Origin of the sequence: Cystobacter fuscus, from assembly GCF_002305875.1 — a bacterium.
GTDB lineage: Bacteria > Myxococcota > Myxococcia > Myxococcales > Myxococcaceae > Cystobacter > Cystobacter fuscus_A.
Genome location: NZ_CP022098.1, coordinates 7,516,783 through 7,628,937, shown reverse-complemented (window position 1 = coordinate 7,628,937; position 112,155 = coordinate 7,516,783). Strand labels below are relative to the sequence as shown.

General features: G+C 68.2%; 106 protein-coding genes, 2 tRNA genes and 1 pseudogene (2 of these 109 cut by a window edge). 67 read left to right on the top strand and 42 right to left on the bottom strand.

The window, feature by feature from the left end; genetic code table 11:
• A protein-coding gene (locus CYFUS_RS30795; protein ID WP_095988473.1) for a phosphoketolase crosses the window boundary here: on the bottom strand, positions 1–361 show its start. The gene continues 2,003 nt to the left of window position 1, outside the view; only the first 361 of its 2,364 coding nucleotides appear in the window; the start codon lies at positions 359–361; its stop codon lies off the left edge, out of view.
• A gap of 196 nt (positions 362–557) precedes the next feature.
• Between CYFUS_RS30795 and CYFUS_RS30790 the strand changes: the two genes are divergently transcribed.
• Both CYFUS_RS30790 and CYFUS_RS30785 read left to right on the top strand, forming a co-directional pair.
• Positions 558–2,027 carry an ATPase domain-containing protein gene (locus CYFUS_RS30790; RefSeq protein WP_232536914.1) on the top strand — a complete coding sequence of 490 codons (1,470 nt, stop codon included), beginning with the start codon at positions 558–560 and terminating at the stop codon, positions 2,025–2,027.
• Positions 2,028–2,029: 2 nt separating this feature from the next.
• Entirely contained in the window at positions 2,030–2,395 is a 366-nt protein-coding gene (locus tag CYFUS_RS30785) for a response regulator (protein WP_095988471.1), read from the top strand.
• Here the strand turns inward: CYFUS_RS30785 and CYFUS_RS30780 are convergent.
• Genes CYFUS_RS30780 through map form a run of 3 tightly spaced genes read right to left on the bottom strand, consistent with a single transcriptional unit; the run spans position 2,392 to position 4,598 of the window.
• A complete protein-coding gene (locus CYFUS_RS30780) occupies positions 2,392–3,303 on the bottom strand; it encodes a hypothetical protein (protein ID WP_095988470.1) in 912 nt (303 codons plus the stop codon). The genes CYFUS_RS30785 and CYFUS_RS30780 overlap by 4 nt on opposite strands.
• 9 nt (positions 3,304–3,312) lie before the next feature.
• On the bottom strand, positions 3,313–3,774 hold the full coding sequence (locus CYFUS_RS30775; protein ID WP_095988469.1) for a GNAT family N-acetyltransferase: 462 nt from the start codon (positions 3,772–3,774) through the stop codon (positions 3,313–3,315).
• 50 nt (positions 3,775–3,824) lie between these two features.
• Positions 3,825–4,598 (bottom strand): type I methionyl aminopeptidase, encoded by a 774-nt coding sequence (gene map / locus CYFUS_RS30770; protein ID WP_095988468.1) that lies wholly within the window; start codon positions 4,596–4,598, stop codon positions 3,825–3,827.
• Positions 4,599–4,687: 89 nt separating this feature from the next.
• Between map and CYFUS_RS30765 the strand changes: the two genes are divergently transcribed.
• From CYFUS_RS30765 to CYFUS_RS30750, 4 genes are all read left to right on the top strand, one after another.
• Positions 4,688–4,969, top strand: a complete 282-nt coding sequence (locus CYFUS_RS30765) for a LysR family transcriptional regulator (RefSeq protein WP_095988467.1) — start codon at positions 4,688–4,690, stop codon at positions 4,967–4,969.
• A 136-nt stretch (positions 4,970–5,105) separates the two neighbouring features.
• The gene (locus CYFUS_RS30760; RefSeq protein ID WP_095988466.1) at positions 5,106–6,149 is read left to right on the top strand and encodes a DUF72 domain-containing protein; all 1,044 of its coding nucleotides are present in this window, start codon (positions 5,106–5,108) and stop codon (positions 6,147–6,149) included.
• 101 nt (positions 6,150–6,250) lie between these two features.
• Positions 6,251–6,463: a hypothetical protein gene (locus CYFUS_RS30755; RefSeq protein ID WP_232536913.1), complete on the top strand. Its 213-nt coding sequence runs from the start codon at positions 6,251–6,253 to the stop codon at positions 6,461–6,463.
• Positions 6,453–6,770 carry a Smr/MutS family protein gene (locus CYFUS_RS30750; RefSeq protein WP_095988464.1) on the top strand — a complete coding sequence of 106 codons (318 nt, stop codon included), beginning with the start codon at positions 6,453–6,455 and terminating at the stop codon, positions 6,768–6,770. The genes CYFUS_RS30755 and CYFUS_RS30750 overlap by 11 nt, the downstream gene beginning before the upstream one ends.
• Here CYFUS_RS30750 and CYFUS_RS30745 read toward each other — a convergent pair.
• Positions 6,767–7,087 carry a (2Fe-2S) ferredoxin domain-containing protein gene (locus CYFUS_RS30745; RefSeq protein WP_232536912.1) on the bottom strand — a complete coding sequence of 107 codons (321 nt, stop codon included), beginning with the start codon at positions 7,085–7,087 and terminating at the stop codon, positions 6,767–6,769. The two genes, CYFUS_RS30750 and CYFUS_RS30745, sit on opposite strands and share 4 nt — an antisense overlap.
• Before the next feature lie 80 nt (positions 7,088–7,167).
• Entirely contained in the window at positions 7,168–9,882 is a 2,715-nt protein-coding gene (locus CYFUS_RS30740; protein ID WP_232537846.1) for an SNF2-related protein, read from the bottom strand.
• A gap of 373 nt (positions 9,883–10,255) precedes the next feature.
• Between CYFUS_RS30740 and CYFUS_RS53150 the strand changes: the two genes are divergently transcribed.
• Both CYFUS_RS53150 and CYFUS_RS53145 read left to right on the top strand, forming a co-directional pair.
• Positions 10,256–10,948: a hypothetical protein gene (locus tag CYFUS_RS53150; RefSeq protein WP_232536911.1), complete on the top strand. Its 693-nt coding sequence runs from the start codon at positions 10,256–10,258 to the stop codon at positions 10,946–10,948.
• A complete protein-coding gene (locus CYFUS_RS53145) occupies positions 10,945–11,769 on the top strand; it encodes a hypothetical protein (protein ID WP_232537914.1) in 825 nt (274 codons plus the stop codon). The genes CYFUS_RS53150 and CYFUS_RS53145 overlap by 4 nt, the downstream gene beginning before the upstream one ends.
• 26 nt (positions 11,770–11,795) lie before the next feature.
• Here CYFUS_RS53145 and CYFUS_RS53140 read toward each other — a convergent pair.
• Positions 11,796–12,005 (bottom strand): annotated as a pseudogene (locus tag CYFUS_RS53140) (DUF58 domain-containing protein); the annotation flags it as partial.
• A 111-nt stretch (positions 12,006–12,116) separates the two neighbouring features.
• Between CYFUS_RS53140 and CYFUS_RS30725 the strand changes: the two are divergent.
• Both CYFUS_RS30725 and CYFUS_RS30720 read left to right on the top strand, forming a co-directional pair.
• The gene (locus CYFUS_RS30725; RefSeq protein WP_095992331.1) at positions 12,117–12,845 is read left to right on the top strand and encodes a hypothetical protein; all 729 of its coding nucleotides are present in this window, start codon (positions 12,117–12,119) and stop codon (positions 12,843–12,845) included.
• A 67-nt stretch (positions 12,846–12,912) separates the two neighbouring features.
• Positions 12,913–13,287, top strand: a complete 375-nt coding sequence (locus CYFUS_RS30720; protein ID WP_095988462.1) for a cupin domain-containing protein — start codon at positions 12,913–12,915, stop codon at positions 13,285–13,287.
• Positions 13,288–13,547: 260 nt separating this feature from the next.
• Here the strand turns inward: CYFUS_RS30720 and CYFUS_RS30715 are convergent, their stop codons facing one another.
• The 4 genes from CYFUS_RS30715 to CYFUS_RS30700 all read right to left on the bottom strand — a co-directional run bounded on the left by CYFUS_RS30715 (position 13,548) and on the right by CYFUS_RS30700 (position 17,371).
• A complete protein-coding gene (locus tag CYFUS_RS30715; RefSeq protein ID WP_095988461.1) occupies positions 13,548–14,018 on the bottom strand; it encodes an NUDIX hydrolase in 471 nt (156 codons plus the stop codon).
• Between the two features lie 139 nt (positions 14,019–14,157).
• Complete coding sequence (locus CYFUS_RS30710; RefSeq protein WP_095988460.1) at positions 14,158–15,483, bottom strand: DUF58 domain-containing protein; 1,326 nt, start codon at positions 15,481–15,483, stop codon at positions 14,158–14,160.
• Positions 15,480–16,436 carry an AAA family ATPase gene (locus CYFUS_RS30705; RefSeq protein ID WP_095988459.1) on the bottom strand — a complete coding sequence of 319 codons (957 nt, stop codon included), beginning with the start codon at positions 16,434–16,436 and terminating at the stop codon, positions 15,480–15,482. Before CYFUS_RS30705 ends, CYFUS_RS30710 begins: the two co-directional genes overlap by 4 nt.
• Positions 16,433–17,371: a hypothetical protein gene (locus CYFUS_RS30700; RefSeq protein ID WP_095988458.1), complete on the bottom strand. Its 939-nt coding sequence runs from the start codon at positions 17,369–17,371 to the stop codon at positions 16,433–16,435. Before CYFUS_RS30700 ends, CYFUS_RS30705 begins: the two co-directional genes overlap by 4 nt.
• 237 nt (positions 17,372–17,608) lie before the next feature.
• Between CYFUS_RS30700 and CYFUS_RS30695 the strand changes: the two genes are divergently transcribed.
• Positions 17,609–19,699, top strand: coding sequence for a peptidylprolyl isomerase (locus CYFUS_RS30695; RefSeq protein WP_095988457.1), 2,091 nt, complete (start codon positions 17,609–17,611; stop codon positions 19,697–19,699).
• A 27-nt stretch (positions 19,700–19,726) separates the two neighbouring features.
• On the opposite strand, the gene CYFUS_RS30690 is transcribed toward CYFUS_RS30695, so the two are convergent.
• Positions 19,727–20,833, bottom strand: coding sequence for an HD domain-containing phosphohydrolase (locus CYFUS_RS30690; RefSeq protein WP_002624314.1), 1,107 nt, complete (start codon positions 20,831–20,833; stop codon positions 19,727–19,729).
• A 259-nt stretch (positions 20,834–21,092) separates the two neighbouring features.
• On the opposite strand from CYFUS_RS30690, the gene CYFUS_RS30685 reads away from it, so the two are divergent.
• The 4 genes from CYFUS_RS30685 to CYFUS_RS30670 all read left to right on the top strand — a co-directional run bounded on the left by CYFUS_RS30685 (position 21,093) and on the right by CYFUS_RS30670 (position 25,200).
• Positions 21,093–22,094, top strand: coding sequence for a dihydrodipicolinate reductase (locus tag CYFUS_RS30685; RefSeq protein ID WP_095988456.1), 1,002 nt, complete (start codon positions 21,093–21,095; stop codon positions 22,092–22,094).
• A 12-nt stretch (positions 22,095–22,106) separates the two neighbouring features.
• Positions 22,107–22,556, top strand: a complete 450-nt coding sequence (locus CYFUS_RS30680) for a MaoC family dehydratase N-terminal domain-containing protein (protein WP_071899089.1) — start codon at positions 22,107–22,109, stop codon at positions 22,554–22,556.
• Entirely contained in the window at positions 22,556–23,191 is a 636-nt protein-coding gene (locus CYFUS_RS30675) for a MaoC family dehydratase (protein WP_095988455.1), read from the top strand. Before CYFUS_RS30680 ends, CYFUS_RS30675 begins: the two co-directional genes overlap by 1 nt.
• A gap of 170 nt (positions 23,192–23,361) precedes the next feature.
• Positions 23,362–25,200: an acyl-CoA dehydrogenase gene (locus tag CYFUS_RS30670; protein WP_095988454.1), complete on the top strand. Its 1,839-nt coding sequence runs from the start codon at positions 23,362–23,364 to the stop codon at positions 25,198–25,200.
• 73 nt (positions 25,201–25,273) lie between these two features.
• Here the strand turns inward: CYFUS_RS30670 and CYFUS_RS30665 are convergent, their stop codons facing one another.
• Positions 25,274–25,726, bottom strand: coding sequence for an ExbD/TolR family protein (locus CYFUS_RS30665; protein ID WP_095988453.1), 453 nt, complete (start codon positions 25,724–25,726; stop codon positions 25,274–25,276).
• 11 nt (positions 25,727–25,737) lie between these two features.
• The gene (locus CYFUS_RS30660) at positions 25,738–26,451 is read right to left on the bottom strand and encodes a MotA/TolQ/ExbB proton channel family protein (protein ID WP_095988452.1); all 714 of its coding nucleotides are present in this window, start codon (positions 26,449–26,451) and stop codon (positions 25,738–25,740) included.
• A 42-nt stretch (positions 26,452–26,493) separates the two neighbouring features.
• Here CYFUS_RS30660 and CYFUS_RS30655 point away from each other — a divergent pair, with 42 nt between their 5' ends.
• The 8 genes from CYFUS_RS30655 to CYFUS_RS30620 all read left to right on the top strand — a co-directional run bounded on the left by CYFUS_RS30655 (position 26,494) and on the right by CYFUS_RS30620 (position 33,654).
• Positions 26,494–27,315, top strand: a complete 822-nt coding sequence (locus CYFUS_RS30655) for a DUF4292 domain-containing protein (RefSeq protein WP_095988451.1) — start codon at positions 26,494–26,496, stop codon at positions 27,313–27,315.
• Positions 27,316–27,399: 84 nt separating this feature from the next.
• Positions 27,400–28,134, top strand: coding sequence for a general secretion pathway protein GspE (locus CYFUS_RS30650; RefSeq protein WP_095988450.1), 735 nt, complete (start codon positions 27,400–27,402; stop codon positions 28,132–28,134).
• A gap of 20 nt (positions 28,135–28,154) precedes the next feature.
• Positions 28,155–29,150: a general secretion pathway protein GspE gene (locus tag CYFUS_RS30645; RefSeq protein ID WP_095988449.1), complete on the top strand. Its 996-nt coding sequence runs from the start codon at positions 28,155–28,157 to the stop codon at positions 29,148–29,150.
• A 40-nt stretch (positions 29,151–29,190) separates the two neighbouring features.
• Positions 29,191–30,186 carry an ABC transporter ATP-binding protein gene (locus CYFUS_RS30640; RefSeq protein WP_095992330.1) on the top strand — a complete coding sequence of 332 codons (996 nt, stop codon included), beginning with the start codon at positions 29,191–29,193 and terminating at the stop codon, positions 30,184–30,186.
• On the top strand, positions 30,159–31,211 hold the full coding sequence (locus CYFUS_RS30635) for an ABC transporter ATP-binding protein (RefSeq protein ID WP_198316183.1): 1,053 nt from the start codon (positions 30,159–30,161) through the stop codon (positions 31,209–31,211). Before CYFUS_RS30640 ends, CYFUS_RS30635 begins: the two co-directional genes overlap by 28 nt.
• 1 nt (position 31,212) lies before the next feature.
• Positions 31,213–31,623 carry a DUF2085 domain-containing protein gene (locus CYFUS_RS30630; protein ID WP_095988447.1) on the top strand — a complete coding sequence of 137 codons (411 nt, stop codon included), beginning with the start codon at positions 31,213–31,215 and terminating at the stop codon, positions 31,621–31,623.
• Between the two features lie 136 nt (positions 31,624–31,759).
• Positions 31,760–32,392: an RNA polymerase sigma factor gene (locus CYFUS_RS30625; protein ID WP_095988446.1), complete on the top strand. Its 633-nt coding sequence runs from the start codon at positions 31,760–31,762 to the stop codon at positions 32,390–32,392.
• Entirely contained in the window at positions 32,389–33,654 is a 1,266-nt protein-coding gene (locus tag CYFUS_RS30620) for an anti-sigma factor family protein (RefSeq protein ID WP_095988445.1), read from the top strand. The genes CYFUS_RS30625 and CYFUS_RS30620 overlap by 4 nt, the downstream gene beginning before the upstream one ends.
• A 31-nt stretch (positions 33,655–33,685) precedes the next feature.
• On the opposite strand, the gene CYFUS_RS30615 is transcribed toward CYFUS_RS30620, so the two are convergent.
• From CYFUS_RS30615 to CYFUS_RS30585, 7 genes are read right to left on the bottom strand one after another with little or no spacing between them, the layout of a single operon-like run.
• A complete protein-coding gene (locus CYFUS_RS30615) occupies positions 33,686–34,438 on the bottom strand; it encodes a hypothetical protein (protein WP_095988444.1) in 753 nt (250 codons plus the stop codon).
• Positions 34,435–34,662 (bottom strand): TadE/TadG family type IV pilus assembly protein, encoded by a 228-nt coding sequence (locus tag CYFUS_RS30610; RefSeq protein ID WP_095988443.1) that lies wholly within the window; start codon positions 34,660–34,662, stop codon positions 34,435–34,437. The genes CYFUS_RS30615 and CYFUS_RS30610 overlap by 4 nt, the downstream gene beginning before the upstream one ends.
• Complete coding sequence (locus tag CYFUS_RS30605) at positions 34,659–35,456, bottom strand: hypothetical protein (RefSeq protein ID WP_095988442.1); 798 nt, start codon at positions 35,454–35,456, stop codon at positions 34,659–34,661. The genes CYFUS_RS30610 and CYFUS_RS30605 overlap by 4 nt, the downstream gene beginning before the upstream one ends.
• The gene (locus tag CYFUS_RS30600) at positions 35,453–36,232 is read right to left on the bottom strand and encodes a hypothetical protein (RefSeq protein ID WP_232536909.1); all 780 of its coding nucleotides are present in this window, start codon (positions 36,230–36,232) and stop codon (positions 35,453–35,455) included. The genes CYFUS_RS30605 and CYFUS_RS30600 overlap by 4 nt, the downstream gene beginning before the upstream one ends.
• Complete coding sequence (locus CYFUS_RS30595; RefSeq protein WP_095988440.1) at positions 36,223–37,368, bottom strand: TadE/TadG family type IV pilus assembly protein; 1,146 nt, start codon at positions 37,366–37,368, stop codon at positions 36,223–36,225. The genes CYFUS_RS30600 and CYFUS_RS30595 overlap by 10 nt, the downstream gene beginning before the upstream one ends.
• An 8-nt stretch (positions 37,369–37,376) precedes the next feature.
• Positions 37,377–39,356, bottom strand: a complete 1,980-nt coding sequence (locus tag CYFUS_RS30590; RefSeq protein WP_232536908.1) for a pilus assembly protein TadG-related protein — start codon at positions 39,354–39,356, stop codon at positions 37,377–37,379.
• Positions 39,357–39,387: 31 nt separating this feature from the next.
• Complete coding sequence (locus CYFUS_RS30585; RefSeq protein ID WP_232536907.1) at positions 39,388–40,401, bottom strand: TadE/TadG family type IV pilus assembly protein; 1,014 nt, start codon at positions 40,399–40,401, stop codon at positions 39,388–39,390.
• Between the two features lie 281 nt (positions 40,402–40,682).
• On the opposite strand from CYFUS_RS30585, the gene cpaB reads away from it, so the two are divergent.
• From cpaB to CYFUS_RS30535, 11 genes are all read left to right on the top strand, one after another.
• Positions 40,683–41,507 (top strand): Flp pilus assembly protein CpaB, encoded by an 825-nt coding sequence (cpaB, locus tag CYFUS_RS30580; RefSeq protein WP_095988437.1) that lies wholly within the window; start codon positions 40,683–40,685, stop codon positions 41,505–41,507.
• 65 nt (positions 41,508–41,572) lie between these two features.
• Entirely contained in the window at positions 41,573–42,418 is an 846-nt protein-coding gene (locus CYFUS_RS30575) for a type II secretion system F family protein (RefSeq protein WP_002624351.1), read from the top strand.
• Between the two features lie 9 nt (positions 42,419–42,427).
• Positions 42,428–43,318, top strand: a complete 891-nt coding sequence (locus tag CYFUS_RS30570) for a type II secretion system F family protein (protein ID WP_095988436.1) — start codon at positions 42,428–42,430, stop codon at positions 43,316–43,318.
• Positions 43,319–43,451: 133 nt separating this feature from the next.
• Entirely contained in the window at positions 43,452–43,595 is a 144-nt protein-coding gene (locus tag CYFUS_RS51075; protein ID WP_157758764.1) for a hypothetical protein, read from the top strand.
• Between the two features lie 38 nt (positions 43,596–43,633).
• A complete protein-coding gene (locus CYFUS_RS30565; protein ID WP_232536906.1) occupies positions 43,634–45,460 on the top strand; it encodes an FHA domain-containing protein in 1,827 nt (608 codons plus the stop codon).
• The gene (gene xseA, locus CYFUS_RS30560) at positions 45,457–47,196 is read left to right on the top strand and encodes an exodeoxyribonuclease VII large subunit (protein ID WP_095988434.1); all 1,740 of its coding nucleotides are present in this window, start codon (positions 45,457–45,459) and stop codon (positions 47,194–47,196) included. Before CYFUS_RS30565 ends, xseA begins: the two co-directional genes overlap by 4 nt.
• Positions 47,197–47,280: 84 nt before the next feature.
• Positions 47,281–47,631, top strand: a complete 351-nt coding sequence (gene xseB / locus CYFUS_RS30555) for an exodeoxyribonuclease VII small subunit (RefSeq protein WP_095988433.1) — start codon at positions 47,281–47,283, stop codon at positions 47,629–47,631.
• A gap of 38 nt (positions 47,632–47,669) precedes the next feature.
• Positions 47,670–48,059 (top strand): response regulator, encoded by a 390-nt coding sequence (locus tag CYFUS_RS30550; RefSeq protein ID WP_095988432.1) that lies wholly within the window; start codon positions 47,670–47,672, stop codon positions 48,057–48,059.
• Between the two features lies 1 nt (position 48,060).
• Positions 48,061–48,951: a polyprenyl synthetase family protein gene (locus tag CYFUS_RS30545; RefSeq protein ID WP_095988431.1), complete on the top strand. Its 891-nt coding sequence runs from the start codon at positions 48,061–48,063 to the stop codon at positions 48,949–48,951.
• Complete coding sequence (locus tag CYFUS_RS30540) at positions 48,948–50,705, top strand: 1-deoxy-D-xylulose-5-phosphate synthase (RefSeq protein ID WP_095988430.1); 1,758 nt, start codon at positions 48,948–48,950, stop codon at positions 50,703–50,705. Before CYFUS_RS30545 ends, CYFUS_RS30540 begins: the two co-directional genes overlap by 4 nt.
• Complete coding sequence (locus CYFUS_RS30535; protein ID WP_095988429.1) at positions 50,702–51,442, top strand: TlyA family RNA methyltransferase; 741 nt, start codon at positions 50,702–50,704, stop codon at positions 51,440–51,442. Before CYFUS_RS30540 ends, CYFUS_RS30535 begins: the two co-directional genes overlap by 4 nt.
• Positions 51,443–51,459: 17 nt before the next feature.
• Here the strand turns inward: CYFUS_RS30535 and CYFUS_RS30530 are convergent, their stop codons facing one another.
• Entirely contained in the window at positions 51,460–52,224 is a 765-nt protein-coding gene (locus CYFUS_RS30530; protein WP_157758763.1) for a hypothetical protein, read from the bottom strand.
• A gap of 70 nt (positions 52,225–52,294) precedes the next feature.
• On the opposite strand from CYFUS_RS30530, the gene CYFUS_RS30525 reads away from it, so the two are divergent.
• On the top strand, positions 52,295–52,996 hold the full coding sequence (locus CYFUS_RS30525; protein ID WP_095988427.1) for a hypothetical protein: 702 nt from the start codon (positions 52,295–52,297) through the stop codon (positions 52,994–52,996).
• A gap of 7 nt (positions 52,997–53,003) precedes the next feature.
• On the opposite strand, the gene CYFUS_RS30520 is transcribed toward CYFUS_RS30525, so the two are convergent.
• The 3 genes from CYFUS_RS30520 to CYFUS_RS30510 are packed head-to-tail and all read right to left on the bottom strand — an operon-like array spanning position 53,004 to position 57,246.
• Positions 53,004–54,590: a hypothetical protein gene (locus CYFUS_RS30520; protein WP_095988426.1), complete on the bottom strand. Its 1,587-nt coding sequence runs from the start codon at positions 54,588–54,590 to the stop codon at positions 53,004–53,006.
• A 53-nt stretch (positions 54,591–54,643) separates the two neighbouring features.
• Entirely contained in the window at positions 54,644–55,318 is a 675-nt protein-coding gene (locus CYFUS_RS53135; RefSeq protein ID WP_095988425.1) for a sensor histidine kinase, read from the bottom strand.
• A complete protein-coding gene (locus tag CYFUS_RS30510; RefSeq protein WP_232536905.1) occupies positions 55,237–57,246 on the bottom strand; it encodes a sensor histidine kinase in 2,010 nt (669 codons plus the stop codon). The genes CYFUS_RS53135 and CYFUS_RS30510 overlap by 82 nt, the downstream gene beginning before the upstream one ends.
• A gap of 310 nt (positions 57,247–57,556) precedes the next feature.
• Between CYFUS_RS30510 and CYFUS_RS30505 the strand changes: the two genes are divergently transcribed.
• From CYFUS_RS30505 to CYFUS_RS30465, 9 genes are all read left to right on the top strand, one after another.
• A complete protein-coding gene (locus CYFUS_RS30505) occupies positions 57,557–60,070 on the top strand; it encodes an ATP-binding protein (protein ID WP_095988424.1) in 2,514 nt (837 codons plus the stop codon).
• Positions 60,071–60,112: 42 nt separating this feature from the next.
• Positions 60,113–61,987 (top strand): tetratricopeptide repeat protein, encoded by a 1,875-nt coding sequence (locus tag CYFUS_RS30500; protein WP_269770163.1) that lies wholly within the window; start codon positions 60,113–60,115, stop codon positions 61,985–61,987.
• Positions 61,988–62,001: 14 nt separating this feature from the next.
• On the top strand, positions 62,002–62,838 hold the full coding sequence (locus tag CYFUS_RS30495; RefSeq protein ID WP_095992327.1) for an alpha/beta hydrolase: 837 nt from the start codon (positions 62,002–62,004) through the stop codon (positions 62,836–62,838).
• A 35-nt stretch (positions 62,839–62,873) separates the two neighbouring features.
• On the top strand, positions 62,874–63,218 hold the full coding sequence (bacN, locus tag CYFUS_RS30490) for a bactofilin BacN (protein ID WP_002624368.1): 345 nt from the start codon (positions 62,874–62,876) through the stop codon (positions 63,216–63,218).
• 51 nt (positions 63,219–63,269) lie between these two features.
• On the top strand, positions 63,270–63,596 hold the full coding sequence (locus tag CYFUS_RS30485; RefSeq protein ID WP_002624369.1) for a bactofilin family protein: 327 nt from the start codon (positions 63,270–63,272) through the stop codon (positions 63,594–63,596).
• Positions 63,597–63,599: 3 nt separating this feature from the next.
• Positions 63,600–64,298, top strand: a complete 699-nt coding sequence (locus CYFUS_RS30480) for a bactofilin family protein (RefSeq protein ID WP_095988423.1) — start codon at positions 63,600–63,602, stop codon at positions 64,296–64,298.
• Positions 64,299–64,359: 61 nt separating this feature from the next.
• Positions 64,360–65,184: a ParB/RepB/Spo0J family partition protein gene (locus tag CYFUS_RS30475; RefSeq protein ID WP_095992326.1), complete on the top strand. Its 825-nt coding sequence runs from the start codon at positions 64,360–64,362 to the stop codon at positions 65,182–65,184.
• Positions 65,185–65,186: 2 nt separating this feature from the next.
• Complete coding sequence (gene pyrE, locus CYFUS_RS30470; protein ID WP_095988422.1) at positions 65,187–65,750, top strand: orotate phosphoribosyltransferase; 564 nt, start codon at positions 65,187–65,189, stop codon at positions 65,748–65,750.
• A complete protein-coding gene (locus CYFUS_RS30465; RefSeq protein ID WP_095988421.1) occupies positions 65,747–66,376 on the top strand; it encodes a hypothetical protein in 630 nt (209 codons plus the stop codon). The genes pyrE and CYFUS_RS30465 overlap by 4 nt, the downstream gene beginning before the upstream one ends.
• A gap of 17 nt (positions 66,377–66,393) precedes the next feature.
• Here CYFUS_RS30465 and CYFUS_RS30460 read toward each other — a convergent pair whose 3' ends face one another.
• Together CYFUS_RS30460 and nadB are read right to left on the bottom strand one after the other, a co-directional pair.
• The gene (locus CYFUS_RS30460; RefSeq protein ID WP_095988420.1) at positions 66,394–66,987 is read right to left on the bottom strand and encodes a TIGR00730 family Rossman fold protein; all 594 of its coding nucleotides are present in this window, start codon (positions 66,985–66,987) and stop codon (positions 66,394–66,396) included.
• 28 nt (positions 66,988–67,015) lie between these two features.
• Complete coding sequence (nadB, locus tag CYFUS_RS30455) at positions 67,016–68,605, bottom strand: L-aspartate oxidase (RefSeq protein WP_095988419.1); 1,590 nt, start codon at positions 68,603–68,605, stop codon at positions 67,016–67,018.
• Positions 68,606–68,692: 87 nt separating this feature from the next.
• Between nadB and CYFUS_RS30450 the strand changes: the two genes are divergently transcribed.
• The 9 genes from CYFUS_RS30450 to CYFUS_RS30410 all read left to right on the top strand — a co-directional run bounded on the left by CYFUS_RS30450 (position 68,693) and on the right by CYFUS_RS30410 (position 76,373).
• Complete coding sequence (locus tag CYFUS_RS30450; protein WP_095988418.1) at positions 68,693–69,382, top strand: transglycosylase SLT domain-containing protein; 690 nt, start codon at positions 68,693–68,695, stop codon at positions 69,380–69,382.
• Positions 69,336–70,835 (top strand): tetratricopeptide repeat protein, encoded by a 1,500-nt coding sequence (locus CYFUS_RS30445; RefSeq protein ID WP_095988417.1) that lies wholly within the window; start codon positions 69,336–69,338, stop codon positions 70,833–70,835. The genes CYFUS_RS30450 and CYFUS_RS30445 overlap by 47 nt, the downstream gene beginning before the upstream one ends.
• 11 nt (positions 70,836–70,846) lie before the next feature.
• Entirely contained in the window at positions 70,847–71,536 is a 690-nt protein-coding gene (gene pgsA, locus CYFUS_RS30440) for a CDP-diacylglycerol--glycerol-3-phosphate 3-phosphatidyltransferase (RefSeq protein ID WP_095988416.1), read from the top strand.
• An 82-nt stretch (positions 71,537–71,618) separates the two neighbouring features.
• Positions 71,619–71,693, top strand: a tRNA-Gly gene (locus tag CYFUS_RS30435).
• A 15-nt stretch (positions 71,694–71,708) separates the two neighbouring features.
• Positions 71,709–71,783: transfer RNA gene (locus CYFUS_RS30430), tRNA-Gly, on the top strand.
• Between the two features lie 192 nt (positions 71,784–71,975).
• On the top strand, positions 71,976–72,755 hold the full coding sequence (locus CYFUS_RS30425) for an ABC transporter permease (RefSeq protein WP_095992325.1): 780 nt from the start codon (positions 71,976–71,978) through the stop codon (positions 72,753–72,755).
• Positions 72,755–74,071 carry an ABC transporter ATP-binding protein gene (locus tag CYFUS_RS30420; protein WP_232536904.1) on the top strand — a complete coding sequence of 439 codons (1,317 nt, stop codon included), beginning with the start codon at positions 72,755–72,757 and terminating at the stop codon, positions 74,069–74,071. Before CYFUS_RS30425 ends, CYFUS_RS30420 begins: the two co-directional genes overlap by 1 nt.
• On the top strand, positions 74,068–74,898 hold the full coding sequence (locus CYFUS_RS30415; RefSeq protein ID WP_232536903.1) for a glycosyltransferase family 2 protein: 831 nt from the start codon (positions 74,068–74,070) through the stop codon (positions 74,896–74,898). The genes CYFUS_RS30420 and CYFUS_RS30415 overlap by 4 nt, the downstream gene beginning before the upstream one ends.
• Before the next feature lie 29 nt (positions 74,899–74,927).
• Positions 74,928–76,373, top strand: coding sequence for a glycosyltransferase family 2 protein (locus CYFUS_RS30410; protein ID WP_157758762.1), 1,446 nt, complete (start codon positions 74,928–74,930; stop codon positions 76,371–76,373).
• 30 nt (positions 76,374–76,403) lie between these two features.
• Here CYFUS_RS30410 and CYFUS_RS30405 read toward each other — a convergent pair whose 3' ends face one another.
• Entirely contained in the window at positions 76,404–76,859 is a 456-nt protein-coding gene (locus CYFUS_RS30405; RefSeq protein WP_095988413.1) for a TilS substrate-binding domain-containing protein, read from the bottom strand.
• On the bottom strand, positions 76,849–78,483 hold the full coding sequence (locus tag CYFUS_RS30400) for a glycosyltransferase (RefSeq protein ID WP_232537844.1): 1,635 nt from the start codon (positions 78,481–78,483) through the stop codon (positions 76,849–76,851). The genes CYFUS_RS30405 and CYFUS_RS30400 overlap by 11 nt, the downstream gene beginning before the upstream one ends.
• A gap of 121 nt (positions 78,484–78,604) precedes the next feature.
• On the opposite strand from CYFUS_RS30400, the gene rfbB reads away from it, so the two are divergent.
• The 4 genes from rfbB to rfbC all read left to right on the top strand — a co-directional run bounded on the left by rfbB (position 78,605) and on the right by rfbC (position 82,068).
• Positions 78,605–79,624, top strand: coding sequence for a dTDP-glucose 4,6-dehydratase (rfbB, locus tag CYFUS_RS30395; RefSeq protein WP_095988412.1), 1,020 nt, complete (start codon positions 78,605–78,607; stop codon positions 79,622–79,624).
• Between the two features lie 17 nt (positions 79,625–79,641).
• A complete protein-coding gene (locus tag CYFUS_RS30390; RefSeq protein ID WP_095988411.1) occupies positions 79,642–80,541 on the top strand; it encodes an SDR family oxidoreductase in 900 nt (299 codons plus the stop codon).
• 97 nt (positions 80,542–80,638) lie between these two features.
• Entirely contained in the window at positions 80,639–81,520 is an 882-nt protein-coding gene (rfbA, locus tag CYFUS_RS30385; RefSeq protein WP_095988410.1) for a glucose-1-phosphate thymidylyltransferase RfbA, read from the top strand.
• Entirely contained in the window at positions 81,517–82,068 is a 552-nt protein-coding gene (gene rfbC, locus CYFUS_RS30380; protein WP_095988409.1) for a dTDP-4-dehydrorhamnose 3,5-epimerase, read from the top strand. Before rfbA ends, rfbC begins: the two co-directional genes overlap by 4 nt.
• Before the next feature lie 25 nt (positions 82,069–82,093).
• On the opposite strand, the gene CYFUS_RS30375 is transcribed toward rfbC, so the two are convergent.
• On the bottom strand, positions 82,094–84,433 hold the full coding sequence (locus tag CYFUS_RS30375; RefSeq protein ID WP_095988408.1) for a glycosyltransferase: 2,340 nt from the start codon (positions 84,431–84,433) through the stop codon (positions 82,094–82,096).
• A gap of 187 nt (positions 84,434–84,620) precedes the next feature.
• Positions 84,621–87,206 (bottom strand): glycosyltransferase family 2 protein, encoded by a 2,586-nt coding sequence (locus tag CYFUS_RS30370; protein ID WP_198316179.1) that lies wholly within the window; start codon positions 87,204–87,206, stop codon positions 84,621–84,623.
• A gap of 191 nt (positions 87,207–87,397) precedes the next feature.
• Between CYFUS_RS30370 and CYFUS_RS30365 the strand changes: the two genes are divergently transcribed.
• Positions 87,398–88,435, top strand: a complete 1,038-nt coding sequence (locus CYFUS_RS30365) for a YihY/virulence factor BrkB family protein (RefSeq protein WP_095988406.1) — start codon at positions 87,398–87,400, stop codon at positions 88,433–88,435.
• Positions 88,436–88,442: 7 nt separating this feature from the next.
• Here the strand turns inward: CYFUS_RS30365 and CYFUS_RS30360 are convergent, their stop codons facing one another.
• The 6 genes from CYFUS_RS30360 to CYFUS_RS30335 all read right to left on the bottom strand — a co-directional run bounded on the left by CYFUS_RS30360 (position 88,443) and on the right by CYFUS_RS30335 (position 96,022).
• The gene (locus CYFUS_RS30360) at positions 88,443–90,041 is read right to left on the bottom strand and encodes an ABC-F family ATP-binding cassette domain-containing protein (RefSeq protein WP_095988405.1); all 1,599 of its coding nucleotides are present in this window, start codon (positions 90,039–90,041) and stop codon (positions 88,443–88,445) included.
• A 188-nt stretch (positions 90,042–90,229) separates the two neighbouring features.
• Positions 90,230–91,438: a cytochrome P450 gene (locus CYFUS_RS30355; RefSeq protein ID WP_095988404.1), complete on the bottom strand. Its 1,209-nt coding sequence runs from the start codon at positions 91,436–91,438 to the stop codon at positions 90,230–90,232.
• 48 nt (positions 91,439–91,486) lie between these two features.
• Positions 91,487–92,704, bottom strand: coding sequence for a cytochrome P450 (locus CYFUS_RS30350; RefSeq protein WP_095988403.1), 1,218 nt, complete (start codon positions 92,702–92,704; stop codon positions 91,487–91,489).
• A gap of 79 nt (positions 92,705–92,783) precedes the next feature.
• Positions 92,784–94,004: a cytochrome P450 gene (locus CYFUS_RS30345; protein ID WP_095988402.1), complete on the bottom strand. Its 1,221-nt coding sequence runs from the start codon at positions 94,002–94,004 to the stop codon at positions 92,784–92,786.
• A gap of 143 nt (positions 94,005–94,147) precedes the next feature.
• Positions 94,148–95,365 (bottom strand): cytochrome P450, encoded by a 1,218-nt coding sequence (locus tag CYFUS_RS30340; protein WP_095988401.1) that lies wholly within the window; start codon positions 95,363–95,365, stop codon positions 94,148–94,150.
• Between the two features lie 60 nt (positions 95,366–95,425).
• Positions 95,426–96,022: a TetR/AcrR family transcriptional regulator gene (locus tag CYFUS_RS30335; RefSeq protein ID WP_157758761.1), complete on the bottom strand. Its 597-nt coding sequence runs from the start codon at positions 96,020–96,022 to the stop codon at positions 95,426–95,428.
• Between the two features lie 192 nt (positions 96,023–96,214).
• On the opposite strand from CYFUS_RS30335, the gene tgt reads away from it, so the two are divergent.
• The 7 genes from tgt to CYFUS_RS30310 all read left to right on the top strand — a co-directional run bounded on the left by tgt (position 96,215) and on the right by CYFUS_RS30310 (position 104,044).
• Complete coding sequence (gene tgt, locus CYFUS_RS53130; protein WP_095988399.1) at positions 96,215–97,393, top strand: tRNA guanosine(34) transglycosylase Tgt; 1,179 nt, start codon at positions 96,215–96,217, stop codon at positions 97,391–97,393.
• Positions 97,394–98,239, top strand: coding sequence for an MnmC family methyltransferase (locus tag CYFUS_RS53125; protein WP_095988398.1), 846 nt, complete (start codon positions 97,394–97,396; stop codon positions 98,237–98,239).
• Between the two features lie 380 nt (positions 98,240–98,619).
• Complete coding sequence (locus tag CYFUS_RS51065; protein ID WP_157758759.1) at positions 98,620–99,807, top strand: ABC-three component system protein; 1,188 nt, start codon at positions 98,620–98,622, stop codon at positions 99,805–99,807.
• Between the two features lie 8 nt (positions 99,808–99,815).
• Positions 99,816–100,292, top strand: coding sequence for a three component ABC system middle component (locus CYFUS_RS51060; protein ID WP_157758758.1), 477 nt, complete (start codon positions 99,816–99,818; stop codon positions 100,290–100,292).
• The gene (locus tag CYFUS_RS30320; protein ID WP_095988397.1) at positions 100,292–102,229 is read left to right on the top strand and encodes a DUF3732 domain-containing protein; all 1,938 of its coding nucleotides are present in this window, start codon (positions 100,292–100,294) and stop codon (positions 102,227–102,229) included. Before CYFUS_RS51060 ends, CYFUS_RS30320 begins: the two co-directional genes overlap by 1 nt.
• A 353-nt stretch (positions 102,230–102,582) precedes the next feature.
• Positions 102,583–103,107, top strand: coding sequence for a hypothetical protein (locus tag CYFUS_RS30315; protein ID WP_232536902.1), 525 nt, complete (start codon positions 102,583–102,585; stop codon positions 103,105–103,107).
• Between the two features lie 163 nt (positions 103,108–103,270).
• The gene (locus tag CYFUS_RS30310; RefSeq protein ID WP_095988396.1) at positions 103,271–104,044 is read left to right on the top strand and encodes a hypothetical protein; all 774 of its coding nucleotides are present in this window, start codon (positions 103,271–103,273) and stop codon (positions 104,042–104,044) included.
• A 153-nt stretch (positions 104,045–104,197) separates the two neighbouring features.
• Here CYFUS_RS30310 and CYFUS_RS30305 read toward each other — a convergent pair whose 3' ends face one another.
• From CYFUS_RS30305 to CYFUS_RS30295, 3 genes are all read right to left on the bottom strand, one after another.
• The gene (locus CYFUS_RS30305; RefSeq protein ID WP_157758757.1) at positions 104,198–104,593 is read right to left on the bottom strand and encodes a hypothetical protein; all 396 of its coding nucleotides are present in this window, start codon (positions 104,591–104,593) and stop codon (positions 104,198–104,200) included.
• A gap of 157 nt (positions 104,594–104,750) precedes the next feature.
• Entirely contained in the window at positions 104,751–105,284 is a 534-nt protein-coding gene (locus CYFUS_RS53120) for a hypothetical protein (protein WP_232536901.1), read from the bottom strand.
• Positions 105,285–105,420: 136 nt separating this feature from the next.
• Positions 105,421–105,861 (bottom strand): Wall-associated protein precursor, encoded by a 441-nt coding sequence (locus CYFUS_RS30295; RefSeq protein ID WP_232536900.1) that lies wholly within the window; start codon positions 105,859–105,861, stop codon positions 105,421–105,423.
• A gap of 85 nt (positions 105,862–105,946) precedes the next feature.
• Here CYFUS_RS30295 and CYFUS_RS30290 point away from each other — a divergent pair, with 85 nt between their 5' ends.
• Positions 105,947–107,053 carry an Rpn family recombination-promoting nuclease/putative transposase gene (locus tag CYFUS_RS30290; protein ID WP_232536899.1) on the top strand — a complete coding sequence of 369 codons (1,107 nt, stop codon included), beginning with the start codon at positions 105,947–105,949 and terminating at the stop codon, positions 107,051–107,053.
• A gap of 338 nt (positions 107,054–107,391) precedes the next feature.
• Here the strand turns inward: CYFUS_RS30290 and CYFUS_RS30285 are convergent, their stop codons facing one another.
• Entirely contained in the window at positions 107,392–109,026 is a 1,635-nt protein-coding gene (locus tag CYFUS_RS30285; protein WP_198316177.1) for a delta-60 repeat domain-containing protein, read from the bottom strand.
• Positions 109,027–109,553: 527 nt separating this feature from the next.
• On the opposite strand from CYFUS_RS30285, the gene CYFUS_RS30280 reads away from it, so the two are divergent.
• Positions 109,554–110,438 (top strand): alpha/beta hydrolase, encoded by an 885-nt coding sequence (locus tag CYFUS_RS30280; RefSeq protein ID WP_095988392.1) that lies wholly within the window; start codon positions 109,554–109,556, stop codon positions 110,436–110,438.
• Positions 110,439–110,644: 206 nt separating this feature from the next.
• Here the strand turns inward: CYFUS_RS30280 and CYFUS_RS30275 are convergent, their stop codons facing one another.
• Positions 110,645–112,155: the 3' portion of a hypothetical protein gene (locus CYFUS_RS30275; protein WP_157758756.1), read on the bottom strand. The gene runs 370 nt beyond the window's last position; only the last 1,511 of its 1,881 coding nucleotides appear in the window; the start codon falls outside the window, past its right edge; it ends in the stop codon at positions 110,645–110,647.

Here is a 112,155-nt window from a genome sequence, read left to right as displayed (position 1 = left end):
ACTGGCGGAACAGCCGCTTCACCCCATCGGTGTTGCGCTCGATGTTGGGATAGGTCTCCGTGTAGGAGCCCTCGAGGAAGGTGTTGGCGATGATGCCGGGGGCGCCATGTCCGGGGCCAATCACATACATCATGTTGGCCTGGTTCAGCCGGATGATGCGGTTGAGGTGGACGTAGATGAAGTTCAACCCGGGCGTCGTGCCGAAGTGCCCGAGCAGCCGGGGCTTGATGTCGTCCAGCACGAGCGGGCGCGTGAGCAGTGGGTTGTCCTTGAGGTAGATCTGCCCCACGGAGAGGTAGTTGGCGGCGCGCCAGTAGGCGTCGAGCTTCTCCAGCTCCGAATCACTCAGTGGACCGGACATGCGCGGCTCCTCGAGGGCAGTGGGGTGTGGCGGGTGCGGCGGGTGCGGCCACGGACCCGATTACCAGCCGCGCGGGAACCAGGGGCCGCGAGCGGAAGAGGGAAGTTCGGCAGATGACGCTGGCGCGCGAATCCCGTTCCAGCTACGCACGCACCGAACACTGGCCGTTAGTCTGCGGTGGAGGAGAGAACGAGTGATGACAGAGCACGGTCCAGGTCCTCATGAGCGGATTTCAACGGGTGTTCCGGGCCTCGACACGGTGCTGCACGGAGGGTTCCTCCGGGGCCGGACCTACATGCTGATGGGGCTGCCGGGCGCGGGAAAGACGATCCTCGCCAATCAGACCTGCTTCCACCACATCCGGCAGGGACACGGGGTGCTGTACGTCACCTTGCTGGCCGAGTCGCACACGGATCTGATCTCCAACCTCGAGCCGCTCTCGTTCTTCGATGCCTCCCGCGTCGGGCAGAGCGCCACGTACGTGAGCGCGTTCAACGTGCTGGAGCAGGGCGGACTGGATGCGCTGCTCGCGCTCCTCCGCAAGGAGATCAAGGCCCGCAACGCCTCGCTGCTCGTGCTCGACGGCCTGGTGGCCGCCGAGGAGATGGCCCCGTCTCCCCAGGCGCTCAAGAAGTTCATCCACAACCTCCAGGTGGTGACGAACCTGTTGGGGTGTACCACCCTCATCCTCACCACGGGCGGTGGCAAGGGGCTGCGCGCCGAGCACACCATGGTGGATGGGTTGATCGTGCTGCGACAGCGCACGCTGGGCGCGCGCATGCTCCGGGAGCTGGACGTGCGCAAGTTCCGAGGCAGCGCGCACCTGCTCGGATGGCACAGCTTCGACATCACCTCCGACGGGCTCGTCGTCTACCCCCGCCTGGAGTCGCTTCCGCGCGAGGATCTCGCCCCTGCTACCCCCTCGGGCCACACGCGGTGCGCCTTCGGCATCGCCGGGCTGGACGCGATGTTGCACGGGGGCATTCCGTCCGGTTCCTCCACCCTGCTGTATGGCCCGCCGGGCAGCGGCAAGACGCTGCTGGGCGTGAACTTCCTCGCGCAGGGGGCACGCCAGGGCGAGCTCGGCCACCACTTCGCCTTCTACGACTCTCCGGAGCGCATGCAGGTCCAGGCGCGTGGCGTGGGTCTGCAACTCGAGCCCTTGATCGAGAGCGGTGAGCTCGTCATCAGCTACCATCCACCCCTGGAGAACGTCCTCGACAAGCTCGGAGCGCAGTTGCTGTCCCTCGTCCGCGAGCGGGGTGTGCGCAGGCTCTTCCTCGATGGGTACGACGGGCTGCAGAAGGCCAGCGCCCAGCGGGGTCGAGTCACGCGCTTCCTGGCGGCGCTCGTCAACGAGTGCCGCCAGCGGGACGTGACGTTGATCTACACGGCCGAGACGCCAGCCGCCTTTGGTCCGGAGCTGAAGTTTCCACTCCAGGGTCTGTCCCTGGTGGCGGAGAACATCCTCTATCTGCGCTCCGTCGAGTTGCGCTCCCAACTGCGCCGCTTCATCTGCGCCATGAAGGTCCGCAACAGCGACTACGATCACTCCTTCCGCGAGCTGCTCATCGGGGAAAAGGGGTTGGTCGTGGGTGAGATCATCGAGGACGGGCAGCAACTCCTGACGGGACAGGCACGGGTCCCGATGCATCGGGGCCAATAGGCATGGGGCCCATCCTCATCGTCGATGACGAATTCGGCATGGTCGAAACCATCCGGGATCTGCTCCAGGACGAGGGCTACCCGACGATGGTGGCGTTCGACGGACGCCAGGCGCTGGAGCGCATGGCGGTGGAGCGTCCCTCGCTGGTGCTCGCTGACTACATGATGCCGTTGATGAATGGACCCGAGATGCTGGACGCCATGAAGAAGGCGCCCGAGCTGCGTGACATCCCCGTGGTCCTCATGAGCTCGGCGCCCCCGAGCTTCTGGCGGCACCTGCCGTGTGCCGCCTTCCTGCCCAAGCCCTTCCGGTTGGCGCCCTTGCTGGCGGTGGTCCACCAGATCATCGGTGCCCCTCCGGGGCGTTAGGCGTCGATGGGTGGTGAGGGGGGCGCGGGCTCCCGGTGGAACATCCTCGCCAGGAGCCGCTCCGCGGCGTCCGCGAGCGCGTCGCGAGACATGCGCGACTCCTCGCCGAAGAAGCGGGTGCCCACGTTGGCGTCGAGCACGTGGGTGGCCAGCAGCGCGAAGGAGGCCTCCTCGTCGAAGGTCGTCTCGGCCGCGAGCACGCGCTTGCCCGGGTCGAGCCCCTCCTGGTCGAAGCGGCCCTCCCAGCGCTCGCCGAGGGTGACGGAGAAGTACTGCACGGCCACGTTGCCCGGGCGGGACATGTGCGAGACGGCGACCACCGCGCGCAACTGGTCGCGCTCCTCCGGGGTCATCCGCTGCTTCCAGGCCTCGACGGTGGCGTGCATGGTCTCGAGCTGATCCCGCGCGGCGTCCTCGGCGTTGCGCAGCAGATCCGGCGCCTGGGCACGGACATAGGCGGCGAGCGTCCCGGCGGAGACGGTCGCGCTCGAGAGGACCTGATCGATCAGGTCGCGCGCCTGGTCCAGGAGGCGATGCTGGCGGGTACGCTCCTCGGGGGAGAAGGTCCGCCGCGCGAGGCTGGCCTCGGTGTCGGTGACGAGCCGCCGCAGGGTGGCGAGTTGCTCGCACGTGGCCTCGTCGAGCACGCCGCGCTGGCCCGACAGCAGCACGTAGAGGGCGAGGGGCAGGTGGGCGAGCGACTTGAACTCGTGGTAGCGCCGGGTGCGCGCGGGGCCCTCGTGGCGCTCGCCCCGCATGCGCAGGATGAGCAGGTCGTCGATCTGGGCGATGACGGGGCCCATCCGCCCGAGGACGGCCTCCCGGCGCGCCGCGTAGGCCTCGCGGAAGGCCGCGTTGAGGGTGGCGAGTGGATCGGAGGGTGGCAGTGCGGCGGGCAACTCGGACATCCTCGAAGCCTAACGTCCCCCCGGTACGCCCCGCAGCGTCCCGTCCAGCCGCCGCCGCATATGGACATGCGGAATGCTCACCTCCACGAAGGGCTCGCCGTACACCTCGTAGCCGAGTGTCTCGTAGAAGCCCGCCACGTGGGCGCGCGCGTGGAGGGTGACTTCCCGGAAGCCCCTCGCCCCCAGCTCTTCCTCCAGGGCACGCACCAGCCGGGCCCCCAGGCCGGTCCGCTGCCGCGCGGGCTCGATGGCCATCTGGAAGAGCCTGCCCGAGTGCTCGCTCTCCGGATGGAAGAGCACGCACCCGACGACCCGCCCCGCGTCCACGGCGACGAGGTGCAGGCTGTGCGCGTCGAAGGGGAATTTCACCGCGGAGCGGTCGAAGCCGAGGGGGGCCCTCAGCACCTGGTAGCGCAGCTCCAGTTCCTCCGGGTACAGCGGGTGCTCGGTATCGATGAAGGTCAGCTCCACGCTCGCTCCTCGCGCGCCCGGGCTCTCGGGGGTGGGCGCGGGAGCGGACCCTACTGCATCTCCCCGGCGGGGGGCGTGGGGGTGAGGATCTCGCAGCCCTCGCGCGTCACCAGCACGGTGTGCTCGAACTGGGCCGACAGGCTCCCGTCCTCCGTGAGCACCGTCCACCCGTCCGGCAACACCCGGATCTCCGCACGCCCCAGGTTCACCATGGGCTCGATGGTGATCACCATTCCCGAGCGCAGGGTGATGCCCGTGCCGCGTCTGCCCACGTGCGACACATGGGGCGGGAGGTGCATCTGGTGGCCGATGCCGTGTCCACCGAACTCGCGCACCACGCTGCAGCCCTCCTGGCGGGCGAGCTCCTCGATGGCGGCGCCGATGTCTCCGAGCCGGGCCCCGTGGCGCACCACCGCCACGCCCGCGTCGCGGCACCGGCGCGCGACGTCCACCACATGGCGCGCCTCCGCGGACACCTCGCCGATGAAGAACGTGGCCGAGGTGTCCCCGTGAAACCCCTCGAGGCACGTGGTGACGTCCACGTTGACGATGTCCCCGGGCCCGAGCCGCTCGTCCGGGCGCGGGATGCCGTGGCAGACGACGTGGTTGCGGCTGGTGCAGACCGCCGCCGGAAACCCCTTGTAGCCGAGCTGGCTGGGGGTGCCGCCGCGCCGCGCCGTGTCCTCGCGCACCCACGTGTCGATGTCCGCCGTCGAGATGCCCGGGGCGAGCCGGGCCGCGACATGCGCGAGCGTCCCGGCCGCGGCCCGTCCCGCGCGACGCAGACGCTCGACGTCCATTCCCTTGAGTAGTGGAATTCCCATGGCGGGCAAGGTGGCCCCGGGGCCACCCGGGCGTCCAATGCTGTCTTGGCATTGGGTCCACGGTCCGCGGAAGCGCTAGACTCGGGGCCGTGAGCCTCACGCACCTCCAGTCCTTCGTCGCGGTGGCCGAAGAGGGCCACGTGGGCCGCGCCGCGCGCCGGCTGCACCTGTCCCAGCCCCCGCTCAGCCGTCACATCCTGTCGCTCGAGGACGAGCTGGGAACGCCGCTCTTCGAGCGCACGCCGCGCGGCATGCGGCTGCTGCCCGCGGGCACCGCCTTCCTCGCCCACGCCCGCCGCATCCTCGCCGAGGTGGATGCCGCGGTGCACACCGTGCGCAAGGCCGCGGCGGACGTCCCCGAAGCGAACTGACGCTCCGCGCACGACGCGGTGCATCGCGGCCGGGTGCCCGCCCCCCGGCATGCCGGCCCTCGGTGTTTCTTCGGAGAAGACCTTGGAAGTGTGGCCGCTCGGGCTTACTCTAGAAATAGAGTCCACCGGAGCGCACATGGCCGATTCCTCCCAACTCGATCTCTTCACCGGGGCGCCCAGCCCCACTCCCGCCAGGGGACGGCGGCGCGGGCAGGGCGAGCCCGTCGGTCCCGCCGAGCTGCCCGATGACGTGCGGGCCCTGGGAGAGCGGCTTCCCCCGGCGCTCTACCTGGGCACCTCCTCGTGGACGTTTCCCGGGTGGAAGGGGCTCGTCTACGACCGGGAAGCCACGCCGGCGCGGCTGTCGCGCGAGGGGCTCGCCGCGTACGCCCAGCACCCCATTCTTCGCACCGTGGGGGTGGACCGGACCTTCTACGCGCCCATTCCCGCCGCCACCTTCGCCGAGTACGCCGCCCAGGTGCCCCCGGGCTTCCGCTTCCTCGTGAAGGCCCACGAGGCCTGTACGCTCGCGCGCTGGCCGGTGCATGCGCGCTATGGCGACGTCCGAGGTCAGCCCAATGCCCGCTTCCTCGACGCCGCCTACGCGGCCGACCTCGTCGTGGGGCCGTGTGTCGAGGGTCTGGGAGAGAAGGCCGGGCCCATCGTCTTCCAGCTCCCGCCGCAAGACGTCCAGGAGTTCGGCGGTGTGGGCCTCTTCATGGAGCGGCTGCACACCTTCCTCGCCGCGCTCCCACGGGGCCCGCTGTACGCCGTCGAGGTCCGCAACGAGGCCCTGATGACGGACGCCCTGGGCCAGGTGCTCGCCGACGCGGGAGCCTGCCCCGTGCTCGCCGTGTGGAAGAACCTGCCGCCCGTCGAGCGGCAGACCGTCCGCCTGCGTGCCTTGCAGGCACCCGCGCTCGTGGTGCGTTGGATGCTCCCGCCCAACCTGGACTACGAGGAGGCGCGCAAGCGCTACTTCCCCTTCGATCGGCTCGTGGACGAGGACCCGCGCACCCGGGAGGGCATCGCCCGCGTCGCCACCGCCGCGCTGAACCTGGGCCGGCCCGTCTTCGCCACCCTCAACAACAAGGCCGAGGGCAGTGCTCCGCTGTCCGCCATCCACCTGGCGCGCAGCGTCATCTCACGCACCGCGTCCCCTTCCGACGCGAAGCCGTGAGCCCCTTGGGTGTGGGGGGTTGTAGGGCAGTGGAGTATGGCACGTGGCTTGCTGAAGGGGAGGGTATGAGATCGGTCCTTGTTGCGGCTTTGGTGGCACGCATGGCAGCGGCCGGTGGTGCGGGTCCCGGTGTCGAGGAGCAGGCGCAAATCGTGCCAGCAGGTGATACCTGGGAAGACGTGCGTAAACATTTCTCCGCCCTGCGAAACGAAGTCTCCACTTTGGAGGCCGAGTTCCAGGCGGCCCGGGAACAGCGGCGCCTGGACGCGGTGCGTCGCCAGGAAGAGGCTGACCGCGTGCGTCGTGGCCAGTAACGAGGGGGACGAGGACGCCGGGTTCGATCCCGAGGCGCCGGTGGCGCTGCCGTTGGATGGGAACCTGGATCTGCATCCGTTCCACCCCCGGGACGTGAAGGACGTCGTCACCGAGTATCTCTGGGCGTGCCGTGAAGCCGGGGTGCTCGACATCCGCATCATCCACGGCAAGGGCACGGGCGCGTTGAGGCGCACCGTCCAGTCACTCCTCCCCCAGCTTCCCGAAGTGGAGTCCTTCCGGTCCGCGACCGAGGCCGATGGCGGCTGGGGCGCGACCTGGGTGCGGCTCAAGCCCCGGGCGCCCTAGTGCGTCTTGGGATGATCCTCCGGAAGAAGTTTCAGGACGCGCCGGTAGAAATCTTCCCGCTCGTGGAGGGGATCCACCGCGTAGCAGCCGCCCGGTGAGCCCTCGGGCCCCGGTGGCACCACGGCCATCACCCGGCCCTTGGGGCAGATGTCCATGCAGCTCACCTTGAGCACCTTCACTTCGTCGTCGTGGCCTTCCGCTTCCAGCCGGCGCTCCAGCCACTTCCTCAAGTCCAGGTTCTTGTTGCCCGAGCACTTCTTGCACACGAGCACGAAGCCAGACTTCCAGGGCGGGCGCACGGGACGAGCGTCGGACATGAAGGCAGGGTAACGACTGGCCTATGCCTTGGCCCGGACATGTCGTGTGGCCCCCTCGGGAGGCAGGGGGCCGGGCGGCCTCAGGACAGCCAGAAGTAGGCGGAGGCGATGAGGGAGCGCTTCTCGGTGACCTTGGCCTTGTTGGCGAGGTCCGCGATCTGCCGATCCTTGGCCGCGTAGCGCTTCTCCTCCTCGTTGCGCAGCGAGGCGAGCTTCTTGCGGTACTCGCGCTCGAGCCGCTCCGCGTGGGCGCGCGCCTTCATGCGCTCGGCGGGATCCTCATGGGTGCACACGTGGCGGCGCGCCTCCTGCCAGGCCTCTCGCGCGCGCTCCACCGCCTCGCGCGATTCCAGCAGACAGTCCTCGGCGAAGCGATCGGCGCGCTCACGCGCCAGATCCAACTCCAGGGCATTGCGGCGCTCGGCGGCGCGCAGCACCTCGTCCTTGGCGGCCATGAGCGCCTGTTCCTGCATGAGCGTCACGGACACGGGGGGAGGCTGGCGGCGCCGCTCCTCCTTGCCCACCAGCTTCATGAAGTGCTCGCCGTCCTCGAGCGGCAGGGCGCGGAAGCTCTTGCCGTCGCGCTCGAGCACCAGCACCAGGTGGAGCATGCGCTCCTCGGCCTTGAGGCCCGTCGTCTCGCACTTGTAGACGAACCACCAGCCCTCGCTGCCCGCCAGGCGCGCGAGTCGCGCGGGCAGGCCCGCCGCGTTGAGCTGGAGGTAGTTGATGGCGTCGTGCGTCCTGTCCCTCACGGCATAGGCAGCCTTGGCCACCTGGAGCCGGCCCGAGGCGTGGCTGCCCAGCACCGAGCCCGTCAGCGCGCGCGCGCCCTGCTGGCGCTTCTCCAGCGCCTCCTTCGTCTGCGCGCCCGCGATGCGCAGCCGCCGCCGCACGTCCCCGTCGAAGCGCTCCATCAGCACCGAGCGCGCCTCCGTCATGCGCTCGCTGATGCGGCCCTCCATGTCCGAGCGCAGCTTGTCGAACGCGGCGTTGATGTCGTCCGGGTGGCGGCAGGACTGGTAGATGTCGAGGATGCGCCGCTCGAAGTCCACGCCGCTCTCCAGCGCGCCGAGGATTTCGTCCGACGCGCCGAACACGCCGTCGAAGAGGTTCAACTTCTTCTCGAGCAGCTCGTACAGCCGCGCGTCCGCGGCGTTGCGCCGGTTGAGGAAGTTGATGACGAGCACGTCGCGCTGCTGGCCATAGCGGTGGCAGCGGCCGATGCGCTGCTCCACCCGCTGCGGGTTCCACGGCAGATCGTAGTTCACCACCAGGTTGCAGAACTGGAGGTTGAGGCCCTCGGCGCCCGCCTCGGTGCAGATGAGGATCTGCGTCTTGTCGCGGAACTCGTTCACCAGCGCGCGGCGCTCCTCGGGGCCGCCGCCCGAGTCGCCCGAGAGCAGGGAGATCTTCCCCTCGTAGCCGTTCTGCGACAGCAGGGTGCACAGGTACTGCTGGGTGCGCTTGGACTCGGTGAAGATGAGCGCCTTCTCCGGCCAGCCCTGGCCCTTCATCACCTTGAAGGTGCGCTCCATCGCGCGCAGCAGCGCCTCGCCCTTGGCGTTGACCTTGATGGAGTCGGCGAGGTCCGCGTACTGCTTGAGCTCCCACATCTCGTTCTCGAGCGTGCGGATGCTCACGGGCTTGCTCGAGGAGTCCTCCAGCCACTCCTCGCCCTCCTCGGCGAACTGCCTGGCTTCCTCGGGCTCGAAGAAGCCCAGGGCGCGCTGGCCCAGGCGCGCCGCCTCCAGGCGCTTGGTGAGGTTCTCGGAGAGCCGACGCAGGGTGGGGGCGATGGCGTAGGTGGAGGAGGCCAGGAGCTTGCGGTAGCAGAGCGTGAGCAGCGTCTTCTTGCCCGGCTCGATGGCGGCCACCTCGGAGCGCCGCAGGTACTCGCTCACCTTCTCGTAGAGATCATGCTCCTCGGGCGAGGGGGCGAAGTCCTCCACGATGGAGCGGCGGTTGGTGTAGCGCACGTACTCGCGCACCTGGCGGCGCAGCGTGCGTTGCACCACCGGGGCGAGCCGCTCCTTGAGCTCGGTGGCGGCGTCGCCGGGCAGCCCGCCCGTCTCGCCCTCCAGCCGGTAGCGGGTGCGGAAGGCGTGCTCGGGGCCGAGGATCTGCTCGTCCAGGAGCGTGACGAGGCCGAACAGCTCCATCAAGTCGTTCTGCAGGGGCGTGGCGGTGAGCAGCAGCTTGGGGCGGCCCTGGAGGGCGGCGCGCAGGGCCTGGCCCGTCTTGTGTCCGGCCTTGTAGGCGTTGCGCAGCCGGTGGGCCTCGTCGATGACGACCACGTCCCAGGGGATCTCCGCCACGAGCGAGGCCTTGTTGGCGGCGAACGGGTGCGAGCAGATGACGGGGAAGGGCTGATCGAAGCAGTTGCCGGTGGCGCGCACGGTGCGGCCGTCGACCATGACGGACTCGAGGTCGAACTTCTCGCGCAGCTCGCTGTTCCACTGCGCGCGCAGCACGGCGGGGGCGAGGATGAGGATGCGCGTCTTGCCCTCGGCCATGAGCTGGGCGAGCACCATGCCGGCTTCGATCGTCTTGCCCAGGCCCACCTCGTCCGCGAGCATGCAGCCGCCGCGCGAGAGCGAGTCCAGGGCGAAGCACGCGGCCTCGAGCTGGTGCGGGTTCAAGTCCACGCGCGCCTCGGCGAGCGCCCCGGCGAGCCGTTCGCGCGAGTCCGAACTCTTGATGGTGAGCTCCTCCGCGAGCAGCCGCTCGTGGAAGGGCGTCAACGCCTGCGCCTGCTGCCCGGCATCCGAGGAGAGTGCCTCCTCCGACGCCATCACCGCCGCCGCATCCGCCACCACCCGCAACTCCCTGAATTCCCTCGCCTCCGCCAAGCGCCTGTCTCCGTCCGTGTCGTGCGTCGCTACACAGGCGTGTAGCACGATTGGGCGGCCATTTTGGGGAGCGAAACGCATCTGTAAAGGGGGTCTTCGCGGGGGCCAACAAATCGGCCCCGGCGCGCTTGGCACGGTTTTTTTTCGGGAACGCCGCCGCGCGACTGGGATCCACCGAGGTGCGTGCGCCTCGCGGAAGCCTGGGGTACATGGGGCCCCCATTTCACTCCAGGTGGTGCGCGCGTCTACCCCCTGGTGCGCGGAGACCACCTCGACATCGACGCGGCGGACGCCGACGCAACCCCGAGAATCCTACATGACCACCAGAACGCTCCCACGGAAGCTCGTGGCCGTGGGTCTCAGCCTTCTCCTTGTTTCCTGTAGTGTCACCCGACCCACTGTCGCGGCTTGGGGCCCCACCGGTCAGCACCATCTCGCCAGGTACGCGCTCCTCATCCAGGAGATGCCGGATGGGCGGGTGATCCACGATTGGAAGCCGCTTGAGGACTTCGACCTGACGACGTTCCAGTACACCACGCGCGCGATGAGTTCGAACCGAGGCAGCGTGCGCGTCTCCTCGACGGGGCTGGACGAGTACTGCGAAGGCCGACGAATCCAGTGCCAGGAGGACTGCCTCGCGAGTAGCAGGCCGGTGTGGGTCGGGCATTGGCGATATGACGCCATCAAGATACAGCCGTGGCGCGAAGCCAGGAAGTGGTGGTGTCCAGAGCATTGCATGAAGCAGGCAGACATGTGCAAGCGGCGAATGGGCAAATGGGCCGAGGAATATGCCGCGGAGTTCAATGCGATAGAGCCCGCGGTGGATTGGATCAAGAATCACCGCGAGGAGATTCTCGCGGGCTCCGTCATCGTCATCGCTGGAGTCGCCTTCGTTGCCGCGGTCGCCGCCTCGGGTGGAGGTGTTCTCATCCTGATGCCGATCGTGCTCGTTGCGAAGAATCCCTCCGCATTGCCCACCACTCCACACATCGCGGAGGCGACCTGGTGAGAATCCATGACGCCTTGATCAGCGCATCACGGTTCGCCGCAGCCCGGTGGCAAGCAGCTCGACTCGAGGGCAGGGAAGAAGAAAAGCGGCTCTGGCCCCAGGTGAGCGAATACAGGGCATTCATCGGCGAAACAGGCCAAGTCTACCTGTTTGAAGACTATCTCAGGGGGCTTCCTCCCACGCCACGCCCTCACGTGAGCCCCGCCCTCGACGCGAGCAAGGATGCGACCTCGCATGAGGTCATGAGGCTTCTGTTGAAGGCGTTCGACGAGGCGCCTGACCCTGAACAGAAGCAGTCCGCAGTCGTCCTCATCAACCTGGTCAACTTCATCGCCGACACCGAACAACTCGCCGCAGTCGAGGACTACATCAACAATCGCCTCGATTATGCTCCACTCGCCATCGCTCATTTCACAGCACATGACGAGGCGGAGGCCTGGCTGAAGGGGCTCGAGGAGCCACCCAGTCCGGCACGCATACTCATTGGCGATAAGTATTATCTGGCTTGGTATTCTCGTGAAGACAACGCTCGCGGCATATACCGGGACTACATCATAGAACCGTACATCGCAGAACTTGCCGCGAGAGGAATACCTCCCGCGACGCCCTCCTTCGATACCCGTGCGGAAGCAGAGGGGTGGTTGAAGAACCACCCCGCCTCTCCCTTTGATTTCGTGTCCATCGCTGGGGAGCACTATCTCGCGGTGCACCACAAGCGGCTGATGCGCCACACGCTCCACCCCGTGGCCTCCGCCCTGACGGAGTGGGAAGAGACGAAGCGGGTCCAGGGGGCGGCGGAGACCGAAGAAGGGGGTGAGTAGCCCCACGCCTCCGCAGTGCATGGACCTGGGGCTCCTGAGTTGGAGGTCGTCTGGAGATCCTCGTCCAGCAGCGAGGTCACCACGGACAGGTGCCGTGGGCGCCGGGCGCGCGTGCGCGAGACGTCCGGGTCCACCAGGTCCGTGAAGAGCACCACCAGCGAGCGGCGAGAGGAGCGCGCGAAGGCGAAGTCATAGGCGCGCCCGTAGTCGCTCTCCTCGAGGGCCGTCTCGGCGCGGTCCGTTCGATGCCCGGGAGTCCAGTTCCACTTCCGTGCATTCTGACCCATCGGGTCTGGACAGCGGCCCGACATCCCGAGTAGGAAGAGTCGCTCTTGGGAGGCATGGACATGAGCGACACGCCAGAGTGGAAGGGACGTCGTCTGGGCTCGTATGAGCTGGGTGAGCGGTTCGCGGACATCCCGGAGGACGAAGGGCGCCTCTATGCGGCGCATCATGTCGAAACGGGGGAGCCCGCGCTGGTCGTGATGCCGGGCTCCGGTGACGATTGGAGCACGTCCACCCCCTGGTGTGCGGAGACCACGAGGCTCACCGACCCGGACGCCCTGGTTCTTCACCCCAAGCACACGGACGGGGCGAAGCCGCCGAGGTTCCACGAACTGACCCTGGGCTTCATCCGCCTCGCGGGCTCCCTGGCGCAACTCGGTGAGCGGGCGGATGTGCGGGCCCACTTCATGCGTGGGCCACGGCCCATCCGTTCACGGCACCGGGCGACGCGCTGGGGACTCGCGGGCGTGGCTTTGGCGGTGGGACTCGTCTTCCTGCTCTGGCCGCGCACATCCACGCCTCCGAAAATGCGCGGCCGGGCCGATGACACTCCCGTCCTGATGGATGGACAGGACCTCCCTTCAGCCATCGCCTATCCAATGCCGGAGAAGCCCTTCGAGGTGCAGCGCAAGCCCCCTTGCATGCCCGAAACGGAAGTGGAGATCAGGGGTGGCTGCTGGGTGCGCCATCGCCGCGATGCCCCCTGCCCACCGGGAACGGCTGAGTACCAAGGCGGGTGCTACGTGGCGGTCAAGAAGCCAGACCCTCAGCCTCGATCCATCCAGCCCTGAGCGCACGTGTCTGGAGGGCCGTTGTCGACTATACCGAACAGAGGACCAACGCTGCTGGAGACAGGTCATGCTGAATGGAAGCGTCATCGGGCTGTCGGAAGCACTGGAACAGGTCACTGAGTACTGGACGCCGCGCATCATCGGGCGAGTCAATGACCAGTACATCAAGGTCGCCAAGCTGAAGGGTGAGTTGGTCTGGCACGACCACGCCGACGAAGACGAGATGTTCTTCGTCATCTACGGCAAGCTGACAATCCAGTTCGAGGATCGCGACGTGCACCTCTCGCCCGGCCAGTTTTGCGTGGTGCCGAAGAAGACCAGGCACAATCCCGTAGCCACCGAAGAGTGCGGCATCATGCTGATCGAGACCGTGACCACCCTACACACGGGTGATCTGATCGTGCCGCAAACCGTTCCGCTGGAAAGGCAGATGGGCACATAGGACGGTGTCGCGGAGGGCATGAATCCCTTGTGGGGACATGCCAGGCCATTCAAGGCCGCGGTGGGTATCAATTCCCTCGCATTACCCACCGTCCCACACATCGCGGAGGCGAATGGGTGAGAATCCATGACGCCTTGGTAGAAGAAGAAAAGCGGCTCTGGCCCCAGGTGAACGAATACGTCCGCGTCTTCACCCTATTGGCCTTGAGGTTGGCTTCACCCATGAGCGAGGGTATGGCTCTGCCTGGGGAGAGGTGACGCTCAAGCTTCCTCGTCTGGCAAGAGCGTGCGCAGTAGCTCATCATCGGGACCGAGTGGCCGCCAGCCGGGCGGTGGCGGCGTGGCGAGGAGTGCTGCGACAACCCGCTCGGAGCGCTCCTGATGGGCTTCGGGGGTATAGCCGATCCAGCGGCCGAGTGCCTTGCCGACGGTGAAACGGGCCTGGTCGTCCATGACGGACGGCCAGCCATCGGGGAGACTCTGGGAGAGCATTCGAACGAGCACATCTCGTTCGAAGCGCGTCACCTGTTTGCGCTGCTCGGCCTCGGCGAGCAACCCACTCAATACCTGCACCGCGTTGATGTCGTCCTGCCCGAGCTCTTCCGCCAGCGCCACCAGAGGGACGGTGGGGCGCGCTTCGGCAAAGGCGGTGAGCGAAGAGTATCCGCGCTCGCGGACCCGCGCATGGAGGCGCACCTTCCAGTTCCCCTGCCAGGAACGCTCCTCATTCATGGCCCTCTCCAGGGGATGAAGTTCATCGGGACTCCGTACTCCTTCATATTCGCCGCATGGTGAGGAGCAGGCCCGCCCAGAGATCGCGCGGCAAGTCAGTGCTCATTCCGGCCGAACTCCAGTCATGGGGCACGGGGCGCTACAGCAGTCCGCGTGCCTTCACGTGGAGATAGGTATTGACGGCGGCGGCGCCAAAGCCTTTCGCGGAGGCGCGCACGACGAGCGCTCCCGAGTCGCGCAGGGTGAGGGCGGTGCGCTGGTAGTCCTCCTCCAGGCGCGCGGCGGCCTGGCGCGCGTAGGCATCCGGCACGGAGTCTGGAATCGCGGTGGCGGCCGTCTGGAGATCCTCGTCCAGCAGCGAGGCCACCACGGGCAGGTGCCGGGGGCGCAGGGCGAGCGTGCGCGAGAGCAGCGTGCCCGAGGCGTCCGGATCCACCAGATCCGTGAAGAGCACCACCAGCGAGCGGCGCGAGGAGCGCGCGAAGGCGAAGTCATAGGCGCGCCCGTAGTCGCTCTCCTCGAGGGCGGCCTCGGCGCGGTAGAGCGACTCGGTGATGAGGCGCAGGTGCTCGTGGCCTTTTCGAGGAGGGAGACTCGCGCGCACGTCGCTGGCGAAGGCGAGCACGCCCACCAGGTCTCCCGCGTCCAGGCTCACCTTGGCCAGACGCAGCGCCGCGTCCACCGCATGGTCGAGCTTGCGGCGGCCCTCCACGCGGCCCGCCATGTGCCGCCCGCAGTCGAGCATCAGCAGGACGGGCTGGTTGCGCTCGGGCTGGTACACGCGCACGGTGGTGCGTCCCCGCCGCGCCGTCGCCTTCCAGTCCACCGAGCGGTAGTCGTCACCCGGGCGGTACTCGCGCAGGGACTCGAATTCACGGCCCTCGGCCGAGCGGCGCAGGAGGCGTTCGGCGGGCGCGTCCGAGGCGAGGGTGAGCGCGAGCGCCTCGCGCGACAGGGCGGTGAGGTCCGGGTACACCTTCACGCTCTGCGCCGCGGACACCTGCACCTGCCGCGCGCACAGGCCCAGTGGTCCGAGCAGGCGCAGGTGCACGTCCCCCAGGCGCAGGTCTCCGCGCGTGAGGGGCGTGAGCGAGTAGGGCAGGGTGATGGAGGGCGCCTCGGGGGAGAGGGAGAAGGGCTGCTCGTGCCCACGCACTTCGATTCCGGAGGGCACCTCGTCGCGCACCCGTCCGCGCACGGGCCGCGCGCCGCGCGACTCCACCACCAGTCGCACCGTCTGGGCGACGCCCGAGGAGAGCACCGGCTCCACGTCGCGCCGCACCACCACGTCCGAGGCGCGTGGCGCGGCGAGAAAGTCCCCCACGCACAGCGCGAGCACCGCCCCGTCCAGGGCGAGCGCGAGCCAGAGGAAGACATCCCCCGCCACGGCGAGCGCCGCGGGCACCAGGGCGAGCGAGATCAGGACCACGGCGAGTCCCGTGGGGACGGGCCGGCCGGCGCTCACCGGGGAACCTGGACGCGCTCCAGCGTGTGGCGGAGCACGTCATCCGCGGTGAGGCCCTCCACCTCCGCCTCCGCCTTGAGCAGCAGGCGGTGGTTGAGCACGCTCGGGCAGACGGCCTTCACCTCGTCCGGGGTGACGAAGTCGCGGCCGTGCAGGGCCGCGCGGGCCTTGGCCGCCGCGAGCAGCGCCTGCGCCGAGCGCGGCGAGGCCCCCAGACGCACGCGGGGGTTGGCGCGCGTCTCGCGGATGAGGCGCACCGTGTAGTCGAGGATGGAGTCGTCACAGGCCACGGCCGCCGCGCGCGCCTGCAACTCCAACAGCGTGGGCGCGTCCAGCACCCGCTCCATCTGGGGCGGGCGACCCTGGCGCTGGTGGAAGGCGCGCACCATGTCCAGCTCCGCCTCGGGCGGCGGGTAGCCCACGCGCACCCGCATCAGGAAGCGATCGAGCTGCGCCTCGGGCAGGGGATAGGTGCCCTCGAGTTCCAGCGGGTTCTGCGTGGCGACCACGAAGAAGTGCGGGGGCAGCGCGTGGGGGGTGCCCTCGAGGGTGACCTGGCGCTCCTCCATGGCCTCCAGGAGCGCGGACTGCGTCTTGGGCGGGGTGCGGTTGATCTCATCGGCCACCAGCACCTCGGTGAAGATGGGGCCCTTCATGAGCTGGAAGGCGCCCTCCTGGGGCCGGAAGACGTGGGTGCCGAGGATGTCGCTCGGCATCAGGTCCGGGGTGAACTGGACGCGGGTGAAGCCCAGGCCGAGCGCCGAGGCCATGCTGCGCGCGGTGAGCGTCTTGGCCACGCCGGGCACGCCCTCGAGCAGCACGTGCCCCCGCGCGAGGAACGCGGTGACGAGGTCGGCCACGACGTGGGTCTGGCCGAGCACCGTCCCGCTCAGGGCCCGCAGCAGCCGATCGAGGGCGGAGGCGGCGCTGGCCGGCGAGGGCGACGGCGTCATGGTTCCGGCTTCTCCTTGATGCCGAGCACCGTGCCGGCCAGACAGCCCAGCGAGCCGAGCAGGGCGAGCACCGCGCCGAAGCTCGGGGAGGAGCTGTGGATGATCTCCCTGCCCACGGCCGAGGGCACCTCGGTGTTGTCGGTGGAGAGCTTCATGAAGATGAGGCACCAGAGGACGCAGGCGATGGACAGGCCGAGCTGAGCCATCCAGGGCACGAGCACGTTGAGGCGCGGCATGATGCGGCGCACGCGCACGGCGAGGACGCCGACGATGCCGAGCGCGCCCAGGATGGCGACGATGCCCAGGCTCATCAGCCCGAGGATGTCGCCGTCCTCGGCCGTCTCCTTCCAGGGGGTGAAGGCCGAGAGCACCACGGCGATGGCACTGAAGAAGACGATCTTGTCGGAGCGGCCCAGCTCGCCGAGGAAGTCCTTGAGGTCCGCGGCGAGCTCCTCGGGCGCCATGATCTGCCCGGTGGTGTTGACGGAGGAGGGCGCGGGCCGGGGAGGGACGTAGTTGACGTCGGAGGGATCCAGCTCGGTGTTCGTCTCGCGGCGGGGGGGCACGGCGGGACGCGAGCCCGTGGCGCTCCCGGGACGCACGGCCGGGATGGGGCGTCCGTTCGAGGCGCGGGGCGGGGCGCTGCGGACGATGTCCTCCATGGAGCGGACGTTGGTGACGTCATTGTCCGGGGGGAGGGCGGGACGCGAGCCCGTGGGCGTGGAGACGGCGGGACGCGAGCCCGTGCCGGAGGCGCCCTTGGGGCGCACGCCCGAGGCCGTGGTGACCCGCATGCCCGCGGACGAGACCCGCACGCCCGAGGACGTGGTGACCTTCGACGGGGCGCCGCGCGTGCCGGGGTTGGTGCTGACGGACCGGGACGGAGGAGGAATGGCCGAGAGCGACCCGGTCATCTCCTCTTCTCCCTCTTCCACGAGACTTCTCCGGGGAGCATCCGACGAGATGAACGAGGCATCGATGATGTAGTCGCACGAAGGGCAGATGGCGGTGCCATCCGCGACCTTGATGCCGCAGCCAGGGCATTTCAGGACCGGTACTCCTTGAGTCTGGAAAGCGCCCCGTATCTTCCGGTGCCCGGGAGCCCCAAGTCAAACGGCAAGCGAGCGCTAACCCCTGGATTTTCGCGGGGAATTGGCCTACGCGAGCGCGCCATGAACGCTCTGTACGCCTCGCTCGCCGCCTGGTTGTTGGCGGGGGCCGTGCTCTCGGGTTGTGTCCACGCCTCCCCGTCCCCCACCCAGGAGGAGTCCCTCGAGGAGGTCGCCCGGTGGGAGGATCGCCGCTCGCTGGCGGATGGACGGCTGGTGGAGCGGGCGCTGCGGGGCAGCACGCCGGTCCGGGTCCGGGCGTTCCTCGCGCTCGCCCGCCTGCAGGCCCCCTCGACGCTGGACGCGGTGGAGGTGGGATTGAAGGACGGCGAGCCCCCGGTGAGGCAGGCGGCGGCCTTCGCCGCCGGTGTGCTCGCGCTGTCGTGGGAGCCGCTTACCCCAGAGGAGAAGTCCCGGCTGGCCCGGGCGCTGCTCGCCAGCGAGTACCGGACGCGTCAGGAGGCGGGCGGCGAGGCCCGCGCGTTGGAAGCGGAGTCGGGCGCGTACCTCGCGTTGATCGACTCCCTGGGCAAGCTCGGCACGCCCGATGCGGTGGCGCGCCTGGTGGAGCGGCTGTCGCTCGGGCCCGTTCTCGCGGGTCGCGCGGCCCTGGCGCTCGGGGTGGCGGGGCGTCGGGGCACGTCACTGGCGGAGGTTCCGATCGCTCGGGTGGAGGGGTTGCTCCAGGCGGGCCTGCCCGAGACCACCCGGTATGGAGGGGCCTATCTGCTGGCGAACCTGAAGCGCGCCGATGCCCTGGGCCCGCTGCGTGCCTGCCTGGGCGACGGGGCGCCGGATGTCCGGGCCGTGTGTGCGAAGGGCCTGGGTGACGCGGGCGCACCGGAGGACGCGGCGGTGGTGGGGGCACTGCTCGCGGACGAGGTGCCGCGCGTGGCGGCCGAGGCGGCGCGGACACTCGCGAAGCTGGCCGCTCGGTGCTCGGGGGACTGCACGGCGTTGGATGTGCTTGCGGGACTCGCGCCGGGGGCGGGACGTGTGGCCCGAGGGGATTCCGCCGCGGGCCATGCGTGGCTCGCGCTCGCGCAACAGGGCCTGCCCGAGGCGGGGCGCCGGGTGCTGGTGTCCCTGCGGCGCGCACTCCAGGAGGCGGCGCCCGGGGCGGTGTCCGAGGGAGCGGGTGGGGATTTGATGAACCTGGACTGCCGGCTGGCGGCGGCGATGGATCGGCAGCATGGGCGGCTCGACGAGGTGCTGCGCTGTGGGGGCGGCCGGGTGGCGGAGTCCTCGCGGTTGGCGCTGGGGCTGCGCGAGGTGGCGCAGTCCGGCGCGGCGCGGGGCGCGGGCGAGGCGGTGCGCTACCTGAAGCACGCGGATGCGCGCGTGAGGCTGGCGGCGCTCGCGGCGGTGGCGGCGCGTCCCGTGCCCGAGGCGGCCGGGCCCGTGCGCGAGCTCCTGGCGGGAGAGGACGCGGTGGTGGCGGCCTCGGCGGCGGGCACGGCCGCGGAGTTGAAGGACATGGAGGCACTGCCCCGGGTGCGTGCGCTGGCCGAGCGCGTGCCTCGGGAGCCGGATCTGGCCGAGCCGGTGGCGGCGGGGCTCGTGGCGCTCGCGGGGCGGGACGCGGAGGAGGTGTTGCGCGGATGGCTGGGACATCCGCATGCGAACGTGCGCCGCGTGGCCGCCGAGGCGCTCACCCGCCTCACGGGACAACCGGTGCGGGCGCCCTTCGTGGAAGTCTCGGAGGAGGCGCACCGTCCCTCGCCCGCGCCGGCGGGAACGTCCCTCACCTTCCGCACCTCCAAGGGGGACATCACCGTGGCGCTGGACGCGGAGGCGCCGTTGACGTCGGGCAACCTCGTGACGCTCGCTCGCCAGGGCTATTTCCGGGGCCTCGCCTTCCACCGCGTGGTGCCGGACTTCGTGGCCCAGGGGGGAGATCCGCGGGGAGACGGGGAGGGCGGGCCGGGGTACTCCATCCGATGCGAAATCACCCACCGGCGCTACGCGCGGGGCGTCATCGGCATGGCGCTGTCGGGGAAGGACACGGGGGGCAGCCAGTTCTTCTTCACGCTCTCGCCGCAGCCGCACCTGGACGGCCGCTACACGGCGTTCGGCGAGGTGACGCGCGGCCTGGAGGTGGTGGATCTGCTGCTGGAGGGCGACACCCTGATCGACGTGGGGGTGTCGCCCTAGTCCAGGGAAGCGGGCGGGGCGGGCGGTTCAGCTCGCCACGCGGTTGGGGACCTTGCCCGGCGTGAAGCCGGCCCAGAGCGCGTTCTCCGCGTTCTCCATGTCCTCGACCTTCTTGCGGATGCGCTGCCACTCGGCGTCCTGGATGCGCAGGAAGGCCTCGGCGATCTCCGGATCGAACTGCGTGCCCGAGCAGCGCCGGATCTCATCGCGCGCCACGGACAGCGGCCGGCCCTTGCGGTAGGGACGATCCGAGGTGATGGCGTCCACCGTGTCGGCGATGGCGAAGATGCGCGCCCCGACGACGATGTCCCGGGCCTTGAGCCCCTGGGGGTAGCCCTTGCCGTCCCAGCGCTCCTGGTGGTGCAGCACGATGAGCGAGGCGTCGTGCAGGTAGGGCATCTTCGCGAGGATCTTGTAGCCGTACTCGGGGTGCTTGCGCATCTCCACCCACTCCTCGGGCGAGAGCGGGCCGGGCTTGAGCAGGATGGTGTCGCTCACGCCGATCTTCCCGATGTCGTGCAGGAGCGCGCCCTGCTCCACCACCTCGAGCTGGGTGGGCGTCAGGCCGATCTCCTCGCCGATGCGGCGCGAGTAGAGCGACACGCGGCGCGAGTGCCACTGGGTCTCGGTGTCGCGGTAGTCGAGCGCGCTGATGAGCCCATCGAGCAGGCCGTTGGTGCGCTCGACCACCATGCGCTCCAGGTCGCGGTTGATGGCCGTCAGCTCCGCGTTCTTTTCCGCCACCTCGCGCGTGAGCCGCTCATTGGACTCCACCAGCCGGTAGTGCTCGATGGCCTGGCGCACCGCGCTGGTCAGCTCGCTGAGCGACCACGGCTTGCCCAGCAGGCGGAACACCTCGCCCCGGTTGACCGCCTCGGAAGCGGTGCGGAAATCCGCCGCCGCCGTGAGCATCAGGCGCACCGCGCGCGGATTCTTCTCACGCAGCGTGCGCAAGAGTTCCACGCCGTTGAGCAGCGGCATCATGAAGTCCGTCAGCACCACCTGGAATCCCTGCTCCTTGGCGGCCTGGGCGGGATCCGTGTGGGTGACGACCTCGTAGCCCTCCGACTGGAGGATCCGCGACAGCGCGGCCAGAATGAGCGGATCGTCATCCACTACGAGGATGCGGTCCATGAATACAGCCTCCCAACCCTGAAGAACGGATGTTGAAGAACCGGGCTGTTATACACGGCTTCCCACCCAAAGGTCACACCCTCGGGACTGGTCTGCCGTGCACCTGCCTGCCCGACGAGCCCTCGTGACTTCCCGGGGTTTTCGGAAAATGAGCACCCTCTCGCCTCACGAGCCGCTTGCCTGTCCGGCGGGGGGTGGTCTATGGTGCGCCCGAGTGCCGCACTGTGTTGTAACTCCTTGAAATTTGGAGAGTTCTCCGATGCCTAGAGCCTCCGCAGGGCCGGTCCCGGTGGTGGTCATGGGGTTGGGAGTCATCGGGCAGGAGATCGTCAGGGCGTCCCTGCTTTCACCCGAGGTCGAGCTGCTCGGCGCGATGGATGCCAACCCCCAACTGGTGGGGCGATCCTTGTCGGACGTGGTGGGGGTCGCGGGACTGAAGGGCAAGGTCGCGGGCAGCCTGGAGGCGGCCGTGGGACGGCGCAAGGGCGTCGTGCTGCTGCATGCCACGGGCTCGCGCCTGGAAGGCGTCATGGATCAGCTGCTGCAGGCGATCCAGCTCGGCCTGCCCGTGGTCTCCACCTGTGAGGAGCTGGCCTTTCCCTTCCTCAAGTACCCGGAGCTGGCGCAGAAGCTGGAGCAGGCGGCGCAGCGCGCGGGGGTGGCGGTGCTCGGCACGGGCACCAACCCTGGCTTCGTGATGGATCGCCTGGTGGCCACGGTGGGGCAGGCGTGCGGTCCGGTGCGCCATGCCACGGTGACGCGCGTGGTGGACGCGCGCACCCGCCGCGAGGCCCTGCAGCGCAAGGTGGGCGCGGGCCTCACCGAGGAGGAGTTCTTCGCCCTGGTGGACCGCGAGCAGCTCGGCCACGTGGGGCTGGTGGAGAGCGCCGCCCTGTGCGCGCTGGGGCTGGGCATGGACTGCGACGACTTCGAGGAGGAGATCGTCCCCGTCTTCGCCGAGGAGGACATCACCGGAGGCGCCTTCCCGGTGAAGAAGGGCCGGGTGGCGGGTATCTTCCAGTCCGCGGTGGGCCTGGAGGAGGGGCAGGAGCGGGTCCGGTTGGAGCTGACGATCGCGGTGGGGGCGGACGAGCCGGGCGATCGCATCGAGATTGAAGCGGAGCCGAAGCTGGTTGTGGAGATCCGTGGGGGGGTGCCCGGCGACCGGGCTACCGCACACATGCTGGTGAATGCCGCGCCGCGCGTGACCGCCGCCGAGGCCGGCCTTCTGACCGTGCTCGAGCTGCCAGCCGGTCGTTAAAGGGAGAGGGACATGCTGGACAAGAATGCGATTGGCCGGGCTTCCCCGCCATTCCTGAACGAGGTGGAGAAGGGCGCCATCCGGCGCTTCGCCGAGTCCCTCGGTGACTACAACCCCATCTACTACGACGAGGAGTACGCGCGCGCCTCGGGCTACCCCACCGTGGTGGCTCCGCCCACGTTCCCCGCGTCCTTCAGCTCGGCGGCGGACCTGCGCGAGCTGCTCGGCGTGGGCATCAAGAGCCTGCTGCACGCCGAGCAGTCCTTCGAGTACGAGCGGCCCATCTTCGCCGGCGACCGCATCTTCGTCGCCACGCGCGTGGCCGAGGTGCTCGAGCGCACGGGGCCCGCGGGCAAGATGGACGTCGCCGTCATCGAGGACGAGGGCCGCGACGAGGAGGGCAACCTGGTGTTCCGTGCCCGCCGCACCCTCATCGTCCGCGCCGCCAAGGAGAATCCGTGATGCCCGCGCGCAAGCTCTACTTCGAAGGCATTCGCGTGGGTGACGAGCTGCCCGCGCTCGCCAAGGCCCCCATCGATCGCGTGCAGCTGGCGCGCTACGCCGGCGCCTCGGGCGACTTCAACCCCGTGCACGTGGACGAGGTGTACGCCAAGAGCGTGGGCATGCCGTCCGTCTACGCCCCCGGCATGCTCGTCATGGGCATGCTCGGCCAGCTCATCAGCGACTGGGCCCGCGGCGGCCAGCTGCGGCGCTACCACGTGCGCTTCATCAAGATGGTGTGGCCGGGCGACACCGTGGTCTGCAAGGGCCGGGTGAGCGACCGCTACGGCGAGGGCGGCCGCTACTTCGTCGAGGTGGAGCTGTGGGCGGAGAACCAGCGCGGTGAGCTGGTGATGAAGGGCCACTCCAGCATCCAGCTCTTCTACTCCCTCGAGGACGAGAACCGGCAGCGCTCGGGCCAGTCCCCCATCGTCGTGGACGTGCCGCGCGAGAGCCTCCTGCAGAACGCCGGCACCGCCGCCCCCGAGGGCACCGAGGAGGAGGGGGCGAGCCTGTCAGGCAAGAAGACGACGGGCTCCAAGCCCGCCGCCAAGACGGCCACCGCCCCGGACGCCTCCAAGAAGGCCAAGAAATAGGCTCTTTCCCGCCTGTCAGCCGCCCCGCGGGATGGTGGGTAATGTCCCACCCAACGCGAGGCGTCATTCCGGGTTGACTCTAGAATCAATCGACGTAACCTTCCCCTCATCCCACTTGGGGCCACGTGCCTTTTTCCGGCCGTGAGCCCCCCACTCATGGGGAAGCGCGTATGTCCGCCGGCATCAACACCTACAAGATCGACCTTCGGGAACTCTACTTCACGCTGTTCGAGCAGTTCGGCTTCGGCCAGGTCGCCGGACAAGCGCCGTTTGACGCCTGGGGCCCGGATGAGGCCAAGGCGGTGCTCGAGCAGACGTACCGCTTCGCCAAGGACGTGCTCGGGCCCCTGAACGCCTCGGGCGACCGTGAGGGCTGCCGGGTGGAGAACGGCTCGGTCATCACGCCCAAGGGCTTCAAGGACGCGTGGAAGGGCGTCTACGAGCAGGGCTTCAAGTCCATCTCCGCGAGCCCCGATCACGGCGGCCAGGGCGGCCCGATGATGCTCTCGGTGCTCGTCGAGGAGATCCTCTCGGGCGCCAACTCGGCCTTCAACATGTACCCGGGCCTGGCCTACGGCGCCGCGGAGCTCGTGGCCGAGTGCGGCACGCCCGAGCAGAAGAAGCTGTACGTGGAGCGCATGCTCAACGGCACCTGGGGCGGCACCATGTGCCTGACCGAGCCCCAGGCGGGCTCGGACGTGGGCGCGGCCAAGTCCACGGCGCGCAAGAACGCGGACGGCACCTACAACATCCGCGGCACGAAGATCTTCATCTCCGGCGGCGATCATGACCTGGCCGAGAACGTCATCCACCTGGTGCTCGCGCGCATCGATGGCGCGGTGCCCGGCACCAAGGGCCTCTCGCTCTTCATCGTGCCGAAGATCCGCGTGAAGCCGGACGGCTCGCTCCAGGGCTCCAACGACGTCACCCTGGGCTCCATCGAGCACAAGATGGGCATCCGCGCCTCGGCCACGTGTGTGCTCAACTTCGGCGAGAACGATGGCTGTGTGGGCGAGCTCGTGGGCGGCATCGAGAACGTCGGCATGAGCCAGATGTTCAAGATGATGAACGGCGCGCGCATCGCGGTGGGCATCCAGGGCCTGGCGCTGGCGAGCACGGCCTACTTCAACGCGCTCGAGTACGCGAAGGATCGCAAGCAGGGCGCCCCGGCGCACAAGTGGAAGGATCCGGCGGCGCCCCGCGCGGCCATCATCGAGCACGCCGACGTGCGGCGCATGCTGCTGGAGATGAAGGCGCACGTGGAGGGCACCCGCGCACTCATCGTCAAGCTGGCCATGCACACGGACAAGGCGCACCAGCTGGCGGGCAAGGACGACACCCAGGCGGCCTACCACCGCGGCCAGGTGGAGCTGCTCACCCCGCTGGTGAAGTCCTACGCCTCGGATCAGTCCTTCCGGCTGTGCGCCCAGGCCATCCAGGTGTTCGGCGGCGCGGGCTACTGCCAGGACTACCCGGTGGAGCAGTACACGCGTGACTCGAAGATCTTCTCCATCTACGAGGGCACCAACCACATCCAGGCCATGGATCTGGTGGGCCGCAAGATGGGCCAGGCCGGCGGCGCGCACTTCCAGCAGTTCATGTCCGACGTGGGCTCCTTCATCGAGGCCCACCGCGAGCACAAGATCTACGGCGACGCCGTCAAGCAGCTCGCCGCCGCGCAGGAAGGCCTGATGGCCAGCGCCATGGCGATCCTCGGCTGGTCGCAGGATCCGGCGAAGATGACGCTCATCCCGCTGTCGGCCAACCGCTTCCTCAACATGATGTCGGAAGTGGCCGTGGGCTGGCTGCTCCTGGACGCGGCCCTCATCGCCGAGCGCGTGGGCGAGAAGGCCACGGGCGACGAGAAGGCCTTCTACGACGGCAAGAAGTGGAGCGCGCTGTGGTACGCGCGCAACGTGCTGCCCAACGTGGAGCAGGCCGCGCGCATGATGGCCCTCGAGGACACCTCCTCGGTGGACATCTCCACGCAGGCGTTCGGCTCCATCTGAGCCCGAGCCGACGGGTGTGACGCCCGCCGCCCCCGTTCCTCCTCCTTCCGGGAAGAGGGCGGGGGCGGTTGCTTTATTGGGGCTCGCGCACGCCGATGGCGAGCTGTCCGAGTCCCGCGCCCTTGGCCAGCTCCATCACCTGCACCACCGTGCCATGGGGCACGCCCTCGTCCGCCTGGACGATGACGATGGTGTCGGGATCCTTCTGTTGGGCGTCGGTGAAGGCGCGCTTGAGCTCGTCCTCGGTGACGACGTTGCCGCCGAGCACGAAGCGCCCGTCCGAGAGGATCGCCACGGACATGTCCGTGGAGCGCGCGGTGACGTCCGTGGCCCCGCCCTTGGGCAGGTTCACCTTGAGGCCCGTCTGGGCTCCGCCGCTGGGCGCCTGCTGGACGATGACCGAGCTGGTCACCATGAAGATGATGAGCAGCACGAGGAAGATGTCGGTCAGCGGGGTGATGTTGATCTCCGCGAACCCGACCTCGTCACCCCCCTCGGAGTCGCCGGGTATCTTGCCCATCGCCATGTGCGTGAACCTCAGGTGTCCGTGGGGGAACGCGCTTCCGCGGCAGCCGCGGGGACGGCGGGAGCGATGGTGGCGGGAGCGCCCAGGGGACGCTCGCGCAACAGCTCGACGAACTCTTCTCCCAACAGCCGCAGCTCCACGAGCACGCGCGACAGCCGGGCCTGGAAGTAGTTGTAGAAGGCCATGGCCTGCACGGCCACGAGGATGCCCACCGCGGTGGCCACCAGCGCCTCGGAGATGCCCGTCATCACCGCGCCGGTGCCGCCCGTGCCTCCCGCCGCCACGTCCAGGCCCAGATCCTTGAAGGACTTCATGATGCCGGCCACCGTGCCGAACAGGCCCACGAACGGCGTCAGCGAGCCGATGGTGGCCAGCAGCCACAGGTTGCGGCGCAGGCGCAGGCCCACCTGGGCGCGCTCACGCTCCACCGCCGAGTCCACTCCCTCACAACTGCCGCGCGTGCGCTCGAAGCGATCGAAGCCCGCGAGGAAGATGTCGGCCACGGCGGCATTGGAGCGCTCGGTGGCGGAGCGGGCCGCGGCGATGTCTCCGCGCAACAGGTGCTTGTGCACGGTGTCCCCGAGCAGCCGGGAGCGCTCGCTCACCCCCCAGAGGGTGATGAGCCGCTCGATGGCCACCACCAGCGCCACCGTGGAGGCGAGCAGGAGGAAGGCGAGGGTGAAGCCGCCGATGCGCAGGTAGTGGAGGATGTCGGAAAGGCTCATACGGGAGTGGCCAGGGAGGTCGCCGGGCGCGAGACTTAAGCCATGAACCGCGCTGCCGTCGCAATCTTCCTGGCCCTCGTTTGTTCAGGCTGTCCCAAGCGCCTGGATTTCGGGCCCCGGGGCCGCATCACCCAGCCCGAGGAGCTCTTCCGCCTCACCCGCGAGGCCCAGGACGTCACGGCCACCCTCCAGGGGGATGGCAAGCTGCGCGTCGAGTCCCCCCAGGGCACCGGCACCGTGTCGGTCTTCCTGGCCGCCTCCCGGCCGGGCCTGCTCCGGGTGGAGATGTTCGACTTCTTCAACCGCCCCATCGCCGTGCTCGTCACCGACGGCCAGCGCTTCGGGCTGCTCCAATTCCAGGAGAACAAGTTCTACCAGGGGCCCGCCACCCCCCAGAACCTGTCGCGCTTCCTGCCCCTGGCCCTGCCGAGCGAGGAGCTGGTCTCCGTGATGCTCGGCCGGGTGCCCTTCATCCCCGCGGAGCGCATGACGCTCGGGGTGGACGAGAAGGAGGCGCTCTATGTCCTCACCCTGGTGCGCGGCGACGTGTCCCAGGTGCTGCACATCCACCCCCGGCACCTGCGGGTGGTGCGCAGCGAGGTCCAGGGGGTGAGCACCTACGCGCTGGAGTACGGCCGCTTCGAGCCCCAGGGTGACGCTGTCTTCCCCCACCAGGTGACACTCCGGGCGGCCTCGGCGGACACCTCCCTGGGGCTGCGCTACACCGATGTCACGCTCAACCAGGCCCCGGACCTCACCCTCTTCGATCTCTCCGCCCCCGAGGGCATTCCCGTGGTCGAGGTGGACGAGGGGGGACAGGCCCTGCCTCCGGTCGCCCTGCCGCCCGCCGCGCCGGGCTCCTGAGCAGCTCAAGAAAAGAGCAACCCCCGGCATCTCGGGGTAGAGTGGGGCGACCGGCGGGTCCGTTCGGGCCCCCACGACCGTGACATGGCACAGATCAAGCTCGGCGAACTGCTGATCAAGGCGAACGTGCTCCAGGAGAGCCAGCTCAAGGCGGCGCTCGCGGAGCAGGCGAAATGGGGCGGAAAGCTGGGAGAAATCCTGGTGCGGATGAACTTCGTGTCCGAGGACATCCTCGTCCGGGCGCTCTCCAAGCAGCTCGCCATCCCCGCGGTGAACCTGGACGCACTCAAGGAAGTCCCCAAGCACGTGCTCAACCGGGTTCCGGTCCAGACGGCGCGGGACTTCGCGCTGCTGCCCATGCAACTGCGCGACGACGGCAAGACGCTGGTGGTGGCCATCGCGGATCCGCTCAACGTGCGGCAGTTGGACGAGCTGCGCGCCATCACCAAGTGCCGGATCGTCCCCAACGTGGCGGGCCGTACGGCCATCGCGCGCGCCATGGCGCGCTTCTACGAGGAAGGGGGCGAGCTGGAGGACGCGGACACCAACTTCAAGGTGGTGGACTCGCATGGCCGCACCGTCGTGCGGAACATGAAGGACTCGCCCGCCGTCCAGCCCGCTCCGGCTCCGGCCCCCATGCCGCCCATGGCCTCGCGCGAGTCGCCCTCGGTGCGCTCGGGCGCCAGCCCCGTGGAGATGCTGCGCGGCGTGGAGGAGGTGCAGCGCAAGGAGGTCGCGGCCCTCAAGGCCATGGTGGAGCTGCTCATCGAAAAGGGCGTCTTCACCCGCGATGAGTACCTGGCGAAGGTCAAGCGTTAGGCCGTCCCCCTCGGTCCTTCATGCGCAAGAAGATTGGCGAGCTCCTCCTCGAATCCGGCGTCATCAATCCGGAGCAGATCCGCAAGGCGCTCGGTAAACAGCAGCGCACCCGGGCCCGCGGCGTGCGGTTGGGCTCGGTCATCGTCACCCTGGGTTTCGCCTCCCTGCCCGAGGTGGCCAAGGCGCTCGCCCGGCAGGCGAACCTCCCGTTCGTCGAGCTGCCGGAGATTCCCCCCGAGGTGCGCGCGCTCGTGCCGCTCGAGTTCCAGATCGAGCACCGCCTCGTGCCCTTCCGGCTCGAGCGCGAGGGGCGCGGAGAGCGGCTGCACGTGGCGGTGGATGATCCCTCGGACCTGCGGCCCGTGGAGGAGCTGAGCTTCCAGCTCAACAAGCCCATCCGCGTGCACGTGGCCGCCGAGGACGATCTGGATCGGGTGTTGGAGCTGGTGAGCGGCCGGGTGGTGGATGGGCTCGAGGAGGACGAGGACGAGCCGCTGGAGATGGAGCACGGCGGCCGGGCCGACGCGTCCCTCCTGGATTGGGAGCCGCCTGTCTCCGCGATGACCAGGCCTCCGCCTCCTCCCTTGCCCGACGATGACGAGGACATCACCCTCATCACCCCTCGCGCCGCCACGAAGGCTCGGAACACCCTGCTGCCTCCGCCCCCGCCTCCCCAGGAGAACGGGGACGTGCTCGACGAGCTGCTCGGTGGGAGCGTGCGCGAGGCCGACGACGCGGCCCCCGGACAGGAATCGAGGAAGGGCGTGCCCGTGGTCGTCTTCGGTGGGGCCGCCAAGGGCACGCCGCTGCCACCGCCCCGGCCCGAGCTTCCCGACATCTCCGAGGAAGACCTGAAGGTGCTCGAGGAGCTCGAGCGCATGGCGGATGGTGCCGAGGCGCAGCTTCACACGGAGAAGGTGAAGCCCGCGCGCATGGTGGCCAGCCTCATCCGCCTGCTCATCCGCAAGCGCCTCATCCACGAGGAGGAGTTCCTGGAGGAGTTGTCCCGGAAGTGAAGGCCCGGGCCGGCTGTTCACAGGCCCTCCCGTGCATCCCATGTCCGAACCTCTTCTCGACGTCCGCGGATTGAAGACCCAGCTGTCGCTGGACGCGGGTCCCGTGCTGGCCGTGGATGACGTGTCCTTCTCCCTTCCGCCCGGGGGTACCCTGGGGGTGGTGGGGGAGAGTGGCTGCGGCAAGAGCCTCACCGCGCTCTCGGTGATGCGCCTGGTGCCCGAGCCTCCTGGCCGGGTGGTGGGCGGGCGCATCCTCTTCCAGGGCGAGGATCTGCTCGCGCTCCCCGAGGAGAAGATGCGCCGCAAGCGAGGGCGCCACCTCTCCATGGTCTTCCAGGAGCCGATGACGTCCCTCAACCCCGTCTACACGGCGGGCGAGCAGATCGCCGAGGGCGTGCGGCTGCACCTGGGCCTGTCGCGCTCCGCCGCGCGAGACCTCGCCGTGGATATGTTGCGACAGGTGGGCATCCCCGCCCCCGAGCAGCGCGTGGACAGCTACCCGCACGAGTTGTCCGGTGGCATGCGCCAGCGGGTGATGATCGCCATGGCGCTCGCCAGCGGCCCGGAGCTGCTCATCGCGGACGAGCCCACCACCGCGCTCGATGTCACCATCCAGGCGCAGATCCTCGAGCTGCTCAAGCGGCTGCAGACCGAGCGCCGCATGGCGGTGATGCTCATCACCCACGACCTGGGCGTGGTGGCGGGGCACTGTGACACGGTGGTGGTGATGTACGCGGGCCGCGTGGTGGAGCGCGCCCCGGTGAAGGCGCTCTTCCGGCGGCCGGCGCATCCGTACACCGCGGGCCTGCTGCGCTCCATTCCGGCGCTCCAGACGGTGGAGGGGCCGCCGGGAGCGCGTCCACGGTTGAAGACGATTCCCGGCATGGTGCCGGGCCTGCACCGGCTGCCCGGGGGCTGCCGCTTCCGCGACCGGTGCGAGCGCGCCCTGGACCTCTGCGCGCGGGTGGAGCCCCCCTTGGAGGAGAAGCGCGAGGGCCAGGAGGCCGCATGTCACAACCCGGTGCCCGCGCCATGACCGAGCCCCTCCTCCAGGTACGGGACGTGAAGACCCACTTCCCGGTGCGGGGCGGGCCGTGGGGGCGCGCGCGTGGCATCGTGAAGGCGGTGGACGGCGTGAGCTTCGACGTGCGGCGCGGCGAGACGCTCGGGCTGGTGGGCGAGAGCGGTTGCGGCAAGAGCACCCTCGGGCGCACCCTCTTGCGGCTCGTGGGGCCCACGGCGGGCTCCATCCGCTTCGAGGGTCGGGAGCTGACGGGCCTGTCCCAGCGCGAGCTGCGCCCCTTGCGGCGGCGCATGCAGCTCGTCTTCCAGGATCCCTATGCCTCGCTCAACCCGCGCATGTCCGTGCGGGAGTTGCTCGGCGAGCCCTTCGCCATCCACGGGCTCGAGCGGGGCGCCGCGCGCGAGGCGAAGGTGGCGGGGCTCCTGGACATGATGGGCCTGCCGCGCGAGGCCCTGGAGCGCTACCCGCACGAGTTCTCGGGAGGCCAGCGCCAGCGCATCGGCATCGCCCGGGCCATCGCCCTGCGGCCGGACCTGGTCGTCGCCGACGAGCCCATCAGCGCGCTCGACGTCTCCATCCAGGCGCAGATCGTCAACCTGCTCGTGGAGCTCCAGCGCGAGCTGGGGCTCACCTACGTCTTCATCGCGCACGACCTGAAGATCGTCGAGTACGTCTCCACGCGCGTGGCGGTGATGTACCTGGGCCGCATCGTGGAGCTGGCGGACGCGGCGGACCTCTACCGCACGCCCCGCCACCCCTACACCCAGGCCCTGCTGTCGGCGGTGCCGGTGCCGGATCCCGAGCATCGTCGGGAGCGCATCCTGCTCCAGGGCGATGTCCCGTCTCCGCTCGCGCCCCCTCCCGGGTGCGCCTTCCATCCGCGCTGTCCCTTCGCCATGGATCGCTGCCGGCGGGAAACGCCGCCCCTCTACTCGCTGGAGCGGGGGCATACCGCCGCGTGCTTCCTGGTGGAGAATGACGCGCGCGAGCGTCCGGCCTCTGCCCCGGGCGCTTCCCCCAGCCACGAGGGAGGGTAGGGTGTTCTGGCTCAGTCACCATCATCCCGAGGAGTACAACCGCACCTACGTGCTCGGGGGCCTACGGGTGTGTGCCCGCTGCCTGGGCACCTACCCGGTCCTGCTGGCCGTGCTGGTGGGGCTGTTCAAGCTGCGTGCCCCGCTGACCTGGTCCTGGGACGTGCCGGTGGTGCTGGGCCTCACCCTGCCCGCGCTCGTGGACTGGGCCGTGGGCCGCTTCCGTCCCACCGGAGGCTCCAACGCCGTGCGCACGCTCACCGGAGTGCTGCTGGGCATGGCCCTCGGCCGCTCGCTGTTCATCCACCTCCAGCGACCCCTGCCCGCGGTGCTCCTGTGGCAGGCGGCCCTGGTGGCGGGCGTCGCCGTGCCCGTGCTGCTGGCCACCTCCCGGAAATCCAATCCGGGCCCCTGACGGGTGACAGCGGAGGCACTCCCTGTCATTCTGCCCACTTACGGGGCCCGCTGAAGACCGTAGACCTGAATCCTTCCTCGTCCGTTGAAGCGGGCGGATGGGATGAGGCGGGGCGCGGGGCCCCGGGCTTGGGGGAGTGTTGGAACCGGAGCTCTCAGACGAACGGTTGATGCTCGCCTTCCGGGCGGGAGACCCCCGTGCGTTCGAGGTCCTGGTGCGCAGGCACCGGACCCCGGTGTTCAACTTCATCTTCCGCTTCACGGGCCATCGCGCCCGCGCGGAAGACGTCCTTCAAGAGACGTGGTTGAAGGTGGTGCGCGGCGCACCGGACTACGAAACGAAGGCGAAGTTCACCACCTGGCTGTACACGATCGCGAGGAACCTCTGCGTGGACAGCGCGCGCAAAGAGAGCTATCGGCAGACGGCCTCGCTGGAGTCGCCCATGGCGGGCTCCGAGGGAGAGGACAGCCGTCCGTTGGGCGAGGCCCTTCCCGACGAGGGCGCGAGCCCCGAGCGCGGCGCCTACAACGCCCGGGTGAGGCCCTTGCTGGCGCGCGCCCTGGCCGGTCTGCCCGAGGAGCAACGTGAGGTCTTCGTGTTGCGCGAGTACAGCGGCATTCCCTTCAAGGACATCGCCGAGGTGACGGGCGTGTCGGAGAACACGGTGAAGAGCCGCATGCGCTATGCCTTGGAGGGCCTGCGCCGGCGGCTGGCCGAGCTCGGCGTGGATGGCGATCTGGCAGAGGATGGAAGGACGGTGGCGGGATGAAGACCCAGAATGCCCACGCGCACGAGGATCGGCTGCTGGACTTCGCCTATGACGAGCTGCCGCTGACCGAGGCGCATGCCGTGGAGCAGCACCTCCAGGGCTGCTCGCGGTGCGCGGAGACCCTCCGGGGCATTCGCGGTGTGCGCCGCTCCATGGCCCGCCTGCCCCAGGAGGCCGCGCCAGAGGCGGGACTGGACTCCCTGCTCGCGTACGCGCAGCAGTCGGCTCGCCGGGCCGCGGCGGGCGCGGAACCCGCCCCTCGCTGGTGGCGTCGCCTGATGGCTCCCGCGTTGAGCATGGCGGCCGTGAGCGTCTTCGGGCTCGTGGTCCTCCAGGTGAACCGCGACGTGGACCTGAGCCCCTCGCTCCAGAGCAAGGGCCCCGCGCAGAAGAGCACCGCGATGGAGCCCCCCTCTCGTGCCAAGGCCGAAGTGGCCCAGGCTCCAGCCCCAGCCCCAGCCGCTGTCCCCGCGCAATCGCCGCTCCTCGCGGAGGCCGCGCCCCTCGCGACTCCCCAGCGCGCCGACAAATCCTCCTACGCTTCATCTCGCGACCAAATGGCCAAGTCGAAGCCGTTACCCGCGGCGCGAGGCTGGGCCGTGGGGGGGAAAGGCAGTGCGCAGGCCGGCATGGGCGGGAGCGCCCCGAAAAAGAAGCGCGCGATGGACTCCGACGACTCCCTCTTCGATCAGCGAGCAGAGAGCCTTCAGGGGATTTCATCGGCGGAGGCCTCGGCTCCTCCGCCTCCGGCGGACAGCGACAGTCTCCAGAAGGATTCGGTGGGACGCGCGTTCGCCGGGTCACCCCCGCCGCCCGCCGCCCCCGCGAGTCCGCCGCCCCGGGTGGCGAGCGCTTCGCCGCGGCCGGAGCCATCCACGGCGGGAGTGGATTCCGAGGAAAGAGAGGCGGCCGAGGGCATCTCGGCTCCTGGTGGGCGGGCGGCCTCGCGCGCTTCTCCGTCTCCCGCGGAGCTGGTTCGGCAAGCCGACCTGGCCCTCCGTTCGGGAGATCGTTCCCAGGAAATCGTCTTCCTGCGCGCGGCCCTGGCCGCTGGAGTCCAGGGCTCCCAAGCCCTGACGGTGCTCTCCCGGTTGTGCGACGCGGAATCCACGCTGGGTCGGCGCCGCAACGCCATCGAGGTCTGCAAGCGGGTCATGGCGACGGCACCCAACTCCAGTGAGGCCCGGTCGGCCCTTCGCGTCCTGGAGGAGCAGCTTCGGGTGGCCGAGCCCGAGGCCGGCGGCGAGGTCGAGAAGCGCTGACCTCGCCCCGCCGACGCGGGATGCCGCCGTCTCACGGCGGCACGGACGCGCCCTCTCCGGAGGCCGGAGCGAGGTCCGGATTGTAGGCTCCCCGGAAGACCACGGGCTCTCCGTTCGGCGCCTGGAGCCGCCACGGGCTTCCCTCGGGAGACAGGCCCACGGCCTGGAGCTCGTAGGCCACGCCGCCCTCCACGAGATAGAGGAACACCGTGCCCGGCGGAGCCTCCGCGGGCAGGGCCTCGAGCGAGTCCACCTTCTGGATGTGAAAGGGCAGGGACGCGAACGAGCGCGTGCGCACGGGCGTGGGCTGACCCTGGGCCACCTGCTCGAGCGCCTGCTGCCAGCTCTCCGTATCCTCGGGGAGGGCACCGCGGGTCTGCAGTGCTTCCACCATGCGGCCATGGAGCGCTCGGGCCACCTGGAGGATCTTCAGGTTGGCCGAGGGCGGGCTGCGCCCCGGCACGGGACCCTCATGGGAGTCCCAGAGGGTGAACACCAGGCCCGCGAGGACGAACAGCGACCACAGGAGCCGCGCGCTGCGCCCGCGCAGGCTCTGCACCAGGATGACGCCCATGCCGAGCACGGTGGCGAGCACGGCCAGCACCAGCGCCGGACGCGGTGGCGGCCCGGCGTGGAAGGGCTGCTGCTGGGTGCGCCACAGGTGCTCGAACTCCGCCATGCCGGCCACGACACAGATGGCGGTCAGTCCGCCGAAGACGATGCCGTGGATGACCCGGAGAGCGGGCGGTGAGGCGGAGGCGGCGCGGGACGGGGTGGGCTTCACGGGAACGGCAGGTTGAGCACGAAGTAGAACGAGTCGTAATAAATCTGGTACGCGCGCAGGAAGGCGTCGATGACGTTCATCTTCTCCTTCCCGTTGCCCAGGTCGACGCTCATCAGGACGATGAGGCCGAACACCAGCACCCAGTTGATGAAGGAGTACTCCACCATGGCCTGGCCACGACGGGCGCGGCGGCGGAGCGTTTGAGGCGGCGTGGGCGTCTTCATGGGCGGTTGTCCTTCGACTCTGAATCCGTCTCGGCGGGAGGCTGGAACTTGAAGCGCGAGGGTAGCTGCTCCTCGGTCCCCAGGATCATCTTCTTGTCGTTCGGGGAGGGGCGCACCATGCGAGGCCGGGCATCCACGCCGTAGTCGCGCACCTCCATCGTGTACTGGATGGGGGGAAACTCGATCTTCGCCAGCCGCAGGATGGGCACTTCCCGGCTGATCCAGTAGCGCTTGATGACGAGCTGACGGTAGCGGACCTCCATCGGCTCGGCCTGCACCGTCCCCGCGAGCGTCATCACCCGCGCGGGCTTGCCCCGGGTCACGCTCGTGTCCGGACCCGCGGAGATCTGCTCGGTGGACGCGGGAAGGGGCGCCGGGGGCGCTTCCGGTTTGGGCGTCCCCATGAAGTGGGCCACGGCGTCCTGCTCCAGCTCCTGCAGCTTCTCGTAGCCCTGGCTGACGAACAACCGCGTCACGCCCTCCGAGCGCAGCCCCACGTCACGCGTCACCAACATGAGGTACTGCGCCAGCGGCGCCTTGAGCTCCGAGTGCCTGCCGAACTCCATCTCCACCCACACCGCGTCCCGCCCTTTCGCGTCCTTCTCCTCGCCGACGACGGCCAGGCGCATGAAGCCCTGCTGGGGCGCGCCATCCATCTGGTACGTCACCCACTCCCCGACGCGGGCCTCCAGCCGGGCGGGGGCGGTCTCGAAGAGCATCCGGCTCTCGCGCGACAGCTGCTGCGGGGCCGCCGCCACCAGCGCCACCGACACGGCACACAGCAGCGCGCTCATGGCTTCTTCTCCCGGCGCTGCTGGACTTCGCGCGCGTGCGCCTCGCGCGCCTGGCGCACGGCGTCCGCGTTGGGCATGCCGTCCGGACGGTCCGTTCCCACCCAGCTCTGCGACACGGCCACCTGCGAGGGCGCCAGCTCCACCAGCGTGGTGATCGCCTGCTCGGCCCCACGCGTGAACTCGAGCACGATGTTGCGCTGGCCATCCAGCTTGCCTCCGGACTCGCGCACCGGCTTGTAGCCCGTGGCGCTCATCTTGGAGACGATCTCCTGCCGTACCTCGTCCAGTCCCCGCTCCACCACCTGGGTGCGGTGCTGGGTGCTCCCGGCCTCGTCCCTCGAGCCCACGTCCGCGCTGAAGAGCGAGCCCTCGATCTGGATGAAGCGGCCCTTGCCCGCGTCCGGCGGCTTCTCGTACAGCCAGAGATCCTTGAGCACGGTGAAGCCCACCGTCCTGTCCCGCTCGGCCCGCAGCACCACGGCCCGCTGGAGCCCCTCGCGGGTATAGAAGGCCGACACCACGGCCTCGTTCTTCAAGTCCCCCTCCACGACGACGGGGTAGCCCTGCTTGCGCCAGTAGCCCTGGAAGTACTTCGCCACCTTCTCCAGGGAGTCCTTGGTGGTGAAGTAGGCCATGCGGTGGTACTGGCCGTCGATGAGCAGATCATTGCCGATCCGCGTGTGCACGGTGCCAGGATAGACCGCGAGCTCCTGCTCGGCCCGCGACACGGGGGCCCAGAGGAGCAACGCCAGGAGGGGGAGGGAGCTTACTCGCACGACACCTTCTTCTTGTTCTTGTCCTTCTGGACGCTGGAATCGGGTTGGGGCGTGTTGGGCATGTCCGCCTGTTCGTTCTTGCAGCCCATGAAGCTGTTGCCCCGGGCCATGAACACCTTGCGGTAGAGCGAGTCGTCGTACTTCTGGGTGTCGCGGAACGGGGCGGTGTCGAAGCAGCGCTGGGCGTCGTCGTCCAGACCGGGATACTTGTTGAGGTTGTTGAGTCCCACCGAGGCGCCGTGCCCCGGCTTGTTGCATTCGTTCCCCTCGGCCGCGGGCTCATAGTTGTGGGCGACCACGAACGGTCCGAAGAAGTCGGGGAACACGAAGTTGGCGATCGAGCCGAGCGAGTCCAACCCCACCTTGTCCGCGTAGTTTCCTATACCCAGGAACGTCATCCGGTCCACCTGCGCGGCCATGCCGTGCTGGCTTCCTCCGCTGTGCACGCCCGCCCGCTTGGGGGCCATGACGGCGTTGGCTCCGTCGGGCAGCTGCCACCCGGTGGCGATGAGGGTGTAGCGGTTCTTCACCGGCAGGTTGCTCAGGTCCTTGCCGCCCCAGTTGTCCACGTCGAAGAAGCCCTTCTGCTCCTGCTGCAGGTAGTTGCGGGGCAGCCCGAGGCTGGCGAGCTTGCTGGTGATCTCCACCTGCACCTGCCCCTTGGTGTTCATCTTGAAGTGGTCGAGGAAGAAGTTGAGCGTCTTGCCCACCGCGTTGCTGGCCTCGTCGCCCACGCCTCCGTTTCCCTCGAAGACCCGGCTCAGGTCGATGCCCGCCACGGTCTGGTTCTCCACCTTCACCTGCACCGGATCCGCGCTCAGCATGAAGCCGAACTTGCCGTCCGGCTCGAGCGAGTCCAGGTCCTTGTAGCGCTCGGTCGCCTCGTCCACCGCCGCCTTCTGGGCGGTCTCGAAGGCCTTGTCGTGATCCGCGCTGCCGTAGTCGCTCAGCGTGTAGCTGCTCATCTCCCACGCCGTGTAGCGGCTGGCCTCCTGCATCTTGAGCTTGGCCCGGACGATGTCGCTCAGGAACATGCTGAACATGAGGATGGACACCAGCAGGGGCACCACGAGCGCGAACTCCACGATGGCGGCGCCGCGCCGGATGGTCTTCTTGTGTGCGCGTGAGCGGAGCATGACGGTTCTCAGTGGGTGATGATCTTCGCGGGCGTGTCGCGCACGGACTCGGGCAGCGCGTTGGTGAGCTTGTTGATGAGCGGCAGCGACTCCCGGCCCTGCCAGACGGCCGCCAGGCGCGGTCTCCAGTAGGGGTTGAAGAAGTTGGGCTGCTCGGTCCAGTTGCCGGGCCGGTGGTAGTACGTCTGCCCGCGCGAGATGACGCTCATGCCCGAGGAGACCTGGAAGCCGGCGATCTCCAGCTTCTTGCGATCGTTGTCCAGCTCCAGCGTCGTGGACGACGAGCCCATGGAGAAGGTGAGCTTGCCGCTGTCGTTGAGCAGGCCCGGCTTGTTGTAGGTGGCGCCGGTCTGGTCCGCCTTGGAGTTGTGCAGCTCGTCCGAGCTCTTGTTGAGCAGCACCCACGTCGACGGCTGGTTGAAGTCATGCTTGCGCTGGGCCATCTGCGTGGTGCTGGGGTCGGAGCCGAAGCCCCCTCCGCAGTCCTTCGCGTAGTCGCCGGGCTCGAAGTGCGGGAAGGGCATCAGGCCTTCCCAGGCGTGGTCCTTGTCATCCGGATCGATCCGGGTGTTGGCCACGAACACGGACATCTTGAACAAGCACTTGATCGGCGTATCCAACAGACAGGGCTTGTTCTCGTAGAGCCCCACCTTCTCGTCATCCTCGTCGGAGGCCTGGCCGGGGAACACCACCCGCCAGTGCGCGCCGCCCTTGCGCTCGTGCTTGCTCAAGGCCCAGATGCTCGTCTTGAGCGTGCTGTCCTTGTCCTCGCGCGGATCTCCCCAGCAGTCGCGCCACGTCCGCTTGTCCTTCGAGCTGCGCTCCTTGGGGCAGCTGAAGGGGTTGTTGACAATGCCGAGCCGGCTCGGCCCGAGCTTGATGTAGTACGGGTCGTCCGAGGCGAGGATGTCTCCCTGGGCGATCATGCCCATGGGGGAGTTGGGCAGATCGTTCATCTCGCGGATCTTGTTGCGCTTCTTGGACTTGGCCCCCGTTTCGTTCTCGTCCGTGCCGTAGCCCAGCTTGTAGGTGAGAAAGCGCGTCTGGCCCCACTTGGGAATGTTGTCGAGGAAGGTCTCCAGGGGCTTGAGCCAGTCGGGGATGGGCAGCAGCGCACCCAGGGTGCGCTTGGTGACCAACGTCTCCGGGCACAGACTCGTCTTCGCGTCACAGGGGAAGCGCGTGGCGTTGGTGATTCCCGCCATCACCCGCTTGGCGCGGGCGACCTTGCTGGACTCGTCCCGCACCGTGGGGTCCAGTTCCTTGAAGGGGTTGACCGGAGAAAACGGCGTGCCGTTGGCCTGCTTGTAGTGGGTGCGGTTGTAGAGGCACTGATTGATGAGCCCCGCGAGCGTCTGCGGGATGAGCGAGTCCACGTTGGGATCGTTCGCGGCGATGATCTTGTTGGAGGTGCCCATCACGTAGGTGGACGTGGACATCATCACCGCCGTGGACGCACCGGCCATCACCCCGTTGAGCATCCGGTGCCCGGGCACCACGATCCTTCCAATGGCGCGATCGATGGCCGGGAAGACCTTCTTCATGACGTCGAGGATCAGCCGGACCGCCTTGTAGACGATGTCCAGCGCCTTCATGACGATGTTGACGTAGGGGATCCGGTCGAGCACGGCGCAGACGATGATCCAGTAACTGCTGCGTGAGTCCGAGGGGAAACACGGGCCGACGGTGCGCATGAACCCGAAGATGTCCGTCAGGAACGCCTGGATGGAGAACAGGAACGAGTCGAGCGACTGCCACATCATCGCCGACACGTAGTGCGACACCTGGGTGCGGTTGGTGAACGCGTAGAAGTTGAACGCGCGCGCCTCCATCGCCGCCGTGGAGTAGGCCGCCGCGTCCGCCGTGTTCTGCAGGCGGATGCGCTCGTGCACCCCATGGCCGATGTTCACCGTCGTGATGAGCGCGATGCTCAGGATGAGCATCAACAGACAGGCGAGCACGAGGGCCTGGCCCTCCTGCCGCTTCATGCCGCGTCGTAGTGCACGGGTCACCATGGCTCTACAGTCCCCACTCCGGTTCCAGGTGCATCAGCCACTTGTAGTAGAAGTTCGATTGCATCCGCATGCTGTAGGTGGCCGTCAGCGGGATGAAGTAGCGCTTGCCCACGTACTTCGAGAGCAGCGGGATGCTGCCGGTGGCCAGCATCCAGAGCACGGTCATCTCCGGCTGGTAGAGCGAGTTGTAGCCGCGCTGGTGCTCCAGTCCCTTGACGGGCACCGCGCCCACCTCGCTCATGCCGCCCTTCTTGCTGGTGATGCGCGCGCCCGAGTCGGTCGTGGGCTTGTAGATGGCGCCGCCCAGGGTCACCCCCGCGTTGGCCGCCCACCAGGACGTGAAGATGATCCAGTTGGCGAAGGGCACGCGCAGCTCGTACCAGTAGCGCACCCGGATGCTCAGCACCGTGGCCTTGCGGTAGACCTCCTCGTCGTTGTCCGGCAGGGCCAGGTTGAAGAACTTGGCGATCTTCGACTCCAGCGACGGCACCTGCGGGTAGGTGTCCGGCCCGTCGAAGTCCAGCTCCTTCCAGCCCGCGCCCGAGCGCAGCTTCCACACGCTCTTGATGGGCGAGTACCAGGAGGGATTCACCGTGTCGACGCGCACCTGGCCGAACAGGTTGGAGCCGTTCACCGAGGCCGGCACGCTCGAGGTCTTCGTCGAGCCCGCCTTCGGATCATCGCTCTGCTTCTTGTTCGGCCAGGCCAGCAGCTGCAGCGCCTCGTCGTAGAGCTGCGCCAGCGCCCACGTCTTGCCCAGGTGGAGCAGGGTGTCCGTGCGGCCCATGGTGGGCAAGAGCGCGATGATGGCCGCGTCGTGCATGCGCTCGTTGTTGCCGTTCCACACGATTCCCGTGCGCGCCGCGCAGTACGCCGCGTACTCGGTCATCAACTTCGCCTGCTGCATCATCGTCAGCTGGATGAGGCCCAGGCCCAGGAAGACCATCAGCGGCAGCACCAGTGCCGATTCGACCGCCGCTTGCCCGGATTCCCGGGACGGGGGGGAGTGTTGACTCATGAATGCCGCCATCTAGCGACATTCATGCCAGGGCGTGTATCGGTCAGGTGGCCGCCAGAGGGGAGTCCACCGGCGAAGCAACGTGTCAGGTATCCGGGACGGTCGACGCGGTGGGTAGGCCAGGCAGGCAACCGCACTCTCGCGTCTTTGACACCTTCCATGACTACTGGATAACATCCCCGCCCGCTGGTGCCCCGGGCCCCCGCTTTGCAGAACAGCTCCCGCACCGCCGCATTCCCGCCCTGCACGGGCGACCCCCCGCTTTTGGAGGTCCTCAAGACATGTTGAAGGGTAAGACTCCTCTGATCATCGCGCTGGGCCTCGGCCTGCTGGCTGGAATCATCGCGTGGTCCGCCATCAAGAAGAAGGAGGCGGACGTACGCCGGGGCTGGAACCTGGTGCCGGTGGTCGTGGCCACGCAGGATCTGCCCGAGGGGACTGTCATCACCTTCGAGATGATCAGCCAGCGGCAGGTGCCCGAGCAGTTCGTCACCTCCTCGGTGGTCAAGCCGGACTCGGCCAACTACGTGGTGGGCCAGAAGGTGCTCGTGGCGCTGCAGACGGGTGACCCGCTGCTGTGGAGCCAGTTCGAGACGACCAAGGCCGCCGAGCGCCTGTCCACCAAGGTGCAGAAGAAGGTGCGCGCCGTCACCATCGACTCGCGCGTCACCACGTCGGTGGGTGGCTGGGTGCGTCCCAATGATCACGTGGACGTGATCGGCACCTTCCGCGATCCGCAGACGGACGAGAGCGTGGCGGTGACGCTCCTGCAGAACGTGATCGTCCTGGCCACCGGCAAGGTGACGGGCACCACGAACGTGAACCTCATCCCCGAGTCCCAGCGCGAGTACAACAACATCACGCTGATGGTCATCCCCGAGGAGGCGGAGATCCTCACCCTGGCCGCGGAGCTCGGCAACCTCACGCTGTCGCTGCGCAACGAGGAGGACGTGGACATGATCGAGGAGCGCGGCCGCGCCACCATCACCACGCTCCTGTCGGGCGAGCGCACCCGCGTGCTCGAGCAGAAGCGCCGCGAGATCATCCAGATCATCAAGGGCAGCGCCTCGGAGAAGAGCGCCGTGGGCTCCTCGGGTACTCCCTGAGGCCCCGCTTGATCCCTTCCTCCCCGCTGCTGGCCTCCCCCCGTCGCTGAAGGAAGTCCTCGCCCATGCTGGCCGGAATCGTCCTCCTCCTCGTCACCGGATCGGTCTTCTTCTTCAGCCTGGTGATCTTCACCGTGCTGGCGAAGGCCTACGAGCAGTATCAGGAGCGCTACGTCGTCAAGTCGATGAACGACTTGAGCGACATGTTCCTCTTCATCGATGCCCGTCAGCTGCTGGTGCTCAACATCGCCAGCATGTGCCTTCTGGGCATCCTGTCGTACATCATCTTCAACCCCATCCTGTGCGTGGTGTGCACCATCTTCGGCTTCTTCCTGCCGATCATCCTGGTGAAGCACTACCGCAAGCGGCGCATCAAGAAGTTCAACGTGCAGCTGGTGGACGCGCTGCAGGCCATGGCCAATGCGTTCAAGGCGGGCCTCACGTTCCCGCAGGCCATCGAGCACGTGGCGCGCGAGGCCCAGCCGCCGCTGGCCCAGGAGTTCGGTCTCTTCGTCAAGGAGATCAAGCTGGGCGTGCCCCTGGAGGAGGCCCTCATCAACATGGGCCGCCGGGTGGGCAGCGACGACCTGGAGCTGGTGGTGGTGGCCACCAACATCGCGCGGCAGCTGGGCGGCAACATGGCGGAGATGTTCGAGACCATCTCGAGCGTCATCCGCGAGCGCTTCCGGCTCGAGGGGAAGATCGACGCGCTCACCTCCCAGGGCAAGCTGCAGGGCTGGGTGGTGGCGGCCATGCCGGGCGTGCTCGGCCTGGTGCTCAACTACATGCGTCCCGACCTGATGGAGCCGATGATGGACCACTGGTTCGGGTATGTGCTGGTGACGATCATCGCGCTCATGGAAGTCATGGGCGTGCTCATCATCCGGCGCATCGTCAACATCGACATTTAAGGAACGGCCATGAGCGATGTTCTCACCACGACGCTGATGGGCGGCTCGGCGCTGATGTTCGCGGCGTCCGTGGGCTTCTTCGGGTTCGGCGTCTACCAGAACTACTTCTCGCAGTTCGTCTCGGAGGTGCGCGACGAGTCGGCCGGTGGCGTCGCGGGCTTCAGCTCGGTCGCCATCCGCAAGCTCGGCGTGCTCAACCGCCGCTTCATGTGGCCGGGCTACGAGACCAAGATGCGCCGCGCCCTCATCCGGGCGGGTGAGCCCCAGGCCTTCAAGCCCGAGGACATCATGGCGCTGCAGGAGATCTCCGCCGCCGTGGGTCTGGTGGCGGGGCTCATCCTGGTGAACGCCATCGGCGAGAACCTGGCCTGGGCGCTGCTCTTCCTGCTCTTCGGCATGTACTACCCGCTCATCTGGGTGAACGATCAGGTGAAGAAGCGCCACCTGCTCATCTCCCGGGCGCTGCCCTACAACCTGGACCTGCTGACGCTGTCGGTGGAGGCGGGCCTGGACTTCACGGGCGCGCTGGCCAAGGTGGTGGAGAAGGGCAAGGCGGGCCCGCTGCGCGAGGAGCTGCAGATCGTCCTCAAGCAGCTCAAGATGGGCAAGACGCGCGAGGAGGGCCTCAAGGCGATGATCGCTCGCGTGGACCTGCCGTCGCTCACCACCTTCGTCACCGCGCTCATCCAGGCGGACAAGATGGGCACCAGCCTCGGCAAGGTGCTGCGCATCCAGTCCACCCAGCTGCGCATCGACCGCACCCAGCGCGCCGAGAAGCTCGCCGGCGAGGCGCCGGTGAAGATGCTCTTCCCGCTCATCGCGTGCATCTTCCCCACGGTGTTCATGGTGCTCTTCGGGCCCATCGTGTTCCAGTTCATGTTCGGCGACGTCGGCAGCTAGTCCGCGCGGGGAGGACCTCCCGCGCGGACGAGGAGCATCCCCCGAGGCACTCCAGGGCCCGTCGGACCTGGACCCGGGGGTCCGCCTCATGCCCGGCCGGTTGACGGTCGACCTGGAGCGGACATCTGGCCACTTGGGGCTGGATTTCCAGCGCGACATCCAGTTCAAGGCCACCGAGCGGGCGGCCCCGGTGCCCGGCGAAATCAACCGGAGCTTTCCTCCCGGGGCGCATCGCTGTCACAATCGGCCCCAGAAGGCCATCGAGCACGGGCCGTGACGCCCGTCTCCGTGTACGAAATGAAGCGGTGACTTCCCATGTCGAACGGTTCCCCTCCCACCCGTCGTCGCCCCACGACCAGTTCCTCGTCGGACGCCCCCTCGGGCGGCGCCGCGCGTCCGCGTCCCGGAGCGCGTAGGAGTCCCACCGCCGCCGCCGCGCCTCGTGCCCCCGAGCGGGAGCCCCTCCCGCCGTCGGCCACGAAGCTGGTGTGCACCGCGGGTCCCTGCGCCGGTCAGGAGTTCGGTCTGGAGGATGGCGAGTACGTCATCGGCCGTGCCAACGACAACCCCATCTGCATCCCGGACTCCTCGGTGTCCCGTCGGCACGTGCTCATCCGGCGCCTGGGCGGAGGCTGGACGGTGAACGATCTGGGGTCCGGTAACGGCACCCTGATGAATGGCGAGCCCCTGAGCGAGGAGACGCCCCTGAGTTCCGGCGCCGTGCTCACGCTGGGCGACACGGAGCTCACCTTCAACGACGCCTCCAATGCCACGATGATGATGCCGATGCCCTCGGCACCGCCCGCGCGCCCGGCACGTACCCGCACCGCGGCCGCCCCGGCGGCGCCCGCCGCGGAGGAGGAAGGGGAGGAGGGGAATGGGGAGGCGGCGATCGCCCCCCGGCGTCCTCCGCCCCGTCCCGAGTCGCGGGTGCGCCCGGGCCGGGGCCGCGCGGCGGCGGCGGATCCCGAGGCGCAGAAGCGCAAGAAGCGCCTGTTGGTGATCTCCGCGTCCGTCTTCGTGCTCCTGGCGGTCGTGCTGCTCGTCATGAAGGTGCAGCAGCAGCGGCAGGCCGAGACCCTGCGCCAGAGCGCCCAGGCCGCCCAGCTGCAGCGCGAGCAGATCGCCGGTCTCTTCCAGGAGGCCAAGAACCTCATCCGCGACGGCAAGTGGACCGACGCCAAGGCGCGGCTGCTCGAGCTCAAGGAGGCCGAGCCCGACCACCCGCAGGTGGGCGACTACCTGGCGCGCGTGGAGAAGGAGATTCCCAACCAGCTGGCGCTCGAGGCGGCCCGGACGGCGCTGGCGCAGAACCAGCTCGGCCCGGCGTTCACCTCCCTGGCCAAGGTGTCCCAGGACACCCAGATGTTCGAGGTGGTGGGCTCGTTGCGCCGGGAGCTGAAGGACAAGGCCGACAAGCGCGTGGGCGAGGCCCAGTCGCTCCTGACGCAGAAGCAGTTGGATCAGGCCAAGGCCATCACCGACGACGTGCTCGTGGCCTTCCCGGAGCACCGCGACGCCAAGGTCGTCAACGAGCAGGCCGCGCGCGCCATCGCGGAGCGCGACGCGCCGCCCCCTCCGCCCACTCCCAAGGCGGTGCCCAAGCCGTGGGATCAAGCGGTGGATCGCTACCGCGATGGCGATCTGCAGGGCGCCATGGCCATCGCCAACGACTGCGCATCCAAGGCCCCGCAGTGCAAGACGCTCACGAGCCAGCTCGGCGACTTCGGCATGCTCTACAAGCGGATGGAGGATCTGGATGACCGGGGCCTGACGCGCCTGCTGGAGCTGGACCGGAAGATCACCAGCGGCCGCGGCAGCAAGCTCGTCGCCGGGGCCGGCAAGCGCGCCGCCAACAACTATTACAAGATGGCCTCGTCGGCGAAGGTGTCCGGGCAGTGGGGCCGCGCGATGGACTATGCCCAGCGCGCCCTCCAGGCCGACCCGAGCAACACGGGCGCCGCCAACATCGTCAACGAGATGCGCCAGAAGGCGAAGGACGTCTACATGAGCGCCTACGCCATGAAGGACACCGATCCCGAGGAGGCGCTGCCCAAGTTCCGCGAGGTCATGTCCATGACGTCGCCGGATGACGAGACGCACCAGAAGGCCAAGGGCTGGGTCGAGAAGCTCAAGCGATGAAGAAGCGGCGCGCGACGGGCGAGGCTCCTCCCGCCCCTCCGGCCGGACAGGGAGATCTGTTCGGCGGGGCTCTTCTTCCCCTGGCTCCGCCGGCGGTGGAGGTCGTGGCGCCCAAGCCGCCCGAGCCTCCCGCCCGGCCCCCCGCACCCGTGCCGCCCGCGGCGCTGGCGGACGTGTCCACGTCGCTGTCCCCGCTGCCCGGAGCGCCCGCGCGCCCGGCGGCGCCCACGCGCACGGTGCTCACCGTGGGCGAGCTCACCCAGCAGATCAAGACGACCCTCGAGTCGCGCTTCCCCCGGGTGCTGGTGCGTGGCGAGGTGTCCGGCTTCCGGGGCGCCAACGCCCGCGGCCACCTGTACTTCACGCTCAAGGACGCGGAGGCGTCGATCGACGTGAAGATGTGGGCCTCGCAGGCGGCGCGGCTGCGCTTCCACCTGCGCGACGGGCTCGCGGTGGTGGTCGAGGGCAGCGTGGACCTCTACGCGCCCTCGGGGCGCTACAGCCTCATCGCCTTCAAGCTGGAGCCGGAAGGGGAGGGGGCACTGGCGCTCGCCTTCGAGCAGCTCAAGGCACGGCTGGCCGCCGAGGGGCTCATTGGCGACAACCGCGTCCGGCCGCCCCGCCCGCTGCCCTTCCTGCCCCGGCGCATCGGCGTGGTGACGAGCCGCACCGGCGCGGCGCTGCAGGACTTCCTGCGCGTGTTGCACTCGCGCCACCCGCGCCTGTCCGTGCTGCTGTGTGACGCGCGCGTGCAGGGCGAGGGGTCCGCCGAGGAGGTGGCCCGCGGCATCGAGCGCCTGTCGCGCACGGACGTGGACGTCATCGTCGTCACGCGCGGCGGCGGCTCGAAGGAAGATCTCTGGACGTTCAACGAGGAGCGCGTGGCGCGCGCCATCTTCGCCTCGCCCGTGCCGGTGGTGTCCGCCATCGGGCACGAGATTGACTTCACCATCGCGGACTTCGTGGCGGACTGGCGCGCGCCCACGCCCAGCGCGGCGGCGGAGCGGCTCGCGCCGGTGCTGCAGGAGCTGGAGTACGGCCTGGCCACCTGGTCGGTGCGGCTGCGCAAGGCGGTCGAGCGCCGCGTCCTGGAGTTGCGCGGCGCCCTGGGGCAGGCGCGGGGCGGGCTGGTGGATCCCCGCCGGCGCCTGTCCAACGAGCGGCTGCGGCTGGCGGACGCCGAGGAGGCCATGACGCGGCAGATGCGTCTGGTGCTCCGGCGGCACCGGGAGGATCTCCGGGCCCACACCGAGCACCTGCAACGCCAGCGGCCCCAGTCGCGGCTGGCCGAGCAGCGCGCGCGTCTGGTGCAGCTGTCCGCCCGGCTCAAGGACGCGCTGCGCGCGGACGTGGCGGCGCGCCGGGCCCGGGCGGCCCAGGCCCGCTTGCGGCTGGAGCGTGTCTCCCCGGTGGCGCGGGTGGCCGAGCTGCGCGCCCGGCTGGCCGAGCACAAGGCCCGCCTGGTGGCCCTGGAGAAGGACGCGCTCGCCCACGCCCAGCGTCACTTCCAGGGGTTGGAGGGCCGGCTGGATGCCCTGAGCCCCCTCAAGGTCATGTCCCGCGGCTACGCCGTCACCGTCCGGCGGCGCGACGGGGGCGTGGTGCGTTCCATCGCGGACGTCCAGCCCGGTGAGCTGCTCGGCATCAAGTTCGCCAGCGCCGGGGCCAGGACGCTCCAGGGATGTGAGGAAATCGAGGCCACCGTGACGGCCGTGAAGGGTCCGGTGGATTGCTAACCAACCCCCCTCAGGTCCCTCTGGAACCTGGAGATGGCCTCCTCTATAGAGTCCGCCGGCTCTTTCTCTCGAGGTGGACACACCGTGGCGAAGGACAGCAGGGGCAAGGCGGCGGAGGCGGTGCCCGAACAGTACGGGGACGTGGTGCAGAAGCTCGAGGAGATGGTGGCCCGGCTCGAGGGCGGCACCCTCTCGCTCGAGGAGTCGCTCAAGTCCTTCGAGGAGGGCATCAAGCTGGTGCGCCGGGGTGAGCAGTTGCTCAACGCGGCGGAGAAGCGCATCGAGGAGCTGCTGTCCGCGGATGGGCAGGACGAGGTGGTGGCGCTGCAGGCGGGCGTGAAGCCCCCGGTGCCCGCCACTCCCGCTCCGGCCCGGAGCAGCCCGGCCGCTTCCCGAGCGGCCACCCCCCCTCCCGAGGATGATGTGCCGTTCTAGTTTGTCCAGGGACGACGACCCCCCACCCCGGCCATCTCATGTCCAAGCCCAAGGTCACCATCGTCGACGATGACCGCGACACGCGCGAGTTGCTCTCGCTCGCCCTGGAGTCCGAGGACTTCGAGGTCAACGCCGCCGCCAACGGTCTGCGGCTCATCGCCTCCCTCCAACTCAAGCGGCCCGACGTCATCCTCATGGACGTGAACATGTCCTGGATCGATGGCTTCGAGTTGTGCAAGGCCGTCAAGAAGAACGAACAGTTCCGCGACATCCCCATCATCTTCATCAGTGGACGTGGGGAGCCCGAGGACAAGCGGCGCGGCGCGGAAGCCGGCGCCGCGGATTATTTCGTGAAGCCCCTGGACCTGGAGGCGCTGATCCGCCGTCTGCGCCAGCTCCTTCCACAGCCCACGCCCGAGGTCACCTGACATGTCGTCTTTCGATCTGGATGCCTACCTGAACACCCAGCAGCAGCGGGTGGAAGCGCTGCTGCGCTCGCGCACGGAGGAGCTGGGGACCCATGTGCCCCCCCGCCTGCTCGAGTCCATCCGCTACTCGCTGCTGGCGGGTGGCAAGCGGCTGCGTCCGGTGTTGTGCCTGAGCTTCGCCGAGGCCGTGCTCCAGCAGAGCACCGTGTCGCGGGTGGTGGAGGACTGCGCGTGCGCGCTCGAGTTCATCCACACCTACTCGCTCGTGCACGATGACCTGCCGTCCATGGACGACGACGATCTGCGCCGGGGCGTGCCCACCAACCACAAGGTGTACGGCGAGGCGATGGCCATCCTCGCGGGCGACTCGCTGCTCACGGATGCCTTCGCCCTGGTGGCCGGCGGCCCCGAGCCGATGCGCGCCGCGCTCTGCCGCGAGCTGGCCGTGGCCGCGGGTTCCTCGGGCATGGTGGGCGGCCAGGTGCTGGACATCGCCGAGGATCGGCCGGCCCACATCGACTACCTCACCCGGATGCATCGCCTGAAGACGGGCGCCCTCATCCGCGCCGCGTGCCGCATGGGCGTCATCGCCGCGGGTGGCAGTGCCGATGCGCTCGCCCGCGCGGACGCCTACGGGGACGCGGTGGGGCTCGCCTTCCAGATCGCCGATGACGTGCTGGACGTCACGAGCGACGCGTCCACCCTGGGCAAGCCCGTGGGCGCGGACGCCGCCGCCGGACGTCACACCTTCCCGGCGGTGCTGGGCCTGGAGGAGTCCAAGCAGCTCGCGGCGCGCAAGGTGGCCGACGCCATCGCCGCCGTGGCCCCGCTGGAGCCCCGCTCGGGTCCGCTGGCGGCGCTCGCGCGCTACTCGGTGGAGCGCAGCTCGTGACGGAGCGGCTCCTGCCGCGCATCCACGAACCGAAGGACCTCCGGGCCCTGCCCGAGTCCGACCTGCCCCGTCTGTGCGAGGAGCTGCGGGAGGACATCATCGCCCTGTGTGGCCGCGTGGGCGGCCACCTGGGTGCCTCGCTGGGCGCGGTGGAGCTCATCGTCGCCCTGCACCGCGTCTTCCACTCGCCCCAGGACGCGCTCGTCTTCGACGTGGGCCACCAGGCCTACGCCCACAAGCTGCTCACCGGCCGGCGCGAGCGCATGGACACCCTGCGCCAGGCCGGGGGCATCGCGCCCTTCCTGGATCCCCGCGAGAGCCCGCACGATGCCCTGGCCGCGGGCCACGCGAGCACCGCCGTCTCCGCCGCGCTGGGCATGCTCCAGGGCCGGCGGCTGCGCGGGCTGCCCGGGCACGCGGTGGCGGTGGTGGGTGACGGAGCCCTCACCGGGGGCCTCACCTTCGAGGGGCTCAACAACGCCGGGGGCTCGCACCTGCCGCTGGTGGTGGTGCTCAACGACAACCAGATGTCCATCTCCGCCAACGTGGGCGCCATCCCCGCGCTGCTGCGCACGAGCGGGGCCCGGGCCTTCTTCGAGGGGCTCGGCTTCACCTACCTGGGGCCCCTGGACGGACACGATCTGCCCACGCTCCTGCACGCGCTGCGCGAGGCGCGCACCTCGTCGCGCCCGGTGGTGGTGCACGTGCTCACGCGCAAGGGCCGGGGCTTTCCCCCCGCCGAGGCGGATCTCCAGACGCGCGGCCACGCCATGGGCCCGTACGAGTGGCGGGATGGGAAGCTCGTGCGCTCGCGCGGGGGCCAGCGCACCTTCAGCGAGGCCTTCGCCTCCGCCGTGGAAGAGCTGATGGTGCGAGACGCGCGCGTGGTGACGGTGACGCCGGCCATGCTGGAAGGCAGCGCCCTGGTGCGGCTCCAGCAGCGCTTCCCCGAGCGCGTCTTCGACGTGGGCATCGCCGAGTCTCACGCCGTCACCTTCTGCGCGGGCCTGGCCGCCACGGGACTGCGGCCCGTGTGCGCCATCTACTCGACGTTCCTGCAGCGCGCGTACGATCAGATCATCCACGACGTCTGCCTGCCGGGCCTGCCCGTGCTCTTCGCCGTGGATCGCGCGGGCCTCGTGGGGGCGGATGGCGCCACGCACCAGGGCACCTACGACGTGGCCTCGCTGCGGCCCATTCCCGGCCTCACGCTCATGGCACCGGTGACGGGTGGGGACGTGCCGGAGTTGCTCGCCACCGCGCTCGCGCTGCCGGGCCCCTCGCTGATGCGCTTTCCCCGGGGCACCTTGCCGGAGTGGCCGGCCGGACTCACGCCCGAGCCGCTGGGGACGGGACGGGGCGCGCGCTGGTTGAAGCGGGCGCGGGCTCCGCGCGTGTGCCTGCTCACCCTGGGGCCACTCGCCCTGTCCGCGCTGGAGGCCGCCGCGGCGGAGCCGGACTGGAGCGTGGTGGACGCGCGCTTCGTCACCCCGCTCGACGAGGCGGCCGTGCTGGAAGCCGCCGCCTGTGGGCGTCTGGTGGTGGCGGAGGAGGGCACGACGCACGGAGGCCTGGGCAGCGCGGTGTTGGAGGTGCTCGCCGCCCGGCGCGTGAAGGCCCGGGTGACGCTGCTCGGCATGCCGGATGTCTTCGTCCCCCATGGAGATGCGCGCGTGCAGCGGGCGCACCTGGGCCTTGATGCCGCGGGGTTGCGACGCGCGGCCCAGGCGTTGCTCGAGGAGGAAGCACCATGAAGCCGCGCAAGGAGCGGCTGGACGTGTTGGTGGTGGAGCGGGGGCTCGCGGAGTCGCGGACCAAGGCCCAGGCCCTCATCCTCGCCGGCCAGGTGGTCGTCGGCGATCAACGCGTGGACAAGCCCGGCTCGCTGGTGCCCGTGGAGGCGGAACTGCGACTCAAGGGCGAGGTGTTGCCCTACGTGTCGCGGGGTGGGTTGAAGCTCAAGGCCGCCATCGATCGCTTCGGCCTGGACATGCGCGGCCGGGTGGCGGCGGACATCGGCGCCAGCACGGGCGGCTTCACCGACTGCCTCCTGCAAGAGGGGGCCGTGCGCGTGCATGCCATCGACGTGGGCTATGGGCAGCTCCACGAGAAGCTGCGCACGGATCCGCGCATCCGCTCGCGCGAGCGCGTCAACGCCCGCTACCTCACCGCCGAGGATCTGCCCGAGCCGGTGGACGTGGTGGTCATCGACGTGAGCTTCATCTCGCTCACGCAGGTGCTGCCCGCGGTGCTGCCCTTCCTCAAGCCCAAGGGCCTGTTGGTGGCGCTCGTGAAGCCCCAGTTCGAGGTGGGGCCGGATCGGGTGGGCAAGGGCGGCGTGGTGCGGGACGTGGCCGCGCGCCAGGAGGCCATCGACTCCACGGTCGCCTTCGTCCAGCGGCAGGGCCTCACGGTGCGCGGGGTGATGGACTCCACCGTGCCGGGCCCCGCGGGCAACGTCGAGGCGCTGCTCGTCGCGGACCGGCCCTGAGCCGGCGGCGTGGGGGTTCAGCGCTCGGGCTCCGGCGGAGGCGGCCCCTTCGAAGGGCCGTTGCGCAGGAGCCAGGCGGAGAGGTGCGCCAGGACTCCGGCGAAGCCCAGGGTGAGGGTCGTGGAGACCTTCTCCGTGTTGAAGGCCGCGAGCAGACACGCCAGGCCCACCAGCCACTGAGCGAGGTTGGCGATGCGATGGAGCGACGGAAGGTCGCCCCACCTGGCGAGGGCCGATATCGCCACGGGTCCGAGCAGCAGCACGGAGAGCCAGATCTTGTACTCCGCTGGGACGGTGGGCAGGTACACCGCCCAGACCAACGCGGCGCTGGCCACGGCCGCGCCCAGCCCGCCCGGGATGCCGGTCATGGGCCTGGCGGCGGCCTGATGCTCGCGGACCCGGGCGAGCATGGTGGGGGTCACCTCGAGCGCGAAGGGAAAGCCCAGCTCCTGCAAGGCCTCCAGGGCCGCGCCGCCCACCTGTCGCCCATCGGAGGTGGTCAGGGTGCACAGCCGCTCGTCCTCCAGCACCTTCAACAGGAGGTCCGCGCGGCTCCGCGGGGACTCCTCCGGGCCCAGGGGCCTCACGAGTCCGTCCAGGAAGGACGCCACCTCGTCCGGCGTGACGCCCTCCGAGCGCAGGGCGTTCAGCCGATCGAGTAGCGGAACGGCCTGGCGTCTGTTGTCCGGCACCTCCAAGGCGGAGGGGAGGGACGGAACGTCCTCGGAGGTGGCGGTGGACGGGGTGGAGCGGAGGCGTTCCATGCCCATCAGTCTAGTCATCACCCGGGCTCCCGTGGAAACAGGCGCCGGGCCGGTAGGATGTCCGCCCCTTTTCCCCGAGGTCGCTTCCATGAAGGCTCGAGTCCTGATCGCCCTGTCTCCCGTGTTGCTGTCTCTTCCGGTGCTGGCCGCCGAGCCCGTGCGCGCGGACCTCGATGGGGATGGCAAGCCGGAGTCCATCACCGTGAAGTGGGACGTGGATCAGGGGGGCTTCACCCTCCAGGTGGGAAGCGCCAGCGTCCGGGCGAAGACCGAGGATCCCAACGAGGGTGGAGTGGAGGTCGTGGACCTGGACCGCGGCGACAAGTGGAAGGACATCGCCATCACCACGGGCCAGACGGACAGCGACCACCGTGTCTTCCTCTATGGCTTCGATGGCAAGACGCTCAAGCCCCTGGGCGAGGTCCACGCCCTGACCGAGGCCAAGGGCAATGGCATCATCCTCTCGGACTCCTGGATGGGCTTCTGGAACAAGCGGGAGAAGTACGTCCTGGATCGCCCGGCGTGGAAGATCCGCGCGGTGCCCCAGCCCCTCTACGCCGTGGGCGTCGAGTGCAAGGTGAAGCAGTCCTTCCCCATCGTCCAGGGCCGGAGCGACAAGACGCCGGTGGCCACCCTGGCGCAGGACTCACGCATCCAGGTGCTCGCCGCGGACACCTCGGGGCGCCCGGGCGAGGAGTTCTACCTCGTGAAGTCCTCCACCGGGCTGTTGGGGTGGGCCTCGAGGGCGGACCTCGAGGGCAAGACCGAGGGTCTGCCCTTCGCGGGGTGAGCGCCGCTCAACGCAACTGCCGGTACTCGGTCAGAGAGTAGGGCTTCACCAGCTTGCGGCCCGCGCGCATCCAGAGCGTGCCGGCGTCGTCCAGGGCCCCGTAGAGGCTCAGGCCGCCTGGGATTTGATAGCGGTAGAGCAGGCCCTGCTCGGCCGCGTCCGTGGCGACGATCTCCACCGGGTAGGGGTTGGGGACATCGCTCGTGCCGGGCGCGCTGTTGAACATGAAGAACGCGTCGTCCTTGCCGGGCTGGGCGAAGCGTCCCACCAGCGCGCCGGTGGGCGTGAGGGCCTGCTGATCCTTGTTGATGATCCGGCTCTCGGTGGGCGAGTTGCGCTTCACGTCCATGAACCAGAAGCGGTTGGAGGTGATGACCGCCAGGCGGTTGTTGTTGGCGTACGGAATCAGCGCGGCGAGGGCGCCCGGAATCGGATCGCTGATCCACAGCCGGGACTGGGGATACGTGGACTGGCAGGGCTTGGTCTGCCCGAGGGCGCAGGCGCGGACGGTCGCCGAACCTTGTTGCTGCGTGCCCAGGTACATCACCGTGCCGGTGTCGTTGAACGCCGTCCAGGCCGCCTGGATGGGATTGAGTTCATCGATCTCGTACTGGGCGAGCTGCTTCCCGTTGGGGTCGGTGGTGGCGTAGTCCAGGACCACCACGCGGAGGTTGACGGTCTCGGTGTGCTCCTCGCGCAGGGGCACCAGGACCCGGCCCGCCTGGGTCCCACTGGTGATGTGGACGGGATCTCCCGCGGGCCGGCCGGGAAGAGGGTTCGCCGCTCCGGTGTACTCCCGGCTCCAGCGCACCTGCCCCTGGGGCGTGACCAGATAGAGGCCCGTGACGTTGTAGATGAAGGCATTGCCGTCGGCGGCCACCACGAGGTTTTCCACGGCGGCGTTGGTCGAGTAGATGACCTTGAAGCTCGCGTCGAGGGAGAGCAGGCCCCGGCCCGGCGTCCAGACCCAGCGGGTGCCCGTGCCGGCTGGCTTGCGGTCGGTGATGAGCGTGGTCGCGTCACAGGGGAAGTTGATCTCCACGCGCTGGGCGGAACTCGGGTTGCTCTTGTCCACCCGGTAGAGGAACGGGCGGGTGCCATCCATCGCGCAGCCGATGAACGACACGGAGTTGCCGCTGCCGTCGACGACGAAGTAGTCCGGCACCACCTGGGTGTTGGCCGTGGCCGGCTCCACCACCTCCTCCACGGGGAAGAAGGTGGCCACCTGGCCCTGGGAGACATTGGTGCGGCCATCGGCGCAGGTGACGCGGGCGCTCAGGGACAGGGGCACCGCGAGGCCCTGCGCGTAGCTGATCTCGTCGCGAGCCAGCTCCACCGGGGTGGGATTGCCGCCGTAGGGCACCTGCTTGATGCGCGTGGTGTCGTTGAACAGCTCCAGCCGCTGCACCTGATCGCACCCGGAGGTGGAGATGGAGAGCTTGAAGCCGCGTCCCACGGTGCTCGTCTCCTCCAGGCGCACGGTGACCTGGGGGGGGTCCGGGATGGTGACGGGCGGGGGGTTGTTGCACGCGAGCGCCAACAAGGACACCAGCGCCGAGGCGGGCACTGCCTGACGGAGAGGGGAGTGGGCCATGATGGGGGCGCACTCTAGGTCAGGAGGACCGGCTCCTGTCAGGCCGGACCGCGTCAAACCTGGAGGGGCAGGTGGACCGAGAAGGTCGTGCCACTCTGGATGGTCGATTGGACGCTGACCGTACCGCCATGCGCGCGGACGATCTGCTCCACGATGTAGAGCCCCAGGCCGATGCTCCGGCCCGCCTTGTCCACGCTCTGCCCGCCGCGCTGCAAGGGCTCGAAGAGCAGGGGGAGCAGGGCCGGGGAGATGGGCTCGCCGCCGTTGTGCACCTCGATCAAGGCCTGGTGGGTCCGCTTGCGGACCTGGATGTGCACGGGGCTGGGCACGGGGCTGTACTTCACCGCGTTGGTCACGAGGTTGATCACCACCTGGGAGAGCCGATCCGCGTCCCACTCGCCGGTGGGCATCTCGTCCATGTCGAGGAGGAACTCGCGCTCGGAATGCGCGAGCTTCACCTCCTCCACGGCGTGCCAGACGATGTCATGCAGCGCCGTGGGCGCGCGCTCGATGCGCAGACCCCCGCCCAGCCGGGCCTGGGTGAAGTCGAGCAGGTCGCGGATCATCCGGTTGGCACGCTCCGCGCTGGTCTGGATGCGCGCGGCCATCTTCGCCGTCTTCTCGTCCAGGTCCATGCGGCGCAGCATCAGTTGCGTCGACATGACGATGGCCGAGATGGGACTGCGCAGATCGTGGCTGACGATGCCGATGAGCTGCTGCTCGAGCACGACGGGGAGACGGGCTCTTGCGGGGTGACGGGCGCCGGGGCAGGGGGGCCTTCCACCGCATCGGGCAACCAGCGCAGCGCCTCCTCGGCGAAGGCCGCGCTCAAGGATTGCGAGCCCAGGGGTTTGTCGCGCGGATCGACGCGCGAGGGATCCAGGTGGGCATGGCCGAAGGGCAGCTCGACATGGAACGCGCTGCCCTGTCCCTCCACGCTCTCCGCGCGGAGCGAGCCGCCCTGCAACCTCACCAGCTCCTGCACCAGCGCCAGTCCGATGCCCGTGCCCTCGTAGGTGCGGCCCCGGGTGGTCTCCACGCGGTGGAAGCGCTCGAACAGACGAGGCATCTCGGCCTCGGGAATGCCGGTTCCGGTATCCCGCACCGTCAACCGTACCCGGCCCTCGCGCGGGGTGAGCTGGACGTCGACGCCGCCCTTCAGGGTGAACTTGAAGGCGTTGGAGATGAGGTTGAGGACGATCTTCTCCCAGAAGTCGGTGTCCACGTAGACGGGCTCGGGGAGGGAGGGCGCCGTGACGGTGTACGTGAGTCCCGCCTGGGCCATCGCCGACTCGAAGGCGCTCGCCAGGTCCACGGTGAGCTGGGACAGGTCGGTGGGCCGGTAGCTGGCCTGGACCCGGCCCGCCTCGATGCGGGAGAAGTCCAGCAGGGAGTTGACGAGCTTGAGCAGCCGCAGGCCGTTGCGGTGGATGAGCTGCTGCCGCTGGCGCTGCCCGTCGGACAGCGGCTCCTGGAGATCCGCCAGCGAGTCCTCCAGCGGCCCCAGCATCAGGGTCAGGGGCGTGCGGAACTCGTGGGACACGTTGGAGAAGAAGGCCGTCTTGGCGCGATCGATCTCGGCGAGGGCCGCGGCGCGCTTCTGCTCCTCCTCGTGCGCCCGGACGTTGGTGAGGGCGGTCGTCACGGTGTTGCCCAGCAGCTCGTAGAAGGCGCGGTAGCTCGCGTCCAGGGCGCGCCGCACGCTGATGCCCGCCACCAGGCACCCGGTGGGGGAGGCCGCGCCCACCGGCAGCAGGGGAATGAGCAGTGCCTGATGGGGAGGCTCCTCGTAGGGCTCGCAGATCCAGGCGCCGAACCGGCTCCGCAGATCCTCCACCCGCTCCATCCGCCGCGATTCCAGCACCCGGGCCAGCGGCCAGCACGGCTCGTCCGGGCCCCCGAGATCGAGCTCGGCCGGCCGGGCCACGCTGTCCGGCGCGAGCCCGGTGCCTCCGAGCAGCCGGGCATGCCGGCCCGCCTCGTCGAACTGGTAGTAGAGCAGGAAGGGCAGATCGAGCACGGACTCCCCGGCGGCCTGGCTCAGCCGCTCGCCCACCTCGGCCAGGGACTTCACGTCGCCGAGCCGCGCGGCGAGGTGTTGCAGCGCCTGGGTCCTCCGGGAGCTGAGCATCTTGTCGGTGGTCTCGGTGATGGGGTGGAAGAGGCCGCCGACGTTTCCCGACTCGTCGCGGATGGGGCTGAAGGAGAAGGTCATGAATGCCTCCTCCAGGTAGCCGTACCGGTCGAGGATCATGGGCAGGTTCTCGAGGTACGAGCCGGTGCCCGCCTGGGCCCGGTCGACCACGGCCCCGACGGCGGGAAGCGCCGAGGCCCAGCACTCGTTGAAGCGCTGCCCCATGGATTGGGGGTGTTTGGCGCCGCAGATGGGGCGGTAGGCGTCGTTGTAGATCTGCACGCGCTCGGGTCCCCAGGCGATCAGGAGGGGGAAGGTGGAGGACAGGCAGAGGCTGACGGTGGTGCGCAAGCTCTGGGGCCAGGACTCGACGGGACCCAGGGGCGTGGCGGACCAATCCATGGATCGGATGAGCTCGCCCATCTCCCCACCGCCCGACAGCCAATCCATGCGGGAGGCTCGCGACATCTTCTCGATGTCCATGTCCGACGGGAGGCCGGGGGGCGTCGTGCGGTGCATCATACGGGTCTACTCGCTCTGGACCGGGCCCAGGGGCTCGGCTGCCGGGGAGGGGAGGGATCCCATCGGGTAGGGAGGAAGCAGCCCTCCCCATGTGTTGGATTCAGGGCAGACGAGAAAGGAAGCGCTTTGTCCTGGGGCCGGTGGGGTTCCTACGTGGGGGAGTTGAATCATGACGCTTGCCCTGACTCGCGCGGTTCGCCACGCTGGCCCCCCACGCGCTTCGACGGCATGATTTGGAGCCGCGCATGACGGCTGACGCCAAGTTGGAAAATCGCTGGTCTTTTCACCCCTTAGGAAAGGACCAGGAACCATGGGGGATTCCTTGAGAGCGGAACTGGCGGGGCCTCGTGGCCGCGTCCTGGTGATTGGAGCACGTAAGACCAACGAGGTCCTGCTCGCGCATCTGTCGCATGCGGGCTTCCAGTGGGTCATCACCGAGGACCTGGACGAGTTGCCGCGCCTGGCCGAGTCGTCGCGGCCGGATGCGGTGCTCGTGTCCGCCACGGGCAAGCGCGCCACCGAGGCGCTCGAGGCCATCCGCCAGGATGCCCGGCTGCGCGAGCTGCGGGTGCTGGCGGATCTCACCCGGACGCGCTCGGAGGTGCTGCGCAAGCTGCCCGCGGATGACTGGGTGCGCAACCTGGAGGAGCTCACCACGCGGCTGGACACGGCCTTGCGCGAGCGGCGGCTCATGGCGCGCACGCGCAACCGCATGGAGCGGCTGCTGGAGATCACCCAGGTGGCCACCAGCTCGCTGGAGCTGGAGGACATCCTGCGCCTGGTGGTGGAGAAGGTGGGGGCGGTCATCAACGCGGACCGCTGCTCGGTGGTGCTGGTGGAGGACAGCAACTCGCGCACCGCGAGCGTGGTGGCCACCATGGAGGACCCGGGCCTGTCGCTGGACGTGGACCTGGCGCGCTACCCCGAGCTGCGTCGGGCGCTGGAGACGCGGCAGCAGGTGTTGGTGGAGGAGGCGCAGCGGGATCCACTCATGGCCGAGGTGCATCCCGCCATGGCGTCGCTCGGCGTGCGCTCCATCCTCGTGCAGCCGCTGGTGTGCCAGGACGAGCTGCTCGGGGCGCTCTTCCTGCGCATCTCCCACGGCACCGAGGGCTTCAACCGCGACGAGCAGGAGTTCGCCCAGGCGGTGGGCGCGGCGCTCGCCAACTGCATCCGCAACGCGCGCCTGCACACCAGCCTCAAGAAGAAGCGCGACGAGCTGGAGCTCGCCTACGTGGAGCGCTACCGCGAGCTGTCGGACGCCAACCGCCGGCTCAAGGACCTGAACCGACTCAAGGACGAGATCATCGCGGTGTGCAGCCATGACCTGCGCGCTCCGTTGCAGGTGCTGCTGGGGCATGGGCGGCTCTTGCTCGAGGGCGAGCTGGACGAGATGCAGAAGCAGTCCGCCGAGGCGATGATCCGCCAGGGCCGGAAGATCCTCGGGCTGGTGGAGTCGCTGCTGGAGCGGGGCAAGGGGGACGTGGCGCGCCTGTCCATCGAGCCGCGCGTGCTGGACATCTCGGTGCTCTGCCGCGAGAGCGTGAGCGAGCTGGGAATCCTCTCCAAGGAGCGGGGCGTCGCCCTGCGGGCCGAGGCGCCCGAGCGCATGATGCTCATCGGCGACGAGCTCAAGCTGCACGAGGTGTTGCAGAACCTCATCACCAACGCCATCCACCACGCGAAGAACGCGGGGCAGGTGGTGGTGCGCGCCTCGCGGCTGGTGCGCCCGGACGGGGACGTGGCGCGCATCGTGGTCCAGGACGATGGCAAGGGCATTCCTCCCGAGGAGCTGCCGCTCGTCTTCGATCGCTACCGCAGCGGAGCCAAGGCGGGCGGTGGCACGGGGCTGGGGCTGGCCATCTGCAAGGAGTTCGTGGAGCTGCATGGCGGGGAGATCTGGGCCGAGGCCCCGTCCGAGGGTGGCGCCGCGTTCATCTTCACGCTGCCGCTGGCGCACGAGGTCCAGCGTGCCGTGCAGAACCTGCCCAACAAGGAGACGACCGAGCAGCCGCGCGTGCTGGTGGTGGAGGACGAGCCGGAGATCGCCGCGGTGCTGGTGGAGGTGCTGCGCTCGCGCTACCGCGTGGACGTGGCGCGGGATGGCGCCGAGGGTCTGGCGCGGGCCCGCTCGTCCAAGCCGGACCTGGTGGTGATGGACGTCTTCCTGCCCAAGCTGGACGGGCTGGACGCGGCCGTGGCGCTCAAGTCCTCCTCGGACACCGCGGGCATTCCCGTCATCCTCCTGTCGGCCCATCAGGGCGTGGCCGACAAGGTGCGCGCGCTCAACCTCGGCGCGGTGGACTACATGAGCAAGCCCTTCAACGCGATGGAGCTGCTCGTGCGCACCGAGCGCGCCCTCAAGCTGCGCAAGGAGGAGACCGAGCTGGAGCGCGCCGCCCCGGCCGTGCGCCGCAGCGGCAATGACGCCGTCACCGGGCTCTATGACCGGCGCGGTCTGCTCCTGCGCCTGGATCACGAGGTGGGCCGGGGACGGCGCTACAGCCGGCCGGTGAGCCTCGCGGTGCTCCGTCCGGACCGCCCCGTCGCCAACGAGTCGTTGGTGGGAGTGCCCCCGGTGATACGCGCCCGGCTGCGCACCCAGGACATCCTCGGCCACCTGGGGGACGGCGTCCTCGCCATCATCCTGCCGGAGTGCAATGTTGAAGCGGCACGCAATGCCATCGGCCGCCTGCTGCCCGATGTCGAGAAACAGACGCGGATGGAGTACCGCTCGGCGGTGGCGGACGTGAGCCACGACAGCGAGCCGGTGGAGCGCATCCTGGAGCGGCTGGGGGCGCCGGCCCTGGTTCCCCGGTTGTAGAGGCCCCTGCGTGGGCGCCGCCTCCGCGCTAGAATCGGAGGCGTGCGCATCCCGCGAAACGCTGCCCGCGCCGTGCCGTTGTTGCTCCTCCTCGGGTGGGGAGCGGCCGCGGCGCCCGTTGCCCGCCGGCCGAAGGCGGATCGTTCGGCCATGCGCGAGGCCACGTCCCCGACGTCCCAGGCGGTCGGCTCCGCTTCGTCCGCCAGCTATGCGCATGCCTTGAAGGCGAAGCTGCTGCACCTGGAGGGTCAGCATCAGGGCGCGGCGGACGAGCTGCGGCTGGCGCTGGCCACCGACGAGGCCAACCCCTACCTGCTCACGCGCCTGGGTGAGGAGTACCTGCTCCTGGGAGAGCTGGAGCGGGCGGAGCGGGAGTCGCGGCGCGCGGTGGAGCTCCAGCCCCGCTACTACGAGGCGCGGCTGATGTTGGCGCGCGTGCTGAAGGAGGCGCGCAAGCCCCGGCTCGCCCAGCAACACCTGCGCCGCGCCATCCGGCTCAAGCCCCGTGAACCAGAGGCCTACCTGCAACTGGCGCAGCTCCACCTGGAGGCACGGGCCCACGACAAGGCGGTGAAGGCGGTGGAGGCGTTGGCGGCGGCGCTTCCTGGCGAGGTCTCCGGCTACCGGCGGCTCGGGATGGCCCTGGCCGAGCGGGGAGATGCCGTGCGCGCCGAGCGGATGCTCAAGCGGGCGCTGGAGCGCGATCCGGGCGACCTGGAGGCGTTGATCACGCTCGCGCGGCTCAACGAGAAGGCCGGGCGCCTGGCGGCGGCGGAGGAGTATCTGGCGCGGGCGCTGGAGCGCGACCCGGACAACGCGGCGATGTTGGAGGGGGCGGGGCGGCTCGCCCTGCGGCTCGGCTCGTCGGTGCGGGCCCGGGCGTATTTCGATCGGCTGCTGGCGGACGCGGGGGATCCGGAGCTCACCGTGCAGGTGGCACTGCTGTTCCTGTCCGCGCGGGACAACCCCTCGGCGCTGGAGGTGCTGGACGCGGCGCGTGGGGGCCGGGGCGCGTCGCCGCGCGTGTCCTTCTACGCGGGCCTGGTGCACGAGCGGCTGCGTCACTTCGAGCAGGCGGCGGCCGCCTATGCCGAGGTGCCCGATGGCTCGGTGCTGGCGGCCGATGCGCGCTCGCGCCGGGCCCTCTGCCTGTCCCAGGCGGGACGGCACGCGGAGGCGCTGGCCCTGATCGCGGAAGCGCTCGAGGAGAATCCCGAGGACACCGGCCTGCGCATCCAGCAGGCCCGGGCCGTGGAGCGCGGTGGGGAGCCGGAGCGCGCGGTGGCCCTGTTGCGCGAGGCGCTCGGGCGCAAGCGGGCGCCGGAGCTGCTGGAGGCGTTCGCCTCGACGCTCAAGCGCCAGGGCCGCCCCGGCGAGGCGCTGGCCGCGCTGCGCGAGGCGATCTCCCAGGCACCCGAGGAGGTGGCGCCGCGCTACGTGCTGGCCACGGTGTTGCTGGACATGGGGGACGTGCCGGGCGCCCTGTACTCGATGCGCGGCGTGCTGCGGTTGGAGCCGGACCACGCGGCGGCCATGAACTTCATCGGCTATCTGCTCGCGCAACACGGCCGGGACTTCGCCGAGGCGGAGCGGCTGGTGCGGCGGGCGTTGGCGTTGCGTCCGGACACGGGCTCGTTCCTCGACTCGCTGGGGTGGATCCACTACCAGCGCGGTGACTACCCGAGCGCGGTGCGGACCCTGGCGCGCGCGGCGGAGCTGGAGCCCGAGGAGCCCGTCATCCTCGAGCACCTGGGGGATGCCTACCAGCGGGTGTCGCGTCCGGAGGAGGCGGCGGAGGTCTGGAAGCGGGCGTTGGAGGTGCTGGAGCGGATGCCGGAGGCCGCCGACCCCGCGGATCAACGCGCGCTCATCGAGCGGAAGCTGAAGTTGCTATCCACTGGTGCGGCGGGTCGCTAATGTCCCCGGCAGCCATGGCGCGCTTCGACGAGGGGTTCTTCACCAGCAGGGACGGGCTCCGGCTCTATTGGAGATCCGATCAGCCCGAGCAGCCTCGTGCCCACGTGGCCGTGGTGCACGGCTATGGCGATCACATCGGCCGCTACGTGCCGATCATCGATGCGCTCACGGAGCAGGGTTTCGCCGTGCACGGCTTCGACTACCGTGGCCATGGCCGGGCGGACGGGCGCCGGGGCCATTGCGATGCGTGGCCGGACTACCTGGACGATCTGAGTGCCTTCTGGGAGCGGGTGCGTGGGGCGGCGGGAGGCGGGAAGCTCTTCCTGCTCGGGCACAGCCACGGGGCATTGATGTCCGTGCACTTGTGGGCGAGGGGTGGGCTGCAGGGGCTGAGCGGCATGATGTTGTCCTCGCCCTTCTTCAAGCTCGCCATCACTCCGCCCCCGGTGAAGCTGCTGGCGGCGAAGGTCCTGGCGCGGGTGCTGCCGTGGGCGCCCCTGCCCACCGAGCTCAAGCTCGAGCAGCTCAGCCGGGACGAGGCGGTGCAGCGCGCGGCGGGCGCGGATCCGCTCTACGGCCGGATCGTCACCCCGCGTTGGTTCATCGAGTCGGCGAAGGCCCAGACGCGGGTGCTGGCGATCGCGCCGGGGCTCCAGGTGCCGCTCCTGCTGTTCAGCGGAGCGGAGGACGGCGTGGCGAAGGTGGAGACCGGACGCGCCTTCTTCGATGCCGTGGGCTCCCGGGACAAGGTGTACAAGGCATATCCGGGGATGCGCCACGAGCCGCTCAACGAGCTCGGGCGCGAGCAGGTCTTCCGGGACATCTGCAACTGGATCTCCGAGCGTCTCTGACGTAGGTTGGAATCTCACAGCCGAGGCTTCACCGCATGGCACAGGGCGATCAAACGGGCATCATCGGCAAGGGCATCGTCATCCGGGGCAATCTCACCGGAGGCGGCGATCTGATCATCGAGGGACGGGTGGAGGGGCAGATTGCCCTGAAGAATCACCTGACCATCGAGGGCACCGGCAAGGTGCAGGCGGACATCCGCGCCGAGGAACTGACCATCAATGGCGAGGCGAGTGGCAACATCGACGCCTCGGGGCGCGTGGCGATCAACGCGTCGGCGAAGGTGGCCGGAGACATCAAGGCCCCGCGCGTGGTCATCGAGGATGGAGCGGTGTTCAATGGCTCCATCGAGATGGACGTGAAGTTGCCGGACGACATCTAACACGGGCCTCGCGGCCAGCAGCATGCCTCTCGGGAGGGGTGGACAACACTCATGGCGAATACGGTCATCGGTTCGAGCATTGTCATCGATGGGGAGATCTCCGGCGACGAGGACCTGGTCATCCAGGGCACCGTGAAGGGGAAGATTTCCCTCAAGGAGAGCCTCTACGTCGAGGGCAGTGGCGTGGTGGAGGCGGACATCGAGACGCAGAACGTGGAGATCGCGGGCCGGGTCACCGGCAACATCGCGGCCTCGGACAAGGTGGAGCTCAAGACGGACTGCCGCGTGGTGGGAGACATCCGCGCCCCGCGCATCCTCATCGCCGACGGAGCCTCCTTCAAGGGCAACGTCGACATGGACATCCCGAAGGAGCGCTGATCCTTGGCCACCACGAAGGAACTGGCCTCTGGGGCCGTCGTCAACAACACCGTGGTGGGTCCCTCCATCCTCATCAGCGGCAAGCTGACGGGTGACGAGGACCTGACCGTGCGCGGCCGGGTGGAGGGGGAGCTCACCCTCAGCCGGACGCTCATCGTGGAGCCCACGGGCGTGGTGAAGGCGAACGTGGCGGTGAAGAACGCCATCATCAGCGGCGTGGTGGTGGGCAACATCAACGCCACCGAGAGCGTGGAGCTCACCCGCGAGGGTCGCATGGTGGGGGACATCCACTCGCCGCGCGTCATCATCGTGGACGGGGCGAGCTTCCGCGGCCGCGTGGACATGGGCGAGGTGGAGCCGGGTCGCGTGCCCGCCGAGCGTCCTTCCCTGCCGCGTCCGGCCGCTGTGCGCACGCCGCTGCGTCCGGGTACCACCGTGGCGCGTCCCGCCCTGCCGGGGGGTCGTCCCACGCCGCCGCCCGCCGCGCCGGCTCGTCCCGCCGCCGCACCGCCTGCCCGGCCCGCGCCGCCTCCGGCTCCGGCCGCTCCGGCGTCCCGGCCCGCGCCGCCTCCGCCGCCCGTCGCCCGGGCCGCCGAGCCGACGCGTCCCGAGCCTCCCCGGCCGCCTCCCGCGGCTCCGCTTCCTCCCTCGGTGGCGGAAGGGGCTCGCAAGAAGGTCGTCGTGAAGAAGAAGGGTCGTTGAAGCGTTGGGGGTACCCGTCCCTCTAGAGGTGACGGGTCAGCCAAGGGTGCGGATGAACGCCATGAACGCCGAGAACAGGATCGACGAGGTGGACGCGGAGCCGAGCACCCAGGCGGAGGTCGCGCCCGTGGTGGACGCGGCCGAGCCGTCCGGCGCCTCCACCGATGCCATACAGGAGCCCACGGGCGCGGTGTCCGGGGGCGAGGAGTCCAACGCCGGGGCGGAGCAGGCGCCCCCGAAGGCCGTTGAGGAGAGCCTCGAGTCCGCCACGTTGCGCCGTCGCGGCCACGTGGCGCCCGCTCACCTTCCATTGGAGCGGATCGACGAGGACACCACCTTCCAGCTCCGCCCCGTGGGGGACTTGTCCGCGCTGGCCACGGATCTGGCGCGGCTGGGCCAGCTCTTCCCGGTGGACGTGCGCTTCCGGCCGCCGGATCGCTTTCAAATCATCTCCGGCTTCCGGCGCGTGGCGGCGCTGCGCTTCCTCAAGCGCGACCGCGTCCTCGCGCGCCTGCATACGGACTTGTCCGACGAGGACGCGCTGCTGCTGGCGCTCGCCTCGGCCATCCATGCCTCGCCGGTGAGCCGCGAGGAGCTGGAGGCACGCCGGGACAAGCTCGAGGCGGAGGGGCGGCTCACGCCCATCGCCCGGGACATGCTGGACAAGGCGCTGGCCACCGAGGAGTCGCTGGCGCCGGAGACGGTGGAAGAAGAGGTCGACGCGGACGAGCTGGCCGTGGAGGCCACCCAGCAACTGGTGGACATCAACCAGGACCTGGCGCTGCTGGCGGATGTGTTCGCCGACCTCGACGAGACGCGCAAGCAGGAGCTGATCACCCAGCTGCGCTACTCCGCGGATCTCGTGGCCTGGCTGGAGAGATTGTGAAGATGGACACGCCCACGGGTGACAGGGAGCGGCTGCTGCGACTGCTCACCGAGCGCTCCTTCGAGCGGCGCAAGGTGGTGCTCTCCTCGGGCAAGGAGTCGGACTTCTACATCGACTGCAAGCGCACGGCGCTGCTGGCCGAGGGGCACTACCTCATCGGCCGGCTGTTGCTGGACGCGGTGCGCCGCGAGGCCCCCGAGGCCGTGGCGGTGGGGGGCCTGACGCTCGGCGCGGATCCGCTCGCCTCGGCCGTCAGCCTCACGAGCTATCTGGCCCAGACGCCGTTGCATGCCTTCATCGTCCGCAAGGAGCCCAAGGGCCACGGCACGGGCCAGTGGATCGAGGGCATGAAGGCGCTCGGGCCCGGCGCGCCCGTGGCCATCCTCGAGGACGTGGTCACCACGGGAGCCTCCACGCTCAAGGCCATCGAGCGCGCGCAGCTCGAGGGGCTGCGGGTGCTCGGCGCCTTCGCCCTGGTGGATCGGCTGGAGGGTGGGCGCGAGGCGGTCGAGGCCAGCGGCCACAAGCTCCACACCCTGTTCACCCGCCGGGACTTCATCCCATGAGGATGGGGTTGCGGTTCGGGGCGCTGTTCCTGGCGCTCGCGGGCTGTGTCACCGTGCCTCCCCAGGTGGGGGACTCGGCTCCGGTACTCAAGGACGAGCGCCAGGAAGAGGCCTACCAGAAGGTCCTGGCGCGCTACTCGGGCCGCGACGAGATCTACAAGGGCTTCGACACCATTCTCTTCGCCACGGCGACCCTGCAGACCGACGCCTTCCGCGAGGCCCGTCTGCACCGTCAGGCGCTCTTCAAGGTGCTGCCGCCGGAGCGCGTCCGGGAGAACCTCGCCCGGGAGATCTCGGCGGCGACGGGCACGCACGAGCTGTTCCTCGGCGTCTATGTCTACGACTACCACTACGACGACTTCGATCGTCCCAACTCCATCTGGAACGTGGAGCTGGTGACGCCGGCGGGCACGGTGCGGCCCCTGAGCGTGGAGCGGGTGGGCCGGGCGGACATGGAGATGCGCGCCTACTACCCGTACACGGGCGTCTTCTGGGTGGGCTACCGCCTGCGCTTCCCCGCGCTCTTCGCCAATGGGGCCCTCGTCATCCCCGCGAACGCCGAGTGGGTGTTGCTGCGCCTGGCGTCCACGCTCGGCAAGGCGGAGATGCGGATGCAGACGCGCTGAGGCGGAGCCTGTCCGGCTCAGCTCTGCGCGGGGCCCAGGACGGGCGTGGCCGGGGTGAGCGGCTGCTCCGCCTTCAGGAGGGAGTCCAGCAGGGCGATCGGCGAGGCGTCATGGACGAAGGGCTGGGCGCGGGTCTCCGGAATGAAGCCTTCCTCCACCGCGCGCCGCATGAGGGCGAGCAGGGGCCCGTAGAAGTCCGCCACGTTCAGCAGGCCGATGGGCTTGTGGTGCAGGCCGAGCTGGGCCCAGGTGGTGATCTCGAAGAGCTCCTCGAAGGTGCCCACGCCGCCGGGCATGGCGATGAACGCGTCGGCGCGCTCGGCCATCATCGCCTTGCGCGTGTGCATGGAGTCCACCAGGTGCAGCTCGGTGAGGTGCTTGTGGGCGATCTCCCGGGACTGGAGCAGGTGGGGCAGCACGCCCACCACCTGGCCGCCCTCGGCGAGCACCGCGTCCGCCACGGCGCCCATGAGGCCCACGCTCGTGCCGCCGTAGACGAGGGTGATTCCCCGCCGGCCCAGCTCCGTGCCCAGGGCCCGCGCGGCCTCGAGGTACTCCGGCCGCGCGCCCATGCGCGAGCCACAGAAGACGCAGATGGATCGAATGCTCATGTCTCGTTGGTTCCTCGAAGCGGGGGGCTCACGGCTCGCGACGCACCACGGTGTCACGCTTGCCGCGGTGATCGTCGCGCTCCGGGTAGTCCAGGGTGAAGTGCAGGCCGCGGCTTTCCTTGCGCCGGCTGGCGCAGTCGACGATGAGCGTGGCCACCTCGCAGATGTTGCGCAGCTCGATGACGTCCTGGGTGACCTTGAAGCGCCAGTAGTAGTCGCGGATCTCCTCGCGCAGCAGCTCCAGCCGGCGGCGCGCGCGCATGAGGCGCTTGTCCGTGCGAACGATCCCCACGTAGTTCCACATGAGGCGGCGGATCTCATCCCAGTTGTGGGCCACGACGACGCTCTCGTCCGAGGCCACCGCGCTGCCCTCGTCCCACTCGGGCGGATCCACCTGGGGCGCGGCGAGGGCGCGTGCCTCCTCGGCGCAGATGGCCGCGGCGCGATGGCCGAAGACGAGCCCCTCGAGCAGCGAGTTGGAGGCGAGTCGGTTGGCGCCATGCAGGCCCGTGTGGGCCACCTCGCCGATGGCGAACAGGCCGGGCAGGGTGGTGCGGCCATGGAGGTCCGTCACCACGCCGCCGCACATGTAGTGGGCCGCGGGCACCACGGGGATGGGCTGCACGGCCATGTCGATGTTGAAGGCCTTGCACGTGGCGTAGATGTTGGGGAAGCGCTCGGAGACGAAGGCGCGGCCCAGGTGCGTCATGTCCAGGTAGACGCAGTCGTCGCCCGTGCGCTTGAGCTCGGCGTCGATGGCGCGCGCCACCACGTCGCGCGGCGCCAGCTCCCCCAGCCGGTGGTAGCGGTCCATGAACTGCGCGCCCCCGCGCAGCCGCAGCTTGCCACCCTCGCCCCGCAGGGCCTCGCTGATGAGGAAGCTCTTGGCCTCGGGGTGGAAGAGGCACGTGGGGTGGAACTGGTAGAACTCCATGTTGGCCACCTCGGCCCCCGCCCGGTACGCCATGGCCACGCCATCCCCCGTGGCCACGTCCGGATTGGAGGTGTAGAGGTACACCTTGCCCGCGCCTCCCGTGGCCAGCACCGTCCCCTTGCCCAGGAAGCGCTCGATCTTCCCCGAGGGCATGAGCGCGTACACCCCCAGGCAGCGTCCCGGCGCGCCCGGCCCGTGCCGCCGCTCGAGGATGAGATCGATCGCCGCGGTGTTGGGGAAGAAGGTGATGTTGGGCTGCTCGGCACACGCCGCGAGCAGGGCGCGCTGCACCTCGCGCCCGGTGATGTCGCCCGCGTGGACGATCCTGCGCTCGGAGTGTCCTCCCTCGCGCGTCAGATCGAACTCGCCGGAGGCCCGCCGGTTGAAGTCGGCGCCCAGCGCCACCAGCTCGCGGATGCGCTCGGGCCCCTCGCGCACCGTCACCTCCACGGCGTCCAGGTGGTTGAGGTCCGCGCCGGCCTCCAGGGTGTCCTGGATGTGCGCCGCGAACGTGTCCGTGGGGGACAGGACACTCGCGATGCCTCCCTGGGCATAGGCGGTGTTGCTCTCCTGCGGCTCGCGCTTGCTGAGCACCGCCACCGTGCCGTGCCGGGCGGCCTGGAGGGCGAAGGACAGACCCGCGACGCCACTGCCAAGGACCAGAAAATCGAACCGATGGGGCATGTGTGGGAGCCTTAACGACTGTAAGTGCCGGAAACAAGGCGATTTCTTGAGGACTTTCGGGCGGGGAATTAAGGTTGGAGCGCTACCATGCGACCGCTCCTCCTTCCCTTGCTCTGCGCGCTGAGCCTGGCCCCGCTGGGTGCCCGTGCCGAAGGTGGCATCTACCGGTACGTGGAGAAGGATGGGACGATCGTCTACACGAACGTGCCTCCGGGGGGAGCCAAGAAGGCGAGCCGTCTCAAGGGCACCTTCTCCGAGGCGCCCGCGGTCAGCGCGCCGGTGAAGGGCCGCGCGCGCACGCCCGAGGAGTTCGAGGCCCACATCACGGCCGCCGCGACGCGCTACAAGATTCCGACCGCGCTCGTGCGGGCCATCATGCACACGGAGAGCAACTTCAACACCAACGCGCTCTCGCCCAAGGGAGCCAGCGGGCTCATGCAGCTCATGCCCGCCACGGCGTCGGACATGTACGTGCGCGACATCTTCGACAGCCGGGAGAACATCGAGGGTGGGGTGCGCTACCTCCGGGTGCTGGCCAACCTCTTTGGCGGCGACATGGTGAAGATGGTGGCCGCGTACAACGCCGGCCCCGACGCCGTGCGCAAGTATGGGGGCCAGGTGCCGCCCTACCCGGAGACCCAGGCCTACGTGCGCAAGGTGCTCCAGCTCTACTTCCATTACAAGGAACGCGAGCGGCTCTCCAAGGACGAGCCCCGCGGGATGGATTCCGATGGCGACGACGCGCGTGACGGGGCGGGGGCCCAAGAGCCCCGTTGACGAGGAGTTCCTCAAGCAGCTCTACCAGGGCGGCGAGTTGCTGACGCAGGGCCGTCTGGACGAGGCCCGGCGGTTGCTCGAGCGGGCCCACCAGCTCCTGCCCCGCAACGAGAAGGGCCGCAACATGCTCGGCCTGGCCTACTTCAAGCTGGGCCACTTCGACCGGGCGGCGGAAATCTACGAGGCGCTGGTGCGCGACAACCCGGTGGACGCCACGCTGCGCGTCAACCTGGGGCTCGTCTACCTGAAGACCAACGCCCTGCAGCGCGCGATGCGCGAGTTCGCCACCGCGACCGATCTGCAGCCGGACCACAAGAAGGCCCACAACTACCTCGGGCTGGCGCTGGCCCAGGCCGGCGAGTATGGCCGGGCCCGGCAGCACTTCCTCGTGGCCGGCAGCGAGGCCATGGCCCAGAAGATGGCCCGGGCCATCGCGGGAGACTCCTTCGCCCGGACGCCGGCCAGGGCCGCCACGCCCGCGCCAGTCCCGGCGCCCGCGGCGCGTCCGCCACCTCCACCGCCACCGCCACCTCCACCTCCTACCGAGGGCCAATGGGGCGCCCAGTTCGGCCTGGACGAGGTGCCCTCTCCCTCCGACGACGAGTTGCGCTTCGACGAGGACGAGGAACCCGGAGCCTTCCCTGCCGCCGACTCGGGAGACGGCGCGCGCGCACCGGACGAGGCCTCCGGAGACGAGGCCCAGGCGGCCTCGCGGGCCTCGGCCTCGCCGCCGGACGGCGAGCGCTTGCCCGAGTCCCTGGACGGGGCCACGCCCGAGCTGCCCCCGCAGTCTCCGGTCTTTCCTCCCACCGAGGAGGTTCCGCTGCTGGCGGAGCTCACCCCGGCGCTGGTGCTGGAGGGCGCGAGCCCCACGCAGCGCCTGCGCGTGGGCGGTGGCGGCTTCTCCGTCTACGTGGAGGGCGAGCTGCTCACGCGGCTGGAGGGGCTGGTGGCCTTCAGCGGACAGCTCGAGTTCGAGCCGGAGCGCAAGCGCTTCCGGGGCCGCGCCACGGACGAGCCCTTTGGCCAGGGCCCGGCCCGGTTCACGCGGGCGAGCGGCCGGGGCGTGCTCTTCCTGGAGGCCGCCGAGGGGCACTCCTTCCTGGCCACGGACCTGGGGGACACGGGCGTCTACGTGCGCGAGGAGTGCGTCTTCGCCTTCGAGGAGGTGGTGGCCTTCGAGAATGGCAAGGTGCCCTCGGACGTGCCGCCGGACCTGGAGCTGGTGTACCTGCGCGGGCAGGGCAGGGTGGTGCTGCGGGTGCGCGGCGCGCTGCGCTCGGTGGGCGTCTCGCCCGAGGCGCCGGTGACGGTGCCCATGTCCTACCTCGTGGGCTGGCAGGGCTCGGTCACTCCCCGGGTGGTGTCGCTGTCCCGGGACGACCCCCCGCCCGGCGTTGGAGTGGAACTGAGCGGCGAAGGATTTGCCCTCATCTCCCTGCCACTCCGCTAGAACGCTCCGCCATGGATCGAGCGGAGCGAGCGGTACGGAAGCGGCAGAAGAAGGAGGAGCGGGCGCGGCGTCGCGCGGCGCGCAAGCCCAGCGTGCTGGTGCAGGAGTTCTGGAACCTGCCGAACATGCTGACGCTCGGGCGCATCGCGCTCATCCCCCTGTTCGTCTGGCTCACCTACGAGGCGGATCCGCTCGACTCGCTCCTGGCGGCGGCGGTGTTCGCGGTGGCCGCCATCACCGACATCGTGGATGGCTACCTGGCGCGGCGCTGGAACCTCATCACCGTGGTGGGCAAGTTCATGGATCCGCTGGCCGACAAGCTCATCGCCATGGCGGCCCTGGTGATGATGGTGCGGCTGGGGCGCATCGCGGCCTGGGTCGTCATCGTGCTCTTGGCGCGCGAGTTCATCGTCAGCGGCCTGCGCACCATCGCGGCGAGCGAGGGCATGGTCATCGCCGCGGGGCAGGAGGGCAAGTGGAAGACGTCCCTGCAACTCGTGGGCATCATCTCCCTGTGCGTGCACTACGAGCACCCGGTGGACATGGGCTTCTACGCGGCGCCGGTGAACTTCAACAAGGTGGGCCAGGTGCTCGTGTATCTGTCCGGGGCGTTCTCCGTGTGGAGCGCCGTCGTGTACTTCCGGGCCTTCCTTTCCATGCTCGCCCGGCGAGGGGGCGGAGGTGGTGAACAGAAGGCTTGACGCCTCCGGATGCGGGGGGTATACCGCCCTCACTTTCGACGGCGCCGCGAGGCAACGCCGGAGGTCATCAAGGAGTCGAGACGCGGGAATAGCTCAGCGGTAGAGCATCGCCTTGCCAAGGCGAGGGTCGAGGGTTCAAATCCCTTTTCCCGCTCCAACACTCCAGCCTGATGCGGGAATAGCTCAGCGGTAGAGCATCGCCTTGCCAAGGCGAGGGTCGAGGGTTCAAATCCCTTTTCCCGCTCCAAAAAGAAAGGCCCCCTGGGAAACCAGGGGGCCTTGTCGTTTGTACGGTTCATCCGGCGGGCATGCTTGCGAACCGCCGTCCTCTCGCCAGACGTGTGGATCGCCCTGGGTCGAAGGGCTGCCAGCCATGCGGAGTAGGGAGCTGGAGAGCGGTTCCTACTGTCCCCCCTTTATGCTGTATGAAGGGCCCCGCATGCTTCGCAACCTCCGAGAGCTCTACCAATACCGGGGTCTGCTGCTGAGTCTGACCCAGCGCGAACTCAAGGCGCGCTACCGCAACTCGGTGCTCGGGTTCCTGTGGACGTTCCTCAACCCGATGTTGCAGATGGCCGTCTACACGCTGCTCTTCTCCGTCTACATGCGGCAGAACCTCGAGGCCTACACGTTCTTCGTGTTCGTGGGCCTGCTGCCGTGGATCTGTTTCTCCAGCTCGCTGAGCGCGGGGGCCAGCTCCATCAGTGATCGGCGTGATCTGCTCACCAAGGTCCGCTTCCCGGCGCAGGTGCTCCCAGCCACCGTGGTGGTCACCAACCTCGTCAACTACCTGCTGTCGCTGCCGTTGATGCTCGTCTTGGGCATGTTCTTCGGTCGCTGGCCCACCTGGCACATCGTGGCCTTTCCGGTGGTGCTGCTCATCCAGTCGTGCGTGACGCTGGCGCTCGCCTACCTGCTCTCCGCGCTCAACGTCTTCTTCCGGGACTTGCAGCAGATCGTCACCAACCTGCTGACGCTCTGGTTCTTCGTCACCCCCGTTTTCTACCAGTCCCTCACCATTCCCGGACATCTGCGCTCGATCGTCGTGCTGCTCAACCCCATGGCGGTGATGATCACCTCCTACCAGGCCATCTTCTACGAGCAGCGCCTGCCCGATGCGGGGCCCCTGCTGCTGTGGCTGACCATCGCGTTGATGCTGCTCATGTTCGCGTCCGTGCTCTTCGAGCGGCGGCGTGAGGAGTTCGCGGAGTTCGTCTGATGCCCTTGCCCCCCATGGATGCCATCGTCCTCCGCGACGTGGTGAAGAGCTTTCGGAAGAGCACCATCCGAGGCGAGTACACGACCTTCAAGTCCGAGCTGGTGCGGTGGTTGCGCGGCCAGCGTCGGCAGCAGCCAGACACCGTCATCGAGGCGCTCAGGGGCATCAACCTGACGATTCCTCGTGGAAAGACGGTGGGAATCATCGGCCGCAATGGCTCGGGCAAGAGCACCCTGCTCAAGCTCATTACCGGCATCTACTCGCCCAGCTCTGGCTCGGTGGAGATCAACGGCCGCATCTCCGCCCTGCTGGATCTGGGCGCCGGCTTCCACCCGGACTTCTCCGGGCGGGAGAACATCCTCATCAACGGCGTCATCCTGGGCCTGTCACGCACGGAAATCCGCGAGCGCATGGATGAAATCATCGCCTTCAGTGAGCTGGGCGAATTCATCGATGAGCCGGTGCGCACGTACTCCAGCGGTATGTACATGCGCCTGGCGTTCGCGGTGGCCACGCACGTGGACCCGGAGATCCTCATCATCGATGAGATCCTCGCGGTGGGTGACGAGCACTTCAGCCGCAAGAGCTTGCAGAAGATGACGGACTTCCAGAAGTCCGGGAAGACGATCGTCATTGTCACCCATGACCTGGGGACGCTGGAGCGCTGGTGCGATCTCGCCGCGTGGATCGACGGTGGGCGCATCCGCGAGGTGGGAGCGCCAGCGGAGGTCATCCGCCACTACAAGCAGGCCGTCAAGCTGGCCGAGGCCCGGGGCAATCCGTTGCTGGCGCCCGCGCTGTCCGCGGACGGGGGCGCGCTGCCCGAGTTGGTGCTCACACCGCGCGTGGCTGACCAGGCGCACCTGCGTCTGGGCGAGGTCCGGTTGCTGACCCGTGAGGGCTTGCGCGCCACGGAGGTGGACACCGAAGACTCGCTGGAACTGCAGCTCGAGTTCTCCACCCAGAGCGAGGTGACGCAGGGCGGCTTCGGGTGGAGCCTCCTCCGGGACGATGGTTCCCTCGTGTACGAGACGAGCACGCTCGTGGATGGCGTGCCGCTGCCCAAGCCCCTGCCCGCCCAGGGAATGGTGCGCCTGAGGCTGGAGCGGCTTGGCTTGATGCCGGGCCAGTACAAGGTGGCGGTGTCCGCACTCGCGGCGGATGGGACACCCTATGAGTCGCGTCCGGAGGCCTGTACCTTCAAGGTGCGCTCGTCCCTGGCGGACCAGGGCATCACGCGGCTGCCGCATCGGTGGGAGTTGCTGACCCACGAGGCCGCTGTTCCTTCTTCTCCGGAGAAGGCCATCAGCGCGTGAGCCGGCAAGTGCCCATGGTGTTGGGTGTTGTCCTCTACCGCAATCCACCCGAGGAACTGCGCCGGCTCATCGCCTCGCTCGAGCTGTGCCGGAGCACTCCGGGGACGCCGCCCTTCCAGGTTCGCTGGTGGGACAACTCGCCCGAGGCTTCCCTCCGTGAGTTCCTCGCGCGGCTCGTTCCGGCGCCCGACTACCACTTCGCGGGCGCCAACCTCGGCTTTGGTGCCGCGCACAACCGGATGATGGCGGAGGTGTTCGCCTCGCCCGGCGTGGGCCACTACGTCTGCGTGAACCCGGATGGAGTGCTGCACCCGGACTGCCTGGCTCAACTGGTGGCCGAGGCCGGGCGGCTGCCCCGGACAGGCCTGGTGGAGGCCCGGCTCTTCCCGGACGAGCACCCCAAGCGCTACCACCCGGTGACGCACGAGACGCCCTGGTGCAGTGGCTGCGTGCTGCTCATCACCCGCGACTTGTGGGCGGCCGTGGGCGGCTTCGACGAGCGCTTCTTCATGTATTGCGAGGATGTGGACCTGTCCTGGCGGGCCCGGGCCGCGGGCTTCTCCGTGCGTCTGGCGCCTCGGGCGCTCGTTCACCACTACACCGTGACTCGCGAGACGAGCCGCACCCGGGAGCTGAGCGTGCGGCGCAGCGCTGCTCTGTTGGGCGCCAAGTACGGCGACGCCGGATTCATGCGCGCCCGCCTTCAGGAGTACCAGGCACTGGGGGGAGAACCCTTCACCCTTCCGCCCATGGGCCGAGTGGATCGTCGCCTCGCGCGAGTCGTGGACTTCGCCCACCTCTTCGACTTCACCGAGGCACGCTGGTAATGGGCTCGTCCGACGTGGGAGTGGACCCCTTGCCGTGGAGTGTCCACCTGCGCTCCTGGGTGCTCGAGTGCGTGCCGGCTGGCGGTCGCGTGGCCCTGCTCGGTCGGGAACCGGAGTTGTCCGCCGCCCTGGAGGCCGTGGGCCGCGCGGTGTTCCAGGTGGCGCTGGACGCGGGCGACGGCACGTCTCCGCTCGCGGCGGAGCCCTCCACCGAGGCACTGGCGGCCCTGGCGCGCTTCGCGCCGACCCACGTGGTGCTCCCCCGCCATGCCCCCTGGGTGCTTGGGACGTGGCTCGAGGTGCTGCGGCGGGAGGTGCCCGGCGCGGAGTTCCTCTTCGGCTTCTGGAACGCCTGCTCCGCGGCTCGTCTTCTCGCCATGCTCCAGGGACGCCTTCCCGGACGGGAGGGGCCTTCTGACGCGGAGGTCGCCCGTCTCCTCCAGGAGCACGGCTTCCAGGTGAGGCAACGGCAGGCGTTTCGCGCGCCTCCGGGTGGCTCCGGGCTCGCGGAGCGGACCGAGGAGGCTCTCCAGACCCTGCTCGTCCAGCTCAATGCCTCGGCCGAGGCCGACCTCCTCTTCTACGCGGTGGTGCCTGCTCCAGGGAAGGTGCTCGCTGAATCGCGCCCCGTCCCAGGGCTCTTGAGTGTCCTGGTCTGGGGGCAATCCCGCGCGCGGCCCGGGCTCTTGGATGAGACGCTGTTCTCCCTCGCCTGTCAGGCCCATCACTCCCTGGAGGTGATCCTCATCGAGGAGCCCGGAGCCGAGGGGGCGCGCGAGGTGGAACGTCACCGTCAGTTGGGCGGGTTCCTGTTCCAACGAATCGCGGGGACGCTGCCCGATGCCTGGGGCGAGGCCTTGCGAAGGGCTCGCGGCCAGTACGTGGCCTTCCTGGAAGCGGGCAGCGTGGTGTACCCGAGGCACTACGTGCGGCTCATCGACGCGCTCCAGCGGGGAAGCTCCGCCTGGAGCGTGGCGCGGGCCTTTCGCGCGACCTGTCTTCCCGGCGCACCTGGGGACGTCCCGTACATCGACAGCAAACGGCCCTTTCCCCTCGGCGAGCACCTGGAGTTGACCCATCTGCTCCAGGAACCCGAGCTGCTTCAGGCTCTGCTCGTCGACCGGACGCGAGTGGGGTGCTTTTGTCTGGAGCCGACCTCGAGGGAGACGCGAGGGGCGTCGTTGCCCGTACGGCTCTTCGCGCTGTTCGAGCCCCTGTTCCTGGCGGAGGGGCTGGCGACGTGCGAGGTGCGCTCCTTCTCGTCGGAGCCTCCCCCCGCGGCCCGGCCGTCCCCCGGCTTCCAGCTCCTCGTTCCACTCCTCGCCCTGGAAGAAGGGCTCGCGCGTGCCCATGCCGAGGGCTCGAGTGCCCGGGGGCTGCGATTCCGCGTGGTGGATGGGCTCAACACCCACCTGCGCGAGCGGCTGCCCTGGCTGCATGGTGCCTTGCGTTCCATGGCCCGGGGGCTGCGCTGACGAACCACTTCCGCCGCCCCGGCGTGACGCCTACGGCGAGGGCGGTTTGCCGGAGCGCTCGAGCGCCGCCAGCCGCGTCATGACCTCGCGGCGCCAGGCACTCTGGGTCCGCGACTCCTCGCGCTGGTGCTCGTAGATGAGCGCCAGGGAGTCGAGGATGGCCTCGTTGAACTCCACCTGCTTGCGCAGCACCTCGTTGATGAAGGGCTGGAAGGCGAGCCGGAAGGCGCGCTTGGCCCCCACCAGCAGAGGACCCGTCAGGCCGGAGCGGTGCGACGTGGGCGGCTCCGCGTAGCGGCTGTCCTTCTTCTCGCGGGGGGCTTGCAGCAATGGGGGCCACTCGGTCTCCGCCGGAGCCCGCCACGAGGCGTCGAGGAGCTGGCGTATCGCCTCCACCTGCGCGGCGGGGGGCGTGGGCAACCGTCCTGCCTCCTCCGCGAGGCGCTCGGCGAGGGGGGACGCGGTGAGGAGATCTTCAGGACGCACGGGAGGCTCCAGGGGGCCGCAGGGCCTGGATGAGCGCGGACACGGCGGGCTCCGGCTGGTGGATGTCGACGGAGATCAGCCGCGAGCCCAGGTGGGACGTCACCTCGGGCGCGGGGGCCGCTCCCTTCACGTCGCGCACGCCCCAGGCCCGGCGGGAGACGAAGGGCAGGCTGTCGCGGGCGAGCAGCGAGTTCGCGGGGAGGAAGAGCAGGGGCGCGCGCGAGGTGCGCAGCGCCATCTCGAGCGAGGAGGAGCTGGGCAGTGGCCGCGCGGGATCCCTCGAGAGGGGCTCGTCGGGCGAGAAGGCGAGCACCTGCTGGCTTCCCACCCGCTGCGTCCGGGGAGCCCGCTGCGTGGGCCGGGCAGAGGGATCCAACGTCAACAGGCGGTGGGGGGAGAGCCGCTGCGCGAGCCGGAGGGCGAGCCGGGAGTCGGGTGCTTCGGGGAAGGCGGCGAGGCCGGGGCACACGAGCGTCACTCCAGCAGGGTCCTCGGCGGAAGGAGTCGGCGTGCTCGCGGGGCTCGTGAGGAAGGGCTGGAGCGCCTCGCGGATGGTCGCGGCTACGGCTTCCTGGCCCAATCGAGCCACCCGGGCGCGCTGAGCGGAGAGCATCTCCTGCTTGAGCGTGGGGTTGTTCTCCAGCGCCGCGAGCAGCCGCGCCACCTCCAGCGGCTCGTTCGTCAGCGTGGCCACGCCCGCTCCACCCATCGTCTCGGGCACCGCCGCGGCGCCGTACGCCACCACGGGCACGCCCCGGTACATCGCCTCCAGCAGCGGCACGCCGAACCCCTCGTGCCGGCTCATGGAGAGGTACACCGAGGCCGTCGCGTAGCACGCGGAGAGCTGTGCCGCGCTCACGCGCCCGAGGAACTGCACGCGCTCGGCGCCGAGCATCTCCTTGAGGCCGTACAGGTACGCGCCATAGGGCGTCTCGCGGTTGAGGTAGCCGGCCACGACGAGCCGGGAGCGGGGGTGGTACAACCGCTGCCAGGCGGTGAAGACGCGCAGCACGTCATCCACGCGCTTGCTGGGCACGGCGCGGCCCACGAAGAGCAGGTTGGCGCACCCGTCATCGAGCTCGGCGCGCAGCGTTGGATCCGGCGCCACGTCGAAGGCGCTCCAGTCCACCGCGAAGGGCAGCTCGGACACGTGCGGGAAGCCCGCCGCCACCAGCTCCTCGGTGCTGAATCGCGAATAGGCCCAGGCGCGCTCCACCAGGGGCCGTAGGGCGAGCAGCTCCTCGCGCGCGGCCTCACACGCCCGGGCCACCTTGTGCTCGAAGCCCTCGAAGAGCCGGGCCGGGGTGATGTTGTGGTAGATGAGCGCCTTGCGTCCCGGCGCCCGGGCGAGCAGCGGCACCAGCCTCGACTCGAAGCTGTGGTGGATGAGCAGCGCGCTCGAGTCGTCCGCCTCGCGTGGATAATCCCGTGCGGGCCGTACGAGCCCACTGCTCGCCTCGTCCCACTGCTCCGCGTAGATTTCCGAGGCGTGGCCCCAGCCGCGCAGCAACTCGCGCAGGTAGCGCACCTGGTTGCCCACCGCGTCGCCCCAGGCGAGCCGGGGCACGAATTGATGGACCGCCCGGGACGCGGAGGGCCCGGCCGTCCGTCTGCTTCTGGGGATTCTCACGATGGCTCCAGCGTGTATCCGGGGTACGCACAGCACACAAGGTCGCCTTGACGTCCCGGGGCCCCTTCGCTACTCAGGCGCGCGGTCCTCACTTCTTTACTCTTCGAGTTCGTCGATGAACGTCCTGGTCACCGGTGGTTGTGGTTTCATTGGCTCCAACCTGGTCAAGTACCTGCGCCGGGTGCGTCCCGACTGGACGATCGTCAATCTCGACAAGCTCACCTACGCCGGCAACCTGGAGACGCTCAAGGAGCTGGAGGGAGACCCCAAGCACGTCTTCGTGCGCGGGGACGTGGCCAATCGCGAGCTCGTCGAGCACCTCATGGGCGTGCACCAGATCGACGCCGTCATGCACCTGGCGGCCGAGAGCCACGTGGACCGCTCCATCCTCGGTCCCGAGGCCTTCATCCAGGCCAACGTGCTGGGCACCCAGCAGCTGCTCGAGGCCAGCCGCGTGCGCGGCATCAAGCGCTTCCTGATGGTCTCCACCGACGAGGTGTACGGCTCGCTCGGCCCCACCGGCTACTTCACCGAGACCTCGCCGCTGCAGCCCTCCAGCCCCTACTCGGCGTCCAAGACGAGCTCGGATCTGCTCGCGCTGGCCTGGCACCATACCTTCGGCATGGACGTGGTGGTGACGCGCTGCTCCAACAACTACGGCCGCTACCAGTTCCCCGAGAAGCTCATCCCCCTCATGGTGGTCAACGCCCTGCACGACAAGCCGCTGCCCGTCTACGGCGATGGCGCCAACGTGCGCGACTGGCTCCACGTGGAGGACCACTGCGCGGCGCTGCTCGTCGCGCTGGAGAAGGGCAAGGCCGGTCAGGTCTACAACATCGGCGGCAACTCCGAGCGCAAGAACATCGAGATCGTCAAGGCGATCCTCGGTCTGGTGGGCAAGCCCGAGTCCCTCATCAAGTACGTGAAGGATCGCCCGGGGCATGATCGGCGCTACGCCATCGATCCGACGAAGATCCGCACCGAGCTGGGCTGGACGCCGGCGCACACCTTCGAGCAGGGCCTGAAGGAGACGGTGCGCTGGTACGTGGACAACGCGGCCTGGTGGGAGCGGGTGATGAGCGGCGCCTACCGCCAGTACTTCGAGACTCAGTACCGCACGCGCCTCAACGGCTGATTCCGGGAGACACCACCATGCGATTCCTCGTCACGGGTTCCAACGGGCTGGTCGGCAGCCGGGTGTGTGCGCTCCTGGAGAAGGCCGGGCACCAGGTGGTGGGGCTGGGCCGCGGCCCCCGGCGCACCACGGGTGCCTACTCGTACGTGGAGTGTGATCTCACGCGCGAGCAGGACGTGGCCACGGCCCTCGAGGCCGCGGCGCCCGAGGTCATCCTCCATCCGGCCTCCATGACGGAGGTGGATGCGTGCGAGCGCGATCCCGAGCAGGCCTTCGCCGCCAACGTCACCGCCACCGCCGCGGTGGCTCGGAGCGCGCGCAAGCTCGGTGCGCACCTGGTGCACGTGTCCACCGACTACGTCTTCGATGGCGAGCACGGGCCCTATGACGAGCAGGCGCTGCCCAACCCGCGTGGCGTCTACGCCCTCACCAAGCACATGGCCGAGCAGGCCGCGCGTACCTTCGTGCCTGGCTGCGCCATCGCGCGCACCGCGGTGGTGTACGGGTGGCCCGCGGCGGGCCGTCCCAACTTCGGCGCCTGGCTCGTCGGCTCCCTGGAGAAGGGGCAGCAGGTCCGCCTGTTCGAGGATCAGTTCGTCTCCGCGAGCCTCGCGGACAGCGTGGCCGCCATGGTGTGCGAGCTGGGCGAGCGCAAGCTCGGCGGCATCTGGAACACCTGTGGCGCGGACGTGGTGGACCGGATGAGCTTCGGCCGGGCCCTGTGCGAGGTGTTTGGTTTCGATCCCCAGCTCCTCGTTCCCACTCGCCTGGCGGACATGAAGCTGGCGAGCCCTCGGCCGCTGCGCAGCGGCCTGAAGGTGGACAAGGTGCGCTCCCTGCTGAGCGCCCAACCGTTGCCGCTCGCCGAGTCCCTGAAGCGTTTTCACGCCGCGTGGCGATCCGGGCGGGGTTCTTGAACGGGCGGCCCCAGGACCGGTATAGCCCTGTCGGATCCGTCAGGGTGTGTGGAAGGGCCGGAGCACGTCGCGTCTGGCGGAGCTGGAGAGGCAAGTCATGAAGGGAATCGTTCTCGCCGGAGGCTCCGGCACGCGGCTGTATCCACTCACGCGTGTGGTCAGCAAACAGTTGCTGCCCATCTACGACAAGCCGATGATCTACTACCCGATCACCACGCTGATGCTGGCGGGGATCCGGGACATCCTGATCATCTCCACCCCCACGGACCTTCCGCGCTTCGAGGAGCTGCTCGGCTCGGGTGAGCAGTGGGGTGTGAACTTCCGGTACGCGGTGCAGCCCAGTCCGGACGGACTGGCCCAGGCCTTCATCATCGGCCGCGAGTTCGTGGGCAAGGATCCCGTCTCCCTCATCCTGGGCGACAACATCTTCTACGGCCATGGCCTGAGCGAGCAGGTGCAGCGCGCGGCGGCGCGCACCTCGGGTGCCACCGTCTTCGGCTACTTCGTGAAGGATCCGGAGCGCTATGGCGTGGTGGAGCTGGACGCGAGTGGTCGCGCGTTGAGCCTCGTGGAGAAGCCCGCCGAGCCCAAGTCCAACTACGCGGTGACGGGTCTGTACTTCTACGACAATCAGGTGGTGGACATCGCCCGGGAGCTCAAGCCCTCGCCGCGTGGCGAGCTGGAGATCACCGACGTGAACATCGCCTATCTGCGCAGGCAGCAGCTCCAGGTGGAGCTGATGGGGCGCGGCTACGCGTGGTTGGACACGGGCACCCATGAGTCGCTCATGGAAGCCTCCAACTTCATCCAGATCATCGAGAACCGGCAGGGCCTCAAGGTGGCGTGCCCCGAGGAGATCGCCTTCCGCATGGGCTACATCACCGCGGCCAAGGTGGCCGAGCTCGCCCACCCCATGCGCAAGAACGACTACGGGCGCTACCTGATGGCCCTCATCGAGAACAAGGGAGCCCGGACATGACGCGCCTGGATACGGCACTGCCCGAAGTCCTCCTGCTCGAGCCCAAGCGCTTCGGGGACAACCGCGGCTTCTTCATGGAGATGTTCCATGCGAAGCGCTACGCGGAACTGGGCATCCCAGGCCCCTTCGTGCAGGACAACTTCTCGCGCTCGTCCAGGGGCATCCTCCGCGGCCTGCACTTCCAGGAGCCCCATGCGCAGGGCAAGCTGGTGCAGGTGCTCGCGGGCGCCGTCTACGACGTGGCGGTGGATATCCGCCGGGGCTCGCCGACGTTCGGCCGCTGGGTGGGCGTGGAGCTGTCCGCGGACAACCGGCGCCAGTTGTGGGTGCCCGCGGGCTTCGCGCATGGCTTCTGCGTCCTCTCCGAGAGCGTGGACTTCCATTACAAGTGCACCGACTTCTACTCGCCCAGCTCCGAGCATTGCATCGCCTGGAACGACCCCGACCTGGGCATCCCCTGGCCGGTGACGTCGCCCGTGTTGTCCGCCAAGGACAGCGCCGCCCCACGCCTCAAGGACGCGCCGCTGCTGCCCTCCTACGCGGGCTGAGCCGCGTGCCCCGCGCTCGGCTGGCTCACCGGGCCGAGCGCAGTAGGGAGACCGGCCGTGCCTCCTGGTGGGTGGCGTGGAGGGCAAACTCCTTCAGGGCTTCGGCCGACTGATCGAGTGCCTTCTCCCAGGACAGGTCACGCACATACGTGAAGCCCGCGCTGATCTGCTTCTGCCGGTGGTCTTCGTCCTCGAGGAGGCGGCAGATCTCCGTGGAGAGCCCCTCCACCGTCGGGGGCGCCAGCACCACGGCGCCCGGAGGGTAGGCGGCGCGGGTGCTCTCCACGTCGATCTCCACCACCGGGCAGCCACAGGCGGCCATCTCCTGGGGCAGCAGGCTGTAATTCGTGAAGGACAGGCACACGCCCACGTCGCACATGGAGAACACCCGGCGCAGATCCGCGAAGTCCAGCACGCCGTGTCCCACGAAGGGGACGGGCAGGGCGGAGGGATGTAGCACCGAGCCGGCGATGTGGATTTCCGCGTCGGGGAAGCGCTCCTTCACCTTCGCCAGGGCGAGTGCCACGAGCTGGAAGCCCCGGCGCGTCGTGTGGGGCCGCATGTAGGCGAAGATCCGGCGCTTGTCTGTCTTGAGGCCCGGCTCCGGGTAATAGATGGAGTGATCCACGGCCAGCGGGAAGCTCCGGGCGTACATGCCGTATTGCTCGCGCATCTTCTTCTCGAGCCACGTGCCCGCCGTCAGTCCGTAAAAGCCGAAGTGGTAGGTGTCTTCCACGAACTGCCACTCGGCGCCCATGGAATAGAAGGCCGATTCGTAGTCCTGGATGAAATACACCTTCGCGGGTGCGCAGTGGCTGGCCCGCACCGGGTAGGCGGTATGCCAGGAGGTGGCCACCACCAGGTCCGCCGGCTCCATCTCCTCGCGCAGGTGGTACACCGGCGCGCGGATGGGCAAGAACCACTCGTGGACAAGCGACTGCAGCCGCATGGGCTCGGGTGCCATCTCACTGCTATCCACCACGTACACCCGGCACTCATGACCCAACCGCTCCAGGTGCTGGATGGTACGGAAGATGGTCATGTGCCCGCCGCCTCCCCGGCCAAAGGGGGGGATGACCCAGTTGATGACCAGTCGGTTCGGATCCACTCGCCGCGGCTCTTCCGGCGCGACTGGCGTCTTGGGCGGCTCGATGTAGACGTACTGCTCGGCATGCCACCAGCCGCGCGTGGGCGGAGGCGTGGGCCGCAGGCTCCGCCGGACGTCGAGCATCGTCCGGCTCAACCCGTGCTGTCGTGATTGCCGGTAGTGGCCGATGGCCTTGCGAATCGCCTCGGTCATCGTGCCCAGCTTGCCGCGCTCGGCCAGCGAGTGCTGGTACGTCTGCTTCACGTGCTCCACCAGCGAGGAGGAAGCGCCGGACGGGTCGTTCGCATCTCCCTTGAGCTCATGGTGCTGGGAGATGCGGCGCACCATGCCCACCGGCAGCAATTCGTACCGGTCTCCCAGGCACCAGCCCAGCGCCTGGCCCACATCCCGGCCCACCATGACCATGGCCTTGGAGAGCTTGTCGCTCTCCGCGGGATCATTCAGCAGTCGGCGCACGTCCTGCTTCGACTGGTGCAGCTTGTCGCGCAACATGGCGCGAAAGCCGGGCAGGTGCTTGGGATCGAAGTACTGGCGATGGAAGCGCGCCTCGTCGAAGGCGCGCCGGGCCTGGGTCAGGGGCGAGTAGTTGTGGCTGTGCCGCACCACGGCATGGGGCGCATAGGCCTTGATGTAGCCCGCCTCCAGGACGTCCGCGCCCCACAGCTGATCCTCCATGAACTCCACGTCCCGGTAGGGGATGCGTTTCCATACCGAGCGGCGCAGGGCGGCGTTGTTGTCGGACAGGAAGCGGTAATAAGGCTTGTTCGCCTCGTAGTGGGCCCACCCCTCGGGCCCCGGACGGATCTGGAAGAGGGTGGTGTCCGCACCGAAGTGGGCGAAGTGCCGCTCCAGCATGTACGCCTCGGACGGGATGCAGCCGGCATGCGGCTTGTGGCGCCCGAAGACACCGGCCACCTGCTCGTTGTCGCGCATCGGCGCGATCAGCTCCCGTAGCCAGGCATCGTTGTCCGGGACGGCGTCCTGGGTGATGAGCGCGACGAAGTCGGTGGGGCTGTGCTCGATGGCCAGGTTGCGCGTCCGTCCGTGTCCGAAGGTGGCGGGATCGATCTGCAGCAGCCGCGCGGGAAACGAGCGGATGATGTCCACCGAGTCATCCTTGGAGCCGCTGTCGACGCACAAGACTTCATAGGGGAAGTCGGTCTGCTGGGAGAACACCGCGGAGAGACACTCCCGCAGCAGGGCTCCACCGTTCTTCACGGGGATGATGACGGTCACCAGAGGAATGTCTTGCTTCATGGACTCGCTGCTCTCAGAGCTCGCCGACCTCGAGCGGGCGGCGCCTATAACACATGGATTACCGACCCCTCAAGGAGGGGGCGCCTCGGTTGCCCATCCCCCTTCGGGCAGGTTGGTGAATCGTGATCAACGAGAGGGTGGACGATTCCCTCCGGGGGGAGCGCCTCGACGGCCTGGCTGAAGCGGGCTAGCCGGGTCCCACCATGCCCAGCGTCGCGGGTAGCTCCCAGGCGAGCATCTGCACCGCCAGGGCATCCACGGTGCGCTCGTCGGTGCGCAGGCCGCAGTTCATCGCGCTCAGGGTGAGGTGGGGATTGTAGAAGGGGTCTCCCTGCCGGGCCCAGGGACGAAAGGCCGCGTAGGACAACCAGGCATCCCGGTCCGGGATGGCATCGAGTCGGCGCGTGGCCGACTCGTGGTGGATCAGCCGGGTGTGGGGCGTGTAGACGCACCGCAGTCCCCGCTTGATGATGCGCAGCCCCAGCTCCACGTCGCTGCCGGACACCCGGAAGCGCTCGTCATAGCCGCCCACCGCCTCGAAGACCTCCCGGCGCACCATGACGCACGCGCTGGTGACGGCCAGGTAGTCCCGCGTGTGATCGATGCGCCCGAAGGCCGTCCACTGCTCGTCGGGGCGGTAGCGCCAGAAGGGGTGCGCGGCGAAGCCGCTCGGGCCGAGCACCACGCCCGCGTGCTGCACCAGCCCGTTGGGGAAGAGCAGCAGTGGCCCCACCAGGCCCACGTCTGGCCGCTGGGCCTGGGCGATGAGCTCCTCCATCCACCCCTCGTCCACCATCTCGATGTCGTTGTTGAGGAAGAGCAGCAGCTCGCCATCCGCGTGGCGGGCGGCGAAGTTGTTGATGGCGGAGTAGTTGAAGGGATGGTTCCAGGTGAGCTTGAGGATGCGGGGATCCTCCAGCGTGTCCAGGAACTGGAACGTGCGCGGGTTCGCCGAGTTGTTGGAGACGAGGATGAGCTGCCAGTTGTCCCAGCGCGCCGTCTTTTCGCGGAAGCTGTTCCACAACTGCGCGAGCAGCTCCGGCTTGTCCTTGAAGGGGACGATGACGGAGACGCGTGGGGTGCCCTGCACCCGGTGTCGTACGCGCAGCATGTCGCCGGGTGTCGTCCACACCTCGGCGTCCTCACCGCAGCGCGACAGGTGCTGGGAGAGCGCCGCATGGGCTCCGGCGCTCACCACCTGGAAGGCCCGCGGTCGCTCCCGTCGGTGGTAGAGGACCTCGGACACGTGGGTGATGGGGACCTGCTTCTCGGCTGCGCGCAGGATGAAGTCCAACAACTCGGCCCCCTCGACACCGTCACGCACGCCATCCAGCTCTTCACAGAGTTCCCTGCGCGCCACCAGCAGCCGCGAGGCGTAGTTGCTCTCGCGATGCATGTCGCAGCTCCACCCGGGCTTGAAGAAGGGCCGGTGTCGCTGGCCCATGTCGTCGAGCCGATCCTCGTCCGTGTAGAACAGCTGGGTCGTCGGGTTGTCGCGCATGGAAAGCGCCAGCTCCGTCAGGGCGTGGGGCGCGAGCCGATCCGCGGCATCGAGGAACGCCACGGCCTGTCCTCGGGAGGCCGAGAGGGCCGTGTTGAGGGCTCCGGCCATGCCCGTGCGGGGGGCGCTGGGCAGGAAGCGCACCCGGGAGTCGCGTGCCTGCTCCACGGGGAGCTGCCGACGCAGCTCGGTCAACAGGGACTCCGGACCCGCCACGCACAGCTCCCACGCATCGTGGGTCTGTGCCAGCACCGAGGCCACGCACTCGCGCCAGTGCCTGGCGTCCTCCACCGGGCTGGCACCGACCACCACGGAGAAGGTCGGGGGGCGGGCCAGCAGGCGCGCCTGGCGCGTGGCCTCGGAGATTCGCAGCGGTTCGCGGGTAGCGCACCACTGGCGGTACTCCTCGGCGCTCAGCGCCGGGGCGAGCGCGAGCTCACGCTCCAGCGCATGGTGGGTGTGCCGCGTGAATTCCCGTTGGAGCAGGAGCGCCGCGTGTAGCGGCTCGGGCAGCGTCAGGCCTGGAGGGAGGGGATCGGCCACCTGCGCCAGTCGCGCCATCATCTGCTCCGCTTGCGCGCGTGTGATCAGTGGGCCTTCGTGGGCCGCGCAGAGGATGTCGATGACCTGCAGGTTCCACTGGCGCATCCGGGCGAAGATTGGCTCCAGGTTGCTTCGGAGCAGCTCCAGCCCCGACCGCTTGGCCATCCGCACGGCCCAGGCCGCCAGGCCCAAACGGTGGGATTGGGGCTGCCATGCGCCCGGCTCGGCGAGGGGCTCCAGCGTCTGGCGGATCCACATCGCGACGTTGCCGTAGCGGGAAACGGCGAGCTGGTTGTGGGCATCCTGAAGCACGGCGAACAAGCGCGTGTTGAACTCCTGCTGGGGTCGGAGGAGTTCGATCTGGAAGGGGCGCGCCAGACGATGCATCCGGTGGGTGCCCGGGTCGCGCAGCAGCTTGCCAATGATGTCCGCGTGGACTCCGAGCTCGAGAGGTACCTCCTGGAAGGAGGGGCGACCCTTGGGCGCACGCCGACGCAGGTCGTGCATCATCTCGATGAGCAGTTGCTCGGCGGATGCGAGCTCCTGGTATTGGGCGCCCTTCTGCTTCAGTTCCTCGACGAGGATGAACTGCGCTCCCACGCGCTCGGCGAACTCGGCCGTGGAGTCAACACCCAGAGGGGCATGCGGCACTTCTCCGGAAGCCTGGGCATGGACGACGGCGAGTTCAGGGAGCACGTTGTTGCCCTGGGAACGCGGATGCTTGTTCATGGGGGGCTCTATACCATTCATCCACGGTATGTCGGATCCGAAGCGTGCGAGCGGGACATGCATCGTCCAGTCGCTCGCCTCGAGGTTCATGCTTCCTGGGCAGACAGGCGAGCATGACGGTTCGAAGGATCAGGGCTGGGTGCGCTTCGTGGAGTGCGCATCCTTCTGCGAAGTTCACGGGAGGACGCACGATGGTCTGGCCTGGCAAGGGGATGAGCTGGAAGGAGTTCTTCACCGAGCTGAAGAACGAGTACCTCAACGACAACGTCAGCAACGTGGCGGGCGCGGTGACGTTCGCCGCCCTGCTCGCCATCTTTCCCTTCCTCCTGTTCCTCGTGGCCCTGGCGGGCTTCATCATCGATCCCGCCCAGGCCCAGCTGCTCATCCAGGAACTGGGCAAGGTGGCCCCCGCGGCCGTGACGGAGATCCTGGGCCAGCGGATCAATGATCTGGCGTCGAGCAACAGCGTGGGGCTCTTGACGGTGGGTGGCCTCGGCGCGGTGTGGGCCGCCTCGGGTGGCGTGGTGGCGCTGATGGACGCGCTCAACACCGTCTACGACGTGAAGGAGAGCCGGCCCTTCTGGAAGACGCGCGGCATCGCCATCCTGGTGACGCTGTGCGGCGCACTGCTCTCCATCCTCGCCTCGGCGGCCATGGTGGCCACGCCCGCGGTGGCGCACTGGCTGGGCGAGCCGCTCGGCACCCTGGTGATGTGGCTGCGCCTGCCCTTCGCCGGCCTGGTGATGATGCTGGTGTGGGCGATCATCTACTACGTGCTGCCGGACGTGGAGCAGGACTTCAAGTTCATCACCCCCGGCTCGGTGGTGGGCGTCGTGCTCTGGCTGCTCGCGTCCTTCGGCTTCTCCGTCTACGTGCGCAACTTCAGCAGCTATGACGTGAGCTATGGCGCGCTCGGTGGCGTCATCGTGCTGCTCATGTGGATGTGGATCTCCTCCCAGGTCATCCTCCTGGGCGCGGAGATCAACGCGCTCATCGAGCACAAGTCGCCCGAGGGCAAGGCTCCCGGCGCCAAGCGACTGGACGAGCCGGGCCCCAATGTCACCAAGGGCGAGCTGCGCCGGGCGGAACAGGAGGAGATCGCCATGCTCCTTCAGCAGCCTCCGCCCCCGCCGCCCGTGCCTCCGCGCATGTCGCCGCTGAGGGCGGCGCTCACCTGGGCCACGGGCTTCGGCATGGGGCTGTTCCTGATGCGCCGCTACGAGCGCTGACGAGTCGCTAGCGGCGCGCGGTGTGCACGGGGTGCTTCGCCGTGTACTCCGCCCAGGTGCCGTTGAAGTCGAGGATGGGCTTGCCCGCGCCTTCCAGGCTCCAGATGCGGGTGGCCACCTCGGACACCAGCTCCTGGTCGTGCGTCACGACGATGACCGTGCCCTCGAACTTCTGCAGGCCCTCGGACAGCGCGCTGATGGACTCCAGGTCCAGGTGGTTGGTGGGCTCGTCGAGGATGAGCACGTTGTCCTGATCCAGCATCAGCTTGCACAGCAGCAGGCGCACCGTCTCGCCTCCGGACAGCGTGTCCGTGGGCTTCATGCGCTCCTCGCCGGAGAAGAGCATGCGGCCCATGACGCCGGAGATCTCCTCGTTGGTGAGCTTCACCTTCACGTCGCGCAGCCAGCCGAAGGCGGTGGTGCCCTTGCGGATGGTGCCGTGGTGATCCTGCGGCAGGTAGCCCACGCTCGCCTGGTGGCCCCAGATGAGCTTGCCCGCGTCCGGCTCGAGCTGCCCGGCGAGCATCTTCACCAGCGTGGACTTGCCCACGCCGTTGCGGCCGATGACGCAGATCTTCTCGCCCTTCACGATGAGCGGGCTGAAGGGCTTGATGACGGGCTGGCTGTCGAACGACTTGGCGAGCCCCTCCACGGAGAGCGTCTGCTTGCCGCTCGGCTCGGCCTGCTCGAAGCGGATGAAGGGCCGCGCGATGTTCGAGCGCTTGAGGTCCTCCGTCTTCAGCTTGTCGATCTGCTTGATGCGGCTCTGCACCTGGGAGGCGCGCGTGCCGGCGTGGAAGCGGGCCACGAAGTCCTGCAACTGGGCGATCTTCTTCTTCTTCTCGTCCACCTCGGACTCGATGCGGCTGCGCACCTGGGACTTCTGCCGCACCATGTCGTCGTAACCACCCGTGTACTGGATGATGGTCTCGTAATCGATGTCCGCGATGTGCGTGCAGATGGAGTTGAGGAAGTGCCGGTCGTGGCTGATGGTGACGAGCACGCCCTCGAACGCCGTGAGGAACGACTCCAGCCAGCGGATGGAGTCGATGTCCAGGTTGTTCGTGGGCTCGTCGAGTAGGAGACCCTGGGGCTTGCCGAAGAGCGCCTGGGCGAGCAGCACGCGCAGCTTCAGGCCGCCCGTGAGCTGCTTCATCGGCCCCTCGTGGCTCTCGGTGGGGATGCCCAGACCCTCGAGCAGCGAGGCCGCCTCGGACTCGGCGCTGTAGCCGTCCTCCTCGGCGATCACCATCTCCAGCTCACCCAGCCGGTTGCCATCCTCCTCGGTGATGTCGGACTTGGCGAGGATGGCGTCCTTCTCCTTCATCGTGTCCCACAGGGCCTTGTTGCCCATGATGACGACGTCCAGGACGCGGTTGTCCTCGTAGCGGAACTGATCCTGGCGGAGGATTCCCAGCTTCTTGGGCCGGGAGATGGTCCCCATGTCGGCTTCCTCGTCTCCGGCGAGGATCTTCATGAAGGTGGACTTCCCCGCCCCGTTGGGGCCGGTGAGGCCGTAGCGGCGTCCGGGCGAGAACGCGACGTTGACGTCCTCGAAGAGCTTCTTGGGCCCGTAGGCCTTGGAGACGTTGGTGATGGAGAACATGGGGGGCGCTTTCTAGCGGAAGGGGAAGGCGTCCGGAAGACAGGTGACGCATTGAGTCGCCGGTAGGGGCGGCGGACAAAGGTCTACAACCCCCGGGAGGGCCCTTTCATGCCCTCCGGGGAAGTCTCACCTGATACCACCCCGGGCTCCAGGCCCCTGGATGCCCGCCCGGTGGCGCCTCGGGGGCGTCAGTTCTTCTGGAGCCAGAGCGAGCGGGGGCCTCGCAGGGCGAACGAGGGCCCGTACTCGAGGTGCTCGGGCTGGCGCGGCGAGAAGCCCAGCCGGGGCGTGCGGGCCATCAGCTCCTGCAGGGCCACCGGGGCCTCCACGCGGGTGAGCGGCGCGCCCAGGCAGAAGTGGATGCCGTGGCCGAAGGACATCAGGCCCGCCGTGTCCCGCCGTGGATCGAAGCGCTCCGGGTCGGGGAACTTGCGCGGATCATGGTTGGCCGAGCCGAGCAGGAGCGTCACCGTCGCGTCCGCGGGGATCCGCCCTCCACTCACCACCACCTCCTGGGTGGTCCGGCGCGAGATGGCCATCACCGGCGAGTCGAAGCGCAGGGTCTCCTCGCACACGGCCGAGCAGGCGGCGGGGGAGGGATCGCGCCGCAGCCACTCGTACTCCTCGGGGTGGCGGATGAGGGTGTGGAGGGTGTTGCCCAGCAGGTTGGTGGTGGTCTCGTTGCCGGCGATGAGCAGCAGCACGGTGAAGGCATTCACCTCCTGGGGGCTCAGCGCGGGCACGCCGTCCGTCTCCTGCACGAGCAGGGAGATGAGATCGCCCCGGGGTTCGCGGCGGCGCTGCTCGGCCACCTCGGTCATGTGGGTGAGCATCTCCTGACGGCAGAGGCCGACCTCCTCCGGCTCCTGGCCCGTGCGCAGGCTGGCGGACAGGCCGGAGATGATCGTGTCGCTCCATCGCTTGAAGTCGCGGCGGCGCACGGTGTCGATGCCGAGCATCTCCGCGATGATGGTGACGGGCAGGGGCGAGGCCAGCCCCTCCATGAAGTCGAACTCCGGGCTGGCCGTCATCTCCGCGATGAGCGAGCGCGACAGCTCGCGCACGCGCGGCTCCATCGCGGAGATCTGCTTGGGGGTGAAGGCGCGGCTGACGAGGCCTCGCATCCGCGTATGCACCGGAGGGTCCGAGGTGAGCAGCTCGGCCACCGACTCGACCTGGAAGAAGCCCCGCTTGCGGCCACCGATCTGGACATCGGAGGAGGAGAACAGGGCGGCGTTCTTCAGGGCGAACGCCACGTCCTCATGGCGGCTGAGAATCCACGATTTGAGGCGCTCGCTCCAGAACAGCGGAGCCTTGTCGCGCATCTCGGCGAAATAGGGGTAGGGGTGCTGCTTGAACTTCGGATCGAGGAAGTCGAAGCCATCGAGCAGACTCATGGGACGCTCCAGGAAGAGACGGCGAGGGGCACGACGGCCCGCCCGGACTCAGTTCTTCTGGAGCCAGAGCGAGCGGGGGCCGTGCAGGAAGAACGAGGCCCCGTAGTCGATATTCTCGGGCTGGCGCGGTGAAAAGCCCAGCCGAGGCGTGCGGGCCATCAGCTCCTGCAGAGCCACCGGGGCCTCCACGCGGGCGAGCGGCGCGCCCAGGCAGAAGTGGATGCCGTGGCCGAAGGACATCAGGCCCGCCGTGTCCCGCCGCGGATCGAAGCGATCCGGGTCGGGGAACTTGCGCGGATCATGGTTGGCGGACGACACCAGCACCATGAGCGTGGTGTCCGCGGGCACCTTGCCGCCGCTCAACTCCACCTCCTGGGTGGTGCGGCGGCTGAGCGTCAACACGGGCGAGTCGTAGCGCAGCGTCTCCTCGATCACGGCGGCGCAGGCCGCGGGGGAGGGGTCGCGCCGCAGCCACTCGTACGCCTCGGGGTGGCGGATGAGCGTGGTGAGGGCATTACCCAGGAGGTTGGTGGTGGTCTCGTTGCCCGCGAGCAGCAGCAGGATGGCGAAGGAGTTGACCTCCGCGGGCGTCAGGGCTTCCTGGCCTTCGCTCTCCTGCACGAGCAGGGAGATGAGATCGCCCCGAGGCTCGCGGCGGCGTGCCTCGGCCACCTCCGTCATGTACGCGAGCATCTCCTTGGCGCTGCGTATCACCTCCTCGGGCGTCTTGCCGGTGATGCTGGCGTTGCTGGAGTTGACGAGCGCATCGCTCCAGCGCTTGAAGTCGCGGCGGCGCGAGGTGTCCACGCCCAGCATCTCCGCGATGATGGTGACGGGCAGGGGCGAGGCCAGGCCGCTCATGAACTCGAACTCGTTGTGGGCCGTCATCTCCGAGATGCACTCCTGGGACAGCTCGCGCACGCGCGGCTCCAGGGCGGAGATCTGCTTGGGGGTGAAGGCGCGGTTGACCCGGCCGCGCAGGCGCGTGTGCACGGGTGGATCCGTGGTGAGCAGGCTGTCCACCCCCTCGAGCCCGGCATCCTGGTTGCGCTCCGTCTGGAGCTTGCCGGCGATGCGGATCTGCGCCGAGGAGAACAGGGCGGGGTTCTTCAGGATGTAGGACACGTCCTCGTAGCGGCTGACGAGGGTGGACTGGAGCTTCGCGTCGTAGAAGAGGGGCGCCTTCTCGCGCATCTCGGCGAAGTAGGGGTAGGGGTTGCGCATCACCTCGGGGTTGAAGAAGTCGAAGCGGCTCAGCAGATCCATGTATGGCTCTCCTCGGAGAGGAAAACGACGGGGAACGGCGGACGTTCAGGGGGAGGCTGGAGGGCAGGCCGGGTGGCGCTCAGTTCTTCTGGAGCCAGAGCGAGCGGGGACCGCGCAGGAACAACGAGCCGCCGTAGTCGAGGGCCTCGGGTTGACGCGGGGCGAAGCCCAGGCGGGGTGCGCGCTCCATCAACTCCCGCAGCGCCACGGGGGCCTCCAAGCGGGTGAGCGGCGCGCCGAGGCAGAAGTGGATGCCGTGGCCGAAGGACATCAGGCCATTGGTGTCCCGCCGCGGGTCGAAGCGCTCCGGATCGGGGAACTTGTGCGGATCATGGTTGGCGGAGGCCAGCAACACCATCACCGTGCTGTCCTCGGGCAGCTTGCCCCCGCTCACCTCCACCTCCTGCGTGGTGCGTCGGACGAGCCCGATCACGGGCGAGTCGTAGCGCAGCGTCTCCTCGGCCACGGCGGCGCAGGCGGCGGGGGAGGGATCGCGCCGCAACCACTCGTACGCCTCGGGGTGGCGGATGAGGGCGTTGAGGGCGTTGCCCAGCAGGTTGGTGGTGGTCTCGTTGCCCGCGATGAGCAGCAGGACGGTGAAGGAGTTGACCTCCGGGGGGGTCAGGGCCGCCACGCCATCGGTTTCCTGGACGAGCAGGGAGATGAGATCGCCCCGGGGCTCGCGGCGGCGCGCCTCGGCCACCTCCTTCATGTACGTGAGCATCTCCCGGGCACTGCGCTCGACCTGCTCGGACACCTTGCCCGACTGGAGGGCGGCGCGGCTGGAGTGGATGAGGATGTCGCTCCAGCGCTTGAAGTCGTGGCGGCGCGAGGTGTCCACGCCCAGCATCTCCGCGATGATGGTGACGGGCAGGGGCGAGGCCAGCCCCTCCATGAAGTCGAACTCCGGGCTGGCCGTCATCTCCGCGATGAGCGTCCGGGACAGCTCGCGCACGCGCGGCTCCAGGGCGGAGATCTGCTTGGGGGTGAAGGCGCGGCTGACGAGGCCCCGCATCCGCGTATGCACGGGTGGATCCGTGGTGACGAGGTTGGACACCGAGCCCAGCTCCTCCACGGAGGCGCGCTCCTCCTGGCGCTTGCCGGCGACGCGGATCTTCGTGGAGGAGAACAGGGCGTGATTCTTGAGCACGAACGACACGTCCTCGTAGCGGCTGAGCACGTGGGCCTGGAGCTTCGCGTCGTAGTAGATGGGCGCCTTCTCGCGCATCTCCGCGAAGTAGGGGTAGGGGTTGCGCATCACTTCGGGGTTGAAGAAGTCGAAGCGGCTCAGCAGGTCCATGAGTGGCTCTCCTCAGTGGGGAAAACGGCGGGGGAGACGGCGGAAGTTCATGGGACGCGGGGGCAGGCCAGGAAGCGAGCGGTGGGCGCGGAGGTGCGCGCCCACGCTTCTTCGCCCCCACGCTCCCTGGCTTGGAGACGCGCTCAGTTCTTCTGGAGCCAGAGCACGCGGGGGCCGCGCAGGGCGAACGTGGCGCCGTAGTCGATGTGCTCGGGCTGGCGCGGCGAGAAGCCCAGGCGGGGGGCACGCGCCATCAACTCCTGCAGGGCCACGGGGGCCTCCAGGCGCGCGAGCGGAGCGCCCAGGCAGAAGTGGATGCCGTGGCCGAAGGACATCAGGCCCGTGGTGTCCCGCCGCGGATCGAAGCGATCCGGGTCGGGGAACTTGCGCGGATCGCGGTTGGCGGCCGACACCACGGCGAACAGCGTGGTGTTCGCGGGCACCTTGCCGCCGCTCAGCTCCACCTCCTGGGTGGTGCGGCGCACGACCGTGATCACGGGCGAGTCGTAGCGCAGCGTCTCCTCGGCCACGGCGGCGCAGGCGGCCTGCGTGGGGTCGCGCCGCAGCCACTCGTACGCCTCGGGGTGGCGGATGAGGGCGGTGAGGGCGTTGCCCAGCAGGTTGGTGGTGGTCTCGTTGCCGGCCAGCAGCAGCAGGATGGCAAAGGAGTTGACCTCCGGGGGCGTCAGGGCTTCCTGGCCCTCGTTCTCCTGCACGAGCAGGGAGATGAGATCGCCCCGAGGCTCGCGGCGGCGCGCCTCGGCCACCTCCGTCATGTACGCGAGCATCTCCTTGGCGTTGCGCACCACGTCCTCGGGCGTCTTGCCGGTGAAGCTGGCGTTGCCGGAGTTGGCGATCGCGTCGCTCCAGCGCTTGAAGTCGCGGCGGCGCGAGGTGTCCACGCCCAGCATCTCCGCGATGATGGTGACGGGCAGGGGCGAGGCCAGGCCGCTCATGAACTCGAACTCGTTGCTGGCCGTCATCTCCGCGACGAGCTCGCGCGACAGCTCGCGCACGCGCGGCTCCATCGCGGAGATCTGCTTGGGGGTGAAGGAGCGGCTGACCTTACCGCGCAGGCGCGTGTGCACGGGCGGATCCGTGGTGAGCAGGCTGTCCACCCCCTCGAGCCCGGACTCCTGGCTGCGCTCCTTCTGGTGCTTGCCGGCGACGCGGACATCCGCCGAGGAGAACAGGGCGGGGTTCTTCAGGATGTACGACACGTCCTCGTAGCGGGTGAGGACGTGGGCCTGGAGCTTCGCGTCGTAGTGCAGGGGCGCCTTCTCGCGCATCTCGGCGAAGTAGGGGTAGGGGTTGCGCATCACCTCGGGGTTGAGGAAGTCGAAGCGGCTCAGCAGATCCATGTGTGGCTCTCCTCTGGGATGGAGTGGTGGGGGGGTTGTTCGTGGGAAGACGATGGACGCTCACTCGGAGCGCGGGCTGGCGCCGTCCAGGAAGCAGCGCAGCAGCAGGGCGATCTGCTCGTCGACGGGCGTGGGCTGTCGATCGAGGAATTGCCGCATCAGGGTGCTCTGCAGCATGCCCAGCAGCAGGGTGGGGTAATGGGACGCGTCCTCGGGCCGCAGCACCCCCTGGGCGAGGCCCTCGGGGTTGAGCGAGCCGAGCCGCTCGGTCAGTGCGTTCACGAGCCGCTGATGGCGATCCAACTCCTCGCTCGAGGCGGCCACGCGCAGCGCTCTCTCCTCCAACAGCAGGGAGAGGAAGCGGAAGTGCTTCTGGGCGTGCTCCAGGATGGAGCGCAGCAGGCCATGCAAGCGCGCGCGGTAGGGCTCGCCCCGGCTGCGCTCCAGCTCCGCGTCCAGCACCGCCATCAACTGTTGTGCCTGCGCGTCGAGCAGCGCCTGGAGCAAGCGCTGCCGGTCCTCGAAGTAGTTGTAGAGCGTACCGACCGACACCCCCACCCGCGTGGCGATGTCCTCCATCCGCGTGGCGGACGGGCCCTGCTCGGCGATCACCTGCTCCGCCGCCTCGAGGATGGCCACCCGGGCCTCCTCCTTCATCCGCTCCCGGAGGGGCTGAGGCTTGCTTCGCGTTGCTGAGCGCGGACTCATGAGGGTGAATATGATTCAGAAAGCGGTAATTCGCAATAGCCCTGCGGGGTGAGGAAAACGAGGGCCTGGTGGTCTGAAGGGAGGGGGAGCGGGCGGACAGGAGACGTGTCCGGACACGGCCACGGGTATAAGGGGACGCACATGGCCGTCCGCTTCGAACTCGTCACCACCGACCCCACGGGGGCCCGTGCAGGGGTGCTGCACACCCGGCGGGGCTCCATCCCCACGCCGGTCTTCATGCCCGTGGCCACCCACGCCTCCTTCCGCCACCTGGGCATGGAGGAGATCAAGGCCACCGGCTCGAAGATCCTGCTGTCCAACACGTACCACCTGATGCTCAAGCCGGGCATCGACGTGTTCCGCCGCTTCAATGGCATCCATCCCTTCATGCAGTGGGACGGGGCGGTGCTCACCGACTCGGGCGGGTTCCAGATCTTCTCCCTGCCCGAGGATCGGCTGATCACCGAGAAGGGCGCCCACTTCCGCAGCTTCCACGACAACAGCCGTCAGCTCCTCAGCCCCGAGTCGAGCATCGCCATGCAGCAGGCGATCAACTCGGAAGTCATGATGGTGTTGGACGTGTGCATCGACTCGCGCACGGAGGAGGCGGGCACGCGCGAGGCGATGGAGCGTACCCACCGCTGGGCGCTGCGCAGCCTGGCGGCGAAGAACCAGGTGGACACGGGCCAGGCGCTCTTCGCCATCGTCCAGGGCGGCGTGCACCCGCACCTGCGCGACGAGAGCGCGGGCTTCCTCACCCAGCACCCCTTCGACGGCTTCGCCATCGGCGGGCTCGCGGTGGGCGAGACGAACGAGGAGCGCAAGACGATGACGGCACGCGCCGCCGCCCAGCTCCCCCAGGACAAGCCCCGCTACCTCATGGGGGTGGGCACGCCCACGGACCTGCTCGAGGCCGTGCTGCGGGGCGTGGACATGTTCGACTGCATCATCCCCACGAAGATGGCGCAGCAGGGCTACGCCTATACCTTCCAGGGGCTGGTGCGCATCACCCGCCAGGCGTTCCGCCTGTCCGACGAGCCGCTCGACGCGACGTGTGACTGCTACGTCTGCAAGCGCTACAGCCGTGGCTACCTGCAGCACCTGATGAGCGGCAAGCACCACACGGGCTCGCGCATGCTCTCGGTGCACAACGTGCACCACTACCAGATGCTCACCTGGAAGATGCGCGACGCCATCCTCCGGGGCTCCTACGCGCAGGCGTACCGCGAGCTGAAGCAGGCGGTGGCGACGCCCAAGGACCTGAAGGACGCGCAGTTGGAAGCGGGCGCCAACGCGGTGACGCTCAAGGAAGTGGGCTGAGTGGAGAGCCAGAATCCGAGGGACGGGGACTTCGAGCTGGTGACGCTGCGCAATGGGGCTCGCGCGGTGCGCCACCTGGGGCACGGGGAAGTGATGCACCCGGCGACGGGCCCGTGGGAGGAGGCGCAACGGCTCTACGTGGAGCAGCCGCGCCTGGCCGAGCGCCTGCGCACCCCGGGCGAGCCGCTCGTCATCCACGACGTGGGGCTGGGGGCGGCGACCAACGCGGTGGCGGCGCTCACGTGCGCGCGGGAGCTGGGCGCCGAGCGCCGGCGGGGGCTGGAGGTGGTGAGCTTCGAGGTGGACCTGGCGCCGCTGCGGCTGGCGCTGGCGGACGCGGCGGGCTTTCCCTTCCTGCAACCGTTCCGGGACGCGGCCGAGGCGCTCATGCGCGACGGGGCCTGGGAGGAGGCGGGGCTGCGCTGGCGCCTGCACCTGGGGGATGCGCGGGGGCGGATGGAGGGGGTGCCCCGGGCGGACCTGGTGTTCTTCGACCCGTTCTCCCCGGCGAGCAACCCGGAGATGTGGACGGAGGAGGTGCTGGCGCGGGTGAGGGCGGGGTGCCGGGAGGACGGGGAGGGGGCGTTGCTGATGACGTACAGCGCGGCGACGCCCACGCGGGTGACGCTGCTGCTGGCGGGCTTCTACGTGGGGGCGGGGGTGTCCACGGGGACGAAGGGGGAGACCACGGTGGCGGCCACGTGCCGGGCCGCGTTGGGCTCACCCCTGGGCGAGCGCTGGCTGGAGCGCTGGCGCCGCTCGTCCTCGCGCGCTCCCCACGGGCAGCCGCTGACGCTGGAGGCTGAGGCCCGGGTGCTGGCCCATCCTCAGTGGCGCCAGGATTGAATCCACGCACCTGTGTTGAGGCGCAGCAGCCAAAACGCCGAGGGCTTCTGCCGCGCCCTCCTGGGAGGGCCACTTGGTCAGGCGTGTATCCGGGTGCGCTGCCTCTCCACTGGCCGGGCGCACGACTCGGCCGGCCCCCTTCAGCGGCCCTCCTCGGCCACTTTGCACCAGCCCTCACCCCCACCACCGCCTCTATCCCGCCTATCCGTTGGTGCCATATAGCGAGATAGCTCGGTGTGGCGCTTGAGACCCTGGAAGCAGGTGCCTGACTCGGGCTGAACCCCCTTCCGCCTTTGGTCCCGTGGCTCTTTTGCCCCTGGTGCTGGATGAGGAGGTCAACAACTTGACACCCATAGCAAGTGGCGTTCCACTGGAACCAAATGAGCGAGGACCAGTCCTTCTCGGCAGCTCCAGCAATGGCGGGGTACATCTGGCAGGCTCGCCAAGCATTGTTGTTTTTGCTGAAGGCGGAATCGGAAGAAACGGTCGAGTTGGAGAGCCATGACGATGTCATTGTCAGCTCACCGACCGGAAAAATACTCACTGCTATTCAAGGGAAACACTCATTTAAGAGCGGAGCCCTGAACTGTCATTCCCTGGAACTATGGAAGACACTTCGAGTCTGGGTCAGCTTGGCAGCCCGAAACCGCATTTCAGAAACAACGCCTCTCATCCTTTGTTCCACCCATACAGTGGACAAGGAACTCCGCTGCTTGACCATCAAAAGCAAGCCGGCAGCCGATTTGGACTTACTTCAAAAGCAACTCGACGCCGTTGCGGCCAAGAAACAAAACAAAGCCCTGCTCCCTGCCTTCCAGGCTTGGCTCGGCATGACACAAAGGCGACGCGTTTCACTTCTTAAGCAGTCAACAATAATTGAAGCACGGCCTCGATTGGCAGAAGTGGATGCAGAGTTCGAGCCAATACTGAAGCGCATGGGGGTCTCTCCAAATGCGATCAACTATTTTAGTGAAAGATTGATTGGATGGTTTGAGTTGATCTTGGCCTCCAGATTGAAGTCAGGCGGCTGCAAGGTGACCGCCCAGGAGTTGCAAGCCAAGCTTATAGAGCTTCATCAAGCACAATTGCCGTCTGTGCTAATAAGCACTAAAAGCATGGCAGCACATCCCACCCTGGAGGCTGAGCGCCAAACAGATCCAGTGTATTTGAGGCAGATGGATCTCTTGGGGGCCGAGGAAGAAGACCTCGCCAATGCGGTTGCCATGTTCCATCGAGCCCAAGCTGAAAGGGACGACTGGCTACAAATGCGGATTGATAGCAGGTCGGCCCTGGAGAGTTACGACAATGATCTTAAAAACAAGTGGGGGATAGTTCGACTAGAAATCATGCGCACCAAGCCTGCCGGAGGCGAATCAATGACGAAGGCTGGCTGGTCTATATACGGCGAATGCATGAAATATCATGGTTCTTACAATGGATTGGCTATCCCTGTCCATGTTGCCAATGGTTCGTATCACATGCTCGCCAATGGCTCTGATGCGCCTCCACTTGTTGGCTGGCATCCTGATTACGTCAATCGGTTGGTCCGCCCTGGTTGCAAGGAGTAAGTGACACCGTGCTAGATCAATTTGCGCATTCTAATCCAGCATTTGGCGCCATCTGCCTGCGTTGGGTTTGCCAGGGGTACCAAGAACAACAAATTCGACAAGATGGCGCCGCACAAGGTTTGCATTTTCTTTGGGGGATTTTAAGCTTGGTCTTGCTCGCACCGGAGAGGATAAGACGAGAGTTGCCGCTTACAGCCAAGGGAAAGTTGTCGATTCTTCTTAATGAAAACCCTGAGTGGAAGGTCGAACTCCCTCATGCGATCAAGGGTTGGGCCAAGCCATTTTGGAGTTCAGTCCGGATGGGAGTCGCCACAGGTGTTTTGACGTTTGCCGAAGGACGATTGCTTTCGCTTGGTAGTACAAAAGAGCCGGATTCCGAAGCAAGTGTCCTGCTGAGACGTCATGCTGTGGCCTTAGGCAAAATATTCGCTAAAGAGGGGGGCGATAGGGCGATTGCTCTTGTTTTTGGATTGGTGGTGTCTTGATGAGTTGGCGACTCTGGAAGATAGGGGTTTACTCGCGGAAGACAGGAGAATTGCGAGAGATTGAGTTCAACCTCTTCGGGTTAAGTGTGATTACGGGGCGTTCCAGTCGAGGAAAGTCGTCCATTCTAGATATCGTCAATTATTGCCTCCTGTCTTCTGGATGCCCGATTGCTAAAGGAGTGATTCGAGACCATGCTTCGCATGTCGGAGCTGTGTTTGCGAAAGGTGACGAGCACTTTGTAGTGGTCAGGCCTCTACCGAAAGAAGGTCGCTTGACCTCCTATGACGTACATATAGCGACAGGATATAAACTTGATCTGCCAGCAACTCCGCCAGAGGAACTGAGGTGGAATATAGAGGCAGCGAGGGAGCAACTCTCTGAGTTCACTGGCATAGAAGCCCTCCCCGTGTTAGCCAATGAGCGTGACGCGGATCCTGAGTCTCGAACTCCTGCAAATATTCGCCATTGCGCCTTTTATTTGTTTCAGCCTCAGGATGTAATCGCAAGCCGAAACATGGCTTTTGCAGGATTGGAGGATGCATTCAAGAAACGCCATGCCTCTGATGCTTCATATTATTTTTTGGGTATACTTACCATTGAGAGGCTGAGAAGACGCCGTGAACTCCGTGCTCTTAACTCGGAGCGAAACTCGCTGGAACGGCGTCTGCGTGAAAAGGCACGGCTGCGCGCTGATGGGTTCGAACATGGTCTGCGGCTTTGGGGTGAAGCTGCAGCATTGGGCATGGCCAATAATTCCGAGCGGCCACCCACCATGAGTGAACTCATGGGTAGGCTTGGGGAAATTTCCCACTACAAGATCGATAGTATAGTCAAGGCAACTGACGAATTGAATCTGGGGGATGTTCAAAATAAAGAGGCTGAAGTCAGAAGGCTTTTGCGTCAAAAAAACGTCGAGTTGGCGGCGATTGATCGTTTCACACGAGAGGCCGAAGAAAATGCCGCGATCACCGATAAGCAAATTGCTCGGCTTGAACTTAGGGACCTCCTGCCAGATCCAGACAAGAACAACTGTCCCGTCTGCGGTAGCGAAAGCGTTGATGTTTCTTCGATGGAGAGAATGCTATCTGAAGGACTTCGAAGTCTGGCGTCCGTTCGAAATCCACCTAAGCGTATTAGCGGTAAGCTAGAGCAAGAAGGGCAAAGGCTGAAAGAAGAAATCGCCGAACTGAAGGAGACGCAAGTTAAGCTTCAGGCACAGTTGAAGGTCTTGTTTTCAGACCTCCAGAGGAGTCGAACTTTGCTGGAGGATGTAGGACGGCGACAGCAGATCATTGGTCGTGCCAAGGAAGTTTTGAATGCTATGCGTCGAATGGAGACGCCTCTGGACGAGCGGGGGGCGGAACTTTCGGCCAGAATTGATGAACTCGAAGCTGAAGTCGGCGACAATGCTATTCGGCGTCTCAAGAAGAATGTGGATGAGAGATTAAGTGATTTGATTAATCAAATTCTCTCTCTTGGGGTCGAGGTGGAGTTTCCTGACGCCTCGGTTAGAATCAACTTTGTTGATTTTGTTTTTGAAATTCAGCTCGACGGGCAGTGGGTCGGGCTGAATGAATTAGGAAGCGGCGCTAATTGGCTTAGTTATCATGTTGCTGGAGCAGTAGCGCTGCATAAACTGTTTTTGAAGTTGCAGTCTCCTGTTCCTTCGGTGCTGATGCTTGATCAGCCGAGTCAAGCTTGGTTTCCTGCTGAAACTGCCAAGCTATTGGGGCGAGCGCAACCCACAGGAGATCGTGAACTCACGGCGGTTAGAAGTATCTATCAGTTACTCTTTGAAGAGTCTCAGGGGGAGAAAAGTCCGCAGATCATTGTCGTAGATCACGCCAGATTGAACGACGAATGGTTTTCAGTCAGCGTCGTCCAAGATTGGCATGATGGCGATGCGTTGATTCCCGATTCTTGGATCGGAGCCTAGTTTTGTGTTGGCTTTCTGAGAAGGTGTCCTGAGAAGGTGTCAGACGATTTGTACGAGACGGTTCGTCTGACTCGGGCTGTCCAGTGGGAGACCCCTCCCGGAAGAGGGGAGTCTCGCGAACGGGACCACGGGAGCGCAAGCGGACGTGTACTTGGCCTGCTGGCTCCCTGTGGGGTGCGACTGGCCCGCTCTGTGCTGGGGTGCCGCCCCATGTCCGGACCTCATGACCTCTTCGCCCGCTACACCTTCGGCCGCCCAAGCGGGCCGAGGCCGAACTGCGTGCCGTTCTGCCCGCCCACGTCGTCTCCTCGGTGGACTAGTCGAGTCTGCGCCTGGAGCCCGGCAAAGAGGAGTTGAAAGCGCGGCCAGGTCCTGCACTGGCCCGGCTGGCGTGGTTGGTGCTGCGTTACGGGCGGACGGGGGAACTGGCGCGCAAGTTGCCGGAGTGGGTGGGCCTCTTCGCCCAGGTCCAGGCGGTTCCAGAGGGCGCCGAACACCTGCGGGTGGTCATCCGTTACCTGCTATGGACCGGGGACAAGGCCGTCCACGAGGCCACGGGGCAGGTGCTACATTCAGTGCTGGATGAGCAACGCGCGGAGGAACTGATGCGGAGCTATGGCGAGGAACTCATCGAGCAGGGACGTCAGCAGGGCCTGGTGCGAGGCAGGGAAGAGGGTCTGGCACGGGGACGTGCCGAGTCCATCCTGAGGATTCTCGCCCTTCGGGGGATTCACGTGGAGGAAGCAGCCCGGCAGCGCATCCTCGACTGCACGGACATGGACACGCTCGACGGCTGGTTCGACCGAGTCCTCCAGGCCACGACCCTCTCCGAGGTGCTGGACGGCGGGGCACACGCCTCTCGGCGGAAGGACTCGTGACCCGGCCTCCGCTCGCGTGCCTCTGACGTGGTGGCGGTGGGAATCGAACTCGTGTGGGTAGGCCCCCACCTGACACACCGGGTACCTCCTGGAAGTCGGGCGCGGTCCATGCGAACACCGGCCCTTGGCCTCCAGCATGCCGGGAGGCCAGTGAGGAGCACGCATGGACGAGGAGAAGAAGTCCCAGGCGAGCCGTGAGGAACCGGAGCGGGTGGGGCCGTACCTGATTCAGGAGCAGGTGCAGCAGTCCCATGACAGTCAGGTGGAACTCTACCTGGCCACGCACGAGACGAGCGGGGCCACGGCCCTGGTGCGCAAGCACGCCGCCGAGGAAGTCGCGGCACCGGGGAAGGACTGGCGGGTAGTCTTCGGAGCCTGGGCCTCACGGGGCTACTCCGTCATGGAAGTGGAGCATACCGACTGGGCCAGAGCCCAGGACAGGCAGTCGGCGGAGTCGCTGCTGCTCACGTTGGAGGGGGTGCTTGAGGAAGCGCGGCGCATGGCCCGCGCCGTCGCCGAGCCCCGCGAGCCCCGCCTCTGGTGGCGTCTGGGGATGGGCGTGGTGAGCACCGCCACTTTGTGCGCCCTGCTCCTGGCGTGGGTGGCCTCGCTGTCCCACTCCCCGAACACCCCGCCAGCGCCCATGAGTCACGAGGAGCCCACGGCAGTCGAGGTGCCCACTGCCTCCATCGACAGGGTGCTCGCGGACACCACCCCCGAGGAGCCATTCGTGCTCGTCCGGCCTCTGCCGAAAGCGCCCTACAAGGGACAGAAGCGTCCGCCCTGCGCGCGCTACTCCGAGGTGGAGTTGGTGGGCGGGTGCTGGATGCCTCATGAACTGAAGGCGCCGTGCCCGGACTCCCTCCACGAGTACCAGGGCAAGTGCTACGTGCCCTCGTTCAGCGCGAAGTCCCCGCCCTCGTCCCTTGGGCAGTGAGTGGGGTGGGCGCTCGCGGGCTTCACTGACGGATGCCGGTGGATTCAGGGCGGCTCGAGACCTATGAGGAAGCGCTACGTCTTCCCCACGCTGGGGGCGCTTCTCCTGCTGAGGCTGCAGCTGAGAGCGTGAGGGGCTGACCGTGGCAGCGGTTCAAGCGTCGTCGGGCAGGAAGACGAGGTGATCCTCGGGCAGTCGGCCCGAACCCGCCAGCTCGAGGTATTCATCGCGGCTGCGGACGGTGGCGACGACCTCCGGGGTTCCCTTCTTCATCACGACCACCGCGCCGATGGTATCGGGATCCTCGGCGTTGAAGATCGCGGTGAGCGCGGCCTGCTGCATGGGGGAGGGGCGTGCGCGGAGTTCGCGGACGATCGCGACGACGATCCCCGTGACGGCGGTCGACAGCAGCGCAACGAACAGCCAATCCACCTGCCCTGCGGACCCGGGCTCGCGTGAGCTCACGTAGAAGACCAGGCCCGTGACGATGATGGAGGTTCCCAGCCACAGCAGCCCCGCGAGCAACCACAATGGAGTCTGTCTCTTCACCCGCTACCTTCCTCCGCCCCACGGATGGGAGCTACGGCTCCATCCCATCTGGGCATCATCAATACGAGAGGTTCGCAAGCTGGAGCGGAACACCCGAAGTAACGGACTTCTTTACCACTTTTCAAAACAGCCGTTGCCCCGGCATTGATGGACGAACTCACGGAGTGGGGCGCGGCGGTCCCAACTCCAGTGGATCCCAGATGTACTCCTCGGTGGGGATCAGCAACATGTTCTTCAGCGCGTGCCGCTCCACGAAGTGAACGAAGCGCGCGGAGACCACCGCGTTGCCTGGCAGGCCGCGGGCGAAGAAGACGTCCTCACCCCGCCAGCTTCCCTCCTCCAGGGCGAAGCCATGGATGGTCTCCACGTTGGTCTCCCTGCACCAGTCGCACGAGAGGGGAGACGCACGCCGGATGCGGCTCTTGGACTCATCCACCGCCGCGCCACCAAAGACAGGAGTGACATGGAAATAGGGTGGAGGAGAAGAGGCGAGGGGAGAACGCCGTCGGCCGCGAACCCGGACCACCTCGACTGGCTGGAAGTCAGGGAGGCCTGTCAATCCCTCGGCGCGGAACGCCTTCGCGAATTGCTCGGAGACGAGCGCACCACTGCCAGGTCCCCTCACGTAGTCCCCGAAGCCCTCGCCGTTCAGCTTCAGTTCGCCGCGCAGGGGTGGCAACCACGTTCTCATCCCAATGAAGGCGCCACAGCGAGGGCACCGGGGGGCATCACCCAGATTGTCATCTCCCACGGTCTCGAAGGAGGAGTCGTGGCTGGAGCCAAGGGCATGCCTGAGAACGAAGAAACGGGATGAAGCGTCACGGGCCTCAGAATCCATGGGGAAACCTCGCACGCAAGGAAGGCCGGCTGTAGAGCGAGCGAAGAAACGCCTCGAACTCCTTCGCGGTCACGGATTTGTGGGTGTCGAGCCAATTGACGACCTCTTCATCGACCTTCCGGTGCCAGTCCTGGTAGCCACAGTGGGCGGCTTCGTCGACGGCACGGGAGACGAAACGTGAATCCCGGGGCTGATAGACGCCCGTGAGTGTCGGATGGCGATTCAGGGCCTTGGCAATGGGTCTGGAGATGACGTGATGCAACTGGCCCTTGCAGTCGGGAGACTCGGGTGCGCTGGAGGTGGTCTCTGACTCCGAAATCGCGGCCTCTGCTGCCTGTTTTCCGCCTTCCGCATCCACCTTCAACACGCGCAGGGCCTTCTCGATCTCGGCGGCCTTCCGAGGGTCCAGGGCCGCGCAAGCGCTGGCCATGCCCTGCTTGCAGTGACACACGGCTGTGGACTCTCCCTGAACGCATGGGATCTGCGCCATGAGGAGCAAAAGGAGGAGTGGAAGCATGCGCCCCAGGTTAACACCGGGCCACGTGACGAAGGGGCGCAGACGCGGACATGCACGGCCTGTTGGCTCCCGGCGGGGTGCTCCAGGCGCCCGCTATACCTTTGGCCGTCCCGAGCGGGCCGAGGCCGAGCTGCGTGCTGTTCTCCCCGCCCGGCTCTTCTCCGCAGTGGACTGGTCCAGTCTGCGCCTGGAGCCCGGCAGCGTGGTGGACCCGGAACTGCGCGAGACCGAGAGCGACCTGCTCTTCACCGCCCGCTTGCGTACGGGGCGCCCGCTGCTGCTGTACGTGCTGCTGGAGCACCAGTCCACGGTGGACCGATGGATGGCGCTGAGGATGCTGCGCTACGTGGTGCGCCAGGTGGAGCGCTGGCGCCAGGAGCACCCAGAGCACTCCCTGTTGCCGGTCATCCTCCCGCTGGTGATGTACCACGGGCCGGAGGGGGCCTGGAGCGTGCCGCGGCGGGTGGAGGACCTGTTCGAGCTGCCAGGGGAGAGCGAGGAGGAGCGGAAGCAATGGCGAGCGTGGGTGCCGCGCTTCGAGTACCTGCTCGATGACCTGACGGCAGAGCGGGAAGAGGCGTTGAAAGCACGACCCGGGCCTCCACTGGCTCGGCTGGCGTGGTTGGTGCTGCGCTACGGGCGGACGGGGGAACTGGCGCACAAGCTGCCGGAGTGGGTGGGCCTCTTCGCTCAGGTGCAGGCGGCTCCAGAGGGCACCGAACACCTGAGGGTGGTCATCCGCTACCTGCTGTGGACCGGGGACAAGGCTGTCCATGACGCCACGGGGCAGGTGCTACATTCAGTGCTGGATGAGCAACGCGCGGAGGAGTTGATGCGGAGCTATGGCGAGGAACTCCTTGAGCAGGGACGTCAGCAGGGGCTGGTGCGAGGCAGGGAAGAGGGTCTGGCACGGGGACGTGCCGAGCCCCTCCTGCGGATTCTGGCCCTCCGGGGGATTCACGTGGAGGAAGCAGCCCGGCAGCGCATCCTCGACTGCACGGACATGGACACGCTCGACAGCTGGTTCGACCGGGTCCTCCAGGCCACGACCCTCTCCGAGATGCTGGACGGCGGGGCCCACGCCTCTCGGCGAAAGGACTCGTGACACGGCCTCCGCTCGCGTGCCTCTGACGTGGTGGCGGCGGGAATCGAACCCATGAACAAGGCCGGGACTTCGCCCGGTACTTGCAGACCCCGGTCGCTCACGAAGCAGCCCCGCCGCCCCGCCCATAGACAGGAGTGACAAAGACAGGAGTGACATGGAAATAGGGTGGAGGAGAAGAGGCGAGGGGAGAACGCCGTCGGCCGCGAACCCGGACCACCTCGACTGGTCGGAAGTCAGGGTGGCCCGTCAATCCCTCGGCGCGGAACGCCTTCGCGAATTGCTCGGAGACGAGCGCACCACTGCTGGGTTGCCCTGCTCCTCAGCGCCAGCTCCGCCCCTCACGGCAGGATGCGGCCGAGCACGAGGGACTCCTCGAACCCAGAGCCCTCACGCAGCAGGACGAAGAGGTGGCCGTCCGGAAGGAGATGCAGAGCCCAGACCCCCCCGGGGCCCACCACCGAGCGCCCGCCGGAGCCAAACATCGCATCCAGCGTCCCGTCCGGCTGGTAGCGGGCGAGCACGGCGCTTCGAGAGCCTCCCCCATCCGCCCAGCGGGTGCCCCCCACCAGCAGGCGGTCCCCGGCCAACGGCACCAACACGGAGGGCTCGTCCACCCCGCCCAGGAAATCGGTCGTGACGATGCCTCCCGTGCCGAAGGAGGCGTCCAGTTCCCCCGCGGAGGTGAAACGCACCAGCCGGAAGTCTCCCTCGTGCTCGACGACGACGACGGGCTCCCCACCGGACAGAACGCTCACGTCCACCCAGTCCCGCCCGGTCGGGTTCCACTCCAGTGCGTGCACGCCGGTCCCATGAAAGCCTGGATCCAGCGTGCCGTCCGCGAGGAAGCGCGCGACGAAGAGCAGACGCCGCTCGGCTGTCCTCGCCACGCCCGCCGCGATGACCCTTCCATCCTGCTGGAGCCGCAGGGCACGCACCTCTGCGTCCTGACCCAGCGCCGTGGCCACGAAGCCTCCGTGGCCAAAGGAGGTGTCCAGCGCGCCCAGGGGAGTCAGCCGTGCCAGCCCGAAGGGCGTGCACCCGTCACACCCCACCAGGCACCGCGAGGAGCCACGGTCGCAGTCCGCCACCCCGCCGCCCAGCAGCAACCGTCCCTCCGGCAGCACCGCGAGCGCACGGGGGCGCAAGACCCGATGGTCGAGCTCGTTGATGCGTACGAGGCCCCCCGAGCCGAAGTCCACGTCCACCCCACCGTCGCGCAGATAGCGGGAGAGAGAGCCCTCGGAGGCGCACAGCAGCGCGCCGTCTCCGTCCCGCACGAGCGTGTGCGTCGTCTCCAGGAAGTCCTGGAAGAGGACGTCGGACGAGCGGAAGGCCGGGTCGCGGCGCCCATCCACCAGGAAGCGGTCGAGCCAGGCTCCAAAGGAGTAGCCGTCGTTGGCGATGACCTGCGCCGCGATGACCCACGTGCCATCTTCCCGCGGCAGCGAGCGTCCTCCCCGGAGCGAACCGGGCGCGGCCTCCAGCACCACCCGCCCGCCCCGTCCGAAGGTGGGGTCGAGCGAGCCCGGCGGAGGCCGGGTGATGTGAACCGTCAGCACGCCTTGCTGCTCGAGGCCCCCGCCCACGGCGTGTACCCGCGGCACATGAGGGCCTCCCACGGGGGCATCGGGCGCGGCCTCCAGGAGCCACTCGGCCTGGCTCTCTCCAGCGCCCACCGAGAGCGGCGGCGCCGAGAGCCCGGCGGGGGGGTCGCTCAGCTCGAGGGACACAGCCTCCCGGAAGCCGTCCAGACGCGAGAGACGCACCGTCGTCGTGACGCGCGCGCCCTGGGCCACCGTCACCGGGGCTGCTTCGAGCTCGAGGGTGAAGCGGGGAATGGGCGGCGTGCCCGCGTCGAAGGGCTCGGGCCTCGGGCCACCCTCCGAGGGACAGGCGCAAAGAAAGAGGGCCCCCACGAGCAGCACGGCGCGTGAGGCCGCGCGAAGACTCGGGTGGAGAATCCTGGCTTGCATGAAGAACCCCCCTCTCATGACTGCTCTCCGGCCAGAGAGGGATGCTTCCTACCTTCACCCGCCCCGCCCGGGCAAGGAGCGGAGCCGAGCGGTTCGTGCTCCGCGAGCCCGCCGCCTGGAACGACGGCCGGATGTGGATGGACTTGGGCCAGGTGAGCTGGGACTGCTCTCGGACGTCCTCACCCTCTTCCTGCGCGCGGTGTTCGCCCTGCAGCGCCGAAGGGCACGGCGGCAGGGCTTGCGTGGTGGGCAGGTCGGGGCCGTGTCGTTCATCCAGTTCTTCGGCTCCGCCTTGCAGGTGACTCCGCACTTCTCCACTCTGTCCAGGGGATCTGGCTTGAGGATGAAATCCCCGAGCTTGCCAATCCTCTCATTACTTCCGAGTCCTTTGGCACCGTCTTGGGCTTGGGCTGGGCCATCTTGGGGGTATTCGGAGTTGACAGGTCACGCGGCAACCGCCATCTGGGCGTGTCGGCGGACGGGAGTTCGTCCTTTTTCCGCCAGCAAAGGATCGCCAGGTGAACAGCATGAGAATGGGGTCATGGGTGTTGAGTGTTCTCGCCGCTGTGCTCTTCCTCGGAGCAGCACCAGCCAGGGCACAGGTTTCCACCCGAAGCGTCTGGGTGGAGCAGGAGGGCATCTCGTTCCACGGTGTGTACTGGAATCACGGCAAGCAGAAGACAATCATCTACATCCCCGGCTACGGCGACCCGGGGAGCACCGGGGACTCGATCTTCCACCGGGAGTTGTTCGCGGACTACGCGGTCCTCTCCATCGACCCGCTCAACCAAGGTCAGTCGGGCCATGCCGTCAGGACCGACATCGTCGACCTGATGAACAAGGTCATCCTCGCCTTCCTGAATCAGGAGGGGATCCGCAAGGCGTTCCTGGTGGGACACTCGGCTGGTGCGCTGCAGGTGCTGGCCTTCGAGCGGGCCCATCCGACCCGGACACTCAACAAGGTGGTGCTTCTCGATGACGGGCAGATTTCGCTTGGCCAGGTACCACCCATCCAGTTTCTCCCGGACAACGCCTTCGGCCTGCCCGCCGGGCCCTATAGCGTGATCGAACTCGAAGCCCTGTTCTTCGATCCGTCTTCCTCGAGCATGACGTACGACGAGTACATCACCGGGCTCACCGCCTACACCCAGTTCGATGTGACGGAGACCTGGCCGGCGGTGAAGAAGGCGCTGCTCCTCACCCGCGACTTCAGCCTGCCCACGCTTCCGTCCGCTCTCGGTGTCGACACGAGTGCCGCGGACTCGGCCTTCCAGCAGGCCGCGATGGCGTTCACGTGCAACGTCAAGCATGGAAGGTGGATCGAGCTCGCCGGGGCCACCCATGACATGTGGAATGAGCCGGCCTCGGCCGACGCCGCTGCCGCGCACATCGCCAGGTTCTTGCGCCCGTAGGCGGCGGCCCGGCGCCAAGGCGCCAAGGAAGGGCAGTGGGCCGGGAGAGCCCCCTGCCTCCATCTGGCCGCCGCCTCGCGAAGCACCGCGACGAAGGCACGATACTGCGCTTGCAACTTCCTCAGCGCCTGACGCGTGGACGCATGCCCCGGCGGCCGGGGCTGCGCTTGAGGTACTCGGGCCGGGTGGGCGGGTGCTGACGACCTTCAGCGTTGGATTCGAGCGGACGACACCTTGCCGTCGAGGCCGTTGTGGTTCTTGAACGTGACCTTGAGGAACGAATCCTCGAATGAGGACTGGAAGGTTCCGATGACCCTGGGCTGCAGGATGTCCTGCTTGACGTAGATGGTCGTGTAATCGTCGCCGGTGCCGCCATTCGGATCGTCGTAGACGGTGAGCGTCGTTCCCGCCTTGGCGATCACGATCTTCGCGGACCGCGCCTCGTCATTGTCACAGCCATAGCTGTTGCTCTTGAATTTGACCAATTGGCTGGTCGTGAGGGGCAGCGTGCAGACGATGTTCTGGGACGCGTTGTTCCCCTCGTAGAGGACGACCGCGGCGTCCGCGAACATGTCCCCGGCTTGGGGTTCCACCCGGATGCGCGAAACCTTTCCGTTGAGGCCATTGTTTCTCAGGTAGACCGCGCGATAGTCGGAAGTGTCCTTGCTCTCCTCGAAGCTTGGCACAACCACCCGCTCGTTCATTCCAATATCGCGCTTGACCTCGATGAAGTACCAGTCGTCTTCGCGGTTGCCGCTCGGGCTGTCATACAGCGTGATGCGAACGCCCTTCTTCACGCCGGACAGTACGAGTGAGCGCGCTTCGTCGTTCTCGCACCCCAGCCGCTCCTCATCGCTCGACTGGAGATCGATGGTCCGGGCGATGGTGGTCGCAAAGCCGCAGACGATGTCTTGGGTGCCGTCGTTGCCTTCGTGGAAGATGACGCCGCCGTTGTTCTGCCACTCGACGTATTCGGTGGCATCGCCGCGATTGATCTGATCCAGCGCGATGAAGTTGGGCCTTCGATTCGCCTTGGGGCGGCAATACGATTGGTCACGGTCCAGCAACTTGTCGAAGCGATTGTCCGTGTCCCCATGCAGCGGGTAGGGGATTTTGTGGAAGTGGTTCATCACGAACAGCCGGGGCCAGCCATGATAGGTGGACGACGCCGCCACGGTATCGAGCGGGATGCTGTTCCAGCGTGTGTCGCAGGAGTAATCGTGGCTGGTGACCAGGTCACCCAGATTGTAGGTGTTCTCGACGTTGAGATTCTGGTCGTAGATCAGGTGTACGGTGCCGGAGCCCGTTTGGTGGTCGCCCGCATTCTGCGATTTGTTGGTGATGAGGAACAAGCGCTGGTTGGCAGTGAGCAACTCGCCGAGCGTGGGCCATTGCTTCTGCGAGGACCACGTCGTTGGCTTGAAGGTGTAGGTCGCCAGGTTGGGGATGCTGCCCAGTGCTCGGGTCAGGTCGGCCCTGTTCGTGTAGTCCTCGAGGAAGACCGTGATGATGGCGTTCCGGTTGAGTGTCAGGGTCGGCATCACGCTGAGCTTGAATTCCTCCGCGAGGCTCCGGCTATTGGGGTAGCAGATTCCATGGCACAGCAGGACGTCGGAGCCGTGGATGTCGAACATCAACCCGCGCACGCCGCGCGCCAATTGGTAGAACGGGGACATCTCCTGGTTGGAACCGATTCCGCCGGAATCCGCGCCCCAGG

Bases quoted from the DNA above. Each gene is read 5' to 3' on its own strand.
- pyrE (WP_095988422.1), top strand. From the start codon at position 65,187: ATGGACACGCCCACGGGTGACAGGGAGCGGCTGCTGCGACTGCTCACC.
- CYFUS_RS30360 (WP_095988405.1), bottom strand. From the start codon at position 90,041: ATGTTCTCCATCACCAACGTCTCCAAGGCCTACGGGCCCAAGAAGCTC.
- CYFUS_RS30565 (WP_232536906.1), top strand. From the start codon at position 43,634: ATGTCGAACGGTTCCCCTCCCACCCGTCGTCGCCCCACGACCAGTTCC.
- CYFUS_RS30340 (WP_095988401.1), bottom strand. From the start codon at position 95,365: ATGGATCTGCTGAGCCGCTTCGACTTCCTCAACCCCGAGGTGATGCGC.
- CYFUS_RS30530 (WP_157758763.1), bottom strand. From the start codon at position 52,224: ATGACTAGACTGATGGGCATGGAACGCCTCCGCTCCACCCCGTCCACC.
- xseA (WP_095988434.1), top strand. From the start codon at position 45,457: ATGAAGAAGCGGCGCGCGACGGGCGAGGCTCCTCCCGCCCCTCCGGCC.
- CYFUS_RS30295 (WP_232536900.1), bottom strand. From the start codon at position 105,861: ATGGCCAGCGCTTGCGCGGCCCTGGACCCTCGGAAGGCCGCCGAGATC.
- CYFUS_RS30420 (WP_232536904.1), top strand. From the start codon at position 72,755: ATGCCCTTGCCCCCCATGGATGCCATCGTCCTCCGCGACGTGGTGAAG.
- CYFUS_RS30545 (WP_095988431.1), top strand. From the start codon at position 48,061: ATGTCGTCTTTCGATCTGGATGCCTACCTGAACACCCAGCAGCAGCGG.
- CYFUS_RS30375 (WP_095988408.1), bottom strand. From the start codon at position 84,433: ATGAAGCAAGACATTCCTCTGGTGACCGTCATCATCCCCGTGAAGAAC.
- cpaB (WP_095988437.1), top strand. From the start codon at position 40,683: ATGTTGAAGGGTAAGACTCCTCTGATCATCGCGCTGGGCCTCGGCCTG.
- CYFUS_RS30345 (WP_095988402.1), bottom strand. From the start codon at position 94,004: ATGGACCTGCTGAGCCGCTTCGACTTCTTCAACCCCGAAGTGATGCGC.
- CYFUS_RS30670 (WP_095988454.1), top strand. From the start codon at position 23,362: ATGTCCGCCGGCATCAACACCTACAAGATCGACCTTCGGGAACTCTAC.
- CYFUS_RS53120 (WP_232536901.1), bottom strand. From the start codon at position 105,284: ATGAGAACGTGGTTGCCACCCCTGCGCGGCGAACTGAAGCTGAACGGC.
- CYFUS_RS30610 (WP_095988443.1), bottom strand. From the start codon at position 34,662: ATGAAGACGCCCACGCCGCCTCAAACGCTCCGCCGCCGCGCCCGTCGT.
- CYFUS_RS30505 (WP_095988424.1), top strand. From the start codon at position 57,557: ATGGGGGATTCCTTGAGAGCGGAACTGGCGGGGCCTCGTGGCCGCGTC.
- CYFUS_RS30310 (WP_095988396.1), top strand. From the start codon at position 103,271: ATGGACGAGGAGAAGAAGTCCCAGGCGAGCCGTGAGGAACCGGAGCGG.
- CYFUS_RS30510 (WP_232536905.1), bottom strand. From the start codon at position 57,246: ATGATGCACCGCACGACGCCCCCCGGCCTCCCGTCGGACATGGACATC.
- CYFUS_RS30485 (WP_002624369.1), top strand. From the start codon at position 63,270: ATGGCGAATACGGTCATCGGTTCGAGCATTGTCATCGATGGGGAGATC.
- CYFUS_RS30695 (WP_095988457.1), top strand. From the start codon at position 17,609: ATGAACGCTCTGTACGCCTCGCTCGCCGCCTGGTTGTTGGCGGGGGCC.
- CYFUS_RS30550 (WP_095988432.1), top strand. From the start codon at position 47,670: ATGTCCAAGCCCAAGGTCACCATCGTCGACGATGACCGCGACACGCGC.
- CYFUS_RS30575 (WP_002624351.1), top strand. From the start codon at position 41,573: ATGCTGGCCGGAATCGTCCTCCTCCTCGTCACCGGATCGGTCTTCTTC.
- CYFUS_RS30445 (WP_095988417.1), top strand. From the start codon at position 69,336: ATGGCGACGACGCGCGTGACGGGGCGGGGGCCCAAGAGCCCCGTTGAC.
- CYFUS_RS30650 (WP_095988450.1), top strand. From the start codon at position 27,400: ATGGCACAGATCAAGCTCGGCGAACTGCTGATCAAGGCGAACGTGCTC.
- CYFUS_RS30745 (WP_232536912.1), bottom strand. From the start codon at position 7,087: ATGTCCGACGCTCGTCCCGTGCGCCCGCCCTGGAAGTCTGGCTTCGTG.
- CYFUS_RS30675 (WP_095988455.1), top strand. From the start codon at position 22,556: ATGCCCGCGCGCAAGCTCTACTTCGAAGGCATTCGCGTGGGTGACGAG.
- map (WP_095988468.1), bottom strand. From the start codon at position 4,598: ATGGGAATTCCACTACTCAAGGGAATGGACGTCGAGCGTCTGCGTCGC.
- CYFUS_RS30335 (WP_157758761.1), bottom strand. From the start codon at position 96,022: ATGAAGGAGGAGGCCCGGGTGGCCATCCTCGAGGCGGCGGAGCAGGTG.
- CYFUS_RS30690 (WP_002624314.1), bottom strand. From the start codon at position 20,833: ATGGACCGCATCCTCGTAGTGGATGACGATCCGCTCATTCTGGCCGCG.
- CYFUS_RS30570 (WP_095988436.1), top strand. From the start codon at position 42,428: ATGAGCGATGTTCTCACCACGACGCTGATGGGCGGCTCGGCGCTGATG.
- CYFUS_RS30350 (WP_095988403.1), bottom strand. From the start codon at position 92,704: ATGGATCTGCTGAGCCGCTTCGACTTCTTCAACCCCGAGGTGATGCGC.
- CYFUS_RS30535 (WP_095988429.1), top strand. From the start codon at position 50,702: ATGAAGCCGCGCAAGGAGCGGCTGGACGTGTTGGTGGTGGAGCGGGGG.
- CYFUS_RS30280 (WP_095988392.1), top strand. From the start codon at position 109,554: ATGAGAATGGGGTCATGGGTGTTGAGTGTTCTCGCCGCTGTGCTCTTC.
- CYFUS_RS30725 (WP_095992331.1), top strand. From the start codon at position 12,117: ATGAGCGACACGCCAGAGTGGAAGGGACGTCGTCTGGGCTCGTATGAG.
- CYFUS_RS30365 (WP_095988406.1), top strand. From the start codon at position 87,398: ATGGTCTGGCCTGGCAAGGGGATGAGCTGGAAGGAGTTCTTCACCGAG.
- CYFUS_RS30620 (WP_095988445.1), top strand. From the start codon at position 32,389: ATGAAGACCCAGAATGCCCACGCGCACGAGGATCGGCTGCTGGACTTC.
- tgt (WP_095988399.1), top strand. From the start codon at position 96,215: ATGGCCGTCCGCTTCGAACTCGTCACCACCGACCCCACGGGGGCCCGT.
- rfbC (WP_095988409.1), top strand. From the start codon at position 81,517: ATGACGCGCCTGGATACGGCACTGCCCGAAGTCCTCCTGCTCGAGCCC.
- CYFUS_RS30655 (WP_095988451.1), top strand. From the start codon at position 26,494: ATGAACCGCGCTGCCGTCGCAATCTTCCTGGCCCTCGTTTGTTCAGGC.
- CYFUS_RS30645 (WP_095988449.1), top strand. From the start codon at position 28,155: ATGCGCAAGAAGATTGGCGAGCTCCTCCTCGAATCCGGCGTCATCAAT.
- CYFUS_RS30425 (WP_095992325.1), top strand. From the start codon at position 71,976: ATGCTTCGCAACCTCCGAGAGCTCTACCAATACCGGGGTCTGCTGCTG.
- CYFUS_RS30460 (WP_095988420.1), bottom strand. From the start codon at position 66,987: ATGAGCATTCGATCCATCTGCGTCTTCTGTGGCTCGCGCATGGGCGCG.
- CYFUS_RS30780 (WP_095988470.1), bottom strand. From the start codon at position 3,303: ATGTCCGAGTTGCCCGCCGCACTGCCACCCTCCGATCCACTCGCCACC.
- CYFUS_RS30525 (WP_095988427.1), top strand. From the start codon at position 52,295: ATGAAGGCTCGAGTCCTGATCGCCCTGTCTCCCGTGTTGCTGTCTCTT.
- CYFUS_RS30475 (WP_095992326.1), top strand. From the start codon at position 64,360: ATGAACGCCGAGAACAGGATCGACGAGGTGGACGCGGAGCCGAGCACC.
- bacN (WP_002624368.1), top strand. From the start codon at position 62,874: ATGGCACAGGGCGATCAAACGGGCATCATCGGCAAGGGCATCGTCATC.
- CYFUS_RS30320 (WP_095988397.1), top strand. From the start codon at position 100,292: ATGAGTTGGCGACTCTGGAAGATAGGGGTTTACTCGCGGAAGACAGGA.
- CYFUS_RS30755 (WP_232536913.1), top strand. From the start codon at position 6,251: ATGGCAGCGGCCGGTGGTGCGGGTCCCGGTGTCGAGGAGCAGGCGCAA.
- CYFUS_RS30635 (WP_198316183.1), top strand. From the start codon at position 30,159: ATGTCACAACCCGGTGCCCGCGCCATGACCGAGCCCCTCCTCCAGGTA.
- CYFUS_RS30665 (WP_095988453.1), bottom strand. From the start codon at position 25,726: ATGGCGATGGGCAAGATACCCGGCGACTCCGAGGGGGGTGACGAGGTC.
- CYFUS_RS30790 (WP_232536914.1), top strand. From the start codon at position 558: ATGACAGAGCACGGTCCAGGTCCTCATGAGCGGATTTCAACGGGTGTT.
- CYFUS_RS30520 (WP_095988426.1), bottom strand. From the start codon at position 54,590: ATGGCCCACTCCCCTCTCCGTCAGGCAGTGCCCGCCTCGGCGCTGGTG.
- CYFUS_RS30355 (WP_095988404.1), bottom strand. From the start codon at position 91,438: ATGAGTCTGCTCGATGGCTTCGACTTCCTCGATCCGAAGTTCAAGCAG.
- CYFUS_RS30760 (WP_095988466.1), top strand. From the start codon at position 5,106: ATGGCCGATTCCTCCCAACTCGATCTCTTCACCGGGGCGCCCAGCCCC.
- rfbB (WP_095988412.1), top strand. From the start codon at position 78,605: ATGAACGTCCTGGTCACCGGTGGTTGTGGTTTCATTGGCTCCAACCTG.
- CYFUS_RS30705 (WP_095988459.1), bottom strand. From the start codon at position 16,436: ATGACGCCGTCGCCCTCGCCGGCCAGCGCCGCCTCCGCCCTCGATCGG.
- CYFUS_RS30715 (WP_095988461.1), bottom strand. From the start codon at position 14,018: ATGAATGAGGAGCGTTCCTGGCAGGGGAACTGGAAGGTGCGCCTCCAT.
- CYFUS_RS30370 (WP_198316179.1), bottom strand. From the start codon at position 87,206: ATGAACAAGCATCCGCGTTCCCAGGGCAACAACGTGCTCCCTGAACTC.
- CYFUS_RS30605 (WP_095988442.1), bottom strand. From the start codon at position 35,456: ATGAGCGCGCTGCTGTGTGCCGTGTCGGTGGCGCTGGTGGCGGCGGCC.
- CYFUS_RS30660 (WP_095988452.1), bottom strand. From the start codon at position 26,451: ATGAGCCTTTCCGACATCCTCCACTACCTGCGCATCGGCGGCTTCACC.
- CYFUS_RS30285 (WP_198316177.1), bottom strand. From the start codon at position 109,026: ATGCAAGCCAGGATTCTCCACCCGAGTCTTCGCGCGGCCTCACGCGCC.
- CYFUS_RS30680 (WP_071899089.1), top strand. From the start codon at position 22,107: ATGCTGGACAAGAATGCGATTGGCCGGGCTTCCCCGCCATTCCTGAAC.
- CYFUS_RS53150 (WP_232536911.1), top strand. From the start codon at position 10,256: ATGACCACCAGAACGCTCCCACGGAAGCTCGTGGCCGTGGGTCTCAGC.
- nadB (WP_095988419.1), bottom strand. From the start codon at position 68,605: ATGCCCCATCGGTTCGATTTTCTGGTCCTTGGCAGTGGCGTCGCGGGT.
- CYFUS_RS30720 (WP_095988462.1), top strand. From the start codon at position 12,913: ATGCTGAATGGAAGCGTCATCGGGCTGTCGGAAGCACTGGAACAGGTC.
- CYFUS_RS30585 (WP_232536907.1), bottom strand. From the start codon at position 40,401: ATGAGTCAACACTCCCCCCCGTCCCGGGAATCCGGGCAAGCGGCGGTC.
- pgsA (WP_095988416.1), top strand. From the start codon at position 70,847: ATGGATCGAGCGGAGCGAGCGGTACGGAAGCGGCAGAAGAAGGAGGAG.
- CYFUS_RS30390 (WP_095988411.1), top strand. From the start codon at position 79,642: ATGCGATTCCTCGTCACGGGTTCCAACGGGCTGGTCGGCAGCCGGGTG.
- CYFUS_RS51065 (WP_157758759.1), top strand. From the start codon at position 98,620: ATGAGCGAGGACCAGTCCTTCTCGGCAGCTCCAGCAATGGCGGGGTAC.
- CYFUS_RS30465 (WP_095988421.1), top strand. From the start codon at position 65,747: ATGAGGATGGGGTTGCGGTTCGGGGCGCTGTTCCTGGCGCTCGCGGGC.
- CYFUS_RS30290 (WP_232536899.1), top strand. From the start codon at position 105,947: ATGCGCCCCAGGTTAACACCGGGCCACGTGACGAAGGGGCGCAGACGC.
- CYFUS_RS30740 (WP_232537846.1), bottom strand. From the start codon at position 9,882: ATGGCGTCGGAGGAGGCACTCTCCTCGGATGCCGGGCAGCAGGCGCAG.
- CYFUS_RS30685 (WP_095988456.1), top strand. From the start codon at position 21,093: ATGCCTAGAGCCTCCGCAGGGCCGGTCCCGGTGGTGGTCATGGGGTTG.
- CYFUS_RS30590 (WP_232536908.1), bottom strand. From the start codon at position 39,356: ATGAAGCGGCAGGAGGGCCAGGCCCTCGTGCTCGCCTGTCTGTTGATG.
- CYFUS_RS30595 (WP_095988440.1), bottom strand. From the start codon at position 37,368: ATGCTCCGCTCACGCGCACACAAGAAGACCATCCGGCGCGGCGCCGCC.
- CYFUS_RS30640 (WP_095992330.1), top strand. From the start codon at position 29,191: ATGTCCGAACCTCTTCTCGACGTCCGCGGATTGAAGACCCAGCTGTCG.
- CYFUS_RS30495 (WP_095992327.1), top strand. From the start codon at position 62,002: ATGGCGCGCTTCGACGAGGGGTTCTTCACCAGCAGGGACGGGCTCCGG.
- CYFUS_RS30450 (WP_095988418.1), top strand. From the start codon at position 68,693: ATGCGACCGCTCCTCCTTCCCTTGCTCTGCGCGCTGAGCCTGGCCCCG.
- CYFUS_RS30785 (WP_095988471.1), top strand. From the start codon at position 2,030: ATGGGGCCCATCCTCATCGTCGATGACGAATTCGGCATGGTCGAAACC.
- rfbA (WP_095988410.1), top strand. From the start codon at position 80,639: ATGAAGGGAATCGTTCTCGCCGGAGGCTCCGGCACGCGGCTGTATCCA.